The following is a 115,343-nucleotide window of genomic DNA, read 5'->3' as shown; positions in this document are numbered from 1 at the left end:
CGCCCCCGCGCCCCTGCACCCGCGCACGCGCCTTGCTCTTGCTCGGCCGCGCGCCGTCGACTCCCCGACTGCGTAATGGGTTTGCTGTTGCTCGCGCTCGCCGAGCAGCCCGCCACCTCCGGAGGCCTCATGCATCGGAACCTCTCCCGCACGACACCCCACCTGGCCCTCGCGGCCTTGAGCGCGATTACCGCCGGCGTCGCGGCCTGCTCCTCTCACCCCGACGACTCCGCGAATCGGTTGCCGTCGAGCCCCGCGATCGACGAGCCCCCGCCGCCCATCAGCGGCGGCACGCTGCTGATCGCCCGCGACGGGCACACCGCCGTGGCGGCCGACCCAGATCGCGACGGCGTCTGGGTGGTCGACACCGACGGCGGCGAGCCCCGCGCGATCCCCCTCGCGCGCGGCGACGAGCCCGGGCGCGTCGTCGAAGACGGGGCCGGCCGCGTCCACGTCGCCCTGCGCCGCGCTGGCGAGCTCGCGACGATCGATGTCGGGACGGCGAAGGTGCTCGACCGGCGCGCCGTCTGCCCCGCGCCGCGCGGCCTCGCCTACGACGCGTCGCTCGACGCGATCCATGTGGCCTGCGCCGGCGGCGAGCTCGTGACGCTCCCGGCCCAGGGCGGCGCCGCGCTCCGGAAGCTACGGCTCGACGCCGACCTGCGCGACGTGATCGTCGAGGGCGATCGCCTGCTCGTCAGCCGGTTGAAATCCGCGGAGACCCTCGTCGTCGGCCCGGACGGAGCGGTGCTCTCGCGGCGGTCGCTCCCGTGGTTCAGCGCGCACGCCGCCATCGCCTCGGACTACCGCCCCTCGGTCGCCTGGCGCATGGTCGCCCTCCCCGGCGGCGGCGCGGCGATGGTCCACCAGCGCGCGTTGACCTCGCCCGTCGTGCTCGCCCCCACGGGCTACTACGAGGCTGCCGGATGCGATGGCGGCATCCTGCACGGCGCCGTCAGCGTCCTGCCCCCGGCCTCGGCGGCTCCAGGGGACGGAGCCGAGCTCCCGACGCCGGCCCTCTGGCAGATCGCGCTCCCGGTCGACATCGCGGTGGCGCCGGACGGAAAGCGCGCCGCGGTCGTGGGCGCCGGCAGCTACACGACCGAGCTCATCGATCTCGACACCGTCACGAGCGAGGACGCCTCGGGCACGTGCGGTCGCTACAATCAGTGGCAGCACTCGAACCAGCCGATCGCCGTCGCCTTCACGGCGCGGGGCCGTCTGGTCGTCCAGTTCCGCGAGTCGGCGAGGATCGAGGTGCGCGATCTCGACACGCTCGATCGCGTGGGCATCGACCTCCCCGGCGACAGCGTGAGGGACCCGGGACACGCGCTGTTCCACGAGCCGCCGCTCGGCTCCCGCGGCATCGCGTGCGCCTCCTGCCATCCGGAAGCGCAGGAGGACGGTCACACGTGGCGCTTCGACAAGCTCGGCCTCCGGCGCACCCAGACGGTCGCGGGCGGCGTGCTCAAGACAGCTCCCTTCCACTGGAGCGGCGATCAGAGCGACCTCACCCACCTCATGCAGGAGGTCTTCGTCTCGCGCATGGGCGGCTCATGGCCCGGCGATCGGAATGTCGAGCACCTCGAGCGCTTCCTCGAGAGCGTGCCGGCGTTCCCCGCCTCGCCCCCCGACGATCTGGCCGCCGTCCGGCGAGGAGAGGTCCTGTTCCATGACCCGCAGGTAGGCTGCGCGAAATGCCACGCGGGGCCGATGCTCACGAACAACCTCAACGAGGATGTCGGTTTCGGCGAGGCATTCCAGGTGCCCTCGCTGATCGGCCTCTCCGCGCGAGCGCCGTTCATGCACGACGGCTGCGCGAGGACGCTCCGCGACCGGTTCGACCCGGCCTGCGGCGGCGACCGCCACGGCGACGTCTCCGCGCTCGCCCCGGCGCAGCTCGACGATCTCGTGGCGTACCTCGAGTCGCTCTGACGCCACGGAAGGCGCTCCGCCGCTCAGGCCGAACGCCGCTCCCTGCGCGTCGTCATTGGTGCATGCGCTGGTGGAGTGCTACGGTATACAGATGATCTGGACCGGCATGGATCGCAGCACCTACCTCCGTGAGGATTTGTGGCTGGGCGGTTACTTCGAGCTGGCGCTCGAGATCGGGCCAGCAGGAGATGACCGTCGTGCCAAGCGCGCGCTCGAAGCGCTGTGGCAACACCCGGCGCTGCGCGGGCCATGGGAGCGCAAAGACGCGTTCGGCTCTGATCCGATCGTGCCTGTGCTTCACCCGTCGTCTCTCCTGGGGTGCTTGAGGTTCGACGATGTGGAGCTCGGCTGCGTGTCGTGGCTCATCCGGGAAGAATCGGGCTCCGATTGGATCGACCTCTCGATTCCCACCGGGATGCTCGAGGCTGCATTCGGGGCTTCGTACCCTTTCGATCCGCAGAAGGATCCCTGGCTCGTGCGCCTGGAGCGTCTCCTCGCGACGATGGGTGCGCGCATCTTCGAGGTGGAGCCCTTCCAGCTAGGTCTGCTGGGGGAAGACGCGTCTGGTGTGAGCAGCGCGCCCGACCTCACTGTCGAGGAGTGTGAGCAGGGCGGGCTCTTGGTCCCGCTGCAGCTCTGGGAGTCATGTGGATCCAGGCGGGCTTCGGAGCTGATCGCGCCCGGTCTGGTGTTCGTATCGCTCTTCGGCCCGCACATCGCGTCCGGCGGCTGACCAGCGCTTGCTGCGGACGATCCTGCGCTCGCCGCTGAAGCGCCGGTACCTCAGGCTCACAGCGCGAACCCCGACCCCAAGCGGAGTCTGGCCGCCACGTCTTTGCTGGCGTGAGACCCGTGCGGCGCGGCTCGCTGCGACCGGCCAGGCCGTGCCTAGCGGTCGCCACGCGGGTCCCTGTCGCCTTCGGTGTGCCTCGTCGCGGTGCTTGTGGGTGCGCGAGCGCATCACTCGGTTGATGCGTCGATCGTCGACGCCGAGGCCCGAGGTGGATCCCGGTCGAGCGATGCAGTTCACGCGCGCGGCGCGCTGTCCGGATCGCGCGTAGTGAGCTGACGCCAGACGACGCCCGCGGAGGATTCGGCGGAGCTGTCGGTCACGGCGACGATCGCACCGGAGGCCATCCGGTGCCGTATTGAAATCTCCAGGGCCGTGCTCTAGGTCCAAACGGCAGCATGTGGAGCGCACCCGCCAGGGACCGGCGGCAAAGAAACGAGGGCTGTCATGAGTAGCCGCGCACAGGTGCTGTTTCAGGTGGGCGCGTGGGCGTGGGTCGTCACCGGGATCGGGCACCTCGCGATCACCGCGCTGCCGCTCGGTCGCCGCGCGGCGCCCGCCGCGGAGACCGCGGTCCTGGACGCGATGCGGGCGCACCGGATGTCCATGATGGGGCTGTCGCGCGACCTGCTCGGCCTCTTCAGGGGGTTCAGCGTGGCCATGGGCCTGGTGCTCGCGCTGCACGGCGCCGTCTGCGTGCTCGCCGCGCCCGCCCTCGCCGCGCTCCCTGCTGTCGTGCGCTGTAAGCGCCCGGCCAAGGGCATCGTGACGGTCCGAGCGGCGCCGGTTGCCCGCGGCCGGTTCCACCTCGCCCGCGACCTGCCTAAGGGCGCGACCCACGTCGAGGTCGAGGCGGCCGAGCGGTCCCTGATGCTCGAGGGGCTCGACCTGTCCCAGGCCGTACGGCGCAAGCGCTGGAGACCCGGCGTGAGAAAGATCGACGCGTCGAAGCAAAGCTTGAGGGATGCGCGCGGGCTCGATATCCAGCGCGCCCCGTGACCCTTCCTCCGCAGTCCCAGGCAGCGCTCCCCGCCGATCTGGCGGATGTGCGACGTAAGCTCGAGCAGCTCGCGGCAGAGCAGCGCGTCCCTGAGCTCATCGAGCTGGTGCTCGGTCTTCTCATCCAGCTGCGCGACAAGAACACGGCGCTGTCGGCGAAGCTCGCGAGCGCGCTGCGCGAGCTGTACGGCCGCAAGAGCCAGAAGATCTCCACCGAGCAGCTGATGCTGCTGTTCGGCGAGCTCGGGGCCGAGGCGCCGCAGGGGACAGCTGATCCTTCGCCCTCGCCACAACCAGGACAGGGGTTTGTGCCGCAACCTCCTGAGCCGCCGAAGCCGCCGCGAGGACGGGGCGGGCGCGCTCCGCTGCCCGCACACCTACCGCGCGAAACGCGCGTTGTGCCCGTCGCCGAAGAGGAGCGGACGTGCCCGCAGTGCGGCGCGGAAAAGAAGTGCATCGGTCATCGGACGAGCGAGGTGCTCGAGTTTGTCCCGGCTCAGTTCCGGGTCATCGAGGAGCAGAGGGAGAAGCTCGCGTGTCCACGCTGCCCCGAGCAGGGCGTGACGACGGCGGACAGCGAGAAGGTGATGGATCGCGGACGCCCGGGGCCAGGGCTGCTCGCCAGCATCATCGTCGAGAAGTTCGAGGACTCGATGCCGCTGTACCGGCAGGCGCAGCAGTACGCTCGCTTCGGCGTGTCGCTCTCCCCGTCGACACTGGGAGACTGGTCGGCCTTCGCGCTCGACGTGCTCGCTCCCGTGGCCGAGAGGATTGAGGAGCGTGTGCTGGGCTCGTGCTACCTGCGCGCCGACGATACGGGGATGCGCGTGCTGGATCGGGATCATCCGGCGGGGGTCAAGCGAGGTCACATCTGGGCCTTCGTCGGAGCGGACCTCGTAGCATTCCTGTATGCGCCGGACTGGAGGGCGAAGCATCCAGCAGAGCTGCTGCAGAGCTTCACCGGCTACCTCCAGGGCGACGGCTACGCGGGCTACGGCGCGATGCTCCGTGGAGACGACCGCGGCGAGGCAATCGTGCCCGAAGAGCGCCGGCTCGGCTGCGGGATGCACATCCGCGCGAAGTTCGAGAAGGCGGCCAAGGGCGGCGACGCGCGAGCCGCGGTGGCGCTCTCGTACTTCAAGGCCATCTACCGCATCGAGGCGGCCTGCAAAGACGAGGCATTGTCCGCTGAGGCGCGTGGGACGCGCAGGCAAGAGCTGTCGCTCGCCCTCGTCGACGAGCTCTACCAGTGGGTTCACGAGCTGCATCTGGGGCTCGTACCCGGCACGCCGCTGTACGTCGCAACTCAGTATGCCATCAACCAGGAGGCTGGGTGGCGGCGCTGCTTCACCGAGGGCCGTTTCGAGATCGATAACGGTGAGGTCGAGCGGCAGCTAAGGCGTGTCGCTCTCGGAAGAAAGAACTACTTATTCGCGGGCTCCGACAAGGGAGCTCAGCGACTGGCCATCGGCTATACGATCTTCGGCTCGTGTCGGATGCACGGAGCCAACCCGCTCGCCTGGGCGACGGACGTGATCGGCAGGTTGCAGGCGGGCTGGCCGCGCGAACGGCTCGATGAACTGCTGCCCGACGCGTGGGCGAGCTCGGCGCGCACTGCCCCGACCGACGGCGACGCCGACGCGATCTGAACAGAACAACGCGGACCTCGTGGCGACGCGGGCGCAGGCCGCCTCGGCGGGCACCGTTCCAGGCCCGCCCGGGGCCGTGGGTCGACGCGGCCCCGCGTCCAGTCTCGTCGACCCTGACGAGCGCCGCAATGGGCCGCGCCCATGGCGATGGTCGGCCGGTTACGCTCCACCGTCCTGCGCACGGCGCTGGACATGGCCGCCCACAGCTTCGTCCTGGCCCACAACCACCCCAGCGGTGACCCGACGCCGACCCGCGAGGACGAAGCGATGACCCTGGAGCTGCGCCACCTCGGCTCGGAGCTGCACGTCCCGCTCACCGCCCACGTCATCGTCACCCCCAGCGGCCGCTACGCCGCCGTCCACGAGTAGGCCCTCGCGGGGCGCAGCGCCCCGCCCCGTCGCCGGCGCGCTGCGCCCCTGCGGCGGGGCGTCCCGCCCCCGCGCATCCAGCCGAAAGCCTCCCGCACAGCGCCCCAGCCGGCAGCCCGCCGCGCGTTCGCTCTCGTCATCGCGCCTGGCCGGGGAGGAGCCAGGGTGCTCCTCGTGCTAGGCTCGACGGCGAAGCGGGCTCGCCTCCCGCGTCCACCCCAGCGCGATGTCGACCGCCACCGTCACCCTCGCTCTCCCCGAAGCGCTCTACCAGCGACTGAAGGGGACTGCGCTCGCGACCCGACAGCCGCTCGAAGCCGTGATGCTGCGGGCGCTCAGCCTCGGCAGCCCTCCCGCCTGGGACGACGCGCCCCCGGAGTTCCAGGTCGACCTCGCCTGCCTGGACAAGATGGACGACCAGGCGCTCTGGCAGATCGCAAAGAGCCACAGGTCCGAAGCAGAGCTCGCGCGCTACGACGAGCTGCTCGACCGGAACACCCAGGGGCTCCTCACGCCGGCCGAGCGCATCGAGCTCGAGCGTCTTCGCCACGAGAGCGACCTGTTCATGCTCCGCAAGGCGCACGCTGCGGCGCTCCTGCGATGGCGCGGGCACGCGATCGCTTCTCCGTAGCGCGCGCCCTCCACGAGAAGGAAGACGGACTGAGGTCTCAACCTACGTCTCCGAGCTGCTCCGTTCTCGTATCGAGGAGGCCGATCGGCGCCGCTGTCAATACTGCCTGACAAGCGAGGCCAATAGCGGAATTCCCCTGACTTACGATCACATCACGCCAATCTCGAAGGGCGGGCCGACCTCGTTCGAAAACGTATGCCTCGCATGCCGCCCATGCAACGAGTTCAAGACAGGCGCCACGGAGTCGGTCGACCCGCTGACGGGAGAAGTCGTGCCGCTCTTCAATCCCCGCCTCCATCGCTGGAGCGATCACTTCACGTGGAGCGTCGACGCAACCAGGGTAGAGGGCGTGACGCCGTCCGGTAGAGCAACGGTCATCGCGCTCCGGATGAACCGCCCGACGATCGTCGCCGCACGTCGGCGCTGGGCCGAGGTGGGCTGGCACCCGCCCGCTTAGAGCTGGCTACCCCTTCATCGCTCGGCGGAGCTGCACGTCCCGCTCACCTCCCACGTCATCGTCACGCCCAGCGGCCGATACGCCGCCCTGCGCCGGCCCCAAGCCTCGCCCCTCGATAAATCCCATATCGATCATCAACGGAAACATCGCCGAAACGCAGCCCCGTCTACATTCCGTGGCACGTCGAGGGAGCTCGATCGCTCCGGCACACGCCGGGGGCTCCGTGCGCTCTGCCGCCCAGGCCGCGCCGGCCAGCGCGGCGCGGCCGGCCAGGGGCGGGCGCGCCGAGCTCGAGCCCTCTCGCCAGTCACGTCTTCACGGAGGAAAGCCAAGCTTATGTCCTATTTGGCGCCGACAGAATTTGTCACCAAGATGGTCGACGCGGGCGAATCCAAGGTCTTCATGTCGACCCGGGACACGTTGATCCGAGCCTACATGGCCGGCGCGATGCTCGCGCTCGCCGCCGTCTTCGCGGTGATGGTCACCCAGCAGACGGGCTACCCGATCATCGGCGCGATGCTGTTCCCGGTCGGCTTCTGCATGCTGTACCTGCTGGGCTTCGATCTGCTCACGGGCGTGTTCGTGCTGGCGCCGCTGGCGCTGATCGATCGCCGCAAGGGCGTCACCCTGGGCGGCGTCCTGCGCAATTGGGGCCTGGTCTTCGCGGGCAACTTCGCCGGCGCCTTCACCGTCGCCGTGATGATGGCGATCGTCTTCACCTTCGGCTTCTCCACGGAGCCGAGCGCCGTCGGCAAGGCCATCTCCGGCATCGGCGAGGCGCGCACGCTCGGCTACAAGGAGTATGGCGCCGCCGGCATGCTGACGCTCTTCGTGCGCGGCGTGCTCTGCAACTGGATGGTCTCGACCGGCGTGGTCGGCGCGATGATCTCCAACACCGTCGGCGGCAAGGTGACGGCGATGTGGATGCCCATCATGCTGTTCTTCGCGATGACGTTCGAGCACTCCGTGGTGAACATGTTCCTGTTCCCGTCGGCCATGCTCATGGGCGGCAACTTCTCGATCATGGACTACATCGTGTGGAACGAGATCCCGACCGTCGTCGGCAACATGCTCGGCGGCATCACCTTCACGGGCCTCACCCTGTACGCCACCCACCTAAAGACCGCCCCCAAGCTCGTCCCCGCCGCCAGGGAGCGCGAGCTCCCCGCCGAGCCGCTCCGCGCCTCCACCAGCTCCGCCGCCTGACGCACCCGCGAGCAAGCGGCCCTCGCGCTCGGGGCCATCGCGGTGCGCACCGGCGGCGGCACGAGCTACACGCTGCGCATCCCGCACCGCGCCGAGCACGACGACGGCGCGAAGCTCGAGATCGAGAGCGGCAACGAGCCGCCGCCGCAGATCTGCTTTCGCTCGTACGCGCTACCAGCGCCGCTTCCTCGAGCTGACCCCGAAGCCGGCCAAGGCCGCGTAGATCCGCTTCCTGATTGAAGGCCGCGTACTCGGGTCCAGAGCTCCTTCTGCGGGGCCGCGGCGAGGGCGGGTTCGTCGTGGTGGATCAGCACCATGAATCGCATGTCGTTGGCTCCTCCGGCGCGCCATCTGCGCCTCGTCGTGTATCGCGTCGGCCTCCGATCGTGCGACACGAGCACACCTTGTCGGCAGAATCTCCTCTGCGCCCGCAACAGAGATCCCGGCACACGGAAGGGCGCATGTATCCCACCGTATTTCGTCTTTCCGCTGCGCATCGACGGTTGTTCGATCGCTGGTTGATCACTCGAAGCGGGCCCCCCTTGACCTGGCGTGCGCCGCCGCGTAACCATCGCCTCCGGTGGCTCCCGAGTGGAGCGTGGGCTCTCCAGGAGATGGTCATGCAAATGTATTACTTGATCCCGCTCGTGTTGATAGCGGCTGGTTTCGCGTACTCGATGTACGTCCGCCAGAAGGTCATGGCCGAGGCCGCCAACATGACCCCGGAGCAGATCGAGCAACAATTCAGCGACCTGTACGCCCCGTATTACGAGCTCCAGCCCGGCGAGCGCATCATCGGCAACTGGAGCGGAGTCGAGTACCAGGCGCCCGCCGGCACGGCCCGCCGCGTCGCCGGCGGAGTCCTCAACGCCGCATCTGCCGCCGTGATCGGCGTCTCCACCTACGTTCCCAACGTCCACGTCGGCCTCACCAACACGGGCCGCGTCCTCGTCTCTCGCGAGTACAGCGACTTCGGCAAACGCGGCAACTACAGGCACCACGCCGCCCTCGATCAGGGCACCCGCGCCTTCAACCAAGACGCGACGTATCCCGGCCAAGACATCGGCTCCCGCCCCGGCAACCCCTTCAACCCTCTCGTGAGCCTCGAGTTCATCCAGCTCCGTTCGCCGAGCGGCGACATCTACGAAGCTTGGCTGTCCCCGCAGGGCAGCCGCCAAGGCCAGCACGGGTTCAGCTCGATCTTGCAGTCGCTCGGTTGAGCGCAGCGAGCGGGGCGACGCTGACCAGACCACGCATCCCGTTTCACCTGGCCGGCTCCACTCGATTTCGTCGGTCCGGTTGACCCCAATCAGCCAGCGCTCGAGCGTCGGCAACCGCTCGATCAGCGACTCGTTCGCCCGCTCCAGCACCGCCCGCGCCAGCTTCGCCTGGCGCACGCTCCTCCCGGCCAGGTTCGTGTCGGCGCGGCTGGCCGAGCTCCCCGCGGTCGACCCTCATCGCCTCTCCGCCCTCGCCAGCGGCGACCCGACGTCGAAGGCCCCTTCTACGGCCCAGTCGCCGTGAAACCAATTGACGCGCGACAGCGCCGGGGGTACGACAAGCCCACCATGCCGTCTGTCCACCTGACGCGCCACCTCTACACCTTCTTCCCGCACCTCGAAGGTCAAACCATCGTCGTCGCGGCGTCGACAGCGGGTGAGGTCGTCGCGGCGCTGGAGAGGCTCGCGCCCGGCATCGGCTTCTACATCTGCGACGAGCGCGGCCGCTTGCGGACGCACGTCAACATCTTCGTCGGCAAGCAGATGATCCGCGACCGTAAGGGGCTCACGGACGCAGTCGCTGCCGACGACGAGGTCCACATTCTGCAAGCGTTGAGCGGAGGATGAGATGGCAAGTCGTATCCTGTTAGGCACGCGCAAAGGTACGTTTGTCGTCGAGAAGCAGAGCGGCTCGTGGAAGCCGCGCCTCGCGGGCCATGCCGGCGGCGGCGTGAACTATGTCGCGCGCGACCCCTATACGGGCAAGCTCTGGGCGCTGCTCGGCTTCGGCCACTGGGGAGCCAAGCTGTCCGTCTCCACCGACGAGGGCGAGACCTGGAATGACAACCCCGCCCAGATCAAGTACCCCGAGGGCGCTCGCTACATCGGCCAGGACATGTACGAAGACGCAGGCAGCGAGTTCGGTGCCGGCTTCAAGATCGTCACGCGCCCGGCCACGGTGCAGAAGCTCTGGATCATCGGCTTCGGCCCCGGCGGCGCGGTCTACGTGGGCACCATCCCTGGTGGCTTGTTCGTCAGCCGCGACGGCGGCGGCTCCTTCGAGCTCAACCGGCCGCTCTGGAACCACGAGTCACGCGGCGGCGATCTCTTCACCGGCGAGGGCAGAGGCGAGACGAAATGGTTCGGCACGCCGGCCTCCGAGGGGGGCGATTTCGCCCCGGGCATCCACTCCATCGTGGTGGACCCGCGCAACCCGAAGCGAATGCTCGTGGCCGTGTCCACGGCCGGCGTCATCGAAACCGAGGACGGCGGAGAGAGCTGGCGACCGCGCAACAAGGGCATGCTGCTCGATCACACGCCCGAGCCAGACGCCGAGTGGGGCCACGATACGCATTACATCGAGCAATGCGAGGGCGATCCCGACCATGTCTGGCAGCAGAATCACGTGGGTATCTACTACAGCAGCGACGGCGCGAAGAGCTGGCGCAAGGTGAGCCGCCCAGAACAAGGCGTGCACTTCGGCTTCCCCATCACCGCGGACGCGAAGGACGGACGCACGGCGTGGGTCGTGCCCGGAAAGTCGGATATGCAGCGAATGACCGTCGACGGCGCGCTCTTCGTGGCCCGCACGACGGACGGCGGTGAGACCTGGGCGCAGCTCCGCCGCGGTCTGCCCCAGGAGCAAGCCTACGACGTCATCTACCGCCACGCGCTCGCCAACAAGGACGGGGCCGTGGCTTTCGGCACCACCACGGGCAACCTCTACGTGAGCGATGACGGCGGAGAGGGGTGGACGGCGGTCGCCAACAACCTGCCGCCCATCTATTCAGTACGCTTCGCCTGACAGGTGGTTGCTCGGGGGAAGCGAAACGGTCTACCCTCGTTCCGCGACAGCGTTCGGCGCGCGCTCGAGGGGAAAGTCGCGTAGAGCCGCTTCAGCCCTTCACCTTCGCGCACGTCGCTTCCGCGCGCGGATGAGCAGCCGATCAAGCAGTCAACCAGGCGCGACGCCGCGGGCAGCGCCGGCGACGGTGGGGAGCCCGGCGCACCAGTCGAGCACCTCGGAGAACCGGCGAGCGACAAGGACGCCGAAGAGCGGATGGCGCGCGAGCTTGGCCTGGGTGGTCGCCGGGCTCGAGAGGCCGCAGAGGAAGCGCGCCGCCTGGCGAGGGTGACCCAGGGCGGCCCCGTGCGCCGCGCGCAGCGCCGTGAACGCGGCGACGTCGAGCCCCGCCGGCATCGGCGGCGCGCGCGGCGGCTCCGGCAGCCTCAGGGCGACCCGCGTGCGGCAGAAGGTGCAACGCCCGCACGCGGCGTCGAGGCGCTCGCCGAAGTACTCGGCGAGGGCGGCGGCGTGACAGCGCTCCGCGGTGAACAGCTCGATCACCTGCCGCACGCGCGCGATCTCCGCGTCCTCGCGCCGCGCGAACCGCGCGAGGAGCTCGCCGACGAGGGCGGGCGCGTCGTCCGGCGGCGCGACGCGCACGAAGCGGTGCCGCAGGTCCGACGCCTTGAGCTCCGCGAGCCCCTGCCGCTCGAGGTACTCGAGCGCGCGCACCACCCGCTCGCGCGGCTGGTCCAGCGCCGCGGCGGCGGCGGCCGGATCGATCGCGTACAGGACTCGCCCCTTCTTCGCATGGCCGAAGAGCGCCTCGAGGAACCGCGCCGGCTCGCCCTTCACCGTCGCGACGACCTCCTCGAGCTTGCGGTGGAGCCGCACCTCGTAGCCGGCGTAGAACGGCGTGAGCTGCCGGACCGCGCCCATCAGCTCGAGGTAGGTCAGCGCGGTGCGGAGCACGAGCGGCCGGACGTCGTGGCGCGCCGACAGCGCGTGCAGGCCGATCTCCACCTGGGGCGCGTCGAGCACGGCGCCGACCACCCCGTGGAGCGCCTCCGCGGTCGGCGTATCGCCGTAAGCGAAGTTCTCGAGGACCGGCAGATCGTCGCCGCACACGAAGAGCTCGACCGCCGAGGGCGCCTGATCCCTGCCCGCGCGGCCGATCTCCTGGCTGTAACTCTCGAGGCTCTTCGGGAGATTGTAATGGTCGACATAACGCACGTCGGCCTTGTCGATCCCCATCCCGAACGCAATGGTTGCGACCACGACGCCGCGGTCGCTCTGCATCCAGTCGTCCTGCACGCGCGCGCGCTCCTCCGCGTCCATCCCGGCGTGGTAGGCGCGCGCCAGAAGCCCCGCCGAAGCGAGCTGCTCGGCCACGTGCTCGGCGGTCTTCTGGAGCGTGACGTACACGATGGTGGAGCCGGGCGGCCGGGATCTCAGGCGCTCGATCAGGATCCGGTCGCGCGCGGGCGCGCTCACCGCCGTCGCGCGGATCTCGAGGTTCGGCCGGTAGAAGCCGGTGACGACCGCGTGCTCCTCGCGGATGCCGAACGTGGCGCAGACGTCGCGCACGACCCCGGGCGTCGCGGTGGCCGTCAGCGCGAGCACGCGCGGCACGCCGAGCGCCCGGGCGGTGTCCGCGAGCCTCAAGTAATCGGGGCGGAAGTTGTGCCCCCATTCCGAGATGCAGTGGGCCTCGTCCACCGCGAACAGGGCGATCTTCAGCTCTTTCAGCAGCGCCATGAAGCGCTCGCTCACGAACCGCTCGGGGGCGACATAGAGCAGCTTCGTCTTGCCCGAGCGCAGGTCCCGGTGCGCCTCCGCCGCGTCGTCGGCCGACAGCGACGAGTCGAGCCGGACCGCGGCGATGCCGCGCGCCGTGAGGAAATCGATCTGATCCTTCATCAGCGCGATCAGCGGAGAGATGACGATCGTGACCCCGTCGAGGAGCAGCGCGGGGAGCTGGTAGCAGAGCGATTTGCCGCCGCCCGTCGGGAAGACCGCGAGCGCGCTGTGGCCCGAGAGCAGGGCATCCATGACCGCGCGCTGGCCTGGGCGGAGATCGCGGAACCCGAACCGCGCCTCGAGCACGTCGAGCAGATCCGGGCGGGGGGGCGTCGGCTGGTCCAAGGGGCGCATCCTACACGTCCTGCGCGCCGAGGGGGGCTGCCCCGCTTCCGTGGACACCCCCGGAGGCACCGGGAGGCAGGGATTGGACGGAGAAACAGGAGGGCGCCCGAGCCCGGGCGGCGGCGGGCGGACGACCCGATCGGGGATCGGTGTAGACTGCGAGGCCGGAGCTGGGCGATGGGCGGCAAGCTGTTCAACCTACCGAGGATGCCCCGAGGCGAGTACCTGGCGATCGAGGCCGAGGTGCGGCGCTACCTCGACGTCAAGCTGCCGGGGCAGTACCGCATCCCGCGCTACTACGGCGACAAGCCGGACTTCGGGGACATGGATGTGATCGTCGCGTCGCGGCCGGACTGGGGCGAGGTGCGCGCCGAGATCGCGCGCGACCTCGGGGTCACGCAGACCAAGGCCGTGGGGCACGTGTTCTCGACGGTGTGCCGCGGGCTGCAGACCGATTTCTTCCCGGTGCCGGAGCGCTACCTCGACATCGCGTACAGCTTCATGTGCTTCAACGACGTGGGGAACTTCATCGGGCGGATCTGCCGGCGCTTCGACCTGAAGTACGGGGAGCGCGGGCTCGCCTACGTGTACCGGCGCGAGGGGGGCAATTACCGGGCAGACCTGGAGGTGACGCAGGATTTCGAGCGGATCTGCGGCTTCCTCGGGCTCGATCACGGGGCGTGGCAGGCGGGGTTCGCGTCGCTGCCGGCGGTGTTCGACTGGGTGATCGCGAGCCCTTATTTCTCGGTGGCGCCCTACCTCGACGATGGCGAGAGCCCGCTGCGGGAGCGCGCCGGCGTGCGGTCGACCGTGGCGCGGTTCATCGACTACCTGAGCGCCCGGGGGATCGACAAGCGGCCCACCCTCGGGGACCGGCGGTCGTACCTGCCCATGATCCTCGCCGCGTTCCCTGAGGCCGATCTCGGCGGGCAAATCGAGCGCGAGCGCGCCGCCGAGGCGCGGCGGGCGCAGATCGACGCGAAGTTCAGCGGGAAGCGGGTGATGCGGCTCGTGCCTGGGCTGGAGGGGAAGGCCCTCGGGGAGCTCATCACGCGGTTCAAGGGATCGTTCGACGACTTCGAGGGATGGGTGCTGGCGACGCCGGGGGAGGAGATCGACCGGCGCATCATCGAGCTCGCCGCGCTGCTTGACGCGGAGCTGCGTCGTCCCGGCTCCTGAGCGGCCCCGCCGCGCGAGCTCTGGTAGCGCTCCAATTTGCCCGGAGAGAGTTCACATGAAGGCGGGAAGGCAGGAAGATCATTGATCTTTTCTTCCCGCCTTCCCGCCTTCATGTTCAATTTCGAGCTCGCCGGGCCGCCTCAGGCCCTCGCGCGCAGCAGCCGCCCGTGTCCGCGGCGCGTCCCCACCTCGGGCAGCACCTGCCCGTCCTGCACCGCGAGGCGGCCATTCACCAGCACCGCGCGCACCGCGCGATCGTTCCTGCGCACCAGCCGCACGACGCCATCGAAGCCCTCGACCGGCGCCTCCGCGACCCGATCCACCTCGCCGTCGATGCCCTCGGGATCGAGCACCACCACGTCGGCCCGCCCGCCGACCTCCAGCCTGCCCGCGTCGATCCCGAGCCAGTCGCCGATCTCCGCGGTGAGGCGCTGGATCGCGCGCTCGACCGGCATGATCGCGCGGCCCTCACGGGCGGCGTCCTTGACCAGCCGGAGCATGCGTAGCGGGAAATTGTAATGCGCCATCTGGCGGAGGTGCGCCCCGGCGTCGGAGAAGCCGATGAGCGCGTCGGGGTGCCGGACGATCTCCTCCAGCGGCCCGGGCCGATCGTTGCCCATGACGGTGTACCAGCGGAGCGCCGGGCCGTGCTGCGCCACGAGGTCGAGGAAGACATCGACGACATCGCGCCCCTCCTCCTCGGCGACGCGGGCAAACGACTTGCCCACGAGGCGCTCGTCCGGACAGCGCAGGATCTCCGACTGGTTGAAGTCGCGATGAAATAGCTTGGGCAGGAGCCTCGACCGCCACTCCGCTCGGAACCGCGCCCGGTACGCGGGGTCGCCGAGCAGCCGGGCGCGGGCCGCGGGGTCGTCGAGGTGCAGCGCCGCCGCGCCGGCGCCGAACTCCTCGAACACGACGAGATCGATGCCGTCGGCCCAGAGGTCGAACACCTCGGGCAGCGCCTGGAGCCGGAAGTCGGCGCCGAGCCAGGTGTTCGCGAGCCGCGCGGCGAGGCCGACGAGGCGGTAGACCAGCCGGTCCGCGCGCAGGTCGATGAGGGAGATGATCGTCGTCTTGAGCGGGGCGCGCACGAGGCCGGCGCTCTCCAGCAGAAAACGGAGGATGTTCACCTTGGTCGCCGCGTCGGGCACGCCCTGGAAGACGCGCCCGCGCTCGCGCAGCAGGCCGCAGAGCCTGTGGACCTCCGACCAGCGCGCGTAGGTGGACGGCAGCGGGCGGCTGCGGATCGGCCGGCTGCCGCCGATCTTGTCCCATTTGAGCGTCATCACGCTCATGCCGAGGTAGCCCGCGTCGAGCGCCTCCCGCAGGATACCCTCCATCCGCGCGAGCTCGCCCTCCGTCGGCCGCGCGGTCCGGTCGAGCGAGCGCTCGATGCCCATCACGTGCGCTCGCATCGCCGAGTGCCCGAGGAAGGAGCTCACGTTGGGCCCGAGAGGCAGGCTGTCGAGGTGCTCGAAGTAGTCGGTGACCGTGCTCCAGGTCTTCCGCTGCTCGAGCATCCGCCGGACCACGTCGTACGGGATCGCCTCGACACGGCAGAACTGGTCCGCGAGATCCTCCGGCGTGCCGATCGCGAGGCTCAGGCTGCAGCTGCCGAAGACCACGGTGGTGACGCCGTGGCGCAGCGACTCGGAGAGGGACGGCGCGAGCTCGACCTCGGCGTCGTAATGGGTGTGCAGATCGATGAACCCCGGGGTCACCCAGCACCCCGCGGCGTCGAGCACCCGAGTCCCGGGCCCGCGCGGCAGGGGCGCCTCGCTGATGGCGACCACCCGCCCGCCGCGGACGCCGAGGTGCCGCGGCGCGGGCGGGGAGCCCGTCCCGTCGAAGAAGAGGCCATTCTCGATCGTCACGTCGAAGGGCGCGCTCATCCGATCGAGGCTATCACGGAGCGCGCCGGCGCCGCGGCGGGAGGGGCGCGCCGCGCTCCGGTTCGATCGCGGTGGCCCGGGTCAGGCCGAGTCCGCCTCCGACGAACAACGGCGGGGCCATTCCACGGCGGCGTCGCGCGTGGCGAATACCGTGTAGGACGCGCCGCGATGCTCCTCGGCCAGCATCGCCAGTTTTCCAGGAGGGATGCGGACCGCGTAAGGTTTCCTGTGTCAACCAGCGCGTGCGGCGTCGCTGTACGGTGGGACCGGCGATGATGCGCGCCCTTCACCGCGGGCGGCGCGGCGGAGGGCGACCCGTGGACCACACCGGCGCCGACCTGGGCGGCGAAACAGGCGGAAACCATCAAGACCGCTACTTTTCAGGCGATCGCTCGTCATCGACCGGTTCTTCTGGCGAGACGATTCGGCGGGGGCGAACCGCCGCTATCCGTCGGATCCCCGGGGACTATGGGAGTGCGTGACGACGGATCGCACCCCCTCGGGGGGATGGATCCAACCCGTCCCAACTCTCGAGCCCCGGAATGCCGCCGGGTTGCGGGGCCCTGTTGGCTTCGAGCGGCGCCTCCGTTGCTTCTGCTGGACCGGGTGGCGTGCGCGAAGACCTGGGCGGGAGTGACCGTGGCGGCGACCGGCTCGGTGCCGGGCACTCCGAAATCGACCTTGTGCAAAAACGCAATTGCTTGACAGTCCCCCCGCACAGACCAAGCTCCGGACTTCCAGGAAACCCGGGGGGGTGCAGGATGTACATAAATCGACGCGAACGATCTCTTGTCCCGCTTTTTCTTGTGGCAGTTGGTTGCGGGAACGTCGTACAGGAGGACGAAGAAGCCCAGGAGGTGTCCGCTCCGCTCACCGCGAGCATCGGTCCGACGGCGGACACCTACGTTCAGTCAGGCGCGTTCGCGAATACGAACTTCGGAACGGCCACCACCCTACAGACGGATCGCAACGACGGGGGCACCTACAAGGAGGCTTTCCTGCGCTTCTCGATCGGCGCGGTCGGAACCATCACGCGCGCGCGCCTGCGGCTGTTCGTAACGAACGACGCCGCGAACAGCGCCGACATCGTCAGGGTGCCGTCGACGACCTGGGGTGAGACCACGACCACGTACAATAACCGGCCTGCCAAGGGCCCGATCCTCGGATCGATCTTGAGCTCGACCAATGGCACCTTCGTCGACGTGGACGTCACATCAGCGGTGAGCCCGAACAGCAGCGTGTCGTTTGCGATAGTGCCCCGCTCGTCAGACACCTTCTTCGTCAGATCGAGAGAAGCATCCTCGAATCGACCCCAGCTCATCATCGATACGACGACCCCAGGCGCAGGGCAAGGGCAGTGGTCCGCGCCCTTTTTCCTGGCTGCCGAGGGCGTCCACGCGCACATGCTCCCCAACGGCAAGCTGCTCTTCTTCCCGCACGGCGAGGACGCTGGGATGCAGGTCACCATCTGGGACCCGGTGGCCGGCAGCTACACCCCTGCTCCCAACATGCGGACCAACGTCGGTTGCTCGGGCCACGCCTTCCTCCCGGACGGCCGGCTGCTCGTCGCGGGAGGGGAGCCGCATGACATGATCGGAATGGGCACCGGGCTGCGCGACGCGAACATCTTCGATTACCGAGACAACAGCTGGACGCCTGTTCCCGACATGAACAATCCCCGCTGGTACGGGAACGTCACGACGCTCGCAAATGGCGATATGCTGGTCCTCACCGGGGACATGACGCTGGACGATGGAAACCCGATCCCCCAGGTATGGCAGACCAGCGGCGGCGGGTGGCGCACGCTCAGCGGCGCGTTCCGCAAGCTTCCGTCGTACTCGTTCACGCACCTCGCCCCCGACGGCCGCGTCGTCGTTACCGGACCCGAGCGCCACACGGTCCTCCTCAACACCGCGGGGACCGGCTCCTGGAGCAGCATCATCGCGTCCTACAACGCCACAATATTCCGCAGCTACGCCTCGTCGGTCATGTACGACGACGGCCGTGTCCTGGTCGTGGGCGGCGGCAATCCGCCGGTAGCGACGGCGGAGGTGCTCGACCTCAACGCGGCGACGCCGCGGTGGCGCAACGTCGCTCCGATGAGCGTCGCGCGACGGCACCACAACGCGACGTTGCTCCCGGACGGTCAGGTGCTGGTGACCGGAGGGACCAGCGCGTCAGGCTTCAACAACCCCGCGGGCGCCGTGCTCCCTGCCGAGATCTGGAACCCCGTCACCGAGGCATGGACGGTCGTCGCGAGCATGCAGATCCCGCGGCTCTATCACTCGACGGCCGTGCTGCTGCCGGACGGGCGGGTGGTCACCACGTCCGGGAAGGGCAGCGGCGACACCGTCGGAGAGGAGCGGCGCGAGACGGAGTTCTATTCCCCCGATTACCTGTCCCGCGGGCCGCGACCGACCATCTCTTCCGCGCCCACGAGCGTGAGCTACGGCCAGACGTTCTTTGTGGGAACACCGGACGCCTCGGCCATCAGCCGCGTCACGTGGATCCGGCTTCCGTCGGTCACGCACGCGTTCGACCAGAACCAACGAATGAACACGCTGAGCTTCTCGACCGCCACCGGCGGCCTCAACGTCACGGCCCCTTCAAATCGCAACGTCTGCCCGCCGGGCCACTATATGCTGTTCATCCTGAACAACCTCGGCGTCCCCGCGGTCGCTCGCATCGTCCAGATCCTCTGAGTGGCATCGCGACCCTTACGAGGAAGGTGGACACCACCGACTTCCTCGCGCGCGAGCTGTGGCGGTCGACGCTCGAATACCAGCTCTTTGACCCCGACTCGGTCGACGTCAAGCCGCTCATGAGCACCACCGTCCCGAGGCACGATCACCCGACGCTGCTCCTCGCCGGACGGCCGCGTCTACGTCACGGGCGGCAACCGGGTAGATCTCGCGCCGGAGAACGACGAACTCGGTGTACCCGTCCGGCAGGTCCACAAGCCGGCGTACATGCGCATGGGTTCGAGGCCGGTCATCGAGCGGGCCCCCGACAGGATCGCCTATGGCGCGGTTGATCGACACGGCGCACCTCCGTATGCTCGCGAGCTCCCGCCATGGCCGCCGATCCTCCTGCTCGACCGGGCGACGCGAGTCGTCGGCGCGCGCCGCGATTGACCGGTGGCCACCCCCTCGGCGCGCCCCGGCGCGTTCACCCTGCAAGGAGCTCTGGATGCGCCTCGGCGTGCGCCTGTCGTTGATGGCAACCCTCACGCTCTCGGCGGGCTGCGGCGCCGGCGAGGGCACGCCCGGCGCGGGCGGGGGCGGCGCGACCGCCGCGACGGGGACGGGCTCCTCGGGCGGCGGCGCGGGCGGGATGCAGTGCGAGGCCGTGCCCTGCGCCGCGGAGGCGCCCGGCGCCTGCGCCATGGGCTCGAGGGCGTGCGTCGATGGGCTCCCGACCGGGGAGTGCCTCCCCGCGGAGCCGCTGCCGTTCGGAAAGGCCGTCTGCGACGCGCCCGCGCTCGACCTCGACTGCGACGGCGACACGAGCGCCTGCGGCGAGCTGGCAGGGAGCGTGCTGATCGACAGCCAGGGCACGGAGCAGGTCGTCGTTCAGGACATCCGCCTCGACGGGTTTGGCTATGTCCACGTGATCGCCGACTTCGAGGGCGCCATCTCGTTCGAGGGCCAGTCCTATGCGGACGAGTACGGCGCGTTCTATGCGCGGCTCGGCCCGCTCCCGGGCCTGACCGTGGTGGATTTTCGGCCGCTCATCAGCACGTACAACTCCTTCCTGCACCTGCTCGACGCGAACGAGCAGGGCGAGGCGTTCGTCACCTTCTCCCTCGCCGCCGGCCCCGACGTGAGCACGACGTTCGGCGACACGGCCGTGACCGACGCCCCCAACCTGGCGCGGGTGACGCCGGGGCAGCCGCCCGTGTTCGTCGAGTTCGAGTCGCCGTTCGAGGCCGAGTCCCTGGCCGCAGGCGACTCGCGCTCGGTGTACGTGGGAGGCACGTACCAGTCCCCGAGCGGCGCCGCGATCTACCGCTACACGTCGGAGCTGACGATCGCCGCGTCGGCGGTCCCCACCGAAGCATGCGCGGATTCCTCCGGCGCGTCGTCGTTTCGCAGGTTGACCATGGGCTCGGACGGGCTTTACGCCGTCCTCGATTCAGCAGGGGACACCTGCGTGGGCACAGCCACGTTCGGGAGCGGGCGTCACCTCGTGAAGTACTCGGAAGACCTCGACGCCGTGCTCGCGCGTCGCCCGCTGAACGTGAGCGTCTCCGGGATGTCCGCGCGCCCTGACGGGGCGGGGGTGGTCGTCGCCGGGTACGCCCAGGCTGGCGCGATGATCGGCGGCCAGACCACGGCGGAGGACGGAGGGTTCGTCGCCTGGCTCGACGCGGACCTCGGCGACGACGCCACCCTGGTGAGCCTCCCCGACATGATGCCGAGCGCGGTGTCGGTCGCGCGCGACGGGCTCGTCACCGTGGCCGGCACGTGCACCGGGCAGCCCGCCTGGGGCGACTGCTTCGTCAACGCGGCGCTGCTCGTGCGGCTTGACCCGAGAGGCCAGGTGATCTGGTCCAAGGTGCTCGGCAAGAGCGGCGTCTCCGCGTCCGCGCAGGCCGTGGGGACCTCGGAGCGCTTCGTCGTCGCCAGCGGCGACTTCTCCGGATCCCCCTTCGAAGCCGTGGGTCTCAGCCCTCCTGCGGACGGCACCCGGGACGGGTTCCTGAGCGTCTTCAAGCGCTGAGCCGGTCGAGGGGTCCGCGTAAAAGCGCCGCGTAGCGGCGGCTCAGCCCTCGGCGTCCGCCCTCATCGCGAGTGGCCTTCGCCCGCTGAGCGGCGGGAGCTGGAGCTTCGATGGCCATGGCACGTGCTGGAGCTCGGGCGGCACGTTCGTTGCGGCGAACCGCTTCGCCTTCTCTGACCTGGGCAGCCCGGGCGCGGGCGTCGACGCCGTCGACGTGAGCTACTACGGCGCGGTCGGCGTCTCGAGGCTCACGCCGCCGTCGCCTCGAACTCGCCGAGGATGAAGGTCGCCGCGACCGCCGGCTCGAAGAGCTCGGCGCGCACGGCGAGGTACTGCGCGTCGGCGAAGAACCGCTCCCGCGCCGCGCGGTCGGGGAACAGGAGGGTGAAGACGCGGTTGATGCCCGCTTCCCCCTTCAGCACCCGCGCCACGACGAAATCGTGGCCGAAGGCGCCGCCGTAGGACGACAGGATCGGCATCATGCCGGCGCGGTAGCGGGCGTAGGACGCCTCGTCCGCGATCTGGAGCCCCACCAGGAGCACGTGCTGTCGGCCGTCAGCGCCCATGGGAGTAGCCTCCATCGACGTCGAGCGTCGTGCCTGTCACGAAGCCGGCCCTGGCCAGGAACAGCGCCGCTTCCGTCGTGTCCCGCACCTCGCCGACGCGCTGCAGCGGGTGGATCGAGGCCAGCGAATCCGCACCCTCGCCGATGAGCGGCGTGCGGATGACGCCGGGCGCCAGCGTGTTCACGCGGATGTTGTGGCCGGCGAGCTCGGCGGCCAGCGAGACGGTGAGCGCGTGGACGCCGCCTTTGCTGGCCATGGCGGCCGAGGCCGGCATCCGCGCCATGGCCTGCTGGACGAGCACCGTGCCGACATTGATGATCGAGCCCCCGCCGCCCTCGATCATCAGCGGCACCGCCGCCTGCGTCATCAGGAACGTCCCCTTCACGTTGGTGGCGAAGAACCGCTCCAGGTCGTCCTCCGTGCTCTCGAGGAACGGCTTCACGCCGAAGATCCCGGCGTTGTTGATCAGCACGTCGACGCCGCCGAAGCGCTCGCGCGCGGCCGCGGCGACGGCCCGCGCCGTGGCCCGATCGCCCACGTCGCCCGGCACGGCCACGACGCGCGCGCCCCCGTCGAGGCTCCGCGACGCCCGCTCGAGCTTCTCCGGGTCGCGCCCGTTCACGACGACGCTCGACCCCTCGGCCAGGAAGCGCCTTGCGAGGTCGAGGCCGATACCGCTGCTGGCGCCGGTGATGATGACGCGATCGATTCTGGTGGACATGGAGTGTCGCTCCTTTCGCGTCGACAACCTAGGACCGCCCCTCGAACCAAGAAAGTGGTATGTTTCTATGGACTCCATAACTCCAGGTTCTGATCCTGCCGGGCCGCCATGACCTACGATCAGCTCGTCGCCTTCCTCGCCGTCGCGGACGAGGGCACGTTCAGCGCCGCCTCCACGCGGCTGCACAAGTCTCAGCCGGCCGTGAGCAAGCTGGTGCGCAACCTCGAGCGCGAGCTGGGGGTCGAGCTGTTCGACCGCCGGGAGTACCGCGCCACGCTCACCGACGCCGGCCGCCTGTTCCACGAGCGCGCCGCGGCCGTCATCGAGGGCACCGAGGCGCTGCGCAGCTTCGGCATGCGCCTCTCGGGCAAGGCGGAGCCGATCGTGCGGCTCGCCGTCGACGCGGTGACGCCGCTCGGCCCCATCATGGATATCTTCCGGCGAGCGCAGGCGCGTCATCCCCTGGTGCGCATCGAGCTCGGCACCGAGCGGCTGGCCGGCACCGCCGACGCGCTGCGCGAGGACCGCGCCGATCTCGCCGTCGCCACGAGGCTCGGGATCGACGCGTCCGCGGTGGAGATCGCGCGCTTCTGCGACGTGCGGGTGATCCCGGTGGCGCGCTTCGATCACCCCCTGGCGACCTGCGGCGCGCCGATCCCGCCCGCGCTGCTGCGGGCGCACGCGCAGATCATCCTGCGCGACAGCGCCAGGGGGAGCGCCTCGCCGTCCCTGAACGTGCTGGGGGGCGGCCTGCGCTGGACGGTCACCGACGTCGCCGCGAAGAAGGAGATCATCCTCGCGGGCATGGGCTGGGGCGGGCTGCCCGAGCACGTGGCCGCCGGCGCGCTGGCGACGGGCGAGCTCGTGGCGCTGCAGGTCCCCGAGTTCGAGGCCGACACCATGGAGCTGTTCGTGATCCGCCGCCGCGACCGCCCGCACGGCGTCGTCGCGCAGGCGCTCTGGGAGGAGCTGCGGCGCTGCGGCGCCGGGGCGGCGGCGCCGGCGGGAAAGGCCCCGCGCCACCGGAGGAAGGCGTGAGGGTCTATCGACGCGATCGGTGTCCTAGCGTTGCAGGAAGACGAAAGCGCCCTTCTTGTTCGAGATGACGATGTCCGGCCGACCGTCTCCGTTGCCGTCCGCGACCGTGAGCTGGGTGCCTACCCCCGAGTCGTCGTCGATGAGAACGGGCTGGAAGTCGATGCGTTCCGCCGCTCGCGCCTGCTCGAACCAGTAGAGCCGGGCCGGCGCGTCGAAGTCCGGCATGCCGGCAGGCACATGACCCCAGAAGCGCTCGCCGCTCACGAGGTCCTCGAGCCGGTCACCGTCGATGTCGGCGTGAGCGAGCGCGTGCGGCTCGTGCATGAACACGCTCGACGCGGCATCGGGCGTGGTCCCCGGAACGACGACGTGCTCCACGAACGCGGCGCCGGCCACGTTTCGAACCTGCTCGAACCAGGAGAGCCCGTAGCCGTGAGCGGCCAGCGTGGTCGCGATGTCCGCGTCGCCGTCGCCGTCCACGTCGACCACGAGCATCTGCGCTCCCCCGGCGCCGAACGGCTGCTCGACGCGCGTGAACGGCAAGCCGTCGGGCGACTCTGGGTTCTGCGTGAAGTAGCCGCTCGCCTCGATCAAGTCGCTCGCGCCGTCGCCATTGACGTCGCCTGCGCCGAGGCCGTGCGTGAACGCGCCGTACCCCCGATCCTCGGTGAGCGCCCGGAAGACCCACGGCGCGGTCGGGTCCACGCCGGGCGACGACATCCCGAGCGCGCCCCCCGACATGTGCACGAGCTCGGGCACGCCGTCGCCGGTGATGTCGGCGAACAGGGGCGCCTCGTTGTCGATCGGCCACGGCAGCGTATCGTGACGAGCCCAGAGCGCGTCGCCGTCGCCCGGGTTCTGGTACCAGGCCGCGGGCATCCCCGGAAAGCCGACGACGAGGACGTCGGTGAACCCGTCGTGGTCGAAGTCGTAGGGGAACTCGAAAAAGCAATCCGAGTAGCCGTGCGGATCGAAGGCTTTCCTCGGCCACACGGGATGGCTCGCGCCATACCCCGGACCCTCGTACCAATCCGGGCCCGCGATGACGTCCGTCACCCCGTCGCGATTGAAGTCCGCAAAGCTCGCCCCCTCGCAGGTGAACTCGCGGTGCAGCGTGATCTTCACGAAGCGCGCGTCGAGGGCGGCCTCACGCGGGAGCGGTGGGGGCGCGGTGACGGTGCCCGCGGGCGGCGCGTCGGTGCCCGCGTCGACGGGCGCGCGCGAGGATTCGGCCGCGCAGGCGATCATCAAGGCGAGCGGTGTGCAGCACAATAACGCCATTCCCGAAGCCATCTCCGAGCGCTTAGCACGTCGTGGCCTCCTCAACATCCCGGTCGGAAGGACCGGATTGGCGCCGCTCGCCTCAAACGCCCGCCGCGAACGCTCGCACCCGGTCCCGGAACCAGGTGAGCGCCGGGTGCCTGGCTGTCCTGTCGTGCCACACCATGGCGATGGCAAAGCCCGACACCGGGACGGGGGGCGTGAGGATCTGGAGCCGGCCGGCGCGGTCGCGCGCCACGCGCTCGGGGACGAGCGCCGCCATGTCCGAGCGCGCCACGATCTCCGGCACCATCAGGAACGAGGGCACGGACAGGACAACGCGCCGCTCGCGCCCGTGCGCGGCGAGCGCGGCGTCGGTCGCGCCCGCGAAGCCGCCGCCGCGCGGGCTCACCACCACGTGGTCGAGCGCGCAGAGCTGGTCGAGGCTGATGGCGCGCGACACGAGCGGGTGCTTGCGGCGGACGATGACGACATAGCGCTCGTCGAGCACCTTCCTGCTCCGCAGGCGCCCAGGCGCGGTGTCGGGCGTCATGAAGGCGAGGTCCACCTCGCCGCGCTCCGCCTGGTCCGCGAGCTGGGCGCCGTCGAGGGCCCGCCACGCGAGCCGCACGCCCGGCGCCTCGCGCCGGAGCTGAAACGCGAGCGGCATCAGCAGCGCGTACTGCACATAATCGGACGCGGCGACCGCGACGGTCATCTCGGCGGTCTCCGGGTCGAAGCCGGCCCCCGCGTCGAGCACGGCGCGCACGCCCTCCAGCGCCTCGTGCAGCGGTGCTTGCAGCTCCAGCGCGCGCCGCGTGGGCGTCATGCCGCGCTGCGCGGGGAGCAGCAGCGGGTCGCCGACGATCTCGCGCAGCCGCTGGAGCTGCGCGGACAGCGCCGGCTGGCTGAGGTTGAGCCGCCTGGCGGCCCTCGTCACGTTGCGCTCGGCGAGCAGCACGTCGAGCGCGACGAGCAGGTTCAGGTCGAGGCGGCTGCTATCCACCCGGGTGATAGCAGCACAGAAGAACCGCGTTTTCAACGATGCCGGGGAGAGGCGTAGTGTTCGAGGCGTCGACCCGGCCGCGCCGTGGAGGCCCGGGGCTCCGCCGCGCGAGCCGACGAACACGCCCTCGGAAAGGAGATGCCATGAACATCCTCATCGTCTACGCGCATCCCGAGCCGCGCTCGCTCAACGGCGCGCTCCGCGACCGGATGGTCGCCACGCTCACCGCCGCCGGGCACGAGGTGCTCGTCTCCGACCTCTATGCGCAACGCTGGAAGGCGGCGCTCGACCGCGCCGACTTCCCGGCCGAGCCAGAAGGCGCCCGCCTGCGCCTCATCGACGCCTCCCACCGCGCGTTCGCCGAGGGGACGCAGACACCGGACGTGGCCGAGGAGCAGCGGCGCCTCCTCTGGGCGGACGCCGTCATCCTCCAGTTCCCGCTCTGGTGGTTCTCCATGCCGGCGATCCTGAAGGGCTGGGTCGAGCGGGTGTTCGCGCACGGCTTCGCCTACGGCGTCGGCGAGCACTCGGACCGGCGCTGGGGCGACCGCTACGGCGAGGGCGTGTTCGCCGGCAAGCGCGCCATGCTCGTGCTCACCGCCGGCGGCTGGGCCGACCACTACGCGGAGCGCGGCATCAACGGGCCGATCGACGACCTCTTGTTCCCGATCCAGCACGGGATCCTCTTCTACCCCGGCTTCTCGGTGCTGGATCCGTTCGTCGTCTACCGCGCCGAGCGGGTGGACGAGGCGCGCTTCCGGACGATCGCGGCCGACCTCGACCGGCGCCTCGCGGGGCTGTTCACCGATCGGCCGATCGCCTATCGGCCGCAGAATCACGGCGACTACGAGATCCCGTCGATGCGGCTGAAGGACGGGCTCGGGGCGGGACAGCAGGGCCTCCGGCTGCACCGGGCCTGAGCAGGCCGAGCCCGGATCGAGCGCGCCGATACGCTCACCGGATCGCGAGCGGAATCCCGGGCGAGCCGGACGCGCCCCGGAGGGGCAGCGGGCTGTAGACGTAGAAGAACTCGTACGGGCTCTTGTGGCCGTGCGGCCGGTCCTCGAGCTCTGCGGCCAGATCCGCGGCCAGCTCCGAGAGCACCATCGCCTCCTGCATGAAGATTCCGCTCTTCACGAGCAGGTGATGGTGCACCGGGAAGACCACCCCCGGCGCGACCGGAGGCTTCGGCGGGGTGACCTCGATGCCGAAGTTGTCCGACCCGACGCAGGCGATCCCCTTCGAGGAGAGCCACTTCGCGACCTCGAGCCCGATCCCCGGCTGGGCCATCCCCACGCCCGGCTGCGTGTAAAACCCCTCGGTGCCGAGCTCCCAGTTCTCCTCCCAGCCCGTGAAGATCAGCACGACGTCGCCGACGCCGATGTCGCGCGCGTCCATCTTCTGCGCGCGCAGCGTCTTCATCACCATGGAGAGCGTGATCTCCTGGCCCCACGCGAGCGTCTCCCCGCCGTTCGCGTGGCGCTTGACGTCGAGCAGCACGCCGCGCGTGACGAGGGGTTTCACGTTCTCGACGCCGAGGTGCGCGAGCCCGTCTTCGGTCATGACCTCGGCGCCCGTGAACTGGTTGTAGAACAGCGCGTCGTCGGGGTCCGAGCTCCCGGGCGGGATGTAGCCGAAGTGCCCGAGCGCGTCGAACTGCGTCCCCATCTGGCCGAACTCCCCGTGCATCACCTCGGAGTTCGTGACCTGCTGCGCTATCAGCGACATCGGCCCGGCGTCCAGGGAGAGCCCCTGGTTGCCGGGGAACGTCGCCATGCCCGGCTCGTAGACGTGGCCCAGGCGATAGACCTTGCCCTCCTTGATCAGGCGCTTGCCTTCGAGGACCTTGTCGTCCGTCTGCGTGTTGGAGGCGCCCGCCTCGTCGTCAGGGCCCCACGGCGAGGGGCCAGGGATCGGATCATACGCAGCCAGCGTTGGCACGCCGCGCGCCAGCGCCGCGCCTCCGAGCAGGCTGACGGCCACGGTCGCCACGAACGCGCCTCGTAACGGAATCACTCCAGGCTTCATCGACAACCTCCTGGGCTACATCGCACGTTGTCCCGACAGCGCCCCGCGCTCCGGTACGGGCGCGGACGCATGTCCTCCACATCGTACACGATTAAGGACGCTGGAGGACCGCTCTTCGGCGGTGCTCGCGCGCTCCGCCGGCGCCGTGGAGGCTTTGCGCGCACGCGCGACCACCCGGCCTCACGGTGGGAGCGCGCTCGGTCAAGAGCGGCGACGGGCGCGGAGCGCGTAGGCGATGCCGCTCTCCAGGGTGCCTTTGGTCACGATGCCGCTCAGATCCGCGCCCGTCATCGTGAGCGTCTGCGCGACCTGCGGCTTGATCCCGGTGAGCACGACCCGGGTGCCGAGCAGCCCCGCGGCCCGCGCCGCGCCGACGAGGGATTGCGCCACGTGCGCGTCGACGTCCTTCACACCGGTGATGTCGAGGATCGCGATCCTGGCCTTCCGGGCGGCGATCCCTTCGAGCAGCGTCGTCAGGATCTGCTGGGCGCGCGCGGGGTCGACGGTCCCGACGATCGGCATCGCGACGACGCCGCGCGCCAGGGGCAAGAGCGGCGTGATGAGCTCCTGGATCGTCGCCTGCTGCATCTCGATGAGCCGCCGCTGCATCTCCGCGCGCTCGGCCTCGGCCTGCTTGGTCCGGCTGATGTCCACCGACACCGTCCCGACCGCGTAGAGCTTCCCCTCGGCGTCGCGGATGGGGAACTTGGTCGACAGGTAGTTGCGCGGACCGTCCGGATAGACGAGCACGTGCTCGGAGGCGCCCGGCTGCCCCGCGGCTGCGACCTCGTCATTGGCCTTTCGTATCGAGGCGGACGCCGCCGGCGGGAGGAGGTCGTAGACGACCTTCCCGAGCAGCTCCTCGCGGCTCATCCCGTAATAGGCCTCAATCTCGTGGTTCAAGAGGAGGAGCCGGCCCTCGACGTCCACCGCGACCATCATCGACGGTGTGTATTCGAGGAACGCGTGGAGCAGGCTCTCGCTCCGCTCGAGCATCTGCTCGGTGTGCTTGCGCGCGGTGATGTCGTGCGCCGACCCCAGCATCCGGCGCCCCGGGCCCTCCGTACCGCGGCCGAGCGCGACGCCTCGCTCGAAGAACCAGCGAAAGCCCCCGTCGCGGCCGCGCGCGCGGTACTCCACGGTCGCCGGCTCCCCGCTCTCCGAGGCGGCCACGCGAGCCCGGTACTCCTCGATACGGCCGATATCGTCCGGATGGAACATCGAGGAAAGGCCGTCGCCGCGGAGCGGGCCCGCCGCGGCGCCGCTGCCCCCTCCGGCGAGCTCGGCGAGCTCCCGGTTCACGTAGACGTACCGCCGCTCCTCGAGATCGAGGACGTAAACGAGGCTGGGCAGCGCGTCGAGCAAGCGCCCCGGGAGGCTGCGATCCGCCTCCAGCTCGGCGTTGCGGGCGCGCAAGCGCTGCACTTCGTTCCTCAACGCGCCCAGCTCCGCCTCGAGCGCCACGGTCTCCTGCTGCTCGCTCATCGCCTCCGGGGGGATTTTATCCTAGATCCACGCTGAGATGGATCACAATCTTCCTCGACGTCCAGAGTTTTGAGAGCAGCCCTGGCGTGCATGGCGCACAGTCTGGGGAAATTCAATCGTCGTGGAGACATCGATCGCATCGATCGCATCGATCACGTCGATTCCCACCAGCGTGACCTGCCCCCGGCTGGCAGAGCCTCATTTCGGATCGAGGAAGTCGCACGCGGTGAGATTGCGCCCGTGGGTCCAGCGAAAGCTCTCCATCCATCCGTCGAGCACGCCGCGCGCGTAGGGGTCGCCGTAGGCCTGGACGAACACGATCGACCCCGTGCCGGCGCAGATGGGGACGAGCACGAGCCGGAGCTCCACCCACGTACCGCTGACCCGCCATCTCCGCTCGATGCCCGCGCCGAGCGCCGTCGCCACCGGGCCGCCGCCGAGCGCCTCGACGCGCATGGAGTGCGCGGCGACCTCGCGGGCGAACGACGCCTGCACCTCGCCGAAGGTCTTCTCGTTCTCGACATCGCTGGTGATGCGCGTGGACACCGACATTCCGCCGTGCGCCAGCGTGCCGGGCCGCTCGATCACGAACTCGACATCGCCGCCCAGCCGGCCGAGCATCCCCGGCGGCACCCGGCCGACGACATCGAGCCACTCGTTGCGGTACACGTCGCCGTCGAGGCGGCCCGGCTCCGGCTCGGGGAGGCGGACGCGCGGCGGGATCGGGAGACCGGCGAGCGGCGTGGGGACCGGCTCCGGTCCGGCGAGCGTGAAGAGGTGCGACGCGAGCGCGGCCTCGGCGCGCGCGGGGAAGCCGCGCACGAACGCGACGAGCTTGCCCCGGCGGTGGACGGCGATGTTGGCGCCGATCGTGTAGTCGCCGCGCTCGAGGCCGAGCGCGTTCTCCCGCCAGCAGGCCGCGCTCTGGCCGAGCGCGGCCTCGAGCTCCTCCGCGTCCTTCTCGGTGTCCCACGCGCTGATCCACGCCGTCGCGAGGCGCCGATCCGGCCCGACGAACACGCCGAAGCGGTCGCCCGCCCAGCCGGCGGCCGCGCGCTCGGCGACGTCCGCGCCGGCGCAGCGCTCGAGGAGGACGCGCGTGCTGAGCTCGCCGAGCGTGTCGGCGGTGGACAGCGCGTACCCCGGAGGCGGCCTCGGATCGGCGAAGGGCCGCGGGGGCTCGCCCGCGAGGTATTTCTCGGGGTGCAGCACCTGCTCGGTGCTGCGCGGGAAGCGCGTGTACATCTTGTCGACGAGCGGGAACCCGCCGGCGCGATACACGTCGGTGACCAGCAGCATCCCGTCGCGGTAGGGGAACTCGAGGCGCTTGCGCGTCACGTCGAGCGCCCTGTCGAGCTTGCTGCTCGCCTCGCCGCGCGTGACGCTCGCGAGCGGGACGCGCTTCGTCACCTCCACGATCCGCCGCAGCGTGCGCCCGACCGGCGCGCCGGCCTCGGCGCCGAGCCACGCGCCCATCGCCACCATCGCGTCGCCCTCGATGAGCGCGAGCTGCGCGATGGCCTCGTCCGCGCTCGCCGCCTCGGGCGGGCGGGAGAAGCGCTGCGCCTGGAGCGCGTGCTGCACCTCGTGCGCGAGCACCGCTCGCTGCTCGAGCAGCTCGTCCTCGGACGCGAGGGGCACGTCGGGGATGAAGACCTTGTCGGTCGCGCGGCTGTAGAAGCCGACGACCTGCTCCTCCAGCACCTCGTCGACGGTGGAGAGCCCGCCGCGCTCTCCAGGCTGCGGGAGGAAGTCGAAGCCGAGCAGGAACGCGGCCTCGGAGCTGAGCGCGCCGCCCGGCGAGGGCTCCGCGTCGCGGCCGCCGAGCAGGCGCTCCACGAAGCGCGCGCGGTCGAGCCGCTCGACGACGACCGGCCTCCGCGGCGCGAGCTGCCGCGCGGCGCTCACCGCGCGCACGACGTCCTCAATGGCGCCGTCGTCGAGCTTGAACGTCCGTCGCGGCGCCGACGCCGCGGGCTGCTCGGGGCTGCGCGGGGCGCTGGCGGGCGTCGCGGCGTGGCTGCAGCCCGCGCCGAGCGCGAGCGCGGCGAGCGCGCGGAGCCGGCGCGGGCGCATCAGAACTCGCCCAGCCAGTAGCGCGGCTTGGCCCGCGCCGCCTTGCCCGCCGGCCTCGCGTCGCGCTGCTCGAGCGAGACCGACGTGCCCGACGTCGCCATGAGCACGATGCCGCCGACGAGCGCCACGCCGCCGCCGATGACCGTGACGAGGCCCGGCGTCGAGATCCCGCTGTCCTTCGGCTCCGCCGAGCCCGAGTCGTCGACCGATGAGCTCAGGGAGCTCACGAGCATGAGGGTGCCTCCCGTGACCGCGGCGGTGGTGCCCAGGAGGGTGAGCCAGAACCCGGCGGTGCGGCGCCCGTAGCTGCCGGGGTCGACGTGGAGCGTGACGTCGCCCGTCATCTGCGCGAGCGTGAACGGCGCCGGCGGCGGCATGTCCTCCGGCGAGAGCGAGAACCGGCGCCCGTCGCTGCCGTCGATCACCCTGTCGCACGGCGAGACGCAGACGGGCCGGATCTGCTGGACGGCAAAGCCGTAGCCGCCGTAGGCGCCGTACGTCGTGGAGGCCTCCTCGACCACCCGCACGGGCGTCGGGCTGTCGACGTGCAGCCGCACGACGCCGGGCGCGCCGAGCGTCGGCTCAGGGGCCGGGACCGGCTGCGGCGGCGGCGCGGCGCCGTAGCCCGGCCCCGCAGCGCCGGGCTGCGCCGCGCTCTTCTCCGCGAACTTCCCGCGCTCCACGTCCGAGACCTGGGACCACGGGATGACGCGCACCTCCTTCTCGCCCAGCTCGATGATCTTCACGCTCTCCCCGGGCTCGGACGCGACGACGGTGCCCCGGATCGTGCCGCCGTTCTTGAGCGTGACCTCGTCCTCTCCGTCGGCGGCGCGGGCGCTCGCGCTGAGCAACAGCGAAACGGCGGTCAACGTGGCGATGATGGGGAACCGATGGCGCATGAAGGCTCCTGTAGCGTAGGTTACGCAAAGGTCGCCGACTCCACGATCCACCGTCAAGCGCGAAGGCGCGTCACGAACGTGCGCAACGCGCGCATCGCTCGCGGGCGCCGGCGACGAGCGCGCTGACCGTCCGCCGCCGCCCGCGGGCGCGTGACACGGCGCCTTCCCCATGCAGGGCACACCGCGCCGCTGGCACACGAGCCGTAGTCACTCCCTCTCCGGGCTATCGCGATCGCCATGAATCTCTCCGCAAGCGCCGGTATCCAGCGAATCTCTCCGGAAGCGCCGATATCCAGCTCGTGCCGATGACGAGGCGTGGACGGCGTTGTTCCAGCGGCGCGCGCATCATCGAGATGCAGCTCGACGCGAACCGCGCGATGCTGCGTTGTTCCACGCCTTGAACGCGGCCGTTCCAAATCCCCGCCTGGCGTCGCTCCGTGTAACGCGGCATGCTCCGGACGTGATTCTTGAGCGGTCGCGGGCGGATTTCGAGCGCCCGCCTCCGGGCCTCTCGCTGCGGCGGCCGCTCCACCGTATTCGCCCGGTGCGCCCATGGGTCTGCTCGGAGACGCCGTCGCCGAGCCGGGCATGCCGTCACCACGGCCCCCGTCCATCTGCGCGCAGACGAGCGCTGGATTGCCCTCGATGGCGCTGGCAGCCGCCTGGCGGAGGCGGGCTCGCTCGGCGCGGTCGACGGCCTGAACAGGATAATGATGTGGAGGCAGGATGAAGACAAGGGAATTTGGCAATCAACTCGGTATCGTGGTCTGCGCGGGCGCCGCGCTCGGCCTCTCCTCGGCCTGCGCGGTCGCCGATGCGTCGGACGAGCCGCTCGAGGCGCTCGAGCCGCGCTCGTCCGCCATCATCGGCGACGAGGTGGTGCTCTATGAGCACTCGGACTTCTCCGGCGTCTCGCAGGGCTTCGGGATCGGGCGCTACGACGTCGAGGACCTGACGATCATCGGCAATGACCGCGCGAGCTCGATCAGGGTCCCTGCCGGGCTCCGGGCCACGGTCTTCTTCAACGCCAACTTCGAGGAGGGGGCGTACGTCTTCACCTCGGACACGAACCTCGCCGCGGGCACGAACGGCGTGTCCGTGAGCGCGGACGAGATCATCTCGAGCATCGTCGTCGCGCACGCCTCGGACCCGCAGCTGGACGTGGTGACCTTCTACGAGAACGCCAACTTCTCGGGCCAATCGTTCGTGTACAGCGTCGGCGGCAACTTCTTCTTCAACGGCCCATGGGACTTTCGGGTCAGCTCCGTCCGCGTCCCCCCCGGCTTCAAGCTGACGCTCTACGACGGGTACTTCTGGACTTCGCCGGAGTCACGCGTCTTCACGGCAGACGCGAACCTGGCTCCCCACGGCTTCGACGACAAGGCCCGCAGCTTCATCATCGAGCGCCTGTAGGAGCGAGCGCGCGGTGCGCGGCAGCGCGCCTCACCCCGCGCGCGCCGTCGCGCTCTCGCGGCCGCCGGCAGCCGCACCCTCGCCGCGGCGGGCGCCGAGCCCAACCCAGGCTGGCCACGCGAGGCGAGCTCGGCGCGCTCCCCGCGGTCCTTTGCGCAGCAGCCCCCTCGCCTCGAGCCCAACATGTGCGGGCCCCACCGCCGCCGCCGCCACGCTTAGGATCACGTCCAGAGTGTGCGAAGATGCCCGCGGCGGCGCCAGGCGGCGCCCCGGAATGGCCGCGTTCGAGGAGTGGAACATTGAGGGAGCCCGATGATCTGTCAGGTCTGTCGATGTTCGTGCGCATCGTCGAGGAAGGCTCGCTCAGCGCAGCCGGCCGGGCGCTCGGCCTGCCCAAGGCGACCATCAGCCGCAACCTCGCGCTGCTCGAGAAGCGGCTCGGCGCGCCGCTGCTGATCCGCTCCACGCGCGCGCTCAGCCTGACGGATACGGGCAGGCGGTTCTTCGACAGGGTCCAGCCCATCGTTCGAGACGCGCAGCTGGCGACCGCCGAGGTCAAGCGCCGCCACGCGGCCCCCTCCGGGCTGCTGCGCGTCACGGCGTCCGTCGCCTATGGCCAGGCGGCGATCGCGCCCCGCGTGTTCGCGTTCATGAGGCGTTATCCGGCGGTCCGCGTCGACCTGCGCCTCGATGATGGGCGCGTCAACCTGGTCAACGACGGCTACGACCTGGCCATCCGCATGGGGGCGATCCAGGACAGCGCGCTGATCAGCCACAAGCTGGCCGACATCTCGATGGTCATCGTCGCCTCGCCGAGCTGGCTGGAGCAGCACGACATGCCCCGGAGGCCCGCCGACCTCGCCCGGCACGCCGTCGTCGTCCCGCGGCCCGACATCATCCAGTGGAAGATCGGCGGGGAGACCGTGCGCGTCCCCTGGCGCATGAGCACCAGCAACATGATCGTCACGCGGGACGCGGCGAGGGCCGGGCTGGGCATCGCCCTCGTCCCCGAGTTCCTCGCGTCGCGTGACCTGGAGCGAGGGTCGCTGGTACGCCTGCTCCCCGACGTCGAGATGCCGGTGATTCAAGCGACCGCCCTGTATACCCGGGCCGCCCGCCAATCGCTGGCGCTGCGCGCCTTGCTGGACGACCTCCTGGCCAGCCGACCCATCGAGGTCGATGCCGCGCCGTCGTGACCCATTTCGGGACGTCCCATCATAAAGATGCAGCTCGACGCGAAGAGCGTGATGCCGCCTCGTTCCACGCCTCGAACGCCGCCGTTCCAGATCGCCGCCTGGCGCCGCTCCGGGTAGCGAGGCATACTCTGGACGTGATTCTCGAGCGGTCGCGGGCGGATTTCGTACGCCTGCCGCCGGGCCTCCCGCTCCGGTGGTCCCTCCACCGTACTGGGCCCGGCGCGTCGTCGCCGAGCCGGGCGTGCCGTCATCACAGGCCCTGTCGCTCTGCTCGCTGACGAATCGCCAACGAACGCTGGCTTGACCTCGATCGCGCTGGCAGCCGCCTGGCGGAGGCGGACTCCCTCGGCGCGAACGATCGTCTGAACATCATCATAATAATCATGATGTAGAGGTAGAATGAAGAAGAGAGAACTTGGTCATCAGCTTGGTCTCGCGGCGTGCGCAGGCGCCGCGCTCGCCCTCTCCGCGGGCTGCGCGATGGATGGCGCGTCGGACGAGCCGCTCGAGGCGCTCGAGTCGCAGTCGTCCGAGATCGTCGGCGGCCAGGTCGCCGAGGCGAGCCCTTGGGCCGTCCAGGTCTTCGACGTGCGCGGGAGCACGGGCGACTTCTTCCAGTGCACCGGCACCCTCGTCGCGCCGCGCTGGGTGCTCACCGCGCAGCACTGCATCGCGGACGAGGGCGAGACGTCGGCGGTGCGCGTCGGCAGCAACACGTACCTCCAGGGCCAGCGCATCGCGGTCGACGCCGTCGAGGTGCCCTCGGCCAGGGCCGACATCGTGCTGCTCCACCTGACCGAGGCCGCCGCTGGACCGTTCGTCCAGCTGGCCGAGGCGACGTCGGTCGCGACCGGCAGGGACGCGACGGCCTACGGCTGGGGGAGCGAGGGCACGCCGCTGGTGATGGCGCCGTCGCTCAAGAAGGCGACCATCCACATCGACAGCTGGTACTCCGACGAGGAGCTCCTGGCGACCGGCGTGACGGGCTCGGGCTGGAACGGCGACTCCGGCGGCCCGTGGTTCGTCGACGGGCGTCAGGTCGCCGTGTTTTCGGCCGTGAACGGGCAGGACGGCACGAACCTGCACGCGAGGCAGCTCGGCGTCGACGTCGCGCGCCACCGCGCGTGGATCGACGCCACGATCGCCGGCGGCCCCACCGTCCACCCCAGCGGCCAGGTGGTGCTCTACGATCTCTCGAACTTCTCCGGCATCTCGCAGGGCTTCGGGCTCGGCCGCCACGACCTCACGGACGCGACGATCATCGGAGACAACCGCGCGAGCGCCATCAAGGTCCCCGCCGGGCTCCGGGTCACGGTCTTCATGCACCCCGACCGCGGGGGCGAGGCGCGCGTCTTCACCTCGGACACGAATCTGGCGGCCGCGGGCTTCGACAACACCATCTCGAGCATCGTCGTCGCGAACGCCTCGGACCCGCAGCTGGACGTGGTCACCTTGTACGAGAACGCCGGGCTCTCGGGCGCCTCGGTCGTGTACGGCATCGGCTCCTCCCACTTTTTAAGCACCCCATGGGACCAGAGGGTCAGCTCCGTCCGCGTCCCCTCCGGCTTCAGCCTGACGCTCTACGACGGGCTCTGGCGATACTCGGCCGAGTCGCGCGTCTTCACGACGGACGTGACGAACCTCGCCACCCACAACTTCGACAACAAGACCCGGAGCTTCCTCATCGAGCGCTTGTAGGAGCGAGCGCGCGGAGCGGCCAGCGCGCCTCACCCCGGGCGCGCCGCCGCGCGCGCGGCCGAAGGCAGCCATGCCTTCGCCGCGGCGCGCGCGGCGGCATGCCCCCCGGCGGTCGGTTCTGGGCTACCGTGTTCGCCATGAACCTCGCCGGAATCGCCCATATCCAGCTCTCGGTCACCGACTTCCCGCGCAGCCGCGCGTTCTACCGCGCGCTGTGCGAGCACTTCGAGATGCAGTGCCAGTACGACGATCCGGGCAGCGAGGGCGAGCGGCCCATGCTCTATTACATCGGCGGAAAGACCGGCCTGCTGATCCGCCCCGTGAACCCGGAGCACGCGGGCGCCCGCTTTCACCAGTACAAGCCCGGCCTGCACCACCTGTGCTTCCGCGCCCGCAGCCGCGAGGACATCGACGCGTTCCACCGGTTCTTCGAGGGCACGCTGGCCGCGCTCGGCGGCACGCTCGTGCACGCGCCCGAGGAGGGCGCGTGGGCGTCCGGCTACTACTCGATCCTGTTCGAGGATCCGGACGGCATCCGGCTCGAGATCAACCACGTCCCCGGCAAGGGCAACCTGTCCGAGGGCGTCACGCTGCCGCTGCCTCCCGTCCGGGGAGGCGTGCCCGAGCAGGCGTGACGAGGCCCGCGACCTCGCTCCCCTCCCCCGCTCACGCCTGCAGCACCCGCAGCGACCCCCGCACGACTCCATAGCTGCCCTCGACCCGCTGACCGCACCCGCAGCCCGCGGGCCCATGGCACGGCGCCTTCTCCGTGCAGCGCCCGAGGCCGGAGCTCCCTCACCAGCTCCGTTCCCCGCTCGACGCGGACCTCGCGCGCGCCGGCCGTCGCCGCGCGTCAGTTTTCGATTGACGCCCGCCATGTGAACGTTCACAAAAGCTGGGTTCGGCTTGGATGACATCAGGGCGCGCTCCACGTGCGGAACGTCTGGCAACCACCTAGGCTCGATCGCCAGCCCCGCGAGCGAATGAGGCCATTCGCCCGCGGGGTCAACCTACTCGGCGGCTGCCCGGAATGACGGCGTACGCGTGACGGCGATGAAGAGATCACGGATCATGTTCGTGCGCGCCGCTCCTGCGGCAGCAGTTTCGAAGCTGGCGCGGAGTTCCGGAGTCAGAAGAACGAGTCATCAAAGAACCGGATCGCCGAGGGCCTCCTGTCGATCAAGTACTGCGCTCGATAACAGCCGAGCTGACCGCGGTATGCAAGGTGGCGAGGCTACTGCGGGCTCAGCGGGACCGGCGCGAGCTGCCCGGTAGGGGTGGTGAAGGGTTGATGGACCTCTACCGTAATTTTTCGATACGTGACACGGCCGGACATGGAGGGCAATGTATCCATATGAAGTCCATCAGTGCTTTCACGGGTGTGCGCCTTGCGTCGCTGTCGCTGATGTCATCGATAGCGATAGCAGTTTGTATGCCCATCGCGGCGTGCGGCGACCAGGCGAGCGGCCAAGGCGGCTCAGGGCAAGGTAGCGCCGGTTCGACCGGCGCGGGCGGCGATCTCGGCGTTACCACCGGGAGCGGCGCGGGGAGCGGAAACGGCTCGGGGAGTGGCGGCGGCGCAGGAGGGATGGGCGGCGGCGCAGGAGGGATGGGCGGCGGCGCAGGAGGGATGGGCGGCGGCGCAGGAGGGATGAGCGGCGAGGCGGGAGGCGGCGGCGCGGGAGGGATGGGCGGTCCCACCCTGCCGCCGATCGCCGATTACTCGGACGAGGGCCCCTTCGATACAGTCGTGGAGCGGAACGTGGGGCCGAACGGAGCCTATACGGTGTTTAGGCCCGAACCCTTGGGTACGGACGGCTTCTTGCATGCTCCGATCATTTTCGGCCCCGGCATCGGCCAGCAGGTGGCGGTGCACACGACCATGCTGACGAACTTTGCTTCTCACGGTTTCGTGGTCGTCGGGTCCCCCGTCCTCAATGGCGGCCCCGGCGACGAGGGCAATCGCAAGAAGATGGAGGATGGTCTCAACTGGATCCTGGAGCAGAACGACGCGCCAGGCAAATACCAGGGCAAGCTCTACGTCGATCACGCGGTCTCGATGGGCTTCTCGGTCGGCGGCACCTCGGCCGTGCAACTCGGCGGTCACGAGGCGGTGGCCACTGTCGTCTCGATCCACGGCCACAGGGCCTCGGCCGACCTCCACGGCACGATGCTGCAGACGACTGGCACCCAGGATACTGTCGGCATGCCCCTCCAGCAGGCCACCTACGACATGTCCGAAGTGCCGACATTCCTGGCAACGCTGACGGGCGCGCCTCATCAATACATCGAGAGGGACGGCGGCGGCGAAGAGCGGCCCGCGATCGTCGCGTGGATGCGCTACTGGATCTACAACGACATGGGCGCGCGAGACCATTTCTTCGGCGATGATTGCGTGTTGTGCAAGCAGCCTTGGGAGAATCCCCAGCGCAAGAACTGGGAATGACCTCGCGTTGAAGGTGCTGGAGCGCCCGCTCCCCCGCCATCCAAGTCACCCCCGCCCCCGCTCACGCCTGCAGCACCCGCAGCGACCCCCGCACGACTCCATAGCTGCCCTCGACCCGCAGCCCGCGCGCGACCTCCGCGGGCGCCACCTCCCCGGCGAGCAGCCGCCGGTACGCCTCCACCACCCGCCGCGCCCCCTCCGCGTCCTCGCGCACGAGCTCGATCCGGAACCGCCGCACGCCGCCCTTCGCGAGCTTCGGCACGAGGTGCGCCGCGCTCTGGGGCGCCGCGTGAAACACCGTGTTCCGACACCCCACGTCCGCCTCGAGCGGGTGATCCATCCCCGCCCGATCCCGCAGCGACAGCGCGTGCTCCTCGCACGGCCTCCCGCAGGTGCGATGATCCTTCCCCTCCGAGAGCGCGGCCGCGATCACGCAGTGCTCCATGTGGAACAGCGGCATCGGGTGGTGCACCACCACCTCGGCGAACGGCGCGAACGGCGAGTCGAGCAGCGCGACGAGCTGCGCGGCGTCGAGGTCGAACGACGGCGTGAACGCCGCGAGCCCGCGCGAGAGGACCTCGCGCGCCGCCAGCTTGTTCGTGACGTTCAGCGAGAAATCGCCGATCCGCGGCGCGCCCGCCGGGGCGTCGAGCAGCGCGCCGAGGCTGCGGACCAGGATCGCCGCCGGCCCGAGCGAGAGGAGGTACCGGTCGATCTTCTCCTCGCCCGGCTTGCGGATCCGCGGCGGCGCGACCGCCACCCAGGCCCCCGCCGCGATGAGCTCGCGCGCCGCGGCACCGAGGCCGACCATCTCCAGGAAATCGAGGTAGACGCCGCTCGCGCCGGCGTCGAGCGCCGCGCGCGCCTGACGCGCGTTGCGGCACAGCACGAACAGGCCGGGAGGCGGCGGCTCGATCTCCGGGGGGACGGCGCCGGCGAGCAGCCCCTCGTCCGGCGGCGGAGCGCACGCGTGCGGGCGGTGCGACGCCTCGAGGAGCGCCGCGACGAGCGCCCGGCGGGCGCGGTTCAGCGCCGACGGCGGCACGAGCGCCGGCCCGTCGAGCGACAGCGCGACGCCGCGCAGGACGAACGGCGTGTCGCCCAGCCGATCGAGCTGCCGGCGCAGCGTGGCCTCGTCGAGCGGCGACCGATCGGCGCGGCCGAGCGGGGCGTCGACCTCGACGGCGGCCGACGCGCCGCCCTCGGCCGCCGCCGAGAGCCGCGGGCGCTCGCCGAGGCGGCCCTCCAGGCGGACGTCGAGCGCCACGCGGCGCGGGGCGCGCTCGAGCGCCTCGCGGACCGCGCGCGCGCCGGCAGGGTCGCTCGTGCGGAAGACCCGGCGCCCGCGCAGCGTCCGCGCGCCGCGCAGCACGTCGTCGGGCAGGCGCTTGTCCGGGCCGAGCCACACCTCGACGTCGCCGCCCGCCGGCGCGCGCTCGACCTCGCGGCCGTCGGCCCACAGGCCCCAGATGCGACCGCCGATCTCGCCCTCGCCGGCGAAGCCGCCCTCCACGAGGATCCCCTCGCCGCGCGCGAGCGGCCGGGCGGCGCGCACGACCACGACCTCGTGGCCGCGCCGGCGCGAGGCGCCGCGCGCCTCGCCGACCTCGACGCCGCGGTGATCGCAGGTGCGGCCGTCGACGAGGCGCTGGTGGTCGACGCCGCGCAGGAAGCCGGGCCCCGAGCCGCGCGAGAACGCCTGGAGCGCCGCCTCCCGGTCGAGCGCGCCGGGGCCGGGCCCGTCGCCGAGCGCGGCGTCGATGGCGGCGCGGTACAGCCGCGCGGTGGCGCCCACGTACTCGGGGCCCTTGAGGCGCCCCTCGATCTTCACCGAGGCGACGCCGAGCGCGACGAGGTCCGGGATGACGTCGGTGGCGTCGAGATCCTCCGGCGAGAGCAGGTAGGCCGCGTCGCCGAGGTCGCGGAGCGCGCCGTCGACGACGAGGCGGTACGGCAGGCGGCAGGCCTGGGCGCAGGCGCCGCGGTTGGCGCTGCGACCGCCGATGGCCTCGCTCGTCAGGCACTGCCCCGAGTAGGCGATGCAGAGCGCCCCGTGCACGAAGACCTCGAGCTCGACGTCGGTCGCCCGACGGATGGCGGCGATGTCGTCGAGCGAGAGCTCCCGCGCCAGGATGACCCGCGCGGCGCCGAGCGATCGCGCGAGCTCGACGCCGGCCGCGTCGGTGCAGGTCATCTGCGTGGAGGCGTGGATCGGGAGCCCGGGCGCGAGCGCGCGCACGAGGCGCATCACCCCGAGGTCCTGCACGATGACCGCGTCGACGCCGGCCGCGGCGCACGCCTCGATCGCGCCGCGGACCGCCGGGAGCTCGTCGTCGAACACGAGCGTGTTCAGGGTGACGTAGCCCTTCACGCCGTGGGCGTGGAGGAAGCGCATCGTCTCCGCGAGCTCCGCCGCGTCGAAGTTCGCGGCGCGGGCGCGGGCGTTGAAGGGCGAGGCCGCGCCGCCGCCCGCGGCGCCCCCCCGGAGGCCGAAGTAGACGGCATCGGCCCCGCCGCGCACGGCGGCTTCGAGGGCGGCGCGATCACCGGCCGGGGCGAGGACTTCAGGGCGCGCAGGCCGCATCATCCGCGGCGTTCTAGCAAGGGGCGGCGCGGTTGTCCCTCTCGCACGAGCGGCCGCCCGAAGAACCGATGAGCCGGCTCGCCGTCGCGCGCGCGACGGCGAAGAGAGCAGGAAAGCGCCTTCTCCGGCGGGCTCGGGCGCGCCGGAGCGCCTTGACCTGCCTTCCCGAGGTGGGGCACGATCGGCCAGGACACCGAACGGGTTGAAACCCCGAGAGAATGAACCACAGAGGCACAGAGGACACAGAGGAAGAGAGAACTCAGAATCTTTTCTTCATCCTTGCATTTCCCGCCCGCCCATGCGCCAGGGCAGCGCATGCCGCAGAGGGATGCCGATGACCAGAGACGGATTTCGCTTCGGGTACGCGCTCTCGCGGGCCGTGCTCTGGCTGCCAGCCGCGCTCCTCGCGGCGACCTCCGCGTGCGCCGGCGACGTGAGCCCGCCGGCGGCCCTCTGCGATGCTCCGTATTTTGCCTGCGACGGGGTCTGCGTGGCGCTGCGGTCCGACCGCTCGAACTGCGGCGCGTGCGGCGTGGCGTGCTCGGTCGATGAGGCGTGCGTGGCCGGCGCGTGCGAGGCCCGGGGCGACGGCGGCGGGGGCTCAGGCAGCGGCTCCGCGGGCGTGGGCGGCAGCGGGCCGGCGTGCGGCGGCGACCGCGCCATGCAGCGCTGCGACGGGGAATGCGTCGACACGCGCACCGACCCGAGCCATTGCGGCCAATGCGGCTCGGCCTGCGAGCCGGGCCGGGCGTGCGTCGACGCCCTGTGCCGGCGGACCTGCCTGGAGGGCCTCACCGACTGCGCCGGCGCCTGCGTCGACCTCACCGCGGATCCGCTGCATTGCGGCCAGTGCGATCGCGCCTGCGACCCCGGCCGGCCGTGCGAGGGCGGCGCCTGCGGGTGCAGCGCCGAGCCGTCCCAGGACATCGGCTCCGAGGTCCCCCAGCGGGTGAGCGGCACCACGCTCGGCGCCGACGACAGCCGCTCGCTGAGCTGCGCGGGGTCGGGCGCGGCCGATCAGACGTTCCTGTTCACCGCGCCGCGCACGGGGACCTACCTGTTCGACACCTTCGAGGCCTCGCACGACACCGCGCTCGGAGCGCTGCGGGCGGACACGTGCGTCGAGCTGACCTGCAACGACGACGCGGGCAGCGTCCAGTCGCAGATCGCCGTCGATCTCGCCGAGGGCGAGCGCATCCTCGTGGTGGTGAGCGGCGCGGAGGGCGACTTCACGCTGCGCGTGGGCGAGCCGGGGCCGGTCCAGTGCACGCCGACCGCGCTCGAGCCGATCGTCCCGCAGACGGTGGTGGGCTCGACGGTGGGGCTCGAGGACTCGGTGCTCGCCACCTGCGACTACACCTCGAGCCTGGACGCCACCTACACCTTCACGGCCCCCGAGACGGGCCTGTACGTCTTCAGCGCGCGCGCCGCCGTGTCCGAGCTGCTCGTCGAGGTCCTCGACGGCGGCACCTGCACCGGCGATTCGCTCCAATGCCAGTTCGGCTTCGGCGAGTCGGTCGCGGTCGCGGAGCTCGAGGCTGGGAAGACGGTGCTCGTCGCCGTGGCGAGCCCGGTCACCGCCATGCGCGAGTTCACGCTGGACGTGTTCGAGGCCCCGGCGTGCCCGGGGGTGGATCTCGGCTCGACGGTCCCGCAGACGGTGACCGGGAACAACGAGGAGCTCCCCAACGTGCTCGCGCCGTGCTTCTCGGCCCCGAGCGGCGGCGAGGCGACGTTCGGCTTCACCGCGCCGCGCGACGGCGTGTACATGTTCGACGCGACGGGCTCGAGCTTCCCCGCCCTCCTGGAGGTGCGCCGCGACGGGTGCGCGGGCGAGGTCGTCACGTGCCTCGACGGCACGTCGCAGCCCGCGCGGGCCGCGGTCCCGCTCGCGTCCGGCGACACCGCGGTCATCCTGCTCGACAGCTATGGAGAGGCGGGCGACTACGCGCTCGAGATCACCGAGCTCGCGTGTCCCATCATCGATCTCGGCGCGACGGCGCCGCAGACGGTCACGGGCACGACCGCCGACTTCAGCGACATCCTCGCGCCCGGATGCGGCTACTTCGGGGGCCCTGAGGCCACCTACCTGTTCACCGCCCCGGCCTACGCTCTCTATACCTTCGATACGGAGGGCTCGACGTTCGACACGCTCCTCGACGTGCGGGACGGCTCGTGCGCCGGCCCCTCGCTCAAGTGCAACGACAACGCCGATCCCACGGGGGTCCTCACCCACTCGCGGCTGAGCGTGCTCCTCAACGCCGGTCAGTCGGTGGTCGTGTCCGTGGACAGCTACGAGGCGAGCGGCGAGTACACGCTGAGCGTCACCCAGCAGGAGGCGCCGCCCTGCCCGCTCTTCGATCTCGGCGATTCGGTCCCTCAGACGGTCACCGGCAACAACGAGGGCTATGCCGATATCCTGACGCCCGCGTGCGGCGCCGGCGCCGGCGGCGAGGCGACGTACGCCTTCACCGCGCCGGCGGAGGGGTATTACGACATCGACACCGCCGGCTCCACGGCCGAGACGGTCCTGTCCGTGCGCGACGGCGGGTGCGGTGGCGACGAGATCGCCTGCGAGAGCGCCGGGCGGAGCTCGAGCGCCATCGTGCGGCTCGACGCCGGCCAGACGATCTTGATCAGCGTCGAGGCGAGCGGCGAGGGCGGCGACTACGCGCTCACCGTGAGCCAGTTCGACGGCCCCGGCACGTGCGCGGCGCCCGCCGCGCTGGAGCCCTCCGTCCCCCTGAGCGCGGCGGGGACGACCGAGGGGGGCCGCGACGTCGCGGCGGCGAGCTGCGGCGGCTCGGACGCGCCCGACGTGGCCTATTCGTTCACCGCGCCCGAGGCGGGGACCTACACGATCGACACCTTCGGCTCGGAGTTCGACACGGTCCTCGCCGTCTTCGACGGGAGCTGCGGGGGCGAGGAGCTCGCCTGCAACGACGACGTGGCGAGCGAGGACTGGTTCGAGCCCGTGTCGGAGCTCAAGGTGTCGCTCGAAGCAGGGCAGACCGTCGTCATCGTGATCGACGGATACATGGAATACGGGCATTACGAGCTCAACATAGAGCTTTGATCCGCGCAGCGCCGCGCGGCGGCGCTCACCTCCTCGCCCGCTCCAGCTCGGCCTCCGCGGCCAGGAACACGGGGGATCGCAGGAGCGCGCCCATCAGCCGCAGCGCCTCGCGGGGGTGAGCCGCGGAGACGTCCACCTCGTCCGGATCCGCCGCGGTCACATCGTACAGCTCGGGGGCGCCCCACTCGAACGGCAAGACGAGCTTGTAGCGCCCATCGAGGATGCCCACCCGCGCGATCTGCTGGTCCGAGACCGCCGTCGCGAGCAACGGCAGCCGGCGCGGGGGAGGCTCGGGATCGAGGAAACCGAGCAGATCCTCGCCGTGGTATCCGTTCATGGGCGGATCGGGGATGAGCAGCCGGGCGATGGTCGGCGCCACGTCGATGAGCGAGACGCGCTCCTCGACGACCATGGGTGGGATGCCGGGGACGCGCAGGACCAGCGGCACCCGCAAGAGCGACTCCCACAGGAAGGTCGAGTGCGGCCAGAACCCGCGGTAACCGAGCGCCTCGCCGTGGTCGGACACGAAGAGCACGAGGGTGCGGTCGGCGAGATCGAGCTCCTCTAGGCCGCGGAGCAGCCGCCCGAGGTGCTCGTCCAGGCTCCGCGCCACCACCCGGTAGCGCCAGTTCCAGCGGCCCTCGGCGGGCACGTGGTAGCGCTCGGCGGCGCCCTCGACGTACGTGCCATCGAGCTCGTGCCAGTTGTGGACATCGAAGTTGAAGAGCCACGCGAAGAACCGCCGCGAGCCGCGCTGGGCGAGCCAGGACAGGGCTTGATCCACCATCGACCCCGCCGTCGGCTGGTCGGCGCCGTAGCCCCAGACCCCCCCGCGGGCGTGGTCGGGCAGGCGATACGTCTCATCGAACGCGAACGTCGGCAGGAGCAGGGAGATGAAGTCGGCCGCCGAGGCGGGGATGAACAGGGTGGTCGGGATCTCCAGGCGCTTGGCCAGGTCCAGCAGGCTGCCCGGGCTGCGCGCCAGGCCGTCGTAGCTGCCGCCGAGCAGCCCGGGCAGCGCGCGCAGCGTGTCGGAGCCCGTCGAGTACGCGCGCTCGAATCGGACCGCCTGGCGCGACAGCGCGGCGGCGTTCGGCATCACCTCCTCGTCGTAAGCGACGTCGCTGCGGAGGCTGTCCACGTAATAGACGAGGACGTTGAAGTCGGCCGCGAGCGCGCGTCCCCCCGAGCCGGCCGCGCCCGCGCCCGGCCGATCGCTCCAGCCCGCGTCCCAGCGGGGGTCGCGCGTCGGCTGGTCGACGTCGTACCGCTCGCGCAGCGCCTCCACACGGCTGGCGCGCATCCCGGCGACGTCCTCGCCGCGCAGGATGGCCTGCGCCAGCTCGATGCGGCGCAGCATCCTCCCGACGTAGACGGGGTCTCGGCCCGTGTGCGCCAGCACCTCCTGATGCCAGCCTCGCAGCCTGGGCGACGACGCGAGGAAGAGCACCCACACCGCGGCGGCCACGGCGACCGCCCGGATCGCGGCCCGCGCCCGCGCGCGCCGCGCGGCGAGCGTCAGCCCGGCGAAGCAGGCGCACCCGAGCAGCGCCGCCCCGCAAAGCTCGAGGGCCGTGTGCACGCGCCTGTAGATGGCCACGAGCACGGTGAGGTCCACGATCACGAGCGCGCCCCCGAGGATCGCGAGCGCGGCCGCCGTCGCCGCCGCCACCGCGGACCCGCCCGCGCGCCCGGCGTCCGCCGCGCGCAGGGCGCGGCCGTGGACGAGCGCGACCGTGGACGCGGCCAGGCCGACGGCGGTCAGCGCGAGGTAGGGGCCGAGGGTGCCCAGCGCGCCGGCGTGCGCGAGGCGCCCGGAGAACACCCAGAAGACGGTGCTCGAGAGCGCCGCGACCGCGATCGACCCGTAGGCCGCCGCCCGCGCGACCTCGGCGGCCCGGGGCGCCCGCCGCTCGAGCGGCGTCGCGAGCAGGCGCACGAGGGTGACGAGCGCCCAGGCGGCCAGCCCCAGGCCCGCGCCGACGGCGACGTAGAGGCCCACGGCGGCCCTGAGGTGCCCAGCCAGCGCGACGCTGGCGATGTCGTGGCGCACGGCGGTATCGGCCGCCACCGCGCCGAGCCCGACCGCGACGCCCGCCGACACGCACCGCGCGAGCTCGTCGCGCGATCGCCTGCGCCCCGCGGGAACCCGGGCGAGCCGCAGAATCCAGCGCTGAGCGGCGTGTAGTGATGTCCGAGGCACGCCGTCGCGAGCGTAGGAAACGGCGCCGGGTTCATCAAGCGGCGTCGCCTCGTGGGGCCGCGCGCGCTCTCCCTGCTCTCCACGGTGCCGCCCGGTCGCCCGGCGGTCGCGCGCGCCGCGCTGCGCTGTTCGGCGCGCCCCCGGGCCGCCGCGCGCCGAGGTCAGCGCGCGACCCAGTAAGCCTGCGTCCAGGCGCGGGACCCGTCGGGCGCCGTCAGGCGCGCGCGCACGTACTGTTCGGGGCCGCGGAGCCGATAGCTCGCGCGGTAGGCCGCGCCTGACATCTCGGCCTCGGCCGTCGCCGGCGTGGCCTCGAGCAGCACGCCCCACCGATCGAGGAACTCGACCATGACGTCGGGGGGCTCGACCCAGAGCGTGACCGTGTCCGACGCGACGACGAGGCGCGTGAGCCTGGGCCCCGACGAGGCGTAGAGCCGACCCGCGCCCAGGGCAGCGCAGATCGCCGCCTGCGACGTCTCCTCGGCGAACACCTCGACCCACCCGGTGCCAGGTCCCACCTGAGGCACGTGCTTGTCCGCGCCGGCGAGCGAGTGCATGTCGTCGACCGCGACCGCGGCGATCGGCTGGCCGGACGACAGCGCCTGCTCCCACTTCTCTTCCGCGGAGGTGTGGGTGGCGTCGCCGTCGCTCCGCACGTGCGGATGACCGCTGAAGATCTCGACGAGCTGGGCGCCCTCGGCCCCCGCGATGTCTTCGGCCTCGACGGCCCAGTGGAAGTTCGGGTGATTCACGAGCGCCACGCCCCCCTGCGCCAGGATCTCCGACGTCGCCCAGGCGAGCGCGGCCCGCGCGGTGCGGAAGGTCCCGCCGCCGATCCGCCGCTTCGTGCAGAGCGCGTTGACGTGCACCGGCTGCCCGGCGGCGGCCATCGTCACCTCCTCGCCGGGGATGACCAGGAAATCCTGCACCTGCGAGGCAGGAGGGCGCGTCACGTCGAGGTAGTTGTTGTGATCCGTCAGCGCGAGGAACTGGTAGCCGTGGTCGCGATACCAGGCGAACACGAGCTGCGCCGGGCTGTCACCGTCGGAACGGGCGGAGTGCGCATGGAGGTTGCCGCGCTGGAAGACGCTGACGTCCAGCTGCTGGACGAAGCGCGGCGCCCGCGAGGGCAACGGCTCCCGCGAGATGTCGAGCGCTCCCGTCGGAGCCACGTCCTGGCTCGTCCCCGCGCGCCCGAGCACCGCCGCGAGCGCGGCCGCGACCGTCGCCACCGCGGCCCATCGCGCGCATCGCTTCACCGTGGCGGGCTTCACCACCAGGTCGGCCATCCTCGGCGTCGGGTCGGAGCCGCGCGACATTGGGCCTCATTGTAGCACGGGTCCCTGGCCGGGCTTTGGTCGGGCGGAGCTAGAACGAGACGAAGTCCTGATCGCCCGTGGCGTGCAGCGCGCGCCCGTTGCTCGATGCGCCGCCGCCCGGGCGGCCCTTCTGCGGCGGCCTCCACAGCGCCTTACCGCCGTGGCGGTCCGGGTGACGCCCCGGCGCCGACGGCTTGTGGCCCGGGTCACCGTCGCTCTCCTGCGAGAGGCGGAACGACGCCATCACGTTCTGGAGCTGCTCTGCCTGCGCCGAGAGCTCGGCTGCCGTGCTGGCGAGCTCCTCGGCGATCGCCGCGTTGCGCTGCGTGGCCTGTTCTATCAGCTCCACCGCCCCGCTGATCTGGGCCACGCCGTTCGACTGCTCCTTCGAGGCCACGGCGACGCCCTGCACCAGCTCCGCGGTCTCCCGGATCGACGGGACGAGCTCCGCGATGAGCTGCCCCGAGCGCTCCGCGACCATGATGCTCGACGCGGCGAACGAGCCGATCTCCTTCGCCGCGTCCCGGCTCCGCTCGGCGAGCCGCCGCACCTCCGTGGCGACCACGGCGAAGCCCTTGCCGTGCTCGCCCGCGCGCGCCGCCTCGATCGCGGCGTTCAGCGCGAGCAGGTTCGTCTGATACGCGATCTCCTCGATGATCACGATCCGCTGGGTGATCGCCTTCATCGCCTCGACCGTCTCCCGGACCGCCAGGCCGCTCTGCTCCGCGTCCCTCGTCCTCCGGTGCGCCGTCTCCTCGACCTGCTTGCAGTTGGCGGCGTTCTTCGCGATCGTGCCGCTCAGCTGCTGCAGGCTGGTCATCGTCTCCTCCACGGACGCCGCCTGCTCGCTGGTGCCCTGCGACAGGCTCTGCGCTGTCGCCGAGAGCTGCACCGAGACCGAGGAGACCGAGACCGCGCCGCTCCGGACCTCGCCGATGAGGCCCGCCAGGCGCTCCGACATGGCCTTCACGGCGCCGAGCATCTGGCCGAACTCGTCGCCGCTCTTCACCGTGACGTCGCCCGTGAAGTCGCCGCCGGCGATGCGCTGGTGGAGCGACACCGCCTGGTTGAGCGGCAGCAGGACCATCCGGCTGAAGATGACGGCGAGCACGACGGCGACGACGAGCGCGAGCAGACCTCCTATCTGCAGCGTTACGTACATCGTCTGGACGAGCGCGTTCGTCGCCGCCTGCCGCTGGGCGAGGAGGGCGAGCTCCTCGTCGTCGATCTCCTTGAGCGTCGCCCGCATCTGGTCCATGAGGCCCTTCCCGCGCCCCTGCCTGACGTCCTCCGCGGCGCGATCCGGCGGCACCTTCGCCTCGTCCGCGCTGCGGCGGTGCTGGATGGTCGGCTCCAGCACGGAGGAGAGCCACTCGTCGTGCTCCTTGTCGATCTTGTCGAGGCGCATCTGCTGGCGCGGGTTGTCCCTGGTGAGCTCCCGGACGCGGATCAGGGCCTTGTCGAACCGGTCGCGCCCGCTGCGGTACGGCTCCAGGAAGGACTCCACCCCGGTGATGACGAAGCCGCGCTCCCCTGTCTCGGTGTCGAGCAGCGACTCCATGATCTCGCTCGTCGAGAGCATTACCTCATACGTGTGCTGGTCCCATGAGCGGGCCTCGTCGAGCTCCGCGAACCTCTTGTAGGCAATGCCCGCCAGTACGAGGACGATGACGACCATGGCGGCGAAGCCGAGGTAGAGCTTCCGGCCTACTCCGATGTGCGCAAGCATGATGCATGCTCCGGGCTATGTGTGTTGCGGCTTCGTTCTAGCCCCGCCGGGGGCTGGAGCCGATAAACGGATGGCGCGACGCATCGCACGCGGTGGTCCGCCCCGTGGAGGCCCTCGGCGTGTCCGAGAAACAGGTATCCTGACGGCGCGAGGCTGGCGATGAGCCTCGCCACGATCGACGCCTTCGTCGCGGCGTCGAAGTAGATGAGGACGTTCCGGCAGAAGATCAGGTCGAACAGACCGAACCGCTTGGGCGCCGCGTCGAGCAGGTTGAAGCGCCGGAAGGTGACGAGCCCGCGCAGCTCCGGCCGGGCCTTCATGAGGCCCGCGCTCGCGCCCGTCCCGCGGAGCATATAGGTGCGCAGGCGCTCCTCCGGGATCTCCGAGGCCCGCTCGATCGGCCACACCGCGCGCTGCGCCTGGTCGAGCGCGCGGGAGGACAGGTCCGTCGCGAGGATGGAGATCCCCGGAGCGCCCGTCGACGCGCGGCCTGCCCGCGGCGGCGTCTGTCCCGCCACGTCGCGGCGATCCCGGGACGGCAGGCTGTCGAGCAGCGCCATCGCTATCGAGTAGGGCTCTTCCCCGGTCGAGCAGGCCGCGCTCCAGGCGCGCAGCGGGCGGCGGCCGCGCGCCGGGGGCGCTCCGTGGCCCGCGCCCTCGTGCCACGCCGGGAGGATCTCGCGCTCGAGCAGCTCGAACTGCTCGCGTTCCCGGAAGAAATGGGTCTCGTTCGTGCAGATGCAGTCGAGCATGTGCACGAGCTCTCCCTCGTCGCCCGCCGCGGTCACGCGGCGGTAGTACTCGCCGAAGCTGCGGAGCCCGAGCGCGCGGAGCCGGGGCCCGAGGCGGCAGAGCAGGAGCGGCTTCTTCTGCGGCCCCAGCGCGATGCCCGAGAGGCGCTTGACGAGCTTCTGGAACAGCGCGAACTCCTCGTCGCTGAGCGTGCGCGGGCTCGGCTCGGCGATCGAGATCATGGCCTGTCCCCATCGCCGGCCGGCGCCCCGTGGCTGCCTGGGAGCGCCGGCGGGGCCCCGGGGGCCGAGGCGCCGAGCGCCGTCGAGGCCAAGAGCTCCGCCGGCGAGAGGATGCGGTCGATGTCGAGCAGCAGCACGAGCTTCTGGCCTACCTTCGCCAGCCCGAGCAGCTGATCCGCGCGCGCCTGCGCGCCGAAGGCCGGCGCGGGCTCGATCTCGTCCTCGGAGAGCGTGAGCACGTCGCCCACGCCGTCGATGAGCAGGCCGAGGCGGGTGTTCTCGCCGTCGAGCTCGGTCTCGACGATGAGCACGCAGGTCCACCGGCTCACCCGCGTCGGCGGCAGCCCGAGCTGGACCGCGAGATCGATGACCGGCACGACGCGGCCCCGGAGGTTCATGACGCCGACGACGCACGCCGGCATCATCGGGACCCGCGATGTGCGGCTGTGCTCGACGATCTCCCGCGCCCGGACGATGTTCAGCGCGTACTCGTCCCCCGCGATGATGAAGGAGATATATTGCGACACGGGGCTCGATGCGTCGGACATCATGACGCCTCCAGGGAGAGAGAGGGGAAACGGGCGCCCTGCGCGCCGGGGCGCCCGATCATGCTGGGGCGCCTCCGGCGGCCGATGGCGCTGCCCTGCGCTCGTCGAGGGCGTCGGCCTGGCCCACGTCCCGGAGGACGCCGCCGAGCAGCGCGTCGACGTCGAGGATCATCGCCACGCTGCCGTCGCCGAGGATGGTCGAGCCGGAGATGCCCGGAACGCGGCGAAAGAGCTGGCCGAGCGGCTTGACCACCGTGCGCCCCTCGCCGTCGAGGGCGTCGACCACGAGGCCGGCCTCGGAGCCGCCGTGCGCGACGATGACGACGCGCTCCTCCGGCGGGGGAGCTCCGCCGAGCCCGAAGAGCGCCCGGAGGCGGACGCACGGCAGCGCGCGTCCGCTCCGGACCATGAGCCCCTGGGCGCCGCCGTGCGCGAGCGAGCCGCGCGGCAGATCGCAGCAGGCGAGCACCGCGCGGAGCGGGACCACGTACCGCTCGTCGCCGATCCCCACCGAGAGCCCCTCGATGGTGGCCAGCGTGAGCGGGAGCTGGACCAGCAGCGACGTGCCGTGCCCTTCGCGGCTCTCGATCCGGATCGTGCCCTGGATCGACTCCACGCTGCGCCGCACGACATCCATGCCCATGCCGCGCCCCGCCAGGTGGGACGACTCCGCCGCCGTCGAGAACCCGGGCTCGAACACGAGGCTGAAGAGCTCGTGATCGGGGAGCGCGTCGGGCGCGGGGTGCCTCCCCAGCGCCCGGACCCGAGCGGCGATGCGCTCGCGGCTCATGCCGGCGCCGTCGTCGGAGATCCGGAGCGCGATGCCGCCCCGCTCGTGCGCGGCGTTCAGGGTGATGGTGCCGCAGGGGTCCTTGCCCGCGGCGCGCCGCGCCTCGGGCGCCTCGATGCCGTGACAGATGGCGTTGCGCAGGAGGTGCGTGAGGGCGTCGCGGAACCGCTCGACCACGGCCGTATCCACCTCGACGTCGCCGTGCAGGACGACGAGGCGCGCCAGCCTGCCCTGCGCGTGGGCGAGATCGCGCACCGTGCGCTCGTAGTGCCGGAACCAGGGGCCGACCGGCACCATGCGCGCCGCGCGCACCGCCTCCTCCAGCTCTCTGCAAAGCCGATCTTGCTCCTCCATCTGGTCGCGCAGCGCGGCGCCGGCCTCCCCGCGGACCGCGCGGAGCGTCCGCGCGATCCTGTTCCGACCGAGGGTGAGCTCTCCGATGAGATCCGCCATGCGATCCAGCTTCTCGACGGCGACGCGGATGCTCTTGAGGGTGGTCGCTCCCTCCGCGTCGTCCTCGGTCGCGCGGCGCGCGCCCGTCGTCCACGCGCCCTGCAGCGCCTCTGGCCCTCTGCGCCGCGCCTCCTGGAGGCGCGCGATGACCTCTTCGTGCGAGGTGCTGCGCTCGACCTGTCCCCTCTCGATCTCGGCGACGAGCCGTCGGGCGGCGTCCACCGTCTCGAGCAGCAGCGAGACGACAGGCGTGGTGAGGGGGAGATCTCCGCGGCAGAGCGCCTCGATGACGTCCTCCGCGGCGTGCCCGAGATCGCTCAGGCAGCCGAGGCCCACCGAGCCGGCGCTCCCCTTGAGCGTATGGGTGGCGCGGAAGACGCGCTGGAGCACGTCGTGGACGTCGGATCCGGTCTCGAGCTGCAGCAGCGCGCGCTCGATCTCGTCGAGGATCTCGTGCGCCTCCGCCATGAACGTGTGGAGCAGCTCGTCGCGCTCTCTATCCATGCTGCTCACAGAGGCCATGCGGCTCACAGGGGCCATGCGGCTCACAGGGCCTGGATGGAGATGGCGCCGTCGTGCGTCCGGAAGACGATCTTGCGCCCCCGGTTGCCGCCCGTATCCAGCTGGGCGATCCGGATCCCCGCCACGCGCAGGAACCCGAGGCCCGCATCGACGTTTTGGGCGCCGAGGTGGGTGCCGCGCTCCCGGAACGCGGAGATGAGGCAGGCGCCCCCGACGACGCGCGCTTGCAGCGCCCGGCTGGAGGCCCCGAGATCCATGAGCTGCTCGAGCAGACGCTGGCATGCGATATCGGCGAAGCGGACCGACGCCATCCCCGCGCTCGGGCACCCCGGAAGCACGTAATGGTTCATCCCGCCGACGCCGGTAGTCGGGTCCCAGAGGCAGATCGCCACGCAGGACCCAACGATGGTGGTCACCGAGGTCGGCTCGGGCGAGACGAACAGCTGGCCCGGCATGACGTGGTGCGACTTTGTCGGCAGCGAGCGCCAGCTGGGCGGCCCGATGGATAGAGACTGTGTCGTGGAGTCAGGCGGCCTCGTCCTGTCCTCTCCGCCGACATCGTCGTGGGGAGGCCCGGCTCGATCGGCGTCGCCGGAAGGCGCGCGGTGCGCGTCCTCGGATGCCCTGACCGCTGAGTCAGTCGCCAAGGCAGTTCCTGACCTTTTCCAGGAGCTCCATCGTGTCGATGGGCTTGGTCACGAAATCGGAGCAGCCGCACCGGAATCCCTCTTCCATGTGCGCGACATCGCTCCGGCTCGTGACGAGCAGGATCGGCGTGCTGCGCGTCGCCTCGTCCGCGCGCAGCTGCCTGCATGCATCGAACCCGTTCACGCGCGGCATGACGACGTCGAGGAGAATGAGATCGGGCCGCTGCTCCATGGCCACGGCGACGCCCTGGCCGCCGTCGTTCGCCGTGATGAGGTCGTAGTGCTCGCGCAGCGCCATCTGTTCGATGCGCAGGATGGTCTGAGAATCGTCGACCAGCAGGATCTTCTTCCGAGGCACCGTTGCACCCCCCTCGAGCGGATTCAGCGGCAGCGGCCGCGGCCGTGCCCTCACGCAGGGTAAGGAGACTCCCCCTCCTCCACCTGCGTAAAGCACCTGCGCACAGGGCGTTCCCCCCCTGAGCAGCAACACCTTACCACGAGGGTTTGTAGAAGCTCCACCCAGAATTTTCAACATGTACGCATCTGGTCGCTGTTGGTCGCGCTGATTTGCCGACGCGCCGGAGCCTCCATGAGGTCCGAGACGTCGCTTCCCGTGACCTTCAAGCGGGCAGGCACAGGAGCTGGTCGACCCGCAGCTGGAGCGCGCAAGCGCGATCGGATACGCCGTCTCCGCGGCGACGGCGCGTGTGCGCGGAACCGGCGCACGAGCTCCGCAACAGGGAGCTCATGGAGGTCGAAGACAGGGGGAAGGGAGGCAGTAGGGAGAGAGGTGGCAGGGAGGCGAGGGATGTGCGCCCGAGCGCGCAGCCTGCCTGCAGGAGCGATCCGCGGGAGCATCCGGGCGTCGAGCTGAGGGCAGATCATCGTCCACCTGGTCGACCGCTCCCCGCGTCGCCGGACACGGGGGAGAGGACGAAGACTCTCTGCGTCCTCTGACTCTGCACCTCGATGGCGCAGATCCTGTGTGTTCGAATTCTCCCCCATCACGGAGCCAGGGGTGAGCTTGATGAAGGCCCTATTGGGTTCTGCCGACGGCCGTCAAGCGCCCGGGGGGCGCGCGGGAGGAAGTGGGAAACAGCTCCGTTCGAGCTCGGCCGATGGTCCGGCCGCTCGAGAAGCGGGTGAGGCAGAACCTGCAGCGGATCGCCGCGCGCTCGCGTACACTCCGGGCGCTCGGCATGGATCGGCCCGTCCACGGGGACAGCAGGGCGCAGCAGGCAGACGTCGCGGGCGCGCTCGCGGATCGCGCCTTCGGTGCGCTCGGCGTCCTGCTCCGCGGCTTCGAAGAGGCGGCCGAGCGCGACGGGCCGGACGCGCTCGAGGGCGCGCTCGCTCGCGGCCCGGAGCACCTCTACGGCGGGCTGCTCACCGCGCTCCTCCGGCTCGCGTTCCTGCTCCACGCCGAGGCGCGCGGGCTGCTGCCGGTCGACGACCCGCGCTACGCGGCGCACCTCGGCGTGCACGCGCTGTTCCGGGAGCTCGCGGCGGAGCACGCCGCGCGCCCGGCCGCGATGCGGCGGCGCTCCGGCGCGTGGGCGCGGCTCCTCGCGCTGTTCCGCGCCGTCTTTCACGGGCTCGGCCGCCCCGAGCTGACCCTGCCGGCGCGGCGCGGGCAGCTCTTCGACCCCGAGCGCTACCCGTTCCTGGAGCGGGCGGGGCCCGGCGCGCCGCCTCTGGACGACGCCGCGGTGCACGCGGTGCTCGAGCGGCTCCTCGTGCTCGACGGGCGGCCGCTGTCGTACCGGTCGCTCGACGTCGAGCAGCTCGGCGGCCTCTACGAGGCGCTCATGGGCTACCGGGTCGAGCGCGCCGCCGGGCCGACGGTGTGCCTCCGGCCCGAGCGGGTCTGGGTGAGCGCGGCCGAGGCGCTCGCGCAGCCGAGGGCGCGGCGGGCGGCGTGGCTCGCCGAGCGGGCGGGGCTCTCGCGGCGCGAGGCGAAGCGGCTCGGCGAAGCGCTCGTCGCCGCCGGGACCGAGGCCGAGGTCCTCGGGGCGCTGGGACCGCTGCGCGCCAGGGACACCGAGGTGCTCGCGGCGGGGCGGCTCTTCCTCCAGCCCGGCGCCGAGCGGCGGCGGACGAGCTCCCATTACACCCCGAGGAGCCTGTCCGCGCCCATCGTCGCCCGGACGCTCGAGCCCCTGCTCCGGCAGCTGGGCGAGGAGCCGCCGTCGGCGCGGCTCCTCGGGCTCGCGATCTGCGACCCGGCGATGGGGTCGGGCGCCTTTCTCCTGGAGGCGTGCCGGTACCTGGCCGACCAGGTGGTCGCCGCCTGGGCCCGCGAGGCGGCGGCCGGCGACGCGGCCGCGGCGGAGCGGCTCGCCCGCGGGCGAGAGGACGCCGTGGGCGAGGCGCGGCGGCTCGTGGCGCGGCGCTGCCTGTACGGCGCCGACAAGAACCCCTTCGCCGTGAGCCTGGCGCGGCTGTCGCTCTGGCTCGTGACGCGCGCGCGGGACGAGCCGTTCACGTTCGTCGATCACGCCCTCCGCCACGGCGACTCGCTGGTCGGGCTCGATCTCGCCCAGCTGCGCGGCTTCCACTGGAAGCCCGCCGCGCCTGTGCCGCCGCTCTGCGACGCGATCGACGCCGCGCTGGAGCGGGCGCTCGCGCTGCGGCGAGCGCTCGCCGCGCCGCCGCCGGGCGGGGATGGCGGCGCCGCGCGCGGGCGGGAGCGGCTCGCGCGGGAGGCGGACGAGGCGATCGGCCGGGAGCGGCTCGCGCGGGAGGCGGACGAGGCGATCGGCCGGGCGCGGCTCCTCGGCGACCTCGTGGTGGGGGCGTTCTTCGCGTACGAGAAGGACCGGGACCGGCTGAGGGAGCGCGACCGGCGGGCGCGGCTCGCGATCGCGTGGCTGCGCGGCGGGGGGCCGCCCCCGGAGGAGCTCCTGACCATGCAGCGGGCGCTCCGGGAGGGCGCGCCGGGCGGGGCGCCGCCGCTGCCGGCGTTCCACTGGGCGCTGGAGTTCCCCGAGGTGTTCCAGGACGCGCGCCCGGGCGGGCCGGGCGTCCAGGACGCGCGCCCGGGCGGGCCGGGCGGCGATCGCGCGCCGGGCCCGGCGCGGCTCGACGCGTTCGTCGGGAACCCGCCGTTCCTCGGGGGAAAGCGGATCTCGACGGATCACGGGGACGTCTACGCCGCGTGGCTCGAGCAGCTGCACGGCGCCACGAAGAACACCGATCTCGCCGCCCACTTCTTCCGCCGCGCGGCCGCGCTGCTCGGGGGCCGCGGCACGGTGGGGCTCATCGCCACGAACACGATAGCCCAGGGCGACACCCGGCGATCCGGCCTGCAGCCGCTCGTCGAGGCGGGGCGGGCGGTCATCTACCACGCGGTGCGCAGCGTCCCGTGGCCCGGGGACGCGGCCGTCCACGTCGCCGTCGTGCACCTCGCCGTGGGCATGTCGCCGGCCGACGGGGTCCCGCCGCCCCGGCTCGACGGCGTCCCTGTCCGCCACATCAACTCCCACCTTCGCGCGATGCCCGAGCGGCCCGACCCGAGGCCGCTTCAGGCCAGCCGGGATCTCTGCTTCATCGGCTGCTTCCTCCGCGGCGACGGCTTCGTCCTCACCGACGGCGAGGCGCGGGCGCTGTCCGCGGGCGACCCGGCGGCCGGCGAGGTGCTCCGCCCTTTCCTCGGCGGCGAGGAGGTCAACTCGTCGCCTTCGCACAGCCCGCACCGCCACGTCATCGACTTCGGCGAGCGCGGGCTCGATGACGCGGCGCGGTGGCCGGCGCTCCTGTCGATCGTGCGGAGCCGGGTCAAGCCGGCGCGGGATCGCCTGAAGCTCACCGGGATCGACGCGGGCCACCGGGCGCGATGGTGGCAGTTCGCCAACCCCCGGCCGGAGCTCCGGCGCAGGGTCGCGCCGCTCGCGCGGTGCCTCGTCGCGGCGCGGGTGACGAAGCACCTGTGCTTCGCGTTCCAGCCCGCGGGGCGGACGTTCTCGGACCAGCTGTGCGTGTTCGCCATCGACGATTACGCGCGCTTCGCGGTCCTCCAGTCGCGAGCCCACGAGTCGTGGGCGCGCCTGCTCTCCTCGACGATGGGAGAGGGCCTGCGGTACGCGCCGTCGGACTGCGTGGAGACGTTCCCCTTCCCTCGCCCGGAGCACCTCGCGGCGGGCGGGCCCCTCGACACCGCCGGCGAGCGCCTTTACACGGCGCGCGCCCGGCTGATGGTCGAGCTGGGAGAGGGCCTGACCGCGATGTACAACCTCCTCAAGGACCCTGCGTGCGCGCGGCCTGGCGTCGTCGAGCTCCGCCGGCTCCACGAGGAGATGGACCGCGCCGTGCTCGCCGCGTACGGGTTCGACGACATCGAGGTGCCGCCGTACGCCGCGCCGGTCACGCCCGGCGAGCGGAGCGCGGCGGGCGCCTTCGAAGATCGGGTGATCGACCGGCTCTTCGCGCTGAACGAGGCGCGGGCCGACGAGGAGGAGCGGCGGCGCGGAGAGGCCGAGCGGCGCGGCCCGGGGCCCGGCAAGCGGCCGCGGGCGTCGGGGCAGAAGGCCCCCGATGGGGGGTAGTTACGCGCGGCCGTCGATCGTCACGATCGAGCCGTCCGGCCGGTGGGTGAGCTCCACGACCTTCACGCTGCGCAGGGGCGTCTTGCCGCCGGAGAGCTCGCAGTCGTGATAGAAGAGCCACCACTTGCCGCCGAAGTTCACGATGGAGTGGTGCGTCGTCCACCCCAGCACCGGGGTGAGCACGACGCCCTGGTAGGTGAAGGGGCCGTACGGGTTGTCGCCCGTGGCGTACACGAGGAGGTGCGTGTCGCCGGTGGAGTACGACAGATAGTATTTGCCGTCGTGCTTGTGCATCCACGCCGCCTCGAAGAAGCGGCGCGCGTGGTCCGTTTGCAGGAGGGGCTCGCCCCTCGCGTCCAGGATGCGGATCTCGCGCGGCGTCTCGCCGAACTGGAGCATGTCGTCGCCGAGGCGCGCCACGCGCGGGCCGATGGCGGGCTTCGCCTCCGTGGGCTCGGGCGGCACGGTGGGGTCGTACTTCCCGCTCTGCCAGCGTTGCAGCTGCCCGCCCCAGAGGCCGCCGAAGTACATGTAGTGCGCGCCGTCGTCGTCCTGGAAGGTGGAGCAGTCGATGCTGTAGCTGCCCCGCATCGGCTCAGGCTCCGGCTTGAACGGCCCCTCCGGCCGCTTGCTGGTGGCCACCCCGATGCGGAAGATGCCGTCCCGGTCCTTGATCGGGAAATACAGATAGTAGGTGCCGTCCTTGTGCGCCGCGTCGCCGGACCACAGCTGTCGCCCCGCCCAGGGGATGTCCTTGAGGTCGAGCGCCACCCCGTGGTCCGTCACCTCGCCGGGGATGCTCGCCATGGAGAGGACGTGGTAGTCCCGCATGTCGAAGTGATCCCCGTTGTCGTTCTCGGGGATGCCGCTGTCGACGTCGTGCGACGGGTAGATGTACACGCGGCCCTCGAAGACGTGGGCGCGCGGGTCCGCGGTGTAGATGTGGGAGACCAGGGGCTTCGGTCGCGACATGCCGCTCCGTGGGGTGGTGAGGGGCTCAGCTCAGCCGCGCCGGTCGTGGGACGGCGCCGCGGCGTGCGTCTCGAGCGCGTCGAGCAGCGTGGCGCGCCCCGCGAACGCGGGCTTGAGCTGAGTGGGCTCGCCCCTCTACCATCGCATCAGAAATTCCGCCAGGGATCATCGAGCCGGCGCCCGCCCGGGCCCGGCGCCGCCAGGCCTCGCCACAGGTAGGCCCGCGTCTCCTCGGCGAGGCGCGCGGGCGTCGCGATGCCGTCGACCCGCGTCCAGCGCCCCTCGGACGCGCGGCCGATGAGCGTGATCGGGGTGTGCTGCTCCTTGACGGGCGCGCGCCCGCCGAGCGCGTCGAGCACCCGGCTCACGCGCTCGCGCTTGCCGGTCAGGAACACCCAGCCCGGCCGCCGGCCGAATTTCTCCGCGTATCCCTTCAGCCGCTCCGGCGTGTCCGTGGCGGGGTCGAGCGAGATGGAGACGAGCCGCACGTCGCGCTCCAGCGCGTCGCCGAGCTCGGCCTGGAGCCGGCCGAAGATGGCCGTCATCGGCGAGCAGATCGTCGTGCAGGTGGTGAAGACGAAGTTCACCACGAGCACGCGATCCTTCGCGAGATCGCGGAGGCGGACCGGCGCGCCGTCCTGATCGACGAGCTCCTCGTCCGGCACCACGACCCCCGGCGCCGGGGCCGTCCGCACCGCCGCGGCGCCCTGCGCCGGGAGCGACGGATCCCGATCGGCGCCCGCGCCCACCGGGTCGCTCGCGCGACCGCACGAGGCGGCGGCGAGCGCGCCGGCGAGGAGCAAGGCGTTCGGCACGGAGAGCGAGAGAGATCGCATATCGGCCTCACTGCGGGCGTCGCCCCGTCGGGGCCCGCGAGGGGGCGCTCGCGCCGAGCGCCCGGGGTGTTCGTGCGCCGTCGCTCGACGAGCGAAGAGCGGGCGCGCCGCGGCGGCGGCGCCCCTCCTCGATGACCGCTCGATGGGCGATCGACGGCTGGTCGGCGGACAACGCACTTTGTCGCGCGATCCCCGGAGGTCAAGAGTCTTCGCCGGCGGGCGCGCGCGCTCGCGTCAGCGAGGCGAGGCCACGGCGCCCCGGCCGTCAAAAATCGACGCAGACGGGCTCGTCGATCCGCAGCACGGACTCCTGATCGAAGCGCGCCTTGTACTCCTCGCGGATGGACTCGATGCTGTCCGAGGCGGCCTGGCTGCCGTCGTGGAGGAGCATGATCAGCCGGCTGTCCTCGCGGATCAGCTCCTCCGTCGTCGCGAGGTACTGGCCGTCGACGTCGAACTGCGTGAGCCCGTCCCGGAAGCGCGGGGTCACGACCGTATCGACGAACTCCTGCCATTCCTCCTGCGTGACGTCGGGCTCGTCGAACCGATCCATCCCGAAGAAGAGCTCGGTGCGGATCATCGGCGCCCCGGTGTCGCAGGTCGCCTCGGGCGCCGGCGGCGGGCTGTCCTCCGCCGCGGCGCTGCCGCAGCCGGCGGTCGCGAGGAGCACGGCGAGGAGGGCGCGCGGGATCGATCGGTCGGGCATGGATGCTTCCTCCGAGGTGAGGGCGTGCGACCCGCACGTTATCACGGCCGGCGCGGCGGATTAGCTGAGGTTGTACGCGACCATCGCGATGCCCGCCGCGATGAGGACGATGCCGCCGATCTGCACCGCCGTGAGGGTCTCGCGCAGGTAGTAGACGGAGAAGACCGAGATGATCAGGAAGCCGCCCGAGGACATGATCGGATAGGCGACCGACAGGTTGATGCGCTTCAGCGCCAGGACGTAGAACAGGATGTTCGACGCGAAGAGCACGAGCCCGAGCACGAGGTGGTAGTTCGTCGCGAGCGCGAGCGCCTTGTCGACGAGCGACAGGCCCTCCATCGGCGGGACGCGCCGCGAGGCGAGCTTCATGAGGATGTTCGCGGTCGCGTTGAAGAGGAGGGCGATGATGAGGAAGAGGTAACCTTGAGCCATGTCTCTGGTGCGGCGAGCGCCGGCGGCCCGCCATTCCCGGGAGACCTCTGGCGCAGCGGCCGGCATGGATCAACCGTGAAGCGCGCAAGCCTTCATCGCCCAAGGTTCGGTGAGCCCTCAGGCGGCTCCTGACGGCGAAATCGACGTGGTCGGTCGCCTGCCTCGGTGCGAGACTGCCGCCCGCCATGAGCTCCGAACGCCTGGAGACGCCGTTCGCGCCGACGATCGCCGCGGTCGGGACGGCGCTGCCGCCGCACTACGCAACGCAGGACGAGACGTGCGCGGGGCTGCGCCGGCTCTGGGCGGGCAAGGGCGACGCGCTCGCGCTCGTCGAGCGGGTCCGGCGGTCGATCGAGGTGCGGGGGCGGCACCTCGCGCTGCCGACCGACGCCTATTATGCGCCCTCGACGTTCGCCGAGCAGAACGGCCGGTGGAGCGCGTGCGCGGTGGAGCTCGGCGAGCGCGCCTGTCGCGCCGCGCTCGATCGGGCGGGCCTCCGGCCCGAGGACGTCGATCACATCATGTTCGTCTCGGTCACGGGCATCTCGGCGCCCAGCCTCGACGCCCGGCTCGTCAACCGGCTCGGCTTCCGGCGCGACATCAAGCGCACGCCCGTCTTCGGCCTCGGGTGCGTGGCCGGCGTGGCCGGCGTCGGGCGCGTCACCGACACGCTGCGCGCCTTCCCGGGGCAGACGTCGCTGCTCCTGTCGGTCGAGCTCTGCTCGCTCACGCTGCAGCGCGACGACACCTCGGCGGCGAACGTCATCGCCGCGCAGCTCTTCGCCGACGGCGCCGCCGCCGTCGTGGCGCGCGGCGCGCAGGCGGCACGAAAGAGCGGCCGGACCGGCGGCGCGGCGGTGCTCGACGCGCAGGCCGTCTTCTACCCGGAGACCGAGCACATCATGGGGTGGGACGTCGTGGACACCGGCTTCCGGGTCGTCCTCTCCGCCGGCGTCCCGGCGCTCGTGCGCGAGCACGTGCGGCGCGACGTCGACGCGTTCCTCGCGCGGCACCGCCTGTCGCGGGGCGACGTCCGCCACTGGATCGTCCACACCGGCGGGCCGAAGGTGCTCGAGGCGATCACCGAGACGCTCGAGCTGCCCGAGGACGCGCTCGCCCGCTCGTGGCGCTCGCTGCGCGAGATCGGCAACGTCTCCTCCGCCTCGGTGCTGTTCGTGCTGCGCGACGTCCTCGAAGAGGCGGACGTCCGGCCCGGCGACTACGGCGTGATGATGGCCTTCGGCCCCGGCTTCTGCTCGGAGATCGCGCTGCTGCGATGGTGACCTCGGCGCAGCTCTACCTCGCCTTCCTCGGCGCCGTGGCCGTCGAGCGGCTCGCCGAGCTCGTCATCTCGCGCCGCAACGCGCGGCGCGCCTTCGCGAAGGGCGGCGTCGAGGTCGGGCAGGCGCACTTCCGGGTGATGGCGCTGATGCACACCGCCTTCCTCGCGGCGTGCGCGCTCGAGGTCGACGCGCTCGACCGGCCGTTCCCCGGGCTCGTCGGGTTCGCGGCGCTCGCGGCCGCGCTGCTCGCGCAGGCGATGCGGTACTGGGTCATCGCCACGCTGGGCGAGCAGTGGAACGTCCGGATCATCGTCGTCCCCGGCGCGGCGCCGGTCTCCGGCGGCCCGTACCGCTACCTGCGCCACCCGAACTACGCCGCCGTGATCGTCGAGATGGTCGCGATCCCGATGATCCACGGCGCGTGGCTGACCGCGCTCGTCTTCAGCGCCCTCAACGCGCTCGTGCTCTCGGTGCGCATCCGCGCCGAGGAGGCGGCGCTCGGGCCGTCGTACGCGGCGGAGATGGGCGGCCTGCCGCGGCTCGTGCCGGGCCGCCGCCCCGCGCCGGAGCGCCCCTCGGCGCCGTGAGCGCGCGGTCCGACATCGCCGACATCGCCGTGGTCGGCGGGGGGCCGGCGGGCCTCGCCGTCGCGATCGGCTGCGCGCAGCGGGGCCACGACGTGCTCGTCCTGGATCAGGCCGCGTGGCCGATCGACAAGGCGTGCGGCGAGGGCGTGATGCCCGAGGGCTGCCGCGCGCTCGAGGCGCTCGGCGTCCTGTCCGAGCTCGATCCGGCCGAGCGGGCGCCGATCGAGGGCATCCGGTACCTGCGGCCGGACGGGCTGCGCGTCGAGGCGCCGCTGCCGGCGCCCGGGGGGCTCGGCGTGCGCCGCATCGCGCTGTCGGCGGCGCTCTCGGCGCGGGCGCGCGCGGCCGGCGCGCGGCTCGCGGCGGGCGAGCCGCTGGTCGCGGTCGAGCGGACGCCCGCCGGCGCGCGGCTGGTCACGCGGCGGGGTGCGGTCGAGGCGCGGTACGTGGTCGGCGCGGACGGGCTCGGCTCGCGCGTGCGCCGCGCGCTCGGCTGGGACGCGCCGCCCGCGGGGCCGCGGCGGCTCGGCCTGCGCCAGCATTTCCGGTGCGCGCCGTGGTCGTCGTTCGTCGAGGTGCACCTCGGCGACGGGGTCGAGGCGTACGTGACGCCCGCTGGCCCGCAGCGCGTCGGCGTCGCGTTCCTGTGGGACGGCGATCGCCTCGAGGGGCGCGCGTCGACCGAGCGCCTCGTACGCCGCTTCCCGGCGCTGGCCGAGCGGCTCGCGGGCGCGCCGGTCGACTCGACGGCGCGGGGCAGCGGCCCGCTCGAGCGCGCGTCGTCGCGGCTCCACGACGACCGCTTCGTGCTGGTCGGCGACGCGGCGGGCTACATCGACGCCATCACCGGCGAGGGGATCTCGCTCGCGCTCGTCGGCGCGGCCGCGCTGTCGACCGCGCTCGACGCGGCCCTGCGCGGCGGCGGCGCGGCCCCGCTCGCGGCCTATGCCCGCGTGTTCCGGCAGGCCTTCCTGCGCTACGCGGTGGCGACGCGGGCGGTGCTCTTCATCGCGCGGCGCCCGCGCCTCCGCGACGGGCTCCTGTCCGCGCTCGCGCTCGCGCCCGGGCTCTTCCGGCACGCGGTCGGCGCGGTGCTGCGCCCGCGCTGAGCCCGGCGGCGCTCGGAGGCGTCGCACGGGTCGGCCCCGGCGCGCTCCAGCACAGCAATCACAGCGGAATATTTCACCATCACCGCATCCATCGACGAGCGCGCGCACCGGGCCGCGAGGCGAAGGCCCTATGTACGATCATGGCATAACGAGCGCGCATGCTGACCATCGCTTGCGCGCGCTGCCGCTGTTCGAGAACGGCTCGTCGTGCGCCCACCACATATCTGCTCAAAGAAGGTTGTGAACAACCTGTGCGCCGGTTGCGCGCCGCAGCTCCGGCTGATAGCCTGGAATTGAATACACCGCATACCATCTTGGCGAGTGACGACAAAGAGGAGCGACGGCCGTTGGACGGCACGCGTGCTCGATGTTCGGCGCCATGCAGCAGCATCTCCCACCGAGGAGCGACGGGCGGCGGACGGCGCATACCGCATGAAGCCGCGCTCTCCTGCGTGCAGCGGCCGGCTTCGATCGGGTAGATACGGCTCTCGATCTCGCCCTGATGGGTTGCCCGTGCCTCTCGATCCTCGAGTGGCCACCATCCCGCCGACCAGCGCAGCGGCGTCGTCCGCGATGGTGGTCTCTGAGGATCCGTGCAAAGGAGCCTTGAATGCATCGTTCACCCGCGAGATGGGCGCCCATCGCCTTCGCTGTCACGGCCGCCTGTCTGCTCGGAAGCCGAGCGTCCGCGCACGAGCCGGAGTGTGCGGGAGATCCGCCGGACAGAGACGCGGTCCTCGACTGGAACGCCGTCGCTCTGGACGCGGTCGCCAGAGACTACAGCGACCCCTCCAGGAGGCCGCCGGAGCAGGAAGGGCCCACGCGCGCCTCACGCGCGCTCGCGATCGTCCACGCGGCGATCTACGACGCCGCGAACTCGATTGTGCCGCGGTACGAGCCGTACATCGTCCATACCCGCGCGCCGGACGCATCCGTCGATGCGGCGGTGGCCACGGCGGCCCACCGCACGCTGACGGCGCTCTACCCGCGTCAGACGGCCGCGCTCGACGCCGCGCTCGACGCGTACCTGGCGGAGATCCCGGCGAGCGACGCCAAGGGGGACGGCATCGTGCTTGGCAACGATGTCGCCGAAGACATCCTCGCGGCGCGGGCGCGCGACGGGGCAGACGCCCCGATGCCTTACACCCCACGCTATGCGCCCGGCGACCATCGCGTCGATCCTCTCCACCCCGATCAGGGGTTCCTGACCCCCAGATGGGGGGAGGTGACGCCGTTCGCCATCGAGAGCGGCGACCAGTTCCGCGCTCCGCCCCCGCCGTCGCTGCGGAGCCTCTCGTATGCGTTGAGCTTCTACGAGCTCTTCGCGCTGGGCGGCGATGGCGAGAGCACCCCGACCCTGCGGACTCCGGAGCAGACCGTCATCGGGATCTTCTGGTCGTACGACGAGGCCCCGCGCATCGGGGTGGTGCCGCGGCTCTTCGGCCAGATCGCGCGGGTCGTCGCGGTGCAGGAGCACAACTCGGAGATAGAGAACGCCCGTTACTTCGCGCTGGTGAGCTTCGCCCTGGCCGACGCCGCCATCGCCACATGGGACACGAAGTACCACTACAACCACTGGCGGCCGATCATCGGGATCCGTCGGGCCAACATCGATGAAAACCCGCTCACGGTACAGGACAAGCATTGGACGCCCCTCGCGTCCCCCGGCAGCAACGGGGGCCCGCTGCACGAGACCCCGGCGTTCCCGTCGTACGTCTCCGGACACGCGAGCCTCGGGGCTGCCACGTTCCAGGTGCTGGCCCGTTATTATGGCACGCATCACGTACCCTTCTGCGTCGTATCCGACGAGTACAACGGAAGAACGACGGACGCCCGGGGCGACGTCCGCCCCAGGCTCCGGCGCTGCTATTCCGGCTTCCGCGAGGCGACTCAGGAGGTCGCCATCAGCCGCATCTACCTGGGTGTCCACTGGAGGTTCGACGCGATGAACGGGCTCCGCCTGGGCAGGAACGTCGGAGACGCGGTCTTCGACGGGGCCCTCCAGCCGCTCGATTGAGGGCTTCGCCGGGGAGCGTCCGGCGAACGGCCGGCCGCTCCTCTCGGCGGGCGCGTCCCCGGTCCGGGCCCCGTTCGGCCTGCTTGCCCGCGCGCCGTGACCGCGGTGCGCCGCCGAGCGGAGGGAACCGGGTCTGTGCCGGGCACGTCCGCCACCGCCCCGCGCACGCGAGCGAGCCCAACCCGCCTCGGACCCGGCGCGCGCCTTGTGGGACCAGGACCGCTCGGATAGGCTCCCGCCGCTCAGCGCACCGGCGCGAGGAGGATGGATCCGGATGATCCGGCGAAAAGGAGCCTGCCAAGTGCAATTGCCTGCTTTGGGTGTCGCAGCCGTGAGCGCGGAGGGAAGCGCCGGGGCCGCCCCTTCGCTGCCCGTCCGGGCCGGGGGCGTCGGACGCCGCCTCGTCGCGCTGCTCGCGCCCGCGCTCCTCGTCGGGTGCGGTTACACCGAGTTCGAGATGAAGGCCCAGCTCGATCGGTCCGAGCGCCTCCAGCGCGAGCTGCAGACGAGCCAGCAGCGCGTCCGCCAGCTCGAGCAGGACGTCGCGCGCGGGGGCGCCGCGGCGCCGCCGCGGGAAGATCCGCTCTCCGCGGAGGGCATCGATCTCGGCACCGGGCCGGGCGCGGGGGCGCAGCGCGGCGAGGCGGCCGGGGCTCGCCCGCCGTCCGACCGCGAGAGCGGCGTCTTGAGGGCGTTCCTCCCGGTCGCCGCTGGGGACGTCACGGTCGCGCCGCGCGACGGCCGCGTGGCGATCTCGATCCCGACCCGGGTCCTGTTCAAGGGGAACCGCGACGCGCTCTCCCCGGCGGGCGAGAAGATCCTGCGGGACATCGCCGCGATCATCCGCGGCAACGAGCCGCTCAAGGGCCTCGATTACCAGGTCGTCGGCCACACCGCGGCCGGCGCGCCGGGCGTGGCGCCGGGCGTGGCGTGGCGCAACGGCTGGGACGTGACGGTCGCCCAGGCGCGCGCCGTGCTGCTGTTCCTCGCGCAGCCCAAGGAGGCTGGCCTGCCCGTCGCGCGCTTGAGCCTGGCGAGCTTCGCCGACCTGCCGCCTGCCGACGCGGCCGGCGGCGCGCCCGCGCAGCCGGCGGATCCGCGCCTGGAGATCGTGGTGGAGGGGGCGGCGCAGATCGCGGAGAGGCCGGCCGGCGAGGCTCGCCCGGCTGGCGCGACCCCGGCTGGCGCGGCCCCGGCTGGCGCGGCCCCGGCTGGCGCGGCCCCGGCTGGCGCGGCCCCGGCGGGTGCGACCCCGGCGGGCGCGGCCCCGGCGGGCGCGGCCCCGGCGGGCGCGGCTCGCCCGGGCGGTGCGACCCGCCCGGCTGGCGAGGCCCGCCCGGCTGGCGAGGCCCGCCCGGCGACCGGCACGAAGGGCGGGGACGACACGTATCCGTGAGAGCGACGCGAGGGCTGCCGCGGCCGTCCGGCCGCAGCCCGCCCGTCACGCGCCGCGCAGCGCCTCGACCCTCCTCCTGAGCGCCCCGGCGTCGCCGAGCTCGCCCAGCATCGCGCGCACCGCCTCCGGCGCGGCGGCCGCCACGGCGTCGTGGACCCGCGCCCGCAGCCGCCGCCCGCTCGCGACGAGGTACGCGGCCGCGAGCGCCGCGGCGACCTCGCCGTCGGCGCCGCCGCGCTGGAGGAGCGACCCGGCCAGCGCGCAGAGCGCCTCGATCGCCTTGGCCACCTGCGCGCCGTAGATCGGGTGGGCCGAGTCGACGCCCTGCTCGTGGCACGCCGCGAGGCATCGCGCCGTGCTGGTGAGCCGGCCGATGTCGGTCGGCTCCCCGCGCTCCCAGAGCCCGGACGCGAGCTGCTCCTCGAACATGCGCCCGAGGCCGGCGCCCTCGGGCTCGGTCCCGCCGGGCGCAGCGCCCGGCGCCGGCGCGGGGGGCGCTCCCGGCCCAGAGCCGTGCTGCTGGCCCGCGGGTCCGCCCCGCGCCGCCGCGCTGGCCGGGGCCGCGGCGCGCGGCGGGCCGGCCGCGGCGCTCGGCTGGAAGAGCTGCTTCGCGCGCGACAGCAGGCCGCGGGCGGCCGGCGCCGGGCTGCTCTCTGCAGCCCTGGGCGCCGGCGCCGACATGGCCATGGGCGCGGGCGCCGAGACCCTGGCCTTCACGAAGGGACTGGCCTTCATGGAGGGACCGCCGACCATCGGACCGCCCATCGCGGCGAACGCGGCCGCCGGCGCCGCCGGGCCGCGGCGGCTCATCCCCCACCCCGCCGGAGCGCTCACCGGCACCGGCCTCGCCTCGGGCTGCCCGTGGGCCCGCCGGTCGCCCGTGCGCCGCTCGATCACCACGAACGACGCATGCTTCGAGGCGACCCGGTGCCGGACCGCGAGGTCCACGATCCGCTTCCGCATCGCCTCCGCGCGCTTGCCCGACAGCCCGCGCTCCGACGCCTCGAGCTCCCGCACGCGCGCGCCCGCCCACAGCGCCTCGAGCCCGGGCCGCGACGCCTCCGCCTCGAGCTCGATCGGCACCTCGAGGAGGAAGCGCTCTCCGCGCAGGCTCCCGCGCAGCTCCACGCGCCCCACCCCCGGTCGCTCGTAGCGGCCGTAGAGCACCCACGGCTCGCCGTCGACAAGCGCCGGGAGCTCGGCCGGCGAGAGCTCGCCCACGTCGACGCCCTCGAAGCGCGCCTCGAGCCCGGTCACCCGCATCGCCGTCGCCCGCGCGAACTGCGCCGTCACCTTCTCGTCGATGCGCTCGCCCGGGTGGATGAACTCCGCGGCCCCCTGCGTCCGGCGCGCGAGATCGTTCACGAGCAGGTCGCTCACGTTCGTCCCGATCCCGAACGTGTAGACCCGCACCCCCTGGCCCTGCTCGGCGACCCGGTCGACGATCTCGGCCTCGTTGCCCACCTGGCCGTCGGTCAGCAGCACGACCACGCGGTCCCGCGCGTTCAGGACCACGCGGTCCCGCTCCTTGTCGCCGAGCATGCCCGCGGCCACGAGCAGCGGCTGCAGCATCTCGGTGCCGCCGGACGCGACGAGGCCCTCGACGAACGCGTCCGCGGCCTCGAGAGTCCGCTGCGTGAACGGGGCGAGCGACGGCTCCATCGCCCGGAACGTGTTGGAGAAGGCGATCACCCCGAACCGGTCCCCCTCGGCGAGGTGGCGGAGGCACAGGCGGAGCGCGCGCTTCGCCTGGTCGATCGACTCGCCCTGCATCGAGCCCGACACGTCGACAACGAACACGACGTCGCGCCGGGCGGACGACCGCTGCGCGTCGAACAGGTCCGGCACGACGGTGAGCGCGAAGGTCCCCTCCTTGCCGGCGGCCCGGTCGCAGACGAGGCCCGCCTGAACGCCCGGCGCGCCCGCGGCGATCAGCACGATGTCCCGATCGAGCGCGGCCTTGTCGCCCCGCAGCGACACCCGCTGTCGACCCCCTTCCTCGCGGCGCACGGCGAGCGCGTGCGAGGGGCTCTCGATCGCGACGTCGCGCCCGAGATCGAAGACGATGTCCACGGTGATGCCGTAGTCGACCCGCGCGATCTCGGGCGAGATGCGGTCGGCGTCGGGTACCTGATCGGTGGGCGCGTGGGCGCCGTGCGCGGTCCGCTCGCCCCCGGCCTTGCCGGGGATGTAGCGGGGCGCGACCAGGGTCGGGATCATGAGCCGCAGCGCCCCCTCGTCGGCCTGGAGCCGCTGCACGAACGCGACCTCGACGACCGTCTCCTCCCCGGGCAGGAGGTTTCCCACGCTGGCCGTGAACACGTTGCGCCGCTCCTCGTCGAGCAGCGCCGCGCCGTGGCCGGTGGCGACGGCCTCGTCGTAGGCCTGGAACGCCTCTTCCCGCTCCTTGACCTCCCCCTCGAGCCGCCGGCCGGCGCACTCCATGGCGAAGCCCGCGATGCTCGCCTCGCTCGGCAGCGGGAAGGTGTAGATCGCCTCGATCGGCCGGCGCTCCTCGTTCCGGTAGCGCTGCCGCACCACGAGCCGCGCCGCGCCGCCGAAGACCTCCCCGGAGAGGGAGACGCCGAGCAGCGGGACCGGGTGCCCCTCGGAGGAGCGTAGACACGAGCTCGGCGTCGCCGCCGGGAGCGAGGGATCGATGGAGGGGATCATCGCGAGCCTTTCGGGGCAAGGGTTGCGTAACGAGACTCGATATCGAGGGCGATGCGCCGCGAGCGCTCCGGCGCGTCGCCCCGCACGTGGAGCTCGACGCCGTCGGCGATCTCGACCCGCTCCCAGCGCGCGCCGCGCGGCGCTCCGGCGGCGGGGGTCGACGCCGCCTCCGCCGGGCCGGCGCAGGCGCCCGCCTGCGCGGGGGGCGGCGCCCCCGCGGCGATGCGCTCGATCTCGTCGAGGCCGGCGCCCGCGAGGCGCGCCTGGATCTCCTCGAGCGGCAGGTGCGCCTGCTGGAGGACCTTGATGGCGCGGAGCCGGACGAGGTGCTCGCGCCCGTAGGAGGTGTCCTTCCCGCGGAACTCGGGGGCCGGCAGCAGGCCGCGCTGCACGTAATACCGCACCGTGCGCGGCGCCACGCCCGCCTCGCCCGCGAGCTCGTCGAGCTTGTACGTCATCACGACGAGCATCCTGGATCGCGACACTTAGACTGTCAAGTAGACACTACAGCCGGTGCGCGCTTCGTGCCGCCGGTGTGTGTGGACGCCGACCGCCGGTCTCCGCCGCAAAGCTGCTTTCGTGGGCGGCCCAGGGAGAACCGGTGAGCCGCGCTTCGTACCCGCCGATGGCGTCGGTCGATGGACAGCGTCGGGAACCTGTGATGTCCTGACAAATTCGGCGCACCTCGGCCTTCGCGTGAAGGACCTGGTGCGGTGAGGGCATCAAGCGTTTCGTGGTGGAGAGATGAGGAGGTCCGCGGCTCACATGAAGCTTTCGAAATTCGCGCTCTTTGGGATGATCGCTCTCGCCGGGTGCTCCGCAGGAGAGGGAGGAACGGACGAGGAGGGCACGGGGCAGATCGAGCTGAACCTGATCGGCGCGGCGGCGTCGGGCAACGTGTACCGTCTGCGCGACGGGATCGTGATGGTGCAGGGCCCGCAGGACACGATCTTCTTCAACACCGAGGACGACCCGAACCGAGCTCGCCTGAGCGCGGACGTCCCGGCAGGCAGTTATTACACGTTCCTTCAGGAGGGCTGGCGGCTCGAGCGCCTGAACCTGGACAACACCATCGAGCCGGTACAGGCGCAGTTCCTCTCGCCGAACCCCCAGTGGTTCAACGTGTACGCCGACCAGAACACGCTGGTCCCGCTGCGCTTCCGGGTCGGTGGGGACGACGTGGTGCTCGACCGGGGCTCGTTCGACATCGTGATCGAGGTCGAGGAGGCGCCCTCCACGTCGACGCTATGCACCGACGACAGCGAGTGCGGGCCGGGCGGGACGTGCTGCCTGGCGGGCTTCGTCGGCACCTGCACGCAGCTCGGGGAGGGCGAGGCGTGCCCGCTGCCCGACCTCACCGTCTCCGCGGACGCGGCGCAGTTCAGCCTGAGCATCGGCCACGAGAGCTTCCCGGCGGACAGCTGCGCGATCGTGGAGGGCTGCGTGGGCGGGGCGGGCGACCGCCGCCTGATGCGCTTCTCGACCGAGACGCCGAACGTCGGCGAGGCGGACATGATCCTCGGCGATCCGACGGCCGTCGACGGCTTCGAGTACTCCGCGTGCCACGGCCACCACCATTTCGAGGGATACGCCCGGTACGAGCTCCTCGACGGCACCGGCGCGGTCGTCGCGACCGGCCACAAGCAGGCGTTCTGCCTGCTCGACAGCTCGCCGGTGGGCATCCCGGGGGCGCCGTCGACGTCGCGCTTCCACTGCGGCTTCCAGGGCATCCAGCGCGGCTGGAGCGACGTCTATAGCTCCGGCCTCGACTGCCAGTGGGTCGACATCACTGGCGTGAGCCCGGGGGACTATTTCCTCCGCATCACGATCAACGCCGATCGCACGCTGCCGGAGAGCGATTACGGCAACAACACGATCGAGGTCCCCGTGACCATCCCGGAGGAAGGCTCGACGGTGCCCGGGGATCCGCTCTCGCCCTGCTCCAACCCGCTGGGCGGCGAGTGGCGCGACTGCGGCTGGTCGATCGCGCCCGGCTACGAGGCCGTGGCGTGCGACCCGAACACGGTGATCACCGTGGGCTGCGGCTGCCCTGGCGGCACCTGCGCGAACGATCCGATGCTCCGGGTGTGCGACGGCGCCTCGGGGTGCACCGGCGAGGAGGCCCTGTCCTCGGTGGACGACGCGTGTGGCTACTGCCCGCAGACGCAGTTCGTCTGCCCGGAGAGCGGCGTCTACACGGTGCTCGTCGCTTCGTACGACGCGACGGCCGCGTTCACCTGCGACATCTCCGCCACCGTCGCGACCCCGTAAGCCGCGGCCTCGCGCGCGGTCCATCTCCTCCTCACGGTCCGCCCGCGCGCGTGCTACGAGAGCGCCGCGCGGGCGGCGGCGCGCTCGCGGGGCGGCGGAGGGCCGTCCCCCCGGGCGCGCCCCGCGTCCGGCCGCAGGAGACGCGATGCGCCCCATTCGAGACAGCGATTTGCCGCCCGTCAAGGAGCTCACCCGGGCGTTCTTCCGGGCGGTGAATCCGCACGTCGAGCCGGCCGAGTTCGAGGAGAAGTGGGAGGCCGCGCTGCGCTCGCCGATGCGGTTCATGCGGAGCTTCCCGCAGGCGTGGCACGTGGACCTGCTCGACGTCCCGCGGGCGCGGGTGCCCGGCGGCCGGTGCCTGTGCTTCGGCGACGCGCACCCCGACAATTTCGGGCTCATCACGTTCACGGTGGGCCCGCGCTACGTGTTCAACGATCTCGACGACGCGGGCCCCGGGCTCGCCGCGCTGGACGCGCTGCGGTACTTCACGGTGCTCCGGCTGCTGCTCGACGACCGGAAGGCGCTCGCCGAGCTCATGGAGCTTTACGAGGACATGCTCCAGGGCAACGAGCCCCTGCGCGAGCTCCCCGAGGCGCTGTACCCCGACGTCGCGGCCAGGGACGCGCGCCAGCTCGCGAAGTGGACCGAGGGCGAGGCGTTCCGGTTCGACGAGCCCTCGCTGAGGCTGTCGCGCGCGGAGGCGGGGACGGGCGAGCGGCTGCTCGAGGCGCTCGGGCGGTCCGGGCAGCTCTCGGACGTCGAGGTGCTCGCGCTCGCGCACCGGGACCGCGACGCGGGCGGCTCGGGGGGGCTCGAGCGGTACCTGATCCTCGGCCGCGAGCGGGGCGGAGAGCGGCGGCTGCGCCTCCTCGAGCTCAAGGAGACGACGCACGCGGCGACGAGCTGGAACAACTTCCTGCACGAGGACGAGGACCGGATCGAGCGGGTGAAGGCGTCGATATGGCGCGGCCTCGAGGTGCCGTTCTACCGGGAGGTGCAGGTCGGCAGGAGCGTGTACCTGCTCCGGGATCGCCTGGGCCGGGCCTCGGTGGACATCGAGGACCTGTCGAAGCGCGATCTCCGCGCGGTGCTGGAGGCGCAGGTGAGCATCCTCGCGCGGCAGCACGCGGAGGCGTTCGCGGGGCTCGACCTCGGCAAGCTCGACGACTGGCTGAGGGAGAGCCTCGATGTGACGGCGAAGCGGTGGCTCAAGGCGTACGAGCGGGCGCGGAGGCGGTGACGAGGCGACAGGCCGCCTCGCACGGCGCTCGGTGCTTCCTTGTCTCGGGAAAGGTGGATTGCGATGCGTCATCTCCTCGTGGTTCCGCTCGTGTGCGTGGTCTCCGGCGCGATCGCCTGCGGCGGCGGGGGTGAGCCTCGGCCCGCCCGGCCGGCGAGCGCCGTCGCCGGGCAGCCTCCCCCTGCGGCGCCGCCGGCCGATTCCGCGGCGCCGACCGCGGAGAGCGTCATCGAGGTCGGCGCGGACGCGCCGATGAAGACGCCTTCGGGCGCCTCGTACACCGCGCCCAAGGGCTGGACGGTGACGACCCGGGGCGGCGTGGTGATCCTCGCGGACGCGCAGCGCGAGGTGTCCCTCACGTTCGTGGAGCGCCGGGAGCCCGACGCGGAGGCCGCGATCGCCGCGGCGTGGCGGCAGGTGAAGCCGGATTTCGCGCGCAAGGCGAAGCGGGTCACCACGCCGCCGGGGCGGCGCGGCTGGGACAGCATCATGGATGTCGACTACGAGACGACCACGGAGGAGGCGCGCGACGTCTTCGCCAGCGCCCGTCGCAAAGGCGACACCTGGTATGTGGCGCTGTTCGACGGGACGAAGGAGGGGTGGGGTCGGCGCTGGGCAGGCGCCAAGATCGCGTTCTTCAGCTTCAAGGCCGAGGGCGTCGAGGAGGAGTCTTTTGCGGGCAAGAAGGCGCGCGTGCTCGACGAGGAGCGCTTGCGCGAGCTCGAGGCCTTCATCGAGGAGGCGCGAAAGGCGGCGAGCGTCCCGGGGATGGCGGTGGCCGTGCTCCAGGGGGGCAAGGTCGTCTTCGAGCGAGGCTTCGGCGTCCGGGAGGTCGGGAAGAGCGCGCCCGTCACCCCGCGCACGTTGTTCCGGCTCGCGTCCATGACGAAGCCGCTGACGTCGCTGATGCTGTCGGTGCTCGTCGACGAGGGGAAGCTCGGCTGGGACACGCCGGTCATCCGGATTTTGCCGTCGTTCGCCGTGGGCGACGCGGAGCTCACCCGGCGGATGACCATGCAGAACCTGCTCTGCGGGTGCACCGGCATTCCCTATGACAACCTCGGGACCGACTTCGAGTACGCCGGCGTCACCCCCGAGGCGGCGCTCGCGAGGATGAAGGATCTCGCGCCCACCACGGGCTTCGGGGAGGCTTATCAGTATTCGAACGCGATGGTCGCCGCCGCCGGATACGTCGCGGCGCACGCCCTTTATCCGAAGAAGCCGCTGGGCCCTGCGTATTACGACGCGATGCGCGCGAAGGTGTTCGACCCGCTCGGGATGAAGGCGACGACGTTTGACGTGGCCGCGGTGAAGCGCGCGGACCACGCCTCGGCGCATGACCGGTCGCCCGCGTACGAGATGGTCTCGACGCCGTTCCCCGCGACGGCCTGGACCGGCCCGCTGGATCCGAGCTGGGGGGCCTGGTCCAATGTCCGGGATCTGTCGAGGTATCTCGCGATGGAGATGGGCAAGGGCAAGACGCTCGAGGGGAAGCGTGTCGTCTCGGAGGCGAGCCTCCTGAAGCGCCGGGAGCCGCAGGCGAGATCGGGCGACGTGACGAGCTATGGGCTCGCGTTCGCCCTGGAGACGTACAGGGGAGTCCAGGTGCTCGGCCACCCTGGCGCGGTCTGGGCCTACAGCTCGGACCTGTTCTTTTTGCCCGAGCACGACGTCGGGGTGGTCATGCTCTCGAACGTCGATTCTCCGACCCCGTTCGGCGGCGGCGTCTTGCGCCGCAAGATCTTCGAGCTGCTCTTCGACGGTCGCGACGAGGCGCGGGAGGACCTGGCCTACGCCGCGAAGACCCAGGAAGCGGACTTCCGCCGCGAGATCGGGAAGGTCGATCTCGCGCCCGACCGGGCGTGGCTCGAGCGCCTCGCCGGGACGTACGAGCACCCCTGGTTCGGCAAGGTGAGCCTCCGGGTGGAGGGGAATCGAGGCGTCTTCGACGTTGGCGAGTGGCAGAGCAGCGTCGGGCGAAAAACGGAGGAGGACGGGACGGTCAAGCTCGTGCTCACGAGCCCTCCGTGGATCGGCTGGCCCGAGCTCGTGCCCAGGGAGGTGGAAGGGAGGATGACGCTCCACATGAGGGCATGGCAGCGCAAGGTGGTGTTCGAGCCGGCGAAGGGGAAGTGAGCGCGTCGTCCGGCGTAGATCGTGGCTGATGGCGGCGGCTGCCCTTTCCCATCTCCATGGCGCGACGATGAGCTTTCTCCGGAGATCCACGACGGCCGCGGCGCTGCTCGCGAGCGCGCTCGCGCCGGGCCTCGCCGCTGCCGCGCCCGACGCGCCGCCGCCGCATGCGAAGCCGCCGGCCGAGCCGAGCGCCGAGGAGCCGCCGGCCGGGCGCGACGCGCCGCCGGCCGGGCGCGACGCGCCGCCGCCCGAGCCGCCGCGCGATGCGCTGTCGGCACGGCCGCCGCGCGACGCCCCGAAGGACGCGTTGGTACCGCCGACACCGCTCACGCCGCTCGGCGCCGACTACCCTGCTGGAGCGCACGGCGACGCGCTGGTCCACCTCGTCCTCACCGTCAACGCGGACGGGACGGTCCGCTCCGCGGTCGCCGAGGAGGGGCAGGAGCCGTTCGCCTCGGCCGCCGTGGCCGCCGCGACCTCGTTCCGCTTCGCGCCGGCCACCCGGAACGGCGCGCCGGTCGCCGCGAAGATCCGCGTCGAGGTCCGCTTCACCGAGGCCGCGCCGCCCGCGCCGCCCGACGCCTCCGCGCCTGCAGCGGCGCCTCCGCCCGCGCCCGGCGGCGGCCCGGTCCGGGCGCCCGCGCCGCCGCCCGGCGCGCCGCGGTCGCTCGAGGTCACCGTGCACGGCGAGCAGCAGGCGCCCGGCGTCTCCAGCTTGAGCCGCGGCGAGGTCAGGATCGTCCCCGGCGCGTTCGGCGACCCCTTCCGCGCGATCGAGATGCTCCCCGGGGTGACCCCGCTCGTCACGGGGCTACCGTTCTTCTACGTCCGCGGGTCGCCGCCGGGCAACGTCGGTTATTTCCTCGATGGCGTCCGTGTCCCTTACCTCTATCACCTCGGACTCGGGCCCTCCGTGGTCCATCCCGGCATCGTCGATCGCGTCGACCTTTACCCGGGCGGCTACCCCGCGCGTCACGGCCGGTACGCGGGCGGCATCGTCGCTGGCGAGACGACACCGCCGCTCCCGTACTGGCACGGTGAGGGCATGCTCCGGCTCGTCGACGTGGGCGGGCTCGTCGAGGGTCCCTTCGCCGACGGCCGCGGGGTCGCGCTCGTGGGCGGCCGCTATTCCTACACGGCGCTGCTCCTCTCGCTGGCCGCGCCCGAGGTGGCGCTCGACTACTGGGATTACCAGGCCCGGCTGTCGTACCAGGTCGCCCCGGAAGGCCGGGTGAGCGTCTTCGCGTTCGGCGCCCACGACTACCTCGGAGACGAATCCGGCGGCGAGACGACGACCCTCTTCGACACGACATTCCACCGGATCGATCTCCGGTGCGACCATGCCTATGGCCAGGGCAGCGCGCTGCGCGGCGCGCTGACGCTCGGCCACGACGAGACGGGGATCGAGGGCGGCCAGAAGGCGCTGACGCGGAGCCTCGGCGCGCGCCTCACGCTCGCTCACCGGCTGCGCGACGAGACCGTGATCCGGGCTGGTATCGACGCCGTGGTCGACGACAACGTGCTCGACCTCGGGACGGACGTCGGCGACTCCCCGGGCGACGTCGCGCCGGACGGTGACGACGGTGACGATGTCTCGGTCGGCGATTTCTTGTTGAGCCGCGTCGACTTCACGACGGGTGGTTACATCGAGGCCGACATTGCGATCACCCCGCGCCTGCGAATCACCCCGGGGCTCCGGCTCGATCTCTACCATTCGGACGGCGCGGTCGCGCTCGGCGTCGATCCGCGGCTCTCGGCGCGGCTCTCTCTGGGGCGCGGCGTCACGTTCGTGCAGGCGCACGGCCTCGCGTCCCAGCTGCCGAGCTTCGTCGTTCCGATCCCTGGCATCCGCCCGCGCCTCGACGACGGCCTCCAGCGGAGCTTCCAGTCGAGCGCCGGCCTCGAGTTCGCGCTGCCGGAGGACATCAACGCGACGGTCTCGGTGTTCCACAACGCGTTCTTCAACATGACCGACGCGCTCGGCGCCGTCGGCTTCGAGTCGATCGACAGAGCCTTCACGCTCCGCGCGCTCGGCGCCGCTACCGGCGTGGAGCTGTCGGCGCATCGGCGGCTCACGAAGCGCATCGGAGGATTCGCGTCGTACACGCTGTCCCGCTCCACGCGGAGCATCGGCCGCAGCCGGCAGGTGACCTCGGTCGACCGGACCCACGTGGCGAACGCCGCGTTGACCTACGATTTCGGCCGCGGCTACAGGGCTGGCGGGCGCTTCGTGTTCTATTCCGGGCTTCCCCAGCGGGTCGGCGGCGTGACGCTCCCGCCGGGAAGCGGCGTCCCCGGGGGGCTCGGGTCGGCCGCCGGCGCGGAGCCCCGGTGGGAGCGGCTGCCGCCGTTCTTCCGCCTCGATGTCCGCCTGGAGAAGCGCTGGTCGATCGGGAAGTCGGGCTGGCTGGCGGTGGTGCTCGACGTGCTCAACGCGACGATGTCGAAGGAGAACATGCCGGGGACGTGCGATGGGTTCGGGCCGTGCGAGCCGACCGAGTTCGGGCCGGTCACCGTGCCGAGCCTCGGGCTGGAGGGCGGGTTTTGATGGCGGGGGGCGGGGTGAGCTTGAAGGGTGCGTCCGGCGGCGCGGGACGCCATTGCGCTGGATGGGCGCGCGCCGCGATCATCCACTGTTGGGCCGGCCTGGGCAGGACGGGACTCGTCGCGGCAGCTTCTTTGGTCAAGCATGGGCTCACGCCGGTCGACGCGATCGCCGCCGTGAGGCTTTGCCGCCCTGGGGCCATCGAGAATAGCGATCAGGAAGAGGCGATTGGTGACTTCGCGCGCACTCTCGGTCGGAGCACCTGACCCGACGGGTCCGCTGAATGGCCGTCCGGGATGAGGGCGGCGGTTCGGGCGAGACCGCGGGGCCGCGTCGGCCCACGGCCCCGGGCGGGCCTGGAACGGTGCCCGCCGAGGCGGCCTCCGCCCGCGTCGCCACGGGGTCCGCGTTGTTCTGTTCAGATCGCATCGGCGTCGCCAGCGATCGGAGCAGTGCGCGCCGAGCTCGCCCACGCGTCGGGCAGCAGTTCGTCGAGCCGTTCGCGCGGCCAGCCCTCCTGCAACCTGCCGATCGCGTCCGTCGCCCAGGCGAGCGGGTTCGCTCCGTGCATCCGACACGAGCCGAAGCTCGTATAGCCGATGGCCAGGCGCTGAGCTCCCTCATCGCCCCGAGCTCGACGAGCAGCCGGGAGCACGTGCCGCGCGCGCCATTCCAGGTGGGTACCAAGTCTCGCCGGCGCGTACAGAACCGCCATCCTAGGCGGCTCGAATTGACGGCGACACCCGCGAACACCAAACGGCGTTTGTGCCCTACACAGACCAGGGCTTCATCGCAACGATTTGCCGGGAACACCAACCGTGAACAGAATGACAGCCATAATTCTCTCGATCCTCGCAATCTTCACAAATCTAGAATTCACAAACTCAGCCTCAGCCTCAGGCATGATGACCATATTTAGAGGACACGGCAGCAACAGGTGCCTCGGAGTTCCATACTCCGATTCTGAAACAGCCAACGGAACACGAGTCGAGATATGGGATCGTTTCGTAGAAAAGAACCAACAATGGTGGCTCGATAGTGACGGAACCATCCGAGTAATGGGCGACAAATATCTCGAAGTAGCAAGCTCTGGAACAGCTAACGGAACACCAGTCCAGGTATGGAGTTGCCACGGAGGCCCCAATCAGAAATGGACACTCCGGCCTGACGGAACCATCCAAGGATACGGCAACAACTGTCTCGAAGTAACAAACTCTGGAACAGCTAACGGAACACCAGTCCAGATGGGGAGTTGCCACGGAGGCCCCAATCAGAAATGGGGTCGTATATAACCGGATTCCATCAGGCCCGGGCGGCTACGCGGAACCTACTGAGAACTCCACGCCACCGCTCACGGAGCCGCAGCCCGTTGAGCAGAGTGAGTCGGTCTTGTCACGTAGGAAGCGCCCCCCCTGGCTCACCACGCTCGGCTGGAGCTTCTGCGCAAGGCTCCAGGAGAAGCTCCAGGCTACAAGCCATTGAAATCACCTATGTTTCTATCTACTCCGGGAGCTTCTGGAGCTTCTGGAGCTCTCTTGTGGGCTGTGGATCGCGCGCAGGCGCGCAGGAACGGCTGCCAGAAATGAGCTCCAGGAGCTCCAGACCCGTATTATTACGAGCACTTACGGCCTGGAGCTTCTGCGGCGGAGGGGGTTCGCGCGGGGCCGGGATCTTCGCCGGCTCCTGGAGGAGGAGCTGACCGCGTGACGAGCAGTGCACTGGATCAGATGGTGAAGGTCGCGCGCTACCGCCGGCTGAATTGAAATTCAACCCGGAGCCTGTCGAGAGCCCGCCGGCTGAATTGAAATTCAACCCGAAGCCTGTCGAGAGCCCGCGGCTGAATCGAAATTCAGCCCGGAGCCTGACGAGAGCCCTCCGGCTGAATTGAAATTCAACCCGGAGCCTGTCGAAAGCCTCCGGCTGAATTGAAATTCAACCCGGAGCCCGTCGGAAGCCCTCCGGTTGCTTTGCGTGCACGCGGACCAGACGCTCAGCTCAGGGGCCGCGGCCTCGCCAGTACCTGGGCCGGCGGCGGAGGTGCATGACCGCAAGTACGAGGATGCGATCGGGCTCGACGGAGTAGAGCAGCCCGTAGGGGAATTGATGGAGAATCAGGCGCCGGACACCCAGCTCGACCTCGGGGCCTTGCTCAGCGGCTTCGGCGATGCGGTCGAGGGCTGCGAGCACCTGAGCCGCGAAGCGATCGGCGACGCGCGGATCGCGCTCCTCGTACCAGAGGAACGCGTCACGAGCCTCGCTCTCTGCTTCGTTCGCGAGGACGACGGGACGGCGCGTCATCTGAGCCGCGCGAAAATGCGGCGCCGAGCCTCCTCCCAGGGGACGGGCTGAGAGCGCCCTGCCCGGACGTCGTCGAGGCGCCTCCGGGCCTCCTCGACCCACGCGCGCTCGACCTCTTCCGGCGACTCGTCACCCACGCTTTCCAGGAGCCGCAGGGCAAGGACACGCCGTTCGCTCTCGGGGAGCTTCATCGCCTGGTCGAGGAGTTCTTCGGCCGGGAGGCTCATGGCCAGCAGCGTAGCAGATGCGGCGGCGGCGCAGAGCGGAGGGACGTCCGACCCGAGGGCGCTCGTGGGCACGGCGCTCGTGGGCAGGGCCATCCGGAGAAACCGTCCGATCCCCTTACCGGGGAACAGCGGGGTAACAGCCGTCCGGGATGAGGGCGGCGGCTCGGACGAGGCCACCTAACCCCGCGAAATCCTTCAGCACCCCCGGCAAGAATTGAACTTGCGACCTTCGGTTTAGGAAACCGCTGCTCTATCCACTGAGCTACGGGGGCAGGGCCATCAGCCACTACGGGGGCGGGACCCTGGCACACCTCGTCGCGTGCATCAAGCCCGATCCCTGGCCGCCTCTTCGTTCAGTCCGCCCTTCCGCTTCCGCTCCGTCCGTTCCGCCGCTCGTCCGCCGTCCTCCCCTCCCCTGCCCGCCTCCCCGCCCCTCGGTCACGCCCACGGCCCTCCCCAGAGCGCCGCCCCGATCGCCAGCGCGATCCCACCCCGCGCCAGCCCTGCCCGCAACGCCCCCACCGCGCGCTCCCGGTTCCCCCGCACCACCCGGGCGATCTGCGGCGCCCCGCGGTAGGCGTGGGTCGGCTGCACCACCTCGACCCGCACCTCGTCCCCGAAGCCGAAGTCGACCCTCTCCCCCGTCCCCATGATCCCCGTGGTCCCCGCCCCGCCCTCTCCCGCCTCCTCCGCCCCGATCAGCCTCCGCGGCAGCGGCAGCGTCAGCACCTTCGCCAGCGCCACGGCGTCGATCACGAACAGCGCCCCCACCACGGCGAGCCCGACCGCCGCCACCGCGAGCCCCACCTCGGGCACCGCCGGCCTTCCGAACAGCGCCGGCGCCGCCAGCGCCGCCGCCGCGATCACCGCCGCCGTCGCCGACCACACCGCGCGCCGATCCGCCTGCGCCACGATCGAGCCTGCGCGCGCCCTCCCGACGCGGTTCGCCGCGAGCAGCACCACCGCAAGCGCCGGAACGAACGGCAGCGAGAACACGGCCCCGAACGGCGCGCCGACGAGCATCCCCACCGGCCCCAGCACGAGCCCGACGGTCATGCCGTTGACGACGCCGGCCACCACGATGGCCCACAGCGAGAGCAGGCTCGCCACGATCGGCCCCCGCCGGGTCCACCGCCCCGGTCCGTCCGCCCACCCCGGTCCGTCCGCCCATCCCGCGACCGCGCCCGGCGCCGCCGCGCCGGCGCTCCCCACCCCGCCGATCCGGCTCGTCAGGTAGTGGCCCAGGAGCCCCGCGACGACCGGCGTCACGCCCGCGAGCAGGTAATGGACCGAGCGGTCCGGGAGATGAAAGCTGTCTGCGGTGAGCCAGCCGCCCACGAGCCCCATCGCCCCGAAGGGGAGCACGAGCGACACAGGACCATCAGGCGACACGGAATCGGACGTTGAACGCGGCATCTAAAAACCTCCGGCTCGTTCGTTCCCCTTCGACGCGCTTGCCCTCGAGCAGCTTCCAGCGGGCTGGCTCGCCGCCCGACCTTCCATCTTCTCATCCCCGCGCTCGACGCGCACTGCCTTCGCGGCGCCGCCCGCGCCGCGCCGCCTGCGCCGCCCGCGCCGCGCCGCGCACGCCGCGTGAGCCCGTGGACCCCTCGGCTCCCCGCGCCGACCGCGCGCCGCGCCTCCTCCCTGCGCGCCGGCCCCGCGTTCCGCACAGGCACGCCGCCGGCACGCGATCAGCCCGCGTCCAGCCGCGGCCCCCGAGGCTCCGGGTAATGGCTGAGCGCCACCAGGTTCCCCTCGGGATCGCGGGCGTACATCGTGTAGGCGCTCTCCCGCTCGACGGCCACGCCCGCCGCGGCCAGCCGGCGGCGCCACGCCTCGCGTTCGGACGGGGCGATCCCCAGCGCGACGCAGTGCCAGCCCGGCGCCTCGTCCGAGCGCGTCGGCCCGGCGGCCGCCGCCCGCTCCACGGCCAGGAAGGCGCCGCCCCCGAGGCCGAGCCACACCGACCGCGGCGCTCCGGCCTCGTCCGTCCAGCGCCGCACCACCGGCAGCCCGAGGACGCCCGCATAGAACGCCTCCGCCCGCTCCAGATCGCGCACGACCACGGCCAGGTGATGGACCGACAGCGACGGCAGCGTCTCGCCCATGCAGCCCGGCATCTCAGCGCCTTTCCCGCGGTGCCGCACCGAAAAACCGCACGAAAACCGCACGAAAACCGCGCGCCCCACGCCCCCGCAGACCCGGGCGCCCGAGCGAGCTGGCTTGCCCCGGCAAGACACCTCGTCTATGGTCCCGCTCGCGGACGTTCCGCCCGGGGAGTCGCACAGTCCGGTAGTGCACGAGCTTTGGGTGCTCGTTGTCGCGGGTTCAAATCCCGCCTCCCCGACCCTCTCCGACGATCCCGTCCCCTGCCGCGATCCCGACGAGCCGCTTACCAAAGCGCTCGCCTGCTCCGCCGCCCGCTTTCATCGTCCCCGTCGCGCCTGCAGCTTACTTGGCCCCCTCGGGTCTCCCGCGCATAGTCCCGCCGATGTCGACGCGCGGAAGGCTCATGCTCGGCGCATGTCTCTCCTTGTCGGTCCTCGCGGGGTGCGGCGGGCAGCAGGCGGCCGCTCCGGCCGCGGCCCCGGCCAAGCAGGGGGCGAGCGCAGCCCCGGCCAAGCAGGCGGCGCCCGCCGGGCAGCTCGCCCGCGCCGACGTCGACCGGGTGCTGCTGCAAGGCCCGCCCTGGATCCTGCGGCGCGTCCCGGTCGAGGAGGTCATCCGGGCCGGCGCGTTCATCGGCTGGAAGATCCTCGCGCTGCCCGCAGACTGGAGCTCCATCGAGCTCAAGCCCGGCGACGTCGTGACCCAGGTGAACGGCACGACGCTCGAGCGCCCGGACGACCTGTTCGCGGCCTATCGCGCCCTGGCCAGCGCGAGCGAGCTCAAGATCGCCTACGAGCGCGAGGGCACCGCGCGCGAGCTCGCGATGCCCATCTTCGGGCCTCCTTCTCCGGAGACCGTCAAGGCCCTCGAGAGCGACAGCCCCCCGCGCCGCCCGGCCACGACCCGGCCCCGGGGAACGACGGTGATCGAGGAAGACGACGGCGCCGCGCCGCTCGACGACGGCGCGCCCTGAACGAGCCCCCACCGCCGCGCGCCCGCCCACGGGCGCTCGGCGGCACGCGCCCCCTTCACGCGAGCGCCCGGCGCCGCGCTCCCTTCACGCGAACGCCTGCCGCCGCGCCCCCTTCACGCGAGCGCCCGGCGCCGCGCTCCCCCGCGGAAGCGCCGGGCGCGGCGTCTCACATGTCGAGGGCCAGACCCAGGACCCACGTCGAGGTGCCGACGTGCATCTGCGGGCTCGATCCGAGCCCGTCGAGGTTCGCGTACATCCACTCGCCGAAGAAGTAGGTGTGGTTGATGCCCGTCGTCTCGTCGAGCTGCGACGACGCGCGGCGGTCCATCCAGTTGAGCGCGAGCATCGCGCCGAGCGCGAGGTGCGTGCCCCAGGTGATGCCCTCGCCCCGGACCCCATCGACGTCCGCCGTGCCAGGACCGGACGACGTGAACCAGAGGCCCATGCCGAGCCCCGCCTTCGCGTAGGGCACGATCGGAACGCCCGTCCTGCGCATCAGCTCATCGCCGCGAAGGACGGCGGACACGTGCATCGGCATGATGGTGAGCGAGGTCTCCTCCGCCTCGGCCCTCGTGTCGCTGCCCGCCTCGAACGCCTTCGCCGACGTCGACGTGTACCCCCAGCCGAGCCCCGGGCCGATCGCGCCGACGTACGGGATCCGGAGCGGCAGCCAGTCGAGCTCCATGCCGAAATAGAACTGCGCGCCGTCGCCGAACGTCCCCTCGTAGGGGCCCGCGCCGGAGAACTCCTCGTCGACCTCCGGAGAGTACGGGGCGAAGCGGAGCTCGAACGCGAAGCTCTGCGGCGAGGCATAGCGCTCCTCGCGCAGGATCCTCGCCCGATCGTGCTGCCGCCAGTCGCTCCGGCCCGTCTGCGCGCCGGCCGCGGAGACGACGAGGAGCGCCGCGCTGCCGGCGAGGCTCGCCGCAGCAAGATGACGGAGATGACGGTTCATTGGCTCTCCTGCTTGATGGAACGCGCGCGAAGGCGGCGGCCCCTGCGCCATAGACCGAGCGCCGCGCCAGCCGCGACCACGCCGAGCGGCCCCGACACCCACCGGCCGGCCCCGACCGGCCCCCCGACGCTGCAGAACCCGCCGCCGGCCTGCCCGCCGGCCTCCCGGTACTTCTCGAAGAACCCGTCGACCTCGACCGGCGTCGCGCAGGACAGCTCCGACAGCGGGCCGGCATTGCCCACGAGGTCATAGGCCGCGACGCCGACGACATACGACGTGCCGTTGGCGATCGCCGCGCCGTCCTCGAACTTCGCCGCCTCGCCACGGTTGGCCTTCCCCACCTTGCCGCACCGCAACGCGGTGTCCGGGACCTCCCCGGGGACCAGGCGCGACGCCCCGCATCCGGAGCTGCCGTCTCCCGTCGCTCCACCCCCGCTTCCGCCGCCGGCCGCCCCCGCGCCGCCGGCCTCCCCCGCGCCGTCGTCGCCTCCGCCGGCCCCCGCCCCGCCCGCGCCGGGCGAGGACTGCCCCCCTCCGTCGCAGTAGAGATAGTACCCCTCCACGTCCTCATCCTCGTTCTGCTTGAAGTCGACGAGGAGACGACCATCGCCGGGGTGCGCCTCGACCTCCGTCGGCGGCTTCGGGCCCTGGAGATCCAGCTTGGTGCTCTCCCACTTCGCGTGATCCGGCCCGTCCTGGTCCAGGGACTCGAGCCGCATGAAGTACATGGTGACCGACACCGCGCCGGTGCTGGACCGCGTGCCCTCGCACTCCTCGGCGCCGAGGGCCGCCGCGATCTCCTTGGACGACAGCTCGATCTCCATCGTGTCGTCCAGGGGGGACGCGGTCGTGACCCGCCGGCACCGCGTGCCCGTGTCGCGGTTCGAGTACAAAGTGCAGTCCTGCGACTCGCTGACCCAGACCTCGAGCGTCTGACTGGTCGAGAAGTCGCTCAGCGTGACCGTGAAGCGCAGATCGTTGTCCGTCAGGCAGTCCTCGCGGCTGATCCAGAGCGGGTTCTGCGCGTCCTGGCGCCTGTCCCCGGTGCGATCCACGTCGGTGCTGATGGTCACCGTCGCATCGGCCCGGCGCGCGCCTCCGGCGAGCGCCGCCGCCGCGAGCGCCGCCGCGCACATCCGGGCGAGGTGCCGCCGCCCTCGCGGCCGGAGCCGCACGAGAGTCCTTGTCCTGTCCATGGGCGGGTCCTTTCAGCACAGCTCGTACCACGCCGCAAATGCCTCGCACAGCCCTCCGCGCAGCAGGGAAACGGCGCCTCTGCCCCAGTCGGAGCCCCGTCCGAACCCCGCGTCCGCCGCGCTCGGAAGCACCGAGGCCCCTTCGACCGCCCCCGCCGAAGGGCGCCTCGATGCCCACGTCGGCGACGCGCGAAATGACGAGGTGGCCACCCTCGCGGTCCGTTCCTGACAAGTTGGCAGCGGCGCCGCGGCGCGCGGGGGCGAGCGGGCCGGCGCGCCGCGCCGCGACGCTGGACGCGCCGCGTGGCCCGAAACACGCGCTCTTCGAGAGAGCTCGGCTAGCCTGGGCCGGGTGGACCCGACCGACGCAGCTCCCGCGGAGCCGAGCGCGAAGGGGCGCGCGGCCGCTCCGGAGCCGCAGCGCTCCGGGCAGCCGAGCGCGCGCCCGGACGGCGCGCCTGCGCCCGGGTCCGCCCCGTCCGTGCGCCCGACGTCGAGCCGGCCCAGCCGGCTGCCGCCGAGCGGCGTGCCGCCGAGCACCGACACCGCCGTCCTCGGCGTCACCCTCACCCGCGTCGAGCTGCACCGGAGCGCGCTGCTCTTCTGCCTGCTCTTCCTCGCCGCCCTCATCTTCGTGGTCGGCCGCTCGGCGCGCGACGCGCTCTTCCTCACCAGGTTCCCCGTCACCTGGATCGCGCCGATGTGGATCGTGTACGGCGCCGCCTCCGCGGTCGCGGCGCTCGCCTACGACCGCGTCGCCCGCCGCCTGCCGCGCGCCCGCCTGTGCGTCGCCTTCGCCCTGTTCGGCGCGATCACGTTCGCGCTCCTGCGCGTGCTCATCGGCCAGGAGGTGCGCGCCGCGATCCTCGTCTTCTACATCTGGTCCGAGATCATCGCGAACTTCACCGCCGTCCTCGTCTGGGCCGTCGCCCAGGACCTGCACGACGCGCGCAGCGCCAAGCGCCTCTTCGGCCTGATCGGCAGCGGCCGCGTCGTCGGCACCGTCGCCTGCGGCTTCGGGACCGGCCTCGTCGTGACGTGGATCGGCACCGAGAACCTGCTGTTCGTGCTCATCGCCGCCCTGCTCGCCATGGCCTCGCTCACCACGGCGCTCGCGCGGCGGCACCCGCTGGAGCGGCCCCCGTCCGGCGACGAGGAGCGCATCCAGGCCCGCCTCCCCCGCATGGAAGTGTGGCGATCGCGCTACGCCCTCACCATCGCGCTCCTGACGCTCCTCCTCTTCACCGTGCTCACGGTCGGCGACTACCAGTTCAAGGCGATCGCCCTCACCGCCTACCCCGACCGCGACGATCTCGCCCGGTTCATGGCGCACCTCTACGGCGCCGTCGGCGTGATCGGCCTGCTCGTGCAGCTCGGCGCGACGCCGGCGGTCCTCCGCCGCCACGGCGTGCTCGGCGGGCTGCTCGCCATGCCGGCCGCGTTCACCGCCAGCACCGCCGCGCTGGTCGCGATCCCCTCGCTCGCCTTCGCCTCCATCATGAAGCTGAGCGACAACGCGCTCCAGTTCACGATCTACGACGCGACGATGCAGCTGCTCTTCTTCCCGTTCCCGCCGGCGCTCCGGGAGCGGGTGCGGACGCTCGTCTCCGCGATCGCCAAGCCCCTCGGCTACGGCCTCGGCGCGCTGCTCCTGCTCGCCCTCGCGCCCACCGCCGCCACCGGCCCCGCGCTCGTCGAGGAGGCCGCGCGCATCGGCCTCTACTGCCTCCCGCTCTGCGTCGCCACCATCGCCCTCATCCCGCTCGTGCGGCGCGGCTACTTCGACGCCATGCGCCGGACCTTGATGCGCCGCCAAATCGAGCCGGACAGCGTCGTCTACGGCCCGCAGACGCGCGCGATCCTCACGGAGGCGCTCTACAGCCGCGCCATGACGCAGGTGCTCTTCGCCGTCGATCAGCTGCGCCAGCTCGACCCCGCCCTCGTGCGCGAGGCCGTGCCCGCGCTCGCGCGCCACGGCTCGGCCAGGGTGCGCGCGCTCGCGGTGCGCCTCGCGGCGGAGCTCGATCACGAAGAGGGCGCCGAGATCGCGCGCGCGGCGATCCGCGACCGGAACACCGCGGTCCGCGTCGCCGCGGTCGACGCCCTCGCGGCGCTCTTGCGGGAGGACGCCCACGACGAGCTGCTCGCGCTCGCGCGGGAGAGCGACGCGCCCCGCGGCGCCCCCGCCGGCGCGCCCGGCGACGACGAGCTCCGGGCCGCCGCGATCGCCGCGCTCCTGCGCTACTGCGGCCTCGACGGCATGCTCGAGGGCGCGCCGCGGCTGCGCGCGCTGCTCGAGAGCTCCTCCCCGCGCGACCGCGTCGCCGCCGCCCGCATCCTCGGCATGGTCGGTCACGCGTCGCTCCAGCGCGCGCTCGCGCGGCTCATCGGCGACCCCGACCCCGCGGTGCGCCGCGAGGCCGTGCGCTCCTCGTCGAGCGTCGCCGATCCGCGCCTGCTCCCCCTGCTCGCCGACGCCCTCGCCGAGCGCGCCCTCGCGTCGGCCGCGGCCCGGGCCATCGAGGCGCTCGGCGACGCCGCCATCCCCGAGCTCGCGGCGCGCCTCGACGACGATGGCACCCCGCGCGCCGCGCGGCTCGCGCTCCCGCGGGTGCTCGCGCGGCTCTCCAGCCACGGCGCCCTCGACGCGCTGCTCGCCCAGATCGACCACCCGAACGAGGCCCTCCGCCAGAAGGTGCTCGCGTCGGCCTCGCGCCTGCGCCTCGCGCTGCACGCGCCGCCGGCCCCCCTCCGGCGCATCCGCGCCTGCATCGACGACGAGACGGTCGAGCACGTCCGCACGCGCGAGGCGTACATCGCGGCGCGCCCCCGCGTCGCGGGCCCGCTGCTCGATCAGCACCTGCTCCGCCGGCTGCGGAAGGGGATCATCCGGGTGCTCCGGCTGTGCGAGCTCGCCTACCCGCGCGAGGTCGTCGCCCTGGTGCGCACCCACGTCTTCGGCCTCGATCCGGCGCTGCGGGCCAACGCGTTCGAGGTGCTGGAGTCGCTCCTCGACCGGCCGCTGCGCGAGCGCCTCGTCTCCCTCGTCGAGCGCCTGCTCGCGCTCTCGGCCGAGTTCCCCCGGAAGCCCATGCCGCCCGAGGCCGCCGCCGTCGCCTGGATCCGCCGCGAGCTCGTTCGCGGCGAGCCCTACAGCGCCGCGCTCGCGCTCGACGCCGTCGCGCGGCGCGCCATCGCCGGCGCGGCCGCGGACGCGCTCGCCGCGACCTGGGATCCCGACCCGCTCGTCCGCGAGGCCGCCGCCATCGCGATCGCGGTCACGGCGCCGCCCGGCGCCGCCGAGCGCCTCGCCGAGCTGCGGGCCGATGAGGATCCCGCGGTGGCCCGTTACGCACGATACTGGGCGGTCACCGGCGGCACCGGCATCGAGCCCGAGGACGAGATGTACACCACCATCGAGAAGGTCCTGTTCCTCCAGCGTGTCCCGCTGTTCTCGCGCGTGGCCGGCGACGATCTCGTGGCGCTGGCGCGCGGCTCGCTCGTGGTCTCGCTGGCCCGGGGCGACGTCATCTTCCGCCAGGGCGAGCCGGGCGGCGCGCTCTACTCGATCATCTCGGGCGAGGTGAGCCTCACCCTGGACGGCCGCGAGGTCGCGCGGCTCGGCGCGAACGACGTCTTCGGCGAGATGTCGTTGTTCGACAGCGAGCCGCGGGGCTCGACCGCCGTGGTCACCGAGGACGCGGAGCTGCTCCGGGTCTCCGCGGAGGACTTCCACGAGGCGGTGCGGGAGACGGCCGAGATCGCCGACGCCGTGATCCGGGTGCTGAACCGGCGCCTGCGGGAGGCCGATCGCAAGCTGGCCGACGCGCACGCGCGGCTGTCGCTCCTGCCGAAGCCGCCGCAGCTGCCCTCGCGAGCGCCGCCGCCGCCGCCCTCGCGAGCGCCGCCGCCGTCGGACGAGGAGGCGCCGGCGCTCGACGACAGCGACCTCGATTGAGGCAAGGGGCCGCGATGCGCGACGGCGCGCCGCGATGCGCGACGGCGCGCGCCGCGACGCGGGCGACGCGGGCTCGACGGTCGACGGCGCGCGCCGCGACGCGACGCGTGGCCCGGCGGAGCGGCGCCCCGAGCTCCGGGCGAGCTCCGGAACGGAGCTTGCAAAGCGCGGTGAACGCGCGGTGACTGATCCGGCGCGCGAGGACGTCTGAAGAGACCCGAGGACGCCCGAGGCCAGCCCGACCTCTTCCTGGCATCCCCCTCGAGAAGGACCCATCATGCACCCGATGCCTCTCCCCCCGTCCGCTCCCCCGAAGCGCCCTGCGCCTGCGGCGTCGGGCATCACCAGGGCCCGGTTCCGCCGGCTCGCGGGCGCGCTGCCGCTGCTCGCCGCGCTCGTCGCCGCGCCATCGAGCGCCGCCGCCCAGGGCCTGCCGCAGGGCTACACGACCGACGAGCCTTCCGCCGCCGGTGAGACCGCGGCTTCACGGCCCGCCGAGACCCAGCCGGTCCAGGCCGAGGTCGGCGTGAGCGCCGAGATCGCGGTGGACGACTACGAGGACACCGACCCGAGCGCCCTGGTCGAGTTCCAGGAGCCGCTCGCCGCGTACGGCACCTGGATCGACGACGCGAGCTACGGCCGGGTCTGGGTGCCTTCCGCGGTCGTGGTCGGCCCGGGCTTCGCGCCCTACCAGACCGCGGGCCGCTGGGAGCTGACCGACGACGGCGAATGGCTGTGGGTCAGCGATTACGAGTGGGGTCACATCCCCTTCCACTACGGCCGCTGGGTCTGGCTCCCCGTCCACGGCTGGGCCTGGATCCCGGGGCGCGCCTACGCCCCGGCGTGGGTGGTCTGGCGCGTCGGCGACGACGGCTACATCGGCTGGGCCCCGATGCCGCCCACCTATTACTGGAGCAGCGGCGTCGCGGTGTCGCTGTGGACGGTGCCCCCGGCGGCGTACGTCTTCTGCCCGACGACCTACGTGTTCCACCACCACGTCCACCGGCACGTCGTCCGGGATCGCGAGGTCGTCCGGCGCATCGCGGCGCATTCGCACCCCTACAGGCCGGCGCGGCCGACCGTGAGCCGGACCGGGCGCGACGAGGTCCGCCCGGACGGCAGGCGGGGGGCGGGGCACTCCAGCCCGTCCCACGGCATCCGTCCTGGCAGCTACCGCCCCGCATCGCCCTCGCTCGCCGAGGCCCGCGTCCCCTCGTCGGCTGCGCCGAAGGTCCGCGGCAAGGCGGATCCCCGCGCCCTCGCGTATGCGCGCAAGAGCACGACGCCGAGCGCGCGGCTCGCGCCCCCGTCGTCGCGTCGCATCTCGGCGCCCCCGGCGCCGGCGGGCGCTCGGCGGGCGGCGCCGTCGCTGCGCACGCCGAGGTCGCACGACGACGCGCCGGCCTCCGTCGCCAGGCCCGGCCTTCCGGGGCGGGGCTTCTCTGGCGCGGACGCGCCGCACCGCGCCTCGAGGGCGACCGTCGCGCCCCCGTCGGCTGCGCCGGCCCCGCCGCCGCGGGCGCTCCCGTCGCCGCGCGTCGCCCCCTCGCCGCGCGTCGTCACCGCTCCGCCAGCGCCGCGCGTCGACGCCGCGCCGTCCGCGCCGCGCGCCCTCCCGCAGCGGTCGGCGCCGGCGCCGGCGCCGCAGCTGAGCGCGCCGGTCGCGAGGCCGCGCGCCCTCCCGAGCGCGCCGCCGGCCCCGCGCCCCAGGATCCACATCCCGTCGGGCCCGGCTCCGGGGCGGGCGGCGCCGGCGCCGCCGGCTCGTCCGCGGTCGAGGTAGCGATTGGTCCACGTCTTGCGACGCCCACGGGCAGGAGCAGATGCGATGACGTTTTCCGCTGACTTCGTGAAGCTTCGTTCACTGGGGCTGTGGTCGTTCCTTCTCGTCGCCGCGCCCCTCGCTTCGTCCGGCTGCATCATCGTCGACGAGGACGACCACCACGCGGGCCACCAGCACGACGATGGGGACGGCTGGGAGGACGACGACGACCACAACGAGCCTCCGCCGCCCGCGGATGAGCCGATGCTCGTCGCCATCGACACGGACGCCGCCCTGAGCAGCGAGCCGGGCGAGGGGGTCGGCATCTTCGTCGAGTACGCGGCCGGCGGGACGTGGCGGCTCTGGACGACCTGCGACACCAACAGCTCCAAGGTCGTCTGCAGCTTCGACCTCTACGCCTCGGTGGACACGTCGTCCGAGCTGTTCGACATCGTGGGCACCGACCTCGAGAAGTCGGACGCGACGCGCCTCGCCGACGACGGCATCGCGTACCTCCACGCCGAGACCGGCTCGGACATCGACGCGATGACGATCACCACGACCGAGGGCGCCATCGTCCGGCTGGAGGCGTACCTCGACGGTGTCCAGGAGCCTCGCTACGTGTACTGGTTCGGCGACGGCGTCCTGCATGAGGGCGCGCCGACGAACCCGATCGATTTCGAGCCGACCACGCCCTGAGGGCGCGGGGGCCGACCTCGCGCCTGGAGCGGCCTTCGCTCGGGTTCAGTGCAGGCGTCTTCCGTGGTTCGTCTCTCGTCCCCGTCTCTCGTCTCTCGTCTCCGTGCTCGTCTGCGTGCGCGTGCGCGCTGACTCCGGGGAATCGCGCACGCCCACGCGCACGCAGACGAGCACGAGAGACGGAAGACGGAAGACGGGGACGAGAGACGACTCACCGCGCGGCGGGAGGAGCACGGGCAGCGGGGACGCGGGCCGGTCAGGGCGTCTTCTTCGGCTGGATCGGCTGCCCCTCGACGTCCCACGCCTCCGGCTCGCCGAGGCCGATCGCCTGGAGCTGCGGCAGGATCTCCTGCCGCGGGCCCACGATCACGAGGGTCGCCCCCTTCGGATCCACCGCCCTCGCCAGCTCCGCGAGGCCGGCGAGCGTCGCCTGCTGCCGCGCCTGGCTCGCGGCGCCGTCGAACGTCTCCGGCAACGAGAGCCTCGCCAGCGTCCCGAGGCGCAGCGCGGTGCGGTTCACCGTCTCGTAGGCGGAGACGAGGTCCGCCCGGTCCTGCGCCTGCACCTTCGCCAGCTCGTCCCGGGTCAGCCCGGAATCTGCCATCTTGGCAAGCTCGGCGAGCATCTCCTTCAGGGCAGGTCCGGTCGCCTCGGCGACCACGGACGCCCGCGCGACGAAGGCGCCCGGCCGCTTCGTCTCGCTGAACGCCGACGCCGCCCCGTAGGACCAGCCGTGATCCTCGCGCAGGTTCTGGTTAAGGCGCGACGTGAACGAGCCGCCGAGCGCGGTGTTGACCAGCTGCAGCAGCGGCCGCCGCGGATCGCTCGCGGCGACCCCCTCCCGCACGACCGCGATCACCGACTGCGGCGCCCCCGGGCGGTCGACGAGCACGAGGCGCGGCGGCTTCCAGGCCGGGGCCGCGGCCGGCGCGCCCTTGTCGGCCGGCGCGGCGCCCGCCGGCGCGCCCTTGCCGGACCAGGCCCCGAGGTCGCGCGCGATCGCCTGCATCACCTCGTCCCGGGTGATGTCGCCGACCACGGAGATCACCGCGCGATCGGGGCGCCACGCCGCCTTGTAGAACGCCTTGACGGCCGGGAGCCCGATCGACTTGGCGTCCGCGAGCAGTCCCTCGACGGGGTGCCCGTACGGCGTGCCCGGCCCGTAGAGCGCGGCGGTCGAGACCAGCGCCGAGACCCGCGTCGGGTCGTCGCCGCGCTTGCGGAGGTCGTTCTGCCAGAGCTCGCTGACGCGCTTCCACTCCTTCGCCTCGAAGCGCGGGCGCGCGACGACGTCGGCGAGGAGCGAGAACGCCTTGTCGAAGTTCTTCTTGAGCACGGAGAGCGTCGCGACGCTGCCGTCGGCGCGCGCCCCGACCGAGAGCGTCGCGCCGAGATCGTTGATAGCGCTGGACAGCTCCACCGCGCTGCGCTGCCCCGCGCCCTCGTCGAGCATGTCGGCCGTGATGTGGGCGAGGCCCGCGGCGCCCTTCGGATCGTCCGCCGACCCCGACGCGACGGCGACGGACACCGCCACGATCGGCAGCGTGTGGCGCTCGAGGAGCCACACCTTGATGCCGTTCGGCCCGTCGAGCACCACGGGCGCGGGCGGCGTGAACGGCTGCGGTTTGGGCAGCTCCGGCTTGGGCCCGAGCGGGTCCGCGGGCTGGGCGGCCGCGGCCGGGGGCGCCTTCTGCGGCGCCTCCGCCCGTGCCGGGGACTGCGCCGGCGCCTTCGGCTCGCAGCCGACGGCCGCGGCGAGCAGCGCGATCAGGGCGCCTGCGTTCCTCGCTCTCATTTCGTCACCGCCTTCTTCGTCTCGTCGCTGCCCTTCTTCGCCTCGTCGCTGCCCTTCGGCACGACCCGCAGGATCACGCGCGCGTTCGGGTCCAGCGTGCTCTTCGCGACGGCCTGCAGCGACGCCGCGGTCGCGTCGCGGTAGCGCTTCAGATCCTGCTCCACGAACCCTGGCTGGCCCGTCCACGTCTCGTACCGGTTGAGCATCGAGGCCCGGCCGGCGACCGACTCGAGCGCCGTCACGAAGGCGGTCTCGTACTGGTTCTTGGCCCGGTCGAGCTCCTCGCGGCTCAGGCTCTCGTCGCGCACGCGGGCGAGCTCGGCGTCGATGGCGGCCTCGAGCTTCTCGAGCGGCACGCCCGGCCGCGCGATCGCCTCGACGGTGAACGTCGAGCCGAGATCGCCGGAGCTCTGCAGGGCGCTCACCTCCTGGGCGAGCGCCTTGTCGTAGACGAGGGCCTTGTACAGGCGGCTCGCCTTGCCCTGCTCGAGCGCCGTGGCGAGCAGATCGAGCTCGGCGTCGCCCGGCGCGAAGCGCGCGGGGCTGTGCCAGGTCATGACCACCTTGGGGAGGTTCACGTTGTCCTCGATCGTCTGGCGCACGACGCCGCTCAGCTTCACCGGCGGCGGCGCGGTCGCCGCGGGGACCGGCCGCCCCGGGATGCCGCCGAAGTACCGCTCGATGGTGTCGCGCGCCTTCTGCGGCTCGAAGTCGCCCGCCACGACCAGGGAGACGTTGTTCGGCACGTACCACCGCCGGAAGAACGCGGTCACGTCGTCGACCGTCGCGGCCTGGAGGTCCTCGTGCGAGCCGATCACCGGGTGATGGTAGGGGTGCCCTTTCGGGTACATCAGCGAGGGCAGGAGGAGCTCGACCTTGCCGTAGGGCTCGTTCTCGCTGGTCTGGCGGCGCTCGTTCCTCACGACGTCGCGCTGCGTGTTGAGCTTCGCGGTGTCCATGCTGTCGGCGAGCGACGCGAACCGGTCGGCCTCGAGCCAGAGCAGGAGCGGCAGCGCGTGGGCCGGCGCGACCTCGTGGTAGTCGGTGCGGTCCTCGCTGGTCCACGCGTTGTTCCAGCCGCCTTCGGCCTCCATCCACGCGTCGAACTGCTTCGTGGGGACGCGGCGGGTCCCCATGAACATGAGGTGCTCGAACAGGTGCGCGAAGCCGGTGCGCCCCGGCTCCTCGAACCGCGAGCCGACCTTGACCATGAGGTTCAGGGCGACCATCGGCAGCGCGTGATCCTCGTGCAGGATCACGGTGAGGCCGTTCTTGAGGGCGTACTTGGTGAAGGGGACGTCGAGCTTGGGCGGGGGCGAGGCGGCGGTCGGCGCTCCCGGCGCGGGCTTCGGAGCGGCGGCCTCGGGCGGCGCGGCCGGGGCGGCCTTCGGCCCGGAGAGAGAGAAGGCGGCGGCCACGGCGGCCAGGATCGGCCCCGTGGAGCGCGGGAGCGGCGGGTGACGCGCGCGGGTCTGCATGGGCCGAGGGTTGCGCCGGTCCCAGGCGGGACGCAAGCGGCCGGGAGCATCGAGGGCGAGATGCAGCCGGCGAGGGCGCCGTTGTCAAGTTGTCACGGAAAACGGACGCACGGCGGAAGCGGAAGGAAAGCGCGGCGCGGGCGCGGGACAGCCGGGCTCACGAAGGCGGGGCGCCGGCCGGGCTCGCGGGCGCTGCGGGTGGAGGCACCGCCCCCTGCCGGTTTTCGACCGGCTTGCTCTCCGCGGCCTTGCGGGCCTTCTCCCGCCGCGATGCAGCGCGGCGGCGCCGCTCGTAGGCGCTCGTGACCTCGCGGACGATCTCCGGATGGCGGCGGAAGACGTGCGCCGCCGTCTTCCGGATGGCGCCGACGCGCTCGAGCATGAGGTGCAGGAGCTGATTGCGGATCGTGGTCGCGGCGGCCGAGGTGGCGCGTTCGGGGATCGCCTCCAGCGTTCGCCGTTGCAGGTCTTCCGCGAGCTTCCGGGCCTCGGCGATGAGGCGGACGTCGAACTCCTCGTCGGCCTCGACCAGGCGGTCCTCGAGCGACTCCGCGAGCTCCGCGTAATCGCGGAGCGCCTGGGAGAGGGCGCTGGAGCGCTGGCCGTCCTGCGCGTGGAACGCCTTGAGGCGCGCGAGCTGCGCGTCGGCGGGCTCGTCGACGTCGTCGTCGAGCAGGAACTCGAGCGCCGACTCGAGCTCATCGACCAAGAACCGGGCGCGCTCTCCCAGGTCGGTCACTGCGGGGTCGATGATGAGGAGCAGCCGCATCTGCGCCTCCTGCACGGCGTGGACGATGGAGAGCAGCTCCTCGCTGCTCGAAGCGGGCAGGCGGCTCTTGACGCGCTTGAGGCCCGGGCGCTCGCCGTCGGGCTCCCAGTACTTCTTCACGAACGCCGCGGCGGCGACCGCCTCGCGCACGGCGACGTCGTACGGCAGGCTCAGCGGGTTGTCGGTCCGCGCCTGCTCGGCGGCGGCCTTGACCCAGCGATCGTAATCCTTCCGCTTCTTTGCCATGACGATTGCTCGACCCCCTCCTCCTGCGGTCCGCGGCCCTGCGGCCGCGGCGCGGAGCGGCAAAGATGAGCTCGCTCGCAGGGGTGTCCAGAGTCGACGCACGATCTGGACGCGCGTGGGAGGGCGCCGGAGGGGAGAGGTGGCGGTGGGATGTCCTGATGGCCGGGTGGCGTGTCCTGATGGCCGGGTGGCGTGTCCTGATGGCCGGGTGGCGTGTCCTGATGGCCGGGTGGCGTGTCCTGATGGCCGGGTGGCGTGTCCTGATGGCCGGGTGGCGTGTCCTGAGGGTGACGCAGGGCGCGGCGGCCTCGCTCGTGGCCTCTCATCTCATTTCCAGATCGTCCGCACCTCCTGCCCGGAAATCCACAACGAGAGCACCTCGGACGGCACAGGGCCGGTCGAGGGTCGAGGTGGAGCGCTGGGACAGCCGGGCGCAGCGGCCGCTCTCGCTGCGTGCGCCCGGGTGGAGATCGGTGGAATGGGTCAGTACGACATCGCTTTGCGGCACATCGCGCTGCGCTGCGGCGACGAGCTCGCTCGGGGTCTGACGCTCGCATTTGCGGTCGACTCGGTCTCGTGGATCGAGACGCAGCTGACCGCGCTGGAGCGCAGGATCGACCGGGTCCTCGAGCTTCGCGGCGGCGGTCAGCGGCGCCTGGTGCAGCTGGAGTTCATCGTCGCGCCGGGCAATGACCTCGCGCTCCGCATGTTCGAGTACGCGGTCCTGCTCGTGCTCTCGCTCCGGGCCGCGGTCGACCCGGGCCGGGGCGACCGCGCCATTCCCCCGGTGGAGAGCGTGGCCGTCCTCCTCAGCGGGCGCGCGGCTCCGTGGCCGCTCGAGGGGCAGTTCCGCACGAACTGGCCCGAGAGCGAGCGCTTCTGCGGACAGCGCTTCCGCATCGAGGCTGTCTACCAGCGCAAGGTGGCCGAGCTGATGGCGCGACCGGGCGTGTTCTGGCTCATCTTCACGCCCCTCGCCGTCGACGCCACGGAGGGCTCGATCCGGCAGGTGGTCGAGGAGATCCGCCGCCGCGAGCCTCGCGATGAGCAGCGCGCGGAGCTGTATGCCGTGATGCAGGTGTTGGCGGAGCTGGCCCCCTGGGGGCACACTTGGCACAAGGAGATCAGGATGCGAGTACAGGAGCTGGATCAGCAGTCGATCCTGGCGAGCGAAACCCTGCGGGAGGTGTTCGAGCAGGGCATCGAGAAGGGCATCGAGAAGGGACGCAAGCAGGGCATTGAGGAGCTGCTGCGGGGCGTGCTCGCGCGCCGGCTTCGCCGCGAGCTGAGCGCCGTGGAGCAAGCCGCCGTGGCCAACAGGGCGAGCACGCTGGGCGATCCCCAGGCGGCTGCCGCCGTGTTCGAGCTGGACACCGAGGCCCTGCTGGCCTGGTTGCTCGGCCCCGACGCGGAGTGAGCGGGCGCCTCCGCGACCGGTGGCAGCTACTCCCGCGGCACCCAGCGCGACAGGACGACCCCCGGGATCGACGCCGCGAAGGCGATCGCGAAGAACGCCGTGAACCCCACGCCGGCGGCGAGGTAGCCGCTCACGCTGCCGGCGAACGTCGCCGAGACCGACATCAGCGCCGACCCGATCGCGAAGTGCGACGACTTGTACCCGTCCACGCAGCGCCGCATCAGGAACACCACGAGCACCGCCGTGCCGATCCCGGCGGCGAGCTGCTCGAGCGTGACGAGCGCGACGATCCACGGGAGCGCCGGCCTGAGCCCCGCGAGCGCCACATAAAGCAGGATCGCCAGGCTCTGCAGGAGCGCGATGGGGAAGATCGTGCGCGCGAGCCCCCACCGCTTGATGAGCACACCGCCGAGGGTCGAGCCGGCGATCGAGGCGACCGTGCCGACGCCGGCCACGTTGCCGCGCGCCGCCGTGTCGAGGCCGAGGTCCTTCAGCAGCGGCGACGACATCGCGAACATGAGCGCGTCCCCCGCCCGGTAGCAGAGGATGAACGCGAGGCTCGACGCGATCCGGGGCTGGCGCAGGAACGCACGGAACGGCTCGACGTACCGCCGCAGCCCGGCGGCTCCCGGCGCCGCCCCGGGCGCCGTCGCCGCTCCGGGCGCCGTGGCGCCGGGCGCGGGCGCTACCGCGGGGCGCGGCAACCCCATCGCGTGCGCGCCCGCCAGCAGCGCGAGCGCGGCCGCCGCCACGGCGAACGACGCGCCGAAGGACGCCCAGCCCGCGAACGCGACCAGGAGCGCGCCCGCGAGCAGCGCCAGCCGGTACGCCCCGACCCGCAGCCCCGAGAACGCCGCCTGGGCGTCCTTGTCGAGCGCCTGCAGATAGAAGCCGTCGACCGCGATGTCGTGCGTCGCCGCCGCGACGGCGACCAGCCCGAACAGCGCCGCGACGAGCCCGAGCGCGCCGCTCTCCGCCGTCGCGGCGAGGCCGAGGAGGATCACCGCGAGCGCGATCTCGGCCCCCACGAGCCAGCGCCGCGCGCTGCCGTGGAGGTCGACCAGCGGGCTCCAGAGGAACTTGAGGTTCCACGGGAGCCCGTAGAGCGACACGAGGCCGATGATCTGGAGGCTCGCCCCCGCCGCCGTGAAGAACTCCCCCGCCACCTTGTGCGCGATCGCGTAGGGCAAGCCCTCGGCGAAGTAGGTCGACGAGATCCACAGACCCCGGCTCGCCGCTCGCTCCGCCGCCGCGCCGGACGTCACCGCCGCGCCGGACGCCGCCGCCGCGCCGGACGTCACCGCCGCGCCGGATGCCGCCGCCACGCCGGACGTCACTGCGGGGGCGCCGCGCCTCGCGGCCTCCGCGCCCTGATCGGACAGCGCGGCGCGCGCCGGGGCAGCGGTCTCGACGGACTTGTGGGATGTGACGGCAGCCTCCACGCCTTCTCCGCACCCTTACACGAAGCGCCCCGGGGCGGAGCAAGTTCCAGGGCGCTCGGGGGCGCAGACCACCGCGCCGAACCGTGCGCGACCGCGCGGAACCGCGCCGACGCCGGCGCGAGGGAAGCAGCGGACTCCATTGCGAGCGACGCTGTGGTATCGGTCCGGCATCTGGTTTAACGGTGAACTGCATGCGACGGGCTCGCGCTCCCTCGGTGTCCCCCTGCCGTAACGGCCGCGACGCCGATCGTGGCGCCGCGCGTCCGGACGGCCGACACGCCGATCGTGGCGCGGCGCGTCCGGACGGCCGCGCGGCCGCCCCGGCGCGCACGGCCCTCGCGCCGACCTGCCCATCTCCGGTACTTCCGAGGGAGCGAGCGTGAACGAGTACACCCGGCGCGAGGAGGTCCGCGCCACCTTCATCGCCTCGGCCATCCTCGTCCTGTGCATCGCCGTGGCGGTCCTCCGCCTCGTGACCGTGGAGGGCAGGCTCGTCCCCGACCCGGCCGCGCGGCGGCAGGCCGAGGAGTCCGAGGCCCGCATCGCCCCCGCGCGCGCGTGCGCCCTCGCCGGCGAGAAGCTCATCGTCGAGATCGACCTGTTCAAGAAGGCCGCGAAATCCGCGCGCATGCCCGCCCCGGGCGAGGAGCCCCCGGCGCCGCCGCCGGTCACGAAGACGCGCGCGCCGCGCAACACGCCGCTGCCGAAGCCCAAGGAGCCGGACAAGCAGGGCGCGTGGGCGTCCGCCCAGCCGCTCTACAAGCAGGTCAAGACCCTCGCCGGCTGCCGCGAGGCGACCGAGGCGCTCCTCGGGGCGCGCGTGAGCGCGATCCCCGCCTGGGACGCCATCGTCAAGGCGGCCGCGATCACGCCGCCGGGCACCGCCGAGGCCGAGCAGTTCGAGGCGGCGAAGCAGCTGCTCTCGCTCCTCGCCGACATCCCCGCCGACAAGGTCGCGCAGGCCACGAAGGACGCCGAGGCCGCCTACAAGGCGAACGCCGAGCGCGACCGGGAGCGCGCGCTCACCGCGATGGTCCGCGAGCCGCTCCCCCAGGGCGTCTTCTCCCGGCGCGTGGCGGTGAGCGTCGGCGTGGGGCTGACCGTCTGCGCCCTGCTCATCAGCTACCTCGGCGTGCGCGCCGCCTCGATGCGCCGCCTCGCGACGCTGCTGCCGCTGCGCGACGCCGTCCGCAGCGGGCGCCCGGGCATGCAGGCCGCCGAGATCCTGAAGACCGCCGCCGCGCACAACAGCGGCGAGCCCGGCATCGTCATCGGCGCGGCCATCGGCGGGCTCTCCGCCGCGCTCCTCGCGCCGAAGGACGCCGACCTCTTCGTCGCGGGCGTCATGGCCGGCCTCCTCATCGGCCTCGGCGGGCAGTGGGCCTTCCGCCTCGCCCTCGGGGCGAGCCGCTGGCGCGCCCGCGCCACCGAGCTCGCCGAGGTCGAGAAGCCCGCCATCCCGATCGTGCTCGTCCTGAGCGGCGTGAAGCCCGGCCTCGAGCCGGAGTTCATCCAGTTCCTCCGCTCGCTGCCCCCCGCCGACGCCGCCGCGGCGGTCGAGAAGCTCGCCTCGCAGGCCGAGGAGCGCATCCTCGCCGCCGCCGACGCCGGCGCGGCCTTCCCCCAGGGGAAGCCGCCGCCGGGGTGACGCTCGCCCGAGCAGGGCGCCCCGCCCGCCGCCGGACGCCCGCGCGCCGTCGCGGCGGACGGCGCCGCGGCGGCGCCGCTGCACCGATCGCTCGATCCGCACGCGGTTCCATGGAATGGAGGCCCACCCGACATGAAAACTCCTCTGCAGGCCCGCCGGCCCCCCGGGCGATGGGCGCTCCTCTCGCTGCTCGCCGCCACCTGGTGGCTCGCCGCGCCCCCTGCAGCGGCGCAGGACCCGGCCGCCGCGAACGCCGGCGCGCCCCCGGAGCCTCCGCCGGCCGCGCAGACCGCCCCGCCGGCCGGTGCGGCCCAGGAAGACGGCGCCGCACAGGACGACGGCGCGCCCCAGGACGGCGCGCCCCAGGACGGCGCGCCCCAGGACGGCGCGCCCGCGGCGGACGGCGCCGGCGCGCCGCCCTCCGGCGGGGGCGGCGCAGCCCCGGAATCCGGCCCGCGCGCCGATCGCAGCCCGGCGCGGCGCGACCGGCCGGGAGCGACCAGCAGCCGCGCCACCCCCTCGAAGAAGCGCCGCGGCGACATCAACCCCTGCATGACGCCCGATCCGGGCTGGGGCGTCTACGACCGGTGGTCCCGCGCGCCCTCGATCGGGCAGATGATCATGCCCCACAAGGGCGGGGTCACGAAGCGCGGCGGCTTCGACGTCATCATCCACTTCCACGGCCACGAGGCGCTCCGGAAGGAGTTCGTGAAGACGGCCGACGGCGCCGTCCTCGTCGGCATCGACCTCGGCATCGGCTCGGGCGCGTACTCGAGCGCGTTCTCGGCGCCCTACGTCTTCGAGAACCTGCTCGACAGCATCGAGCGCGCGGTGGCGAAGAAGACCGGCAAGAAGAAGGTCTACATCCGGAAGCTCGGCCTGTCGGCCTGGAGCGCGGGCTACGGCGCCATCGAGCAGATCCTGCGCCAGCCCGCCGGCAAGCGGGTCGACGCGCTCGTGCTGCTCGACTCGCTGCACGCCGGGTACGCCGACGAGCACCAGCGCAAGCTCAAGGTCGCGCAGATCGAGCCGTTCATCGCGTTCGCGCGGCGCGCCGCGGCGGGCGAGGCGTTCATGTTCATGAGCCACTCCTCCATCCTGCCGCCCGGCTACGCGTCGACCGCGGAGACGGCGAGCTTCATCGTGCAGCAGCTGCGGGGCAAGCCGCGCGGCTCCTCGCGCCGCGACGTGCTCGGCCTCGACATGATCCGGCGCTTCGACCGCGGCGACTTCCACCTCCGCGGGTACACCGGCGACGACAAGCCCGACCACTGCGCCCACCTCGGCCTGATGGCGGACGTCATGCGGGTCCACCTCAAGCCGCGGTGGAAGACGCCGCAAGGGCGGCGCTAGATGGGCGGCATCGGCGTCATCATCAACCCCCGCTCGCGCCAGAACCTGAGCGATCCCCGCGCGGCCGTCCGGCTCGCGCGCGCGCTCGGCGACCACGGCGTCGTCCGCACCGCGCGCACCCGCGAGGACCTCGCCCGGATCGCGGAGGACTTCAGGAAGCTCTCCATCGACGTGCTCGGCATCTCCGGGGGCGACGGCACGAACCACGTCACCATCACCGGCTTCCTCGACGTCTACGAGGACGAGCCGCTGCCGCCGATCGCGTTCCTGCGCGGCGGGACGATGAACACCGTGGCCAACGCCGTCGGCGTGCCCCGCGGGCGCCCCGACGGCCTGCTCGCCGGGCTCATCGCCCGCTACACCGACCGCGGCCGGCACCCGCTGCGCTGGGTCGAGCGCCACGTGATGCAAATCGGCGCCCACTACGGCTTCATCTTCGGCACCGGCTGCGTCCACGGGTTCATCGCCGAGTACAATCGCAGCGAGGAGCGGAACGCGATCTGGGCCGCGAAGGTCCTCGCCCGCGCGAGCGCCGCCGTGCTCCTCAAGACCGACACCCAGGTCGCCGCGCGCTGGGAGGGCCGCGTCCACTTCGATGACGGCTCGGCCTTCCCGGACCGCGACTACCTCGCCGTCGCCGCCGGCACCGTCGACCAGATCGGCCTCGGGTTCCGCCCGTTCCACCGCTACGACGAGCGCCCCGAGAGCTTCCACATGCTGGGCATCCACACCTCCGCCCTCGGCTTCGTGCGGAAGCTGCGCGACATCTGGCGAGCGCAGCCGATGGGAGAGGCGCACACCTTCGAGAAGATCGCGCAGCGCGCGGTGCTCGAGGCGCGCTCCGGTGTGGTCCGCTACGTGTGCGATGGGGACGTGCACGAGCACGTCGGCCCGCTCACGGTGCGCATCGGCCCGCGGGTAAAAATCCTCGTGGAGCACAAGACCGGGCATCGACCTGTCGCCAGTCGGCGCACATCGCACGAGGTGTATGCCCGCGGCGCCCACGGCGAGCGCGCGCGCCGCGCGCGTTGATCGAGCGCCGTGCGGCGAGCGCGCGCTCGCCGCGCGCGCAACGACCGCGCGAGACCATGGCTGTAGGAGACCGGCAAAGTTAGAATACCCTCGCTCCATGTCGCCGCGCTCAACCTCCGCGCCCGCACCCTCGACGGGATCGACGCTGCGGGCTGATGGCGTGAGCCGCCCCTCGTCGTCGTCCGCGGCCTTCCCGCGCGGCAGCGCCCCCGACGCGGGCGACCCGGAGCTGCTCGATCCGGAGTCGCTCGATCCATCGCTCCTGTCGTCGCTCCGGCAGGTCGGCGCGCCGTCGCCCGGCCCGGCGCGGTCGACGCGGCGCATCTACCGCGAGGGCGACGTGATCGGCGGCAAGTACCGGCTGCGCTACGTCCTCGGCGAAGGCGGCATGGGGATGGTGTGGCTGGCCCACAACGACGTGCTGAACATCGACGTCGCGCTCAAGTTCATCCGGCGCGAGGTCACCTCGACCGAGGCGACGCTGCGCCTCCAGCAGGAGGCGCGCGCCGCGGCGCGCATCGATCATCCCTCGATCGTCCGGGTGCTCGACTTCGGGGAGTCCGATCACCGCGATCCGTACATCGTGATGGAGGTCCTCCGCGGCGAGCAGCTGGTCGAGGCGATCGAGCGCCGGAAGCGCTTCTCGCCCGCGGCCGCGCTCCGCATCCTGCTGCCGATCGCGAGCGCCCTCGCCGCGGCGCACGACCGCAGGATCGTCCACCGCGACCTCAAGCCAGAGAACATCTTCCTCGTGAAGAACGATCGCGGCGACGTCATCCCCAAGATCGTCGACTTCGGCATCGCCAAGGTGTGGAGCGAGACCGCGGGCGGCGACGTGACCAAGGCGGGCACGGTGCTCGGCAGCCCCGACTACATGTCGCCCGAGCAGGCCCGCGGCATCACCGACGTCGACGGGCAGACCGACGTCTGGGCGTTCTCGGTGGTGCTCTACGAGACGCTCACGGGGCAGCGGCCGTTCCTCGGCGGCAACTACCACGACCTCGTGGCCGCCATCCTCGTGAAGGATCCGGTGCCGCTCACCGAGCTCGGCGTCGGCGACGCGGCGCTGTGGAGCATCATCGAGCGCGGGCTCGCGAAGGAGCGCGCCGGGCGGTGGCGGACCATGCGCGACATGGGCGTGGCGCTCGCGCGGTGGGCCACCGAGAACGGGGTCGAGGAGGACGTGACCGGGACGTCGCTCGCCGTGCACTGGCTGAGCGACGGCGGCCAGCGGCGCCTCTCGGAGCGGCCGGCCGCGCGCCCGCCGCGCAGCGGCCCGGACGTGGAGACGATCGCGCGCGAGGAGCGCGAGGAGATCGCGCTGCCGCCCTCGGGTCGGCGGCGCTCCGCCATCGTCGCGCTGGCGGCGGTCGCCGCCGTCGTCGCCATCGGCCTCGCGCTGTTCACCCTGCGCGGCGTGACCGCGCGCGACGGCGGCGCCGACCCGCCCCCGGCCGCGACGTCCGCCGCGCCGCGCGATCTGCCCTCGCCCGCCGCCGCCGCCGCGCCGACGACGGCCGGGCAAGACGCCGGGAACCTGGCCCACCCCGCGCCGGCGCGCTCGGCCGGAGCGCCGGCGGCCGCCGGCGAGCCGCGCCGCGAGCCGACGGACGGCGGCGCCGGCCCCTCGGCGTCGCCCCGGAACGCGGGCGCCCGGCGGAGCGCCGCCCCGCGGACGACCTCGAAGACCCCTTCCGCCGCCCTGCCGGTCCCGGCTCGGCCGAACTTCTGAAGCCGCGATGCCGATGAACGTGAGGCCCGCTCGCGGAGCGCGACATCGCGAGCCCACGCTCGGCGCGCGATGGCCGCTGCTGCTCGCCCTCGCCGTGCTCACCGGCGCCTGCTCGCTGCTCGCGGACAGCGCCCTCTCCGACAAGCCGTCCGAGGGCGGCGCCGGCGCGCCCGGCAGCACGTCGACCGGCGGCTGCGCGCCGGACTGCCCGGCGGACGCGTGCTGCGGCGGGGCGTGCGTCGACCTGAGCCAGGACCCAGGGCACTGCGGCGCCTGCGGCAACGCCTGCGGCGCCGGCGAGTCGTGCTGCGACGGCGAGTGCACGAGCGTGCTGAACGATCCGTCGAACTGCGGCGCCTGCGGCGCGGCGTGCCCGAACACGCTCTGCGTGGGCGGCCACTGCTCGTCCGAGTGCGTCTTCGGCTTCGACAACTGCGACGGGAACATCGTCACGAACGGCTGCGAGGTCGATCTCACGAGCGATCCCGAGCGCTGCGGCGGCTGCTCCCTCCGCTGCCCCTCGGGCGCGATCTGCGACGAGGGGGAGTGCGCCTGCGCGCCGCCGCTCCTCGACTGCGACGGCCTCTCCGACACGGGGTGCGAGACCGACGGCTCGTCGAACCCCGCGCACTGCGGCGCCTGCGGCGTCACCTGCGGGCCGAACATGGAGTGCCAGGCGGGCGTGTGCGGGTGCCAGGCGGGGTACGCCGACTGCAACACGACGCCCGACGACGGCTGCGAGGCCTCGCTCGGCACGACCGAGAGCTGCAGGGCGTGCGGCGACGCCTGCTCGGACGGCATGGCCTGCGACCTGATCGGCGGCTGCGCCTGCACCAACGGGCTCCTCGACTGCGACGGCCTGCCCGGCTGCGAGTCGATCGTCACCGACCCGGCGACCTGCGGCGCCTGCGGCGTGCAGTGCCCGGCGGACACGCCGCGCTGCGACGGCACGGCGTGCGTGGTCACCTGCGCCCCGGGCCTCACCGCGTGCGGCCTCTCGTGCGTCGACACGCAGACCAGCCCGCGCCACTGCGGCGCGTGCGGCGTGGTCGCGGGGCCTCACCAGCACTGCGAGGCCGGCGCGCTGGCCTGCGACGCGGACTTCGCCGACTGCGACCCGAGCGCGCCGGGCTGCGAGTCCGATCTCGCCCGGAGCACGCAGCACTGCGGCGCGTGCGGCAACGCCTGCAAGCCGGGCGCCGCGTGCGTCGCCGGCGTGTGCGCGTGCGGCGGGTTCACGCCGCACGACTGCGGCGCAGACTGCCGCGCCTGCTGCTCGGACGCGGACTGCTCGGACGGCGACGGCTGCACCACCGACGTGTGCGAAGCCGGCGGCACGGCGTGCCGGAGCACGGGCTGCGCCGCCGGAGAGCAGTGCTGCAGCCTCGTCGCGTGCCGCCAGTGCTGCACCAGCGCCGACTGCAGCGGCGACGAGATCTGCTCCGGCGGGGCGTGCATCCCGCCCTGCGGCTCCGGCCTCGTGGCGTGCGACGGGGCGTGCGTCAGCCTGAGCTCGGTCGAGCACTGCGGCGCGTGCGGCAACGCCTGCCTGAGCGGCCGCGAGTGCCGCGACGGCGAGTGCACGCCCCCGCGGGTCGTCATGGCGGCGGCCGGCGCGCCCATGCCGCGGCAGATGGCCGCGGCGGCCTGGATCGGGGACGCGCTCTTCGTGTGGGGCGGCCGCACGGCGAACAGGGACGTGAACGACGGGGCGCTCTACGATCCGGCGCGCGACGCGTGGTCGCCGCTAGGCATCGAGGGCGCCCCCTCGGCCCGCGTGCTCGCCGGCGCGGCGTGGACGGGCTCCCGGGTGCTCGTGTGGGGCGGCGGCGCGTTCGGGAGCACGGCGGGCCTGGCCACCGGCGCCGCCTACGACCCGGCGACGCGGACCTGGCGCGCGATGAGCACCACGAACGCCCCCACGGCGCGGCGGTCGCCGATCGCCGTGTGGACCGGCACGCGCCTCCTGATCTGGGGCGGCGCCGCGGGCGGCGCGCCGGTGGGCGGCGGCGCGCTCTACGATCCGGTCGCCGACGCATGGTCGCCCGTCTCCAGCGTGGGCGCGGCTCCGGCGCGCGACGGCGTCGCGTGGGCGTGGTCGGGCGCGGAGCTCTACCTGTTCGGCGGGCGCGCCGGCGACTCGACCACGGGCGACGGGTACGCCTACAACCCCACGACGGACGCGTGGCGGGCGCTGCCCAGCGCGGGCGCGCCGAGCCCGCGGGCGGACGCGTTCGCGGTCTGGATGGGAGGCCGGCTGCTCGTCTGGGGCGGCGTGGACAAGGGCGATCGCGACCTCGACGACGGCGCGATCTACGACCCGGCGGCCGGCGCGTGGGCCGCGGTCGACGACAAGGACGCCCCCTCGCGGCGCAGCCGCAGCGAGCGGCGCACGGGCTGGACCGCGTGGACCGGCACGCGCGCGCTCATCGCGGGCGGGCGGAGCGATTCGATGCCCAGGAAGGACGGGAAGCTGTACGATCCCGCGGCAGGGTGGGGCGCGAGCGTGGCGGTGGCGAACAAGCAGCACAGCTACGGCGTGGGGGTCTGGACGGGGACCGAGCTCATCCTGTGGTCCGGGTTCGACGGGTTCTCGCTGCTCGCCGACGGGGAGCGGTTCAGGCCGTGACGCCGCGGCGGACGCGGGCCCTCGCCGGCCCCCTCGCGCTCTTCATCGCCGCGGCGGGGCTCCTCGCGGCGCCCGCGCCCGCCGCGGCGCAGAGCGCGGCCGACGTCGCGGTCGCGCGCGAGATCTTCATCGAGGGCTCCGAGTTCGCCAAGCAGGGCCGCTGGGAGGAGGCGCGGGAGCGGTACGAGCGCTCGCTCGCGATCAAGCGCGCGCCGATCACGCTCTACAGCCTCGGGGTGGCGCAGCAGCAGACCGGCCAGCTCGTCGAGGCGCTGGAGAGCTTCCGCGCGTTCCTCGTCGAGCCGTCCGCGCCGGCGACGAAGGAGTACGAGAAGCTCGCGCGGCAGGCGGTGCAGGAGCTCGAGCGCCACGTCGCCGGGCTCGATCTGAGGCTCTCGCCGGACGGCGTCGCGGGCGTGGTGGTGAAGATCGACGGCGTCGAGGTGCCCGCGGCGGCGCTCGATCGCCCTCGGCCGGTCAACCCGGGGAACCACGTGGTCACCGTGAGCGCGCCGGGCTACCGCGAGGCGCGGCGGAGCGTCGCCGCGGCGCCGGGGAGCCGCGTCGTCGTCATGCTGACCCTGGAGCGCGACGCCCCCGCGCCGGGCGCGTCCACCCCGGGCGCCTCCGCCGGGCCGCGGGCGTTTTCGGCGGAGGCGCTGCCGGGCGGCGCGGCGCACGGCGCCGCGCCCGACGCAGCGACGGTCCGCGTCGTGCCGATCGTGCTGCTCGCCGGCGGCCTGACCACGGTCGCGGCCGGCGTGGCGATCGGCCTGCTCGGCGTCGCGAGCGCGTCGGACGCGCCGACGCGGGACGGGGACGCGGCCGACGCCGCGCGGGCCCAGGCGCTCGCCGGCGACATCGTCGCGGGCGCCGGCCTCCTCGCGGCGGGCGCCGGCGTGCTCGTGCTGGTCCTCGACCGCGGCCCCGCCGGCGCCCCGCGGAAGCAGGCCTCGCCGCGCGCCGCCGTCGGCCCGCTCCGCCTCACCGTGCGCTTCTGATCGGCCCGCGGGGGCCGGTCGCTACGCCGTCGGCATCTCACCGCGGTCGAGGCTCACCACCACGAACGCGCCGTAGTTCAGCACCGTGAGCGAGTCGTCGTCGAGGATGAGCACGCGGACGCACTGGGGCGGGGAGGGCGCGAGCAGGTCGGCGTAGGGGTCGAACGGCGCCTCGTCCGTGGGCGGCAGCGCGGCGTGCAGGAACGCGTGGAGCCGCGCCCGGTGGCCGAGGATGACGCTCGCGGCCGGCGGGTCCGCGCCGCCGGCCGCGGCGCTGCGGAAGAGCAGCCGGCGCGCCGCCGGGGACACGACCAGGATCGCCGCGTCGGTCACCTCGAGCTCGCTGCACGTGCACAGCTGCTCCACGCGATCGCTCACGGCGTCCTCCACCGTCTGGAACAGCCGCAGCCGCCGCCGCTGTCCCTCGGTGAGCCCCGGCTCCTCGAGGTAGGTCTCGAGGCTGCACCCGTGCATGTTCCGCCCGCCCCCGTAGCTCATGCCGCCCGTCGTGGCGCAGTCTGCTCGCCCGCCTTTGCCAGCCGGGTCGGACAGCCGCCACGCCTCCCCGCATGGGCGTTCATGCACGGGATTAGCCAACGCCCCCTGCGCCGCTCCGGGGCGCGGCGCGGTCGCCAAGCTCTCCAGGCCCGGCGCGGCGGCGCGCCCGCGCGGCGGGCGGCTACTGCGCCGCGGGCGGCGCGATCTTCGCCGTGAGCTCGACCTGGGCGACACTGCGCTGGGCGGCCTGCTGGCCGCTGGCGCCGGGGGGCACGAGCAGCGCCTGGAGCCGCTGCGAGGCGTCGGCCGTGCCCGGCGCGTAGCTCGACGGCGACCAGGTGAGCGTGCCCTTGCCGGCGGAGTCGAGCCGGTCGATGGTCAGCGTGACGTCGCCGTTCGGGCCCGGCAGCTTGAGGTCGGCGCCCTCCGCGTACTGGCGCGTGTCCACGCTGAGCGAGACGACATCCCCCTCCACCTTCTCGATCTTGAAGACGCGGTAGCGCAGCACCGGCAGCTGCGCGCCCGACACCACGGCGCGGTCGGTGACCATCCAGTAGGCCCCCGCGCCGACGGGCTTGTCCGGCAGCGGCGGCGTGAGGAGCGCGATGGCCTCCCCGAGGGCGGCGAGCAGCGGCTGGAGCCCGGGGTCGGCGTCCTTGGCGAGCTCGGGCTTTTGGTTGCTGACCGCGTTCGCCGGCGAGAGATCGTAGCGCAGGGCGCTCCCCTTCAGCTTCGCCAGCGCGTCGGCGAGCTCCTTCGGCGGGCCGCCGATGGACATGGACGCGAGCGTCGCCGACGTGATCTTCGCGGTCACGGTCGTCGGCGCCGCGGGCGCGGGCGCGCCCTCCTTGGGCTTGTCCGCCGGCTTGTCGGCCTTGATGCTCAGGCCGAGCTCGAGGTTCGGCAACCCCTGCGGCCCGCCCATGCGCAGCCCGAGCGTCATGGCGACCTTCTGCTCGGATTTCGGATCGACCTTCGCGGCGAGCTGGGCGCGCGGCTCGCTGCCGGCGTCGATGACCTCGATCTTGTAGGGCATGTCCTTCGGGAGCGCGGCGGCCGCCGCCTGCGCCGAGAACACGCCGTTCTCCGGCGGGCCGTCCTTCGCGCCGCCCGGCGCCGGCCGGCTCTCGGGGCCGCCCGACGCCGCCGCCGCGAGCTCCGCGCCGAGCTTGCCGCCGACGACCGGGAGCGCCGGGCCGGCGTCGAGCGCGCCCGCGTCGGCGGCGGACTGCGCCTTGCTCTTGTCCCCGTCGCAGCCCGCGAGCCCCGAGAGGGCGACCGCCGCGAGCATCGAAGCCATAACCCCGCGCCACCGAGTGTGCATGACGGCGGGGTGTAGCCAAAACCCGCGCCGCGTTCCAGCGCGCTCTTGCGCCAGCCGGGGAGCCGCGGCGGCGGTCAGGCCCGCCGCGCGGCCTTGAGCCCGCCGATGAGCTCCAGGAGCTCGAGGGGCCGGAACGGCTTCGCGTAGTAGGCGGTCGCGCCGAGCGCCTCGGCGCGGGCGCGCGCCTCGCGGTCGTCGAGGGCGCTGATCACGACGATCGGCAGGCTGGCCGTCGCCGGGTCCGCGCGGAGGCGCGCGCAGACCTCGAAGCCGTCCATGCTGCCGGGGAGCATCAGATCGAGCAGGAGAACATCGAAGGGCTCGGTCAGGGCGCGCTCCACCGCCTCGGGGCCGGTGCCGACGCCGATGACCTCATGGCCGCTCGCGCCGACCAGCGCCTCGATCATGCGCCGGATCGCGTCCTGATCTTCACAGAGAAGGATACGCATGGTCGCGAGCTCACGGAGCCTCGCACCGGCGCCGTCGCGGGGTCAAGCGGGAACGCGCCCACCCCGTCCGCTCGCGCCGGGGTGGTCGCCTCGGGGCGCCCCCCCGGCGTCCGCTGGGCGGCCGGCCCCACTCCGCGCGGTGGCCATCCTTCCAGGAGCGAACGCTAAGCGCGGCGAGGGCGATCGCGGAGGCGCGCGGCGCTCGCCGGCGGGCGCAGCGCGAGCTCGATGCCCACGCGCGCCCCGCCGCCCCCGCGGCGCTCGGCGAACGCGCGACCCCCGTGCGCCTCGGCGATGCGCTTGCACAGCGCGAGGCCCAGGCCGAGCGAGCCGCGCTCGGCGCCGCTCTCCCCGCCCTGCGCCCGCTCGCGCCGGAAGAACGGCTCGAAGATGCGCGTCTCCTCCCCGTCCGCGAACCCGGGCCCGCGATCCTCGACCTCGAAGACGACGCGGCTCGGACCGCCGGGGCGGACGCGCAGCCGCTCGGCCCCGCCCGCGTGCGCGCGCGCGTTCTCGAGCAGGTTGGCGAGCGCGCGCGCCAGCAGCGTCGCGTCCGCCTCGAACGCCGGCGTCCCCTCGGCGACCTCCAGCAGCGTCGGGTCGAGCCCGGCGCGCTCCAGCGCGCGGATCGCGGCCTCGGCCGGGTCGAGGCGCGTCAGGGTGAGCGCGGCGAAGTCGATGCGCGAGCTCGCCAGGAGGTCGCCGACGAGCGCGTCGATCTCCATGACCTCGCGATCGAGGTCGTCGAGCACGGGCGCGCCGGCCCCGCCGTCCCCGCGGGCAATCTCGGTGAGCAGGCGGATCCGGGCGAGCGGCGTGCGGAGCTCGTGCGACACCGCGGCGAGGAGCTCTCGCTGGTCGGCGATCTGGCGCTCGATGCGCGCGGCCATGTCGTTGACCGCCTCGGCGACCACGCCGACCTCGCCGTGGCCGTGGCGGTCGAGCCGGACCCGGCTCGACAGCTTGCCGGCGCCGATCTCGTGGACGACGTGGGCCAGGTCGACGAGCGGGCGCGCGAGGCGGCGCGAGATGAGGCCCGAGGCCGCCCACAGGACGGCGGCCACGGCGAACAGCGGCAGGGCGAGGCGGAGGGACGCGCCGGACCGGCCGCGCCCGGGGCAGAGGAGCACGGTGCCGAGCGAGCCGCCGTCGCCGGGGACCGGCGCGACCAGGGGCTGCACCCGGCAGGGCTGGCCGTACCGCGCGAGCCGCCGCCCCTTCGCGTCGAGGAGGTCCAGGTCCGTGTCGAACTCCTCCGCGATCACGCGGGCGAGGGCGTCGCGGGCCACGGGATCGCCCCAGACCCGCTGGAACTGGAGGCCCACGAAGGACTGGGCGCGGGCGTGCTCGTGCCGCCAGCCGGAGTTGCCGACGCGGTCGATGGCGCCGACCGTCGCGATCGCCGCGAACGCGGTGATCAGGATGGTCGCGCCGAACCACATGAAGATCCGGCGGTGCAGCCGGGCGCTGAGGAAGCGGTTGATCGAGACCTTCCGCCCGTTCTCGAACAGCCACGAGCGGCAGCGCATCACGCGCGGTCCTTGGCGAGCACGTAGCCGACCCCGCGCACGGTCTTGATGAGCTTCGGCGACCTCGGGTCGTCGGCGAGCTTCTGCCGCAGGTGCGAGATGTGCACGTCGACGGTCCGCCCGCCGACGTTGACGTCGCCGCGGCCGGCCTCCTCGAGGAGCGCCTCGCGGGCGACGACGCGGCCGGCGCGCCGCGCGAGGGCGACGAGGATGTCGAACTCGATGCCGGTGAGCTCCGCGGGCTTGCCCGCGACGGTGACCACGCGGCCGGGCACGTCGATGGCGATGTCCCCGGCCACGATCCGCTCGCCGGCGGCGTCGGGCGTGGCGCGCCGGAGCACGGCGCGGAGGCGCGCGAGCAGCTCGCGCGGGCTGAACGGCTTGGCGATGTAGTCGTCGGCGCCGATCTCGAGGCCGACCACGCGATCGGCCTCGTCGCCGCGGGCGGTGAGCATGAGGATCGGCATCGAGCTCTTCTGCCGGATGCGGCGCACGACCTCGATGCCGTCCATGCCGGGCATCATCACGTCGAGCAGGACGGCGTCGAAGGTGCCCGCGGCGAGCGCCGCGAGGCCTCGCGCGCCGTCGCACGCGACCGTGACCGTAAAGCCGTTCTGCTCGAGGTAGCTCGCGAGCAGGGCGTGGAGCCTGGAGTCGTCGTCGATGAGCAGGAGCCGCAGCGCCATGGAGGGACCCGAAGGGAAGGGGCGGCAGCGCGCGGCGGCCGCCTCTGTCGTGTATAGCTCAGCGGCCGGGGGCGGTGTCGGTCTCCGGCGCCGCGGGGCGCGCGGGCGCGGCGCTCCGCCACGAGGAGCGCTCGGCCTCCCGCGCGGCGTCCACGCAGAGGGACGCGACGTGGCGCTGGAAGGCGTCGCGGCGGGCCTCGGCCCGGCAGCGCAGCGCCGAGAAGCCGGAGGCGTAACCGAAGACGGTGCCGAGGACGAGCAGCGTGATCGTGATCTGGCGTCGCATCATGGTCTTCGTTGCCTCCTTCACGCCCACTCGCCGTGCGTCCTGTAGGGATCGGCGCGGTGGCCGCGCCGACCGGCCCTGCCGGACCACAGATCGCGGAACGCGGCCGGCCCGATCTCGATGAGGTCCGCGAGCTGCTCGCGCTGGCGGTCCTCGAGCACGGCGTGGACCTTGCCGAGCGCGCCGACCGCGGCCTTGCGCAGCGACTCGATGGCGGTGTCGTGCCGCGCGAAGAGCTCGCCGAGGCGCGTCTCGTCGAAGCTCGGGCTCCGCATGGCGGCCGCGACGTCCGCGCGCGTGCTGCGGATCTCGCTCCGGTGCGCGTCCGCGGCGGCGCGGAGCTCGTCGACGGCCGCGACGATGGCCTTCTCCTGCGACGGCGTGGTGCCGAGCCGGTCGAAGAGGAACGACAGGAAGAAGCGACGGCGGAAGCCGAAGCCGCCGAAGCCGCGCCGGCCGAAGGGGCGCGGCCCCGCGCCCCAGTGCCCGCCGCAATCGTACCGGCCGGCGCGCTTCAGGGTCATGATCAGGCCGATCAGGCAGGCCGTTCCAACGATGAATCCCAACATGATGAGCACCCTCCGTGAGCGTCTCCGCTGTCGATCCGTGCACGGGGCATGTCCGCGCGGCGCCCGGCTCGTCCGGACGCGCGCGCGGCCCCGGTCGCAGTCGGCCGGAGCCGCGCTCGCGCGGCCCCGGGCTGCGAGGCTGGAGCCGCAGACGCGCGGCCCCGAGCCACGACGAAGCTGCGCAGGGCGTGTGAAGGATGTGCAGGCGCGCTCGTGAAGAAAGATGAAGGAGGCCGCGCGCGGCGCGGCGATCTGTGCTGGGCGATACGGCGCGGCGCGCTGCGGTGAGGCGCCGCGCTGCGGTGAGGCGCCGCGCGGCGGTGAGGCGCCGCGCGGAGGCGATGCCGTGCGGCGCGCGGCCCGTGCGGCCTCGCGCCCTCGGGCGGCCCTACCTCGCCGGCTCCACCTCGCCGAGGTCGTCCAAGTCGTCCACCTCGGCCTTGGCCTTCTCGTCGCTCGAGACCGCCCACGGATTTGTGCGCTCGCTGTCGGCTGGCGCGCCGTCGCCTTCGTCGGCGTCCTCCGCTTCGAGATCGTCGAGCGACTCGACCCCGGCCGGCGAGGCGCTCGGCGCGGGCGGCGTCGACGCGCGCGGCGCGGGCGGCGTCGACGCGCGCGGCGCGGGCGGCGCGGGCGGCGTCGACGCGCGCGGCGCGGGCGGCGCGGGCGGCGTCGACGCGCGCGCCGACGAGACGCCGGGGTCGCTCGGGAGCCTGCTGCGCGGCGGCTCGGCCACCTGCGATGAGACGGACGCCGCCGCGGCGCCGCCGGTCGACGGCGGCCTCGTCACGATCGCGCTCGGCGGCGCGATGCCTCCGGCCGGCCTCGAGCCCGCAGGAGCGCCGGCCGGCGGGCTGCTCACCGAGGGCGGGA

At 72.5% G+C, this 115,343-nt stretch carries 88 protein-coding genes, 2 tRNA genes and 2 pseudogenes (1 of these 92 only partly in view); 47 read left to right on the top strand and 45 right to left on the bottom strand.

The window, feature by feature from the left end; translation table 11 throughout:
• The first annotated feature begins 177 nt into the window (after window positions 1-177).
• From WMF33_RS12695 to WMF33_RS12635, 13 genes and pseudogenes are all read left to right on the top strand, one after another.
• Window positions 178-1,935: a cytochrome-c peroxidase gene (locus tag WMF33_RS12695; protein ID WP_437337374.1), complete on the top strand. Its 1,758-nt coding sequence runs from the start codon at window positions 178-180 to the stop codon at window positions 1,933-1,935.
• A gap of 91 nt (window positions 1,936-2,026) precedes the next feature.
• On the top strand, window positions 2,027-2,668 hold the full coding sequence (locus WMF33_RS12690) for a hypothetical protein (protein ID WP_437337373.1): 642 nt from the start codon (window positions 2,027-2,029) through the stop codon (window positions 2,666-2,668).
• Between the two features lie 504 nt (window positions 2,669-3,172).
• On the top strand, window positions 3,173-3,724 hold the full coding sequence (locus tag WMF33_RS12685) for an LIC_13387 family protein (protein ID WP_437337372.1): 552 nt from the start codon (window positions 3,173-3,175) through the stop codon (window positions 3,722-3,724).
• On the top strand, window positions 3,721-5,373 hold the full coding sequence (gene tnpC, locus WMF33_RS12680; RefSeq protein ID WP_437337371.1) for an IS66 family transposase: 1,653 nt from the start codon (window positions 3,721-3,723) through the stop codon (window positions 5,371-5,373). Before WMF33_RS12685 ends, tnpC begins: the two co-directional genes overlap by 4 nt.
• 162 nt (window positions 5,374-5,535) lie before the next feature.
• Window positions 5,536-5,742, top strand: a pseudogene (locus WMF33_RS12675) (JAB domain-containing protein); the annotation flags it as partial.
• 226 nt (window positions 5,743-5,968) lie between these two features.
• The gene (locus WMF33_RS12670) at window positions 5,969-6,373 is read left to right on the top strand and encodes a hypothetical protein (protein WP_437337370.1); all 405 of its coding nucleotides are present in this window, start codon (window positions 5,969-5,971) and stop codon (window positions 6,371-6,373) included.
• Window positions 6,327-6,830: an HNH endonuclease gene (locus WMF33_RS12665; protein WP_437339475.1), complete on the top strand. Its 504-nt coding sequence runs from the start codon at window positions 6,327-6,329 to the stop codon at window positions 6,828-6,830. The genes WMF33_RS12670 and WMF33_RS12665 overlap by 47 nt, the downstream gene beginning before the upstream one ends.
• A 336-nt stretch (window positions 6,831-7,166) precedes the next feature.
• On the top strand, window positions 7,167-8,036 hold the full coding sequence (locus WMF33_RS12660; protein ID WP_437337369.1) for a formate/nitrite transporter family protein: 870 nt from the start codon (window positions 7,167-7,169) through the stop codon (window positions 8,034-8,036).
• Between the two features lie 42 nt (window positions 8,037-8,078).
• Window positions 8,079-8,276: a hypothetical protein gene (locus tag WMF33_RS12655; RefSeq protein ID WP_437337368.1), complete on the top strand. Its 198-nt coding sequence runs from the start codon at window positions 8,079-8,081 to the stop codon at window positions 8,274-8,276.
• Between the two features lie 380 nt (window positions 8,277-8,656).
• Entirely contained in the window at window positions 8,657-9,256 is a 600-nt protein-coding gene (locus WMF33_RS12650) for a hypothetical protein (protein ID WP_437337367.1), read from the top strand.
• Between the two features lie 79 nt (window positions 9,257-9,335).
• Window positions 9,336-9,560 (top strand): hypothetical protein, encoded by a 225-nt coding sequence (locus WMF33_RS12645; protein ID WP_437337366.1) that lies wholly within the window; start codon window positions 9,336-9,338, stop codon window positions 9,558-9,560.
• A gap of 44 nt (window positions 9,561-9,604) precedes the next feature.
• The gene (locus WMF33_RS12640) at window positions 9,605-9,883 is read left to right on the top strand and encodes a MoaD/ThiS family protein (protein ID WP_207217829.1); all 279 of its coding nucleotides are present in this window, start codon (window positions 9,605-9,607) and stop codon (window positions 9,881-9,883) included.
• A 1-nt stretch (window position 9,884) separates the two neighbouring features.
• On the top strand, window positions 9,885-11,060 hold the full coding sequence (locus tag WMF33_RS12635; RefSeq protein ID WP_437337365.1) for a WD40/YVTN/BNR-like repeat-containing protein: 1,176 nt from the start codon (window positions 9,885-9,887) through the stop codon (window positions 11,058-11,060).
• 150 nt (window positions 11,061-11,210) lie between these two features.
• On the opposite strand, the gene WMF33_RS12630 is transcribed toward WMF33_RS12635, so the two are convergent.
• Window positions 11,211-13,187 carry a RecQ family ATP-dependent DNA helicase gene (locus WMF33_RS12630; protein WP_437337364.1) on the bottom strand — a complete coding sequence of 659 codons (1,977 nt, stop codon included), beginning with the start codon at window positions 13,185-13,187 and terminating at the stop codon, window positions 11,211-11,213.
• Between the two features lie 207 nt (window positions 13,188-13,394).
• Between WMF33_RS12630 and WMF33_RS12625 the strand changes: the two genes are divergently transcribed.
• Complete coding sequence (locus tag WMF33_RS12625; protein WP_437337363.1) at window positions 13,395-14,366, top strand: hypothetical protein; 972 nt, start codon at window positions 13,395-13,397, stop codon at window positions 14,364-14,366.
• Between the two features lie 140 nt (window positions 14,367-14,506).
• On the opposite strand, the gene WMF33_RS12620 is transcribed toward WMF33_RS12625, so the two are convergent.
• A complete protein-coding gene (locus WMF33_RS12620; RefSeq protein ID WP_437337362.1) occupies window positions 14,507-16,261 on the bottom strand; it encodes an N-acyl-D-amino-acid deacylase family protein in 1,755 nt (584 codons plus the stop codon).
• 857 nt (window positions 16,262-17,118) lie between these two features.
• Here WMF33_RS12620 and WMF33_RS12615 point away from each other — a divergent pair.
• Both WMF33_RS12615 and WMF33_RS12610 read left to right on the top strand, forming a co-directional pair.
• A complete protein-coding gene (locus WMF33_RS12615) occupies window positions 17,119-18,963 on the top strand; it encodes a CBM96 family carbohydrate-binding protein (RefSeq protein ID WP_437337361.1) in 1,845 nt (614 codons plus the stop codon).
• A gap of 487 nt (window positions 18,964-19,450) precedes the next feature.
• Window positions 19,451-20,983, top strand: a complete 1,533-nt coding sequence (locus WMF33_RS12610; protein ID WP_437337360.1) for a hypothetical protein — start codon at window positions 19,451-19,453, stop codon at window positions 20,981-20,983.
• 248 nt (window positions 20,984-21,231) lie between these two features.
• On the opposite strand, the gene WMF33_RS12605 is transcribed toward WMF33_RS12610, so the two are convergent.
• Both WMF33_RS12605 and WMF33_RS12600 read right to left on the bottom strand, forming a co-directional pair.
• The gene (locus WMF33_RS12605) at window positions 21,232-21,549 is read right to left on the bottom strand and encodes a DUF1330 domain-containing protein (RefSeq protein ID WP_437337359.1); all 318 of its coding nucleotides are present in this window, start codon (window positions 21,547-21,549) and stop codon (window positions 21,232-21,234) included.
• Window positions 21,539-22,270: an SDR family NAD(P)-dependent oxidoreductase gene (locus WMF33_RS12600; RefSeq protein ID WP_437337358.1), complete on the bottom strand. Its 732-nt coding sequence runs from the start codon at window positions 22,268-22,270 to the stop codon at window positions 21,539-21,541. Before WMF33_RS12600 ends, WMF33_RS12605 begins: the two co-directional genes overlap by 11 nt.
• Window positions 22,271-22,378: 108 nt before the next feature.
• Here WMF33_RS12600 and WMF33_RS12595 point away from each other — a divergent pair, with 108 nt between their 5' ends.
• Window positions 22,379-23,308, top strand: coding sequence for a LysR family transcriptional regulator (locus WMF33_RS12595; RefSeq protein WP_437337357.1), 930 nt, complete (start codon window positions 22,379-22,381; stop codon window positions 23,306-23,308).
• A 24-nt stretch (window positions 23,309-23,332) separates the two neighbouring features.
• On the opposite strand, the gene WMF33_RS12590 is transcribed toward WMF33_RS12595, so the two are convergent.
• The gene (locus tag WMF33_RS12590; protein ID WP_437337356.1) at window positions 23,333-24,589 is read right to left on the bottom strand and encodes an FG-GAP repeat domain-containing protein; all 1,257 of its coding nucleotides are present in this window, start codon (window positions 24,587-24,589) and stop codon (window positions 23,333-23,335) included.
• 82 nt (window positions 24,590-24,671) lie between these two features.
• A complete protein-coding gene (locus tag WMF33_RS12585) occupies window positions 24,672-25,574 on the bottom strand; it encodes a LysR family transcriptional regulator (protein WP_437337355.1) in 903 nt (300 codons plus the stop codon).
• Between the two features lie 143 nt (window positions 25,575-25,717).
• On the opposite strand from WMF33_RS12585, the gene WMF33_RS12580 reads away from it, so the two are divergent.
• Window positions 25,718-26,494: an NAD(P)H-dependent oxidoreductase gene (locus WMF33_RS12580; RefSeq protein ID WP_437337354.1), complete on the top strand. Its 777-nt coding sequence runs from the start codon at window positions 25,718-25,720 to the stop codon at window positions 26,492-26,494.
• A 34-nt stretch (window positions 26,495-26,528) separates the two neighbouring features.
• Here the strand turns inward: WMF33_RS12580 and WMF33_RS12575 are convergent, their stop codons facing one another.
• From WMF33_RS12575 to WMF33_RS12560, 4 genes are all read right to left on the bottom strand, one after another.
• On the bottom strand, window positions 26,529-27,602 hold the full coding sequence (locus WMF33_RS12575; RefSeq protein ID WP_437337353.1) for a cyclase family protein: 1,074 nt from the start codon (window positions 27,600-27,602) through the stop codon (window positions 26,529-26,531).
• 201 nt (window positions 27,603-27,803) lie between these two features.
• Window positions 27,804-29,087: a PAS domain-containing protein gene (locus WMF33_RS12570; RefSeq protein ID WP_437337352.1), complete on the bottom strand. Its 1,284-nt coding sequence runs from the start codon at window positions 29,085-29,087 to the stop codon at window positions 27,804-27,806.
• A gap of 198 nt (window positions 29,088-29,285) precedes the next feature.
• A complete protein-coding gene (locus WMF33_RS12565) occupies window positions 29,286-31,163 on the bottom strand; it encodes a hypothetical protein (RefSeq protein ID WP_437337351.1) in 1,878 nt (625 codons plus the stop codon).
• Window positions 31,163-32,062 carry a hypothetical protein gene (locus WMF33_RS12560; protein WP_437337350.1) on the bottom strand — a complete coding sequence of 300 codons (900 nt, stop codon included), beginning with the start codon at window positions 32,060-32,062 and terminating at the stop codon, window positions 31,163-31,165. Before WMF33_RS12560 ends, WMF33_RS12565 begins: the two co-directional genes overlap by 1 nt.
• Window positions 32,063-32,788: 726 nt before the next feature.
• Between WMF33_RS12560 and WMF33_RS12555 the strand changes: the two genes are divergently transcribed.
• The 5 genes from WMF33_RS12555 (at window position 32,789) to WMF33_RS12535 (ending at window position 38,815) form a co-directional block, all read left to right on the top strand.
• The gene (locus WMF33_RS12555; protein WP_437337349.1) at window positions 32,789-33,475 is read left to right on the top strand and encodes a hypothetical protein; all 687 of its coding nucleotides are present in this window, start codon (window positions 32,789-32,791) and stop codon (window positions 33,473-33,475) included.
• 299 nt (window positions 33,476-33,774) lie between these two features.
• The gene (locus tag WMF33_RS12550; RefSeq protein ID WP_437337348.1) at window positions 33,775-34,671 is read left to right on the top strand and encodes a LysR family transcriptional regulator; all 897 of its coding nucleotides are present in this window, start codon (window positions 33,775-33,777) and stop codon (window positions 34,669-34,671) included.
• 399 nt (window positions 34,672-35,070) lie between these two features.
• Window positions 35,071-36,369, top strand: a complete 1,299-nt coding sequence (locus WMF33_RS12545) for a S1 family peptidase (RefSeq protein WP_437337347.1) — start codon at window positions 35,071-35,073, stop codon at window positions 36,367-36,369.
• Between the two features lie 137 nt (window positions 36,370-36,506).
• Window positions 36,507-37,004, top strand: coding sequence for a VOC family protein (locus WMF33_RS12540; protein ID WP_437337346.1), 498 nt, complete (start codon window positions 36,507-36,509; stop codon window positions 37,002-37,004).
• A gap of 719 nt (window positions 37,005-37,723) precedes the next feature.
• A complete protein-coding gene (locus tag WMF33_RS12535) occupies window positions 37,724-38,815 on the top strand; it encodes a hypothetical protein (RefSeq protein WP_437337345.1) in 1,092 nt (363 codons plus the stop codon).
• A gap of 61 nt (window positions 38,816-38,876) precedes the next feature.
• Here the strand turns inward: WMF33_RS12535 and WMF33_RS12530 are convergent, their stop codons facing one another.
• Window positions 38,877-41,402: a DUF3656 domain-containing U32 family peptidase gene (locus tag WMF33_RS12530; RefSeq protein ID WP_437337344.1), complete on the bottom strand. Its 2,526-nt coding sequence runs from the start codon at window positions 41,400-41,402 to the stop codon at window positions 38,877-38,879.
• Between the two features lie 331 nt (window positions 41,403-41,733).
• Here WMF33_RS12530 and WMF33_RS12525 point away from each other — a divergent pair, with 331 nt between their 5' ends.
• Window positions 41,734-44,475, top strand: coding sequence for an MXAN_6577-like cysteine-rich protein (locus WMF33_RS12525; RefSeq protein WP_437337343.1), 2,742 nt, complete (start codon window positions 41,734-41,736; stop codon window positions 44,473-44,475).
• A gap of 25 nt (window positions 44,476-44,500) precedes the next feature.
• On the opposite strand, the gene WMF33_RS12520 is transcribed toward WMF33_RS12525, so the two are convergent.
• The 8 genes from WMF33_RS12520 to WMF33_RS12485 form a co-directional block, all read right to left on the bottom strand.
• The gene (locus WMF33_RS12520) at window positions 44,501-46,579 is read right to left on the bottom strand and encodes a sulfatase-like hydrolase/transferase (protein ID WP_437337342.1); all 2,079 of its coding nucleotides are present in this window, start codon (window positions 46,577-46,579) and stop codon (window positions 44,501-44,503) included.
• Window positions 46,580-46,839: 260 nt separating this feature from the next.
• Entirely contained in the window at window positions 46,840-47,997 is a 1,158-nt protein-coding gene (locus WMF33_RS12515; protein ID WP_437337341.1) for a CehA/McbA family metallohydrolase, read from the bottom strand.
• A 49-nt stretch (window positions 47,998-48,046) separates the two neighbouring features.
• Entirely contained in the window at window positions 48,047-49,726 is a 1,680-nt protein-coding gene (locus tag WMF33_RS12510) for a methyl-accepting chemotaxis protein (RefSeq protein WP_437337340.1), read from the bottom strand.
• Entirely contained in the window at window positions 49,705-50,700 is a 996-nt protein-coding gene (locus WMF33_RS12505) for a CheR family methyltransferase (RefSeq protein ID WP_437337339.1), read from the bottom strand. Before WMF33_RS12505 ends, WMF33_RS12510 begins: the two co-directional genes overlap by 22 nt.
• Complete coding sequence (locus WMF33_RS12500; RefSeq protein WP_437337338.1) at window positions 50,697-51,251, bottom strand: chemotaxis protein CheW; 555 nt, start codon at window positions 51,249-51,251, stop codon at window positions 50,697-50,699. The genes WMF33_RS12505 and WMF33_RS12500 overlap by 4 nt, the downstream gene beginning before the upstream one ends.
• A gap of 55 nt (window positions 51,252-51,306) precedes the next feature.
• A complete protein-coding gene (locus tag WMF33_RS12495; RefSeq protein ID WP_437337337.1) occupies window positions 51,307-53,013 on the bottom strand; it encodes a chemotaxis protein CheA in 1,707 nt (568 codons plus the stop codon).
• A gap of 23 nt (window positions 53,014-53,036) precedes the next feature.
• Window positions 53,037-53,468, bottom strand: a complete 432-nt coding sequence (locus WMF33_RS12490) for a chemotaxis protein CheD (protein ID WP_437337336.1) — start codon at window positions 53,466-53,468, stop codon at window positions 53,037-53,039.
• 181 nt (window positions 53,469-53,649) lie between these two features.
• Complete coding sequence (locus tag WMF33_RS12485) at window positions 53,650-54,018, bottom strand: response regulator (RefSeq protein WP_437337335.1); 369 nt, start codon at window positions 54,016-54,018, stop codon at window positions 53,650-53,652.
• A gap of 760 nt (window positions 54,019-54,778) precedes the next feature.
• Between WMF33_RS12485 and WMF33_RS12480 the strand changes: the two genes are divergently transcribed.
• Window positions 54,779-58,204, top strand: a complete 3,426-nt coding sequence (locus tag WMF33_RS12480; RefSeq protein WP_437337334.1) for a DNA methyltransferase — start codon at window positions 54,779-54,781, stop codon at window positions 58,202-58,204.
• Here the strand turns inward: WMF33_RS12480 and WMF33_RS12475 are convergent, their stop codons facing one another.
• From WMF33_RS12475 to WMF33_RS12460, 4 genes are all read right to left on the bottom strand, one after another.
• The gene (locus WMF33_RS12475; protein WP_061625409.1) at window positions 58,205-59,176 is read right to left on the bottom strand and encodes a glycoside hydrolase family 43 protein; all 972 of its coding nucleotides are present in this window, start codon (window positions 59,174-59,176) and stop codon (window positions 58,205-58,207) included. It lies immediately after the preceding gene.
• Window positions 59,177-59,322: 146 nt separating this feature from the next.
• Entirely contained in the window at window positions 59,323-60,012 is a 690-nt protein-coding gene (locus WMF33_RS12470) for an SCO family protein (protein ID WP_437337333.1), read from the bottom strand.
• A gap of 265 nt (window positions 60,013-60,277) precedes the next feature.
• Entirely contained in the window at window positions 60,278-60,718 is a 441-nt protein-coding gene (locus WMF33_RS12465; RefSeq protein ID WP_437337332.1) for a DUF3574 domain-containing protein, read from the bottom strand.
• A 60-nt stretch (window positions 60,719-60,778) separates the two neighbouring features.
• Window positions 60,779-61,150 carry a DMT family transporter gene (locus WMF33_RS12460; protein ID WP_061625412.1) on the bottom strand — a complete coding sequence of 124 codons (372 nt, stop codon included), beginning with the start codon at window positions 61,148-61,150 and terminating at the stop codon, window positions 60,779-60,781.
• Window positions 61,151-61,335: 185 nt separating this feature from the next.
• Between WMF33_RS12460 and WMF33_RS12455 the strand changes: the two genes are divergently transcribed.
• The 5 genes from WMF33_RS12455 to WMF33_RS12435 all read left to right on the top strand — a co-directional run bounded on the left by WMF33_RS12455 (window position 61,336) and on the right by WMF33_RS12435 (window position 67,542).
• Entirely contained in the window at window positions 61,336-62,433 is a 1,098-nt protein-coding gene (locus tag WMF33_RS12455) for a type III polyketide synthase (RefSeq protein WP_437337331.1), read from the top strand.
• Entirely contained in the window at window positions 62,427-63,020 is a 594-nt protein-coding gene (locus WMF33_RS12450) for an isoprenylcysteine carboxyl methyltransferase family protein (RefSeq protein WP_437337330.1), read from the top strand. The genes WMF33_RS12455 and WMF33_RS12450 overlap by 7 nt, the downstream gene beginning before the upstream one ends.
• Complete coding sequence (locus WMF33_RS12445; protein WP_437337329.1) at window positions 63,017-64,129, top strand: NAD(P)/FAD-dependent oxidoreductase; 1,113 nt, start codon at window positions 63,017-63,019, stop codon at window positions 64,127-64,129. The genes WMF33_RS12450 and WMF33_RS12445 overlap by 4 nt, the downstream gene beginning before the upstream one ends.
• Before the next feature lie 610 nt (window positions 64,130-64,739).
• Window positions 64,740-66,146: a phosphatase PAP2 family protein gene (locus WMF33_RS12440; RefSeq protein ID WP_437337328.1), complete on the top strand. Its 1,407-nt coding sequence runs from the start codon at window positions 64,740-64,742 to the stop codon at window positions 66,144-66,146.
• Window positions 66,147-66,477: 331 nt separating this feature from the next.
• Window positions 66,478-67,542, top strand: coding sequence for an OmpA/MotB family protein (locus tag WMF33_RS12435; RefSeq protein WP_437337327.1), 1,065 nt, complete (start codon window positions 66,478-66,480; stop codon window positions 67,540-67,542).
• A 45-nt stretch (window positions 67,543-67,587) separates the two neighbouring features.
• On the opposite strand, the gene WMF33_RS12430 is transcribed toward WMF33_RS12435, so the two are convergent.
• A complete protein-coding gene (locus WMF33_RS12430; RefSeq protein WP_437337326.1) occupies window positions 67,588-70,215 on the bottom strand; it encodes a VIT domain-containing protein in 2,628 nt (875 codons plus the stop codon).
• Window positions 70,212-70,700: a helix-turn-helix domain-containing protein gene (locus WMF33_RS12425; protein ID WP_437337325.1), complete on the bottom strand. Its 489-nt coding sequence runs from the start codon at window positions 70,698-70,700 to the stop codon at window positions 70,212-70,214. The genes WMF33_RS12430 and WMF33_RS12425 overlap by 4 nt, the downstream gene beginning before the upstream one ends.
• 280 nt (window positions 70,701-70,980) lie before the next feature.
• On the opposite strand from WMF33_RS12425, the gene WMF33_RS12420 reads away from it, so the two are divergent.
• From WMF33_RS12420 to WMF33_RS12405, 4 genes are all read left to right on the top strand, one after another.
• Window positions 70,981-72,486: a lysyl oxidase family protein gene (locus WMF33_RS12420; RefSeq protein ID WP_437337324.1), complete on the top strand. Its 1,506-nt coding sequence runs from the start codon at window positions 70,981-70,983 to the stop codon at window positions 72,484-72,486.
• Between the two features lie 145 nt (window positions 72,487-72,631).
• Window positions 72,632-73,726, top strand: coding sequence for a hypothetical protein (locus WMF33_RS12415; RefSeq protein ID WP_437337323.1), 1,095 nt, complete (start codon window positions 72,632-72,634; stop codon window positions 73,724-73,726).
• A 63-nt stretch (window positions 73,727-73,789) separates the two neighbouring features.
• A complete protein-coding gene (locus WMF33_RS12410; RefSeq protein ID WP_437337322.1) occupies window positions 73,790-75,862 on the top strand; it encodes a serine hydrolase in 2,073 nt (690 codons plus the stop codon).
• A 67-nt stretch (window positions 75,863-75,929) separates the two neighbouring features.
• On the top strand, window positions 75,930-78,410 hold the full coding sequence (locus WMF33_RS12405; protein WP_437337321.1) for a TonB-dependent receptor domain-containing protein: 2,481 nt from the start codon (window positions 75,930-75,932) through the stop codon (window positions 78,408-78,410).
• Window positions 78,411-78,825: 415 nt separating this feature from the next.
• Here the strand turns inward: WMF33_RS12405 and WMF33_RS12400 are convergent.
• A pseudogene (locus WMF33_RS12400) lies at window positions 78,826-79,041 on the bottom strand (transposase domain-containing protein); the annotation flags it as partial.
• Window positions 79,042-79,234: 193 nt separating this feature from the next.
• On the opposite strand from WMF33_RS12400, the gene WMF33_RS12395 reads away from it, so the two are divergent.
• Window positions 79,235-79,699 carry an RICIN domain-containing protein gene (locus tag WMF33_RS12395; RefSeq protein WP_437339474.1) on the top strand — a complete coding sequence of 155 codons (465 nt, stop codon included), beginning with the start codon at window positions 79,235-79,237 and terminating at the stop codon, window positions 79,697-79,699.
• Between the two features lie 703 nt (window positions 79,700-80,402).
• On the opposite strand, the gene WMF33_RS12390 is transcribed toward WMF33_RS12395, so the two are convergent.
• The 5 genes from WMF33_RS12390 to WMF33_RS12370 all read right to left on the bottom strand — a co-directional run bounded on the left by WMF33_RS12390 (window position 80,403) and on the right by WMF33_RS12370 (window position 83,055).
• Window positions 80,403-80,705 carry a type II toxin-antitoxin system RelE/ParE family toxin gene (locus WMF33_RS12390; protein WP_437337320.1) on the bottom strand — a complete coding sequence of 101 codons (303 nt, stop codon included), beginning with the start codon at window positions 80,703-80,705 and terminating at the stop codon, window positions 80,403-80,405.
• Complete coding sequence (locus tag WMF33_RS12385; RefSeq protein WP_437337319.1) at window positions 80,702-80,932, bottom strand: addiction module protein; 231 nt, start codon at window positions 80,930-80,932, stop codon at window positions 80,702-80,704. The genes WMF33_RS12390 and WMF33_RS12385 overlap by 4 nt, the downstream gene beginning before the upstream one ends.
• A gap of 199 nt (window positions 80,933-81,131) precedes the next feature.
• A tRNA-Arg gene (locus tag WMF33_RS12380) sits at window positions 81,132-81,204 on the bottom strand.
• A 166-nt stretch (window positions 81,205-81,370) separates the two neighbouring features.
• A complete protein-coding gene (locus WMF33_RS12375) occupies window positions 81,371-82,306 on the bottom strand; it encodes a hypothetical protein (RefSeq protein ID WP_437337318.1) in 936 nt (311 codons plus the stop codon).
• A gap of 320 nt (window positions 82,307-82,626) precedes the next feature.
• Window positions 82,627-83,055, bottom strand: coding sequence for a VOC family protein (locus WMF33_RS12370; protein ID WP_437337317.1), 429 nt, complete (start codon window positions 83,053-83,055; stop codon window positions 82,627-82,629).
• Window positions 83,056-83,208: 153 nt separating this feature from the next.
• Between WMF33_RS12370 and WMF33_RS12365 the strand changes: the two genes are divergently transcribed.
• Both WMF33_RS12365 and WMF33_RS12360 read left to right on the top strand, forming a co-directional pair.
• Window positions 83,209-83,282: transfer RNA gene (locus WMF33_RS12365), tRNA-Pro, on the top strand.
• 165 nt (window positions 83,283-83,447) lie between these two features.
• Window positions 83,448-84,017 carry a serine protease gene (locus tag WMF33_RS12360; RefSeq protein WP_437337316.1) on the top strand — a complete coding sequence of 190 codons (570 nt, stop codon included), beginning with the start codon at window positions 83,448-83,450 and terminating at the stop codon, window positions 84,015-84,017.
• 166 nt (window positions 84,018-84,183) lie between these two features.
• On the opposite strand, the gene WMF33_RS12355 is transcribed toward WMF33_RS12360, so the two are convergent.
• Together WMF33_RS12355 and WMF33_RS12350 are read right to left on the bottom strand one after the other, a co-directional pair.
• The gene (locus WMF33_RS12355) at window positions 84,184-84,972 is read right to left on the bottom strand and encodes an MXAN_2562 family outer membrane beta-barrel protein (RefSeq protein WP_437337315.1); all 789 of its coding nucleotides are present in this window, start codon (window positions 84,970-84,972) and stop codon (window positions 84,184-84,186) included.
• On the bottom strand, window positions 84,969-86,168 hold the full coding sequence (locus WMF33_RS12350; RefSeq protein ID WP_437337314.1) for a hypothetical protein: 1,200 nt from the start codon (window positions 86,166-86,168) through the stop codon (window positions 84,969-84,971). Before WMF33_RS12350 ends, WMF33_RS12355 begins: the two co-directional genes overlap by 4 nt.
• 352 nt (window positions 86,169-86,520) lie before the next feature.
• Here WMF33_RS12350 and WMF33_RS12345 point away from each other — a divergent pair, with 352 nt between their 5' ends.
• The 3 genes from WMF33_RS12345 (at window position 86,521) to WMF33_RS12335 (ending at window position 92,587) form a co-directional block, all read left to right on the top strand.
• Window positions 86,521-90,126 (top strand): Npt1/Npt2 family nucleotide transporter, encoded by a 3,606-nt coding sequence (locus tag WMF33_RS12345; protein WP_437337313.1) that lies wholly within the window; start codon window positions 86,521-86,523, stop codon window positions 90,124-90,126.
• A gap of 277 nt (window positions 90,127-90,403) precedes the next feature.
• Window positions 90,404-91,909, top strand: a complete 1,506-nt coding sequence (locus WMF33_RS12340; RefSeq protein WP_437337312.1) for a DUF6600 domain-containing protein — start codon at window positions 90,404-90,406, stop codon at window positions 91,907-91,909.
• 45 nt (window positions 91,910-91,954) lie between these two features.
• Window positions 91,955-92,587: a hypothetical protein gene (locus WMF33_RS12335; protein ID WP_437337311.1), complete on the top strand. Its 633-nt coding sequence runs from the start codon at window positions 91,955-91,957 to the stop codon at window positions 92,585-92,587.
• Between the two features lie 256 nt (window positions 92,588-92,843).
• Here the strand turns inward: WMF33_RS12335 and WMF33_RS12330 are convergent, their stop codons facing one another.
• The 3 genes from WMF33_RS12330 to WMF33_RS12320 form a co-directional block, all read right to left on the bottom strand.
• A complete protein-coding gene (locus WMF33_RS12330; RefSeq protein WP_437337310.1) occupies window positions 92,844-94,382 on the bottom strand; it encodes a M16 family metallopeptidase in 1,539 nt (512 codons plus the stop codon).
• Window positions 94,379-95,860, bottom strand: a complete 1,482-nt coding sequence (locus WMF33_RS12325) for a M16 family metallopeptidase (RefSeq protein ID WP_437337309.1) — start codon at window positions 95,858-95,860, stop codon at window positions 94,379-94,381. The genes WMF33_RS12330 and WMF33_RS12325 overlap by 4 nt, the downstream gene beginning before the upstream one ends.
• A 157-nt stretch (window positions 95,861-96,017) precedes the next feature.
• A complete protein-coding gene (locus WMF33_RS12320; protein WP_437337308.1) occupies window positions 96,018-96,875 on the bottom strand; it encodes a hypothetical protein in 858 nt (285 codons plus the stop codon).
• A gap of 478 nt (window positions 96,876-97,353) precedes the next feature.
• On the opposite strand from WMF33_RS12320, the gene WMF33_RS12315 reads away from it, so the two are divergent.
• Window positions 97,354-98,292: a hypothetical protein gene (locus WMF33_RS12315; RefSeq protein WP_437337307.1), complete on the top strand. Its 939-nt coding sequence runs from the start codon at window positions 97,354-97,356 to the stop codon at window positions 98,290-98,292.
• A gap of 26 nt (window positions 98,293-98,318) precedes the next feature.
• Here WMF33_RS12315 and WMF33_RS12310 read toward each other — a convergent pair whose 3' ends face one another.
• The gene (locus WMF33_RS12310) at window positions 98,319-99,734 is read right to left on the bottom strand and encodes an MFS transporter (RefSeq protein WP_437337306.1); all 1,416 of its coding nucleotides are present in this window, start codon (window positions 99,732-99,734) and stop codon (window positions 98,319-98,321) included.
• A gap of 379 nt (window positions 99,735-100,113) precedes the next feature.
• Here WMF33_RS12310 and WMF33_RS12305 point away from each other — a divergent pair, with 379 nt between their 5' ends.
• The 6 genes from WMF33_RS12305 to WMF33_RS12280 all read left to right on the top strand — a co-directional run bounded on the left by WMF33_RS12305 (window position 100,114) and on the right by WMF33_RS12280 (window position 109,129).
• Complete coding sequence (locus WMF33_RS12305) at window positions 100,114-101,382, top strand: hypothetical protein (protein WP_437337305.1); 1,269 nt, start codon at window positions 100,114-100,116, stop codon at window positions 101,380-101,382.
• 132 nt (window positions 101,383-101,514) lie between these two features.
• The gene (locus WMF33_RS12300; RefSeq protein ID WP_437337304.1) at window positions 101,515-102,735 is read left to right on the top strand and encodes a hypothetical protein; all 1,221 of its coding nucleotides are present in this window, start codon (window positions 101,515-101,517) and stop codon (window positions 102,733-102,735) included.
• The gene (locus WMF33_RS12295) at window positions 102,736-103,767 is read left to right on the top strand and encodes a diacylglycerol/lipid kinase family protein (protein ID WP_437337303.1); all 1,032 of its coding nucleotides are present in this window, start codon (window positions 102,736-102,738) and stop codon (window positions 103,765-103,767) included.
• A 160-nt stretch (window positions 103,768-103,927) separates the two neighbouring features.
• Window positions 103,928-105,499, top strand: a complete 1,572-nt coding sequence (locus WMF33_RS12290; protein ID WP_437337302.1) for a serine/threonine-protein kinase — start codon at window positions 103,928-103,930, stop codon at window positions 105,497-105,499.
• A 13-nt stretch (window positions 105,500-105,512) separates the two neighbouring features.
• Window positions 105,513-108,128, top strand: a complete 2,616-nt coding sequence (locus tag WMF33_RS12285) for a Kelch repeat-containing protein (RefSeq protein WP_437337301.1) — start codon at window positions 105,513-105,515, stop codon at window positions 108,126-108,128.
• A complete protein-coding gene (locus WMF33_RS12280; RefSeq protein ID WP_437337300.1) occupies window positions 108,125-109,129 on the top strand; it encodes a PEGA domain-containing protein in 1,005 nt (334 codons plus the stop codon). The genes WMF33_RS12285 and WMF33_RS12280 overlap by 4 nt, the downstream gene beginning before the upstream one ends.
• 21 nt (window positions 109,130-109,150) lie before the next feature.
• On the opposite strand, the gene WMF33_RS12275 is transcribed toward WMF33_RS12280, so the two are convergent.
• The 8 genes from WMF33_RS12275 to WMF33_RS12240 all read right to left on the bottom strand — a co-directional run.
• Window positions 109,151-109,714 (bottom strand): hypothetical protein, encoded by a 564-nt coding sequence (locus WMF33_RS12275; protein WP_437337299.1) that lies wholly within the window; start codon window positions 109,712-109,714, stop codon window positions 109,151-109,153.
• Window positions 109,715-109,808: 94 nt separating this feature from the next.
• Window positions 109,809-110,927 carry a hypothetical protein gene (locus tag WMF33_RS12270; protein ID WP_437337298.1) on the bottom strand — a complete coding sequence of 373 codons (1,119 nt, stop codon included), beginning with the start codon at window positions 110,925-110,927 and terminating at the stop codon, window positions 109,809-109,811.
• Window positions 110,928-111,025: 98 nt separating this feature from the next.
• Window positions 111,026-111,400, bottom strand: a complete 375-nt coding sequence (locus WMF33_RS12265; RefSeq protein WP_061628100.1) for a response regulator — start codon at window positions 111,398-111,400, stop codon at window positions 111,026-111,028.
• A gap of 164 nt (window positions 111,401-111,564) precedes the next feature.
• The gene (locus WMF33_RS12260) at window positions 111,565-112,929 is read right to left on the bottom strand and encodes a HAMP domain-containing sensor histidine kinase (RefSeq protein ID WP_061628099.1); all 1,365 of its coding nucleotides are present in this window, start codon (window positions 112,927-112,929) and stop codon (window positions 111,565-111,567) included.
• The gene (locus WMF33_RS12255) at window positions 112,929-113,615 is read right to left on the bottom strand and encodes a response regulator transcription factor (protein ID WP_020734467.1); all 687 of its coding nucleotides are present in this window, start codon (window positions 113,613-113,615) and stop codon (window positions 112,929-112,931) included. Before WMF33_RS12255 ends, WMF33_RS12260 begins: the two co-directional genes overlap by 1 nt.
• A gap of 58 nt (window positions 113,616-113,673) precedes the next feature.
• Complete coding sequence (locus WMF33_RS12250) at window positions 113,674-113,904, bottom strand: hypothetical protein (protein ID WP_044988081.1); 231 nt, start codon at window positions 113,902-113,904, stop codon at window positions 113,674-113,676.
• Between the two features lie 17 nt (window positions 113,905-113,921).
• Window positions 113,922-114,470: a Spy/CpxP family protein refolding chaperone gene (locus WMF33_RS12245; RefSeq protein WP_061628103.1), complete on the bottom strand. Its 549-nt coding sequence runs from the start codon at window positions 114,468-114,470 to the stop codon at window positions 113,922-113,924.
• A gap of 388 nt (window positions 114,471-114,858) precedes the next feature.
• A protein-coding gene (locus WMF33_RS12240; protein WP_437337297.1) for a hypothetical protein crosses the window boundary here: on the bottom strand, window positions 114,859-115,343 show its end. Its footprint extends 1,171 nt past the window's final position; 485 of the gene's 1,656 nt are visible here — the last part of the coding sequence; its start codon lies off the right edge, out of view; its stop codon occupies window positions 114,859-114,861.

The sequence above is a fragment of the Sorangium sp. So ce394 genome (assembly GCF_051474665.1).
GTDB lineage: Bacteria > Myxococcota_A > Polyangia > Polyangiales > Polyangiaceae > Sorangium > Sorangium cellulosum_D.
Note: the sequence above shows the minus strand (reverse complement) of the source record. Positions and strands in the feature narration are given on the sequence as shown.

Excerpts from the sequence above, each read along its gene's own strand:
- WMF33_RS12530 (WP_437337344.1), bottom strand. The coding sequence starts at position 41,402 with ATGATGCGGCCTGCGCGCCCTGAAGTCCTCGCCCCGGCCGGTGATCGC.
- WMF33_RS12610 (WP_437337360.1), top strand. The coding sequence starts at position 19,451 with ATGCGCCTCGGCGTGCGCCTGTCGTTGATGGCAACCCTCACGCTCTCG.
- WMF33_RS12285 (WP_437337301.1), top strand. The coding sequence starts at position 105,513 with ATGAACGTGAGGCCCGCTCGCGGAGCGCGACATCGCGAGCCCACGCTC.
- WMF33_RS12320 (WP_437337308.1), bottom strand. The coding sequence starts at position 96,875 with ATGGCAAAGAAGCGGAAGGATTACGATCGCTGGGTCAAGGCCGCCGCC.
- WMF33_RS12570 (WP_437337352.1), bottom strand. The coding sequence starts at position 29,087 with ATGAGCGAGCAGCAGGAGACCGTGGCGCTCGAGGCGGAGCTGGGCGCG.
- WMF33_RS12255 (WP_020734467.1), bottom strand. The coding sequence starts at position 113,615 with ATGGCGCTGCGGCTCCTGCTCATCGACGACGACTCCAGGCTCCACGCC.
- WMF33_RS12450 (WP_437337330.1), top strand. The coding sequence starts at position 62,427 with ATGGTGACCTCGGCGCAGCTCTACCTCGCCTTCCTCGGCGCCGTGGCC.
- WMF33_RS12360 (WP_437337316.1), top strand. The coding sequence starts at position 83,448 with ATGCTCGGCGCATGTCTCTCCTTGTCGGTCCTCGCGGGGTGCGGCGGG.
- WMF33_RS12635 (WP_437337365.1), top strand. The coding sequence starts at position 9,885 with ATGGCAAGTCGTATCCTGTTAGGCACGCGCAAAGGTACGTTTGTCGTC.
- WMF33_RS12340 (WP_437337312.1), top strand. The coding sequence starts at position 90,404 with ATGCACCCGATGCCTCTCCCCCCGTCCGCTCCCCCGAAGCGCCCTGCG.
- WMF33_RS12350 (WP_437337314.1), bottom strand. The coding sequence starts at position 86,168 with ATGGACAGGACAAGGACTCTCGTGCGGCTCCGGCCGCGAGGGCGGCGG.
- WMF33_RS12575 (WP_437337353.1), bottom strand. The coding sequence starts at position 27,602 with ATGAAGCCTGGAGTGATTCCGTTACGAGGCGCGTTCGTGGCGACCGTG.
- WMF33_RS12370 (WP_437337317.1), bottom strand. The coding sequence starts at position 83,055 with ATGCCGGGCTGCATGGGCGAGACGCTGCCGTCGCTGTCGGTCCATCAC.
- WMF33_RS12335 (WP_437337311.1), top strand. The coding sequence starts at position 91,955 with ATGACGTTTTCCGCTGACTTCGTGAAGCTTCGTTCACTGGGGCTGTGG.
- WMF33_RS12315 (WP_437337307.1), top strand. The coding sequence starts at position 97,354 with ATGGGTCAGTACGACATCGCTTTGCGGCACATCGCGCTGCGCTGCGGC.
- WMF33_RS12325 (WP_437337309.1), bottom strand. The coding sequence starts at position 95,860 with ATGCAGACCCGCGCGCGTCACCCGCCGCTCCCGCGCTCCACGGGGCCG.
- WMF33_RS12545 (WP_437337347.1), top strand. The coding sequence starts at position 35,071 with ATGAAGAAGAGAGAACTTGGTCATCAGCTTGGTCTCGCGGCGTGCGCA.
- WMF33_RS12670 (WP_437337370.1), top strand. The coding sequence starts at position 5,969 with ATGTCGACCGCCACCGTCACCCTCGCTCTCCCCGAAGCGCTCTACCAG.
- WMF33_RS12510 (WP_437337340.1), bottom strand. The coding sequence starts at position 49,726 with ATGCTTGCGCACATCGGAGTAGGCCGGAAGCTCTACCTCGGCTTCGCC.
- WMF33_RS12415 (WP_437337323.1), top strand. The coding sequence starts at position 72,632 with ATGCGCCCCATTCGAGACAGCGATTTGCCGCCCGTCAAGGAGCTCACC.
- WMF33_RS12500 (WP_437337338.1), bottom strand. The coding sequence starts at position 51,251 with ATGATGTCCGACGCATCGAGCCCCGTGTCGCAATATATCTCCTTCATC.
- WMF33_RS12385 (WP_437337319.1), bottom strand. The coding sequence starts at position 80,932 with ATGAGCCTCCCGGCCGAAGAACTCCTCGACCAGGCGATGAAGCTCCCC.
- WMF33_RS12490 (WP_437337336.1), bottom strand. The coding sequence starts at position 53,468 with ATGCCGGGCCAGCTGTTCGTCTCGCCCGAGCCGACCTCGGTGACCACC.
- WMF33_RS12460 (WP_061625412.1), bottom strand. The coding sequence starts at position 61,150 with ATGGCTCAAGGTTACCTCTTCCTCATCATCGCCCTCCTCTTCAACGCG.
- WMF33_RS12515 (WP_437337341.1), bottom strand. The coding sequence starts at position 47,997 with ATGTCGCGCGGCTCCGACCCGACGCCGAGGATGGCCGACCTGGTGGTG.
- WMF33_RS12300 (WP_437337304.1), top strand. The coding sequence starts at position 101,515 with ATGAAAACTCCTCTGCAGGCCCGCCGGCCCCCCGGGCGATGGGCGCTC.
- WMF33_RS12600 (WP_437337358.1), bottom strand. The coding sequence starts at position 22,270 with ATGTCCACCAGAATCGATCGCGTCATCATCACCGGCGCCAGCAGCGGT.
- WMF33_RS12465 (WP_437337332.1), bottom strand. The coding sequence starts at position 60,718 with ATGCCCGACCGATCGATCCCGCGCGCCCTCCTCGCCGTGCTCCTCGCG.
- WMF33_RS12355 (WP_437337315.1), bottom strand. The coding sequence starts at position 84,972 with ATGAACCGTCATCTCCGTCATCTTGCTGCGGCGAGCCTCGCCGGCAGC.
- WMF33_RS12660 (WP_437337369.1), top strand. The coding sequence starts at position 7,167 with ATGTCCTATTTGGCGCCGACAGAATTTGTCACCAAGATGGTCGACGCG.
- WMF33_RS12505 (WP_437337339.1), bottom strand. The coding sequence starts at position 50,700 with ATGATCTCGATCGCCGAGCCGAGCCCGCGCACGCTCAGCGACGAGGAG.
- WMF33_RS12685 (WP_437337372.1), top strand. The coding sequence starts at position 3,173 with ATGAGTAGCCGCGCACAGGTGCTGTTTCAGGTGGGCGCGTGGGCGTGG.
- WMF33_RS12395 (WP_437339474.1), top strand. The coding sequence starts at position 79,235 with ATGACAGCCATAATTCTCTCGATCCTCGCAATCTTCACAAATCTAGAA.
- WMF33_RS12535 (WP_437337345.1), top strand. The coding sequence starts at position 37,724 with ATGAAGTCCATCAGTGCTTTCACGGGTGTGCGCCTTGCGTCGCTGTCG.
- WMF33_RS12620 (WP_437337362.1), bottom strand. The coding sequence starts at position 16,261 with ATGAGCGCGCCCTTCGACGTGACGATCGAGAATGGCCTCTTCTTCGAC.
- WMF33_RS12555 (WP_437337349.1), top strand. The coding sequence starts at position 32,789 with ATGAAGACAAGGGAATTTGGCAATCAACTCGGTATCGTGGTCTGCGCG.
- WMF33_RS12565 (WP_437337351.1), bottom strand. The coding sequence starts at position 31,163 with ATGCGCCCGCGCCGGCTCCGCGCGCTCGCCGCGCTCGCGCTCGGCGCG.
- WMF33_RS12590 (WP_437337356.1), bottom strand. The coding sequence starts at position 24,589 with ATGGCGTTATTGTGCTGCACACCGCTCGCCTTGATGATCGCCTGCGCG.
- WMF33_RS12495 (WP_437337337.1), bottom strand. The coding sequence starts at position 53,013 with ATGGCCTCTGTGAGCAGCATGGATAGAGAGCGCGACGAGCTGCTCCAC.
- WMF33_RS12540 (WP_437337346.1), top strand. The coding sequence starts at position 36,507 with ATGAACCTCGCCGGAATCGCCCATATCCAGCTCTCGGTCACCGACTTC.
- WMF33_RS12640 (WP_207217829.1), top strand. The coding sequence starts at position 9,605 with ATGCCGTCTGTCCACCTGACGCGCCACCTCTACACCTTCTTCCCGCAC.
- WMF33_RS12295 (WP_437337303.1), top strand. The coding sequence starts at position 102,736 with ATGGGCGGCATCGGCGTCATCATCAACCCCCGCTCGCGCCAGAACCTG.
- WMF33_RS12270 (WP_437337298.1), bottom strand. The coding sequence starts at position 110,927 with ATGGCTTCGATGCTCGCGGCGGTCGCCCTCTCGGGGCTCGCGGGCTGC.
- WMF33_RS12595 (WP_437337357.1), top strand. The coding sequence starts at position 22,379 with ATGACCTACGATCAGCTCGTCGCCTTCCTCGCCGTCGCGGACGAGGGC.
- WMF33_RS12605 (WP_437337359.1), bottom strand. The coding sequence starts at position 21,549 with ATGGGCGCTGACGGCCGACAGCACGTGCTCCTGGTGGGGCTCCAGATC.
- WMF33_RS12455 (WP_437337331.1), top strand. The coding sequence starts at position 61,336 with ATGAGCTCCGAACGCCTGGAGACGCCGTTCGCGCCGACGATCGCCGCG.
- WMF33_RS12560 (WP_437337350.1), bottom strand. The coding sequence starts at position 32,062 with ATGCGCCATCGGTTCCCCATCATCGCCACGTTGACCGCCGTTTCGCTG.
- WMF33_RS12410 (WP_437337322.1), top strand. The coding sequence starts at position 73,790 with ATGCGTCATCTCCTCGTGGTTCCGCTCGTGTGCGTGGTCTCCGGCGCG.
- WMF33_RS12260 (WP_061628099.1), bottom strand. The coding sequence starts at position 112,929 with ATGCGCTGCCGCTCGTGGCTGTTCGAGAACGGGCGGAAGGTCTCGATC.
- WMF33_RS12480 (WP_437337334.1), top strand. The coding sequence starts at position 54,779 with ATGGTCCGGCCGCTCGAGAAGCGGGTGAGGCAGAACCTGCAGCGGATC.
- WMF33_RS12440 (WP_437337328.1), top strand. The coding sequence starts at position 64,740 with ATGCATCGTTCACCCGCGAGATGGGCGCCCATCGCCTTCGCTGTCACG.
- WMF33_RS12390 (WP_437337320.1), bottom strand. The coding sequence starts at position 80,705 with ATGACGCGCCGTCCCGTCGTCCTCGCGAACGAAGCAGAGAGCGAGGCT.
- WMF33_RS12580 (WP_437337354.1), top strand. The coding sequence starts at position 25,718 with ATGAACATCCTCATCGTCTACGCGCATCCCGAGCCGCGCTCGCTCAAC.
- WMF33_RS12475 (WP_061625409.1), bottom strand. The coding sequence starts at position 59,176 with ATGTCGCGACCGAAGCCCCTGGTCTCCCACATCTACACCGCGGACCCG.
- WMF33_RS12420 (WP_437337324.1), top strand. The coding sequence starts at position 70,981 with ATGAAGCTTTCGAAATTCGCGCTCTTTGGGATGATCGCTCTCGCCGGG.
- WMF33_RS12330 (WP_437337310.1), bottom strand. The coding sequence starts at position 94,382 with ATGAGAGCGAGGAACGCAGGCGCCCTGATCGCGCTGCTCGCCGCGGCC.
- WMF33_RS12650 (WP_437337367.1), top strand. The coding sequence starts at position 8,657 with ATGCAAATGTATTACTTGATCCCGCTCGTGTTGATAGCGGCTGGTTTC.
- WMF33_RS12625 (WP_437337363.1), top strand. The coding sequence starts at position 13,395 with ATGCCCCGAGGCGAGTACCTGGCGATCGAGGCCGAGGTGCGGCGCTAC.
- WMF33_RS12405 (WP_437337321.1), top strand. The coding sequence starts at position 75,930 with ATGAGCTTTCTCCGGAGATCCACGACGGCCGCGGCGCTGCTCGCGAGC.
- WMF33_RS12430 (WP_437337326.1), bottom strand. The coding sequence starts at position 70,215 with ATGATCCCCTCCATCGATCCCTCGCTCCCGGCGGCGACGCCGAGCTCG.
- WMF33_RS12470 (WP_437337333.1), bottom strand. The coding sequence starts at position 60,012 with ATGCGATCTCTCTCGCTCTCCGTGCCGAACGCCTTGCTCCTCGCCGGC.
- WMF33_RS12245 (WP_061628103.1), bottom strand. The coding sequence starts at position 114,470 with ATGTTGGGATTCATCGTTGGAACGGCCTGCCTGATCGGCCTGATCATG.
- WMF33_RS12525 (WP_437337343.1), top strand. The coding sequence starts at position 41,734 with ATGACCAGAGACGGATTTCGCTTCGGGTACGCGCTCTCGCGGGCCGTG.
- WMF33_RS12250 (WP_044988081.1), bottom strand. The coding sequence starts at position 113,904 with ATGATGCGACGCCAGATCACGATCACGCTGCTCGTCCTCGGCACCGTC.
- WMF33_RS12690 (WP_437337373.1), top strand. The coding sequence starts at position 2,027 with ATGATCTGGACCGGCATGGATCGCAGCACCTACCTCCGTGAGGATTTG.
- WMF33_RS12265 (WP_061628100.1), bottom strand. The coding sequence starts at position 111,400 with ATGCGTATCCTTCTCTGTGAAGATCAGGACGCGATCCGGCGCATGATC.